101 protein-coding genes and 1 pseudogene (1 of these 102 running past the window's edge) are annotated in these 115,343 nt (G+C 31.9%); 36 read left to right on the top strand and 66 right to left on the bottom strand.

Features of this window, described 5'->3' with window-relative positions:
- A protein-coding gene (locus tag BED47_RS22305; RefSeq protein WP_091022292.1) for an NAD(P)-dependent oxidoreductase crosses the window boundary here: on the bottom strand, positions 1–594 show its 5' portion. Its footprint begins 297 nt before the window's first position; the window shows 594 of its 891 coding nt (coding positions 1–594); its start codon is at positions 592–594; its stop codon lies off the left edge, out of view.
- A 231-nt stretch (positions 595–825) separates the two neighbouring features.
- Here BED47_RS22305 and BED47_RS22300 point away from each other — a divergent pair, with 231 nt between their 5' ends.
- Positions 826–1,440, top strand: coding sequence for a nitroreductase family protein (locus BED47_RS22300; RefSeq protein WP_025568638.1), 615 nt, complete (start codon positions 826–828; stop codon positions 1,438–1,440).
- 65 nt (positions 1,441–1,505) lie between these two features.
- Here the strand turns inward: BED47_RS22300 and BED47_RS22295 are convergent, their stop codons facing one another.
- The 5 genes from BED47_RS22295 to glcT all read right to left on the bottom strand — a co-directional run bounded on the left by BED47_RS22295 (position 1,506) and on the right by glcT (position 7,283).
- Positions 1,506–1,805: an ArsR/SmtB family transcription factor gene (locus BED47_RS22295; protein ID WP_069035522.1), complete on the bottom strand. Its 300-nt coding sequence runs from the start codon at positions 1,803–1,805 to the stop codon at positions 1,506–1,508.
- A gap of 170 nt (positions 1,806–1,975) precedes the next feature.
- Complete coding sequence (gene ptsP / locus BED47_RS22290) at positions 1,976–3,685, bottom strand: phosphoenolpyruvate--protein phosphotransferase (protein ID WP_069035521.1); 1,710 nt, start codon at positions 3,683–3,685, stop codon at positions 1,976–1,978.
- Positions 3,685–3,948 carry a phosphocarrier protein HPr gene (locus BED47_RS22285; RefSeq protein ID WP_025568635.1) on the bottom strand — a complete coding sequence of 88 codons (264 nt, stop codon included), beginning with the start codon at positions 3,946–3,948 and terminating at the stop codon, positions 3,685–3,687. Before BED47_RS22285 ends, ptsP begins: the two co-directional genes overlap by 1 nt.
- A 142-nt stretch (positions 3,949–4,090) precedes the next feature.
- Positions 4,091–6,142, bottom strand: a complete 2,052-nt coding sequence (gene ptsG, locus BED47_RS22280; RefSeq protein ID WP_069035520.1) for a glucose-specific PTS transporter subunit IIBC — start codon at positions 6,140–6,142, stop codon at positions 4,091–4,093.
- A gap of 289 nt (positions 6,143–6,431) precedes the next feature.
- Complete coding sequence (glcT, locus tag BED47_RS22275) at positions 6,432–7,283, bottom strand: glucose PTS transporter transcription antiterminator GlcT (RefSeq protein WP_069035638.1); 852 nt, start codon at positions 7,281–7,283, stop codon at positions 6,432–6,434.
- Between the two features lie 180 nt (positions 7,284–7,463).
- On the opposite strand from glcT, the gene BED47_RS22270 reads away from it, so the two are divergent.
- On the top strand, positions 7,464–8,246 hold the full coding sequence (locus BED47_RS22270) for a Cof-type HAD-IIB family hydrolase (RefSeq protein ID WP_069035519.1): 783 nt from the start codon (positions 7,464–7,466) through the stop codon (positions 8,244–8,246).
- 71 nt (positions 8,247–8,317) lie between these two features.
- On the opposite strand, the gene BED47_RS23850 is transcribed toward BED47_RS22270, so the two are convergent.
- The 7 genes from BED47_RS23850 to BED47_RS22240 all read right to left on the bottom strand — a co-directional run bounded on the left by BED47_RS23850 (position 8,318) and on the right by BED47_RS22240 (position 13,954).
- Positions 8,318–8,473, bottom strand: a complete 156-nt coding sequence (locus BED47_RS23850; protein ID WP_175403538.1) for a hypothetical protein — start codon at positions 8,471–8,473, stop codon at positions 8,318–8,320.
- A 66-nt stretch (positions 8,474–8,539) separates the two neighbouring features.
- Positions 8,540–9,277, bottom strand: coding sequence for a GntR family transcriptional regulator (locus tag BED47_RS22265; RefSeq protein WP_069035518.1), 738 nt, complete (start codon positions 9,275–9,277; stop codon positions 8,540–8,542).
- A complete protein-coding gene (gene nagB, locus BED47_RS22260; protein WP_069035517.1) occupies positions 9,277–9,987 on the bottom strand; it encodes a glucosamine-6-phosphate deaminase in 711 nt (236 codons plus the stop codon). Before nagB ends, BED47_RS22265 begins: the two co-directional genes overlap by 1 nt.
- Positions 9,984–11,120 (bottom strand): N-acetylglucosamine-6-phosphate deacetylase, encoded by a 1,137-nt coding sequence (gene nagA, locus BED47_RS22255; RefSeq protein WP_069035516.1) that lies wholly within the window; start codon positions 11,118–11,120, stop codon positions 9,984–9,986. Before nagA ends, nagB begins: the two co-directional genes overlap by 4 nt.
- Positions 11,121–11,326: 206 nt before the next feature.
- Positions 11,327–12,214 carry a ComEC/Rec2 family competence protein gene (locus BED47_RS22250; RefSeq protein WP_084007040.1) on the bottom strand — a complete coding sequence of 296 codons (888 nt, stop codon included), beginning with the start codon at positions 12,212–12,214 and terminating at the stop codon, positions 11,327–11,329.
- Between the two features lie 179 nt (positions 12,215–12,393).
- On the bottom strand, positions 12,394–13,215 hold the full coding sequence (locus BED47_RS22245) for an HAD family hydrolase (RefSeq protein ID WP_069035515.1): 822 nt from the start codon (positions 13,213–13,215) through the stop codon (positions 12,394–12,396).
- A 10-nt stretch (positions 13,216–13,225) separates the two neighbouring features.
- Positions 13,226–13,954 (bottom strand): hypothetical protein, encoded by a 729-nt coding sequence (locus BED47_RS22240; RefSeq protein ID WP_069035514.1) that lies wholly within the window; start codon positions 13,952–13,954, stop codon positions 13,226–13,228.
- A 296-nt stretch (positions 13,955–14,250) separates the two neighbouring features.
- Between BED47_RS22240 and deoD the strand changes: the two genes are divergently transcribed.
- Together deoD and BED47_RS22230 are read left to right on the top strand one after the other, a co-directional pair.
- Positions 14,251–14,958: a purine-nucleoside phosphorylase gene (gene deoD, locus BED47_RS22235; protein WP_069035513.1), complete on the top strand. Its 708-nt coding sequence runs from the start codon at positions 14,251–14,253 to the stop codon at positions 14,956–14,958.
- A 218-nt stretch (positions 14,959–15,176) separates the two neighbouring features.
- Positions 15,177–15,590 (top strand): disulfide oxidoreductase, encoded by a 414-nt coding sequence (locus tag BED47_RS22230; RefSeq protein WP_069035512.1) that lies wholly within the window; start codon positions 15,177–15,179, stop codon positions 15,588–15,590.
- Here BED47_RS22230 and BED47_RS22225 read toward each other — a convergent pair.
- Positions 15,587–16,435: a DUF72 domain-containing protein gene (locus tag BED47_RS22225; protein WP_069035511.1), complete on the bottom strand. Its 849-nt coding sequence runs from the start codon at positions 16,433–16,435 to the stop codon at positions 15,587–15,589. The genes BED47_RS22230 and BED47_RS22225 overlap by 4 nt on opposite strands.
- Before the next feature lie 126 nt (positions 16,436–16,561).
- Here BED47_RS22225 and BED47_RS22220 point away from each other — a divergent pair, with 126 nt between their 5' ends.
- On the top strand, positions 16,562–17,785 hold the full coding sequence (locus tag BED47_RS22220; protein WP_069035510.1) for a two-component system sensor histidine kinase NtrB: 1,224 nt from the start codon (positions 16,562–16,564) through the stop codon (positions 17,783–17,785).
- A gap of 545 nt (positions 17,786–18,330) precedes the next feature.
- Here the strand turns inward: BED47_RS22220 and BED47_RS22215 are convergent.
- The 6 genes from BED47_RS22215 to BED47_RS22190 all read right to left on the bottom strand — a co-directional run bounded on the left by BED47_RS22215 (position 18,331) and on the right by BED47_RS22190 (position 23,830).
- A complete protein-coding gene (locus tag BED47_RS22215) occupies positions 18,331–19,299 on the bottom strand; it encodes a quinone oxidoreductase family protein (RefSeq protein ID WP_069035509.1) in 969 nt (322 codons plus the stop codon).
- An 18-nt stretch (positions 19,300–19,317) separates the two neighbouring features.
- Complete coding sequence (nrdF, locus tag BED47_RS22210; RefSeq protein WP_069035508.1) at positions 19,318–20,286, bottom strand: class 1b ribonucleoside-diphosphate reductase subunit beta; 969 nt, start codon at positions 20,284–20,286, stop codon at positions 19,318–19,320.
- Between the two features lie 159 nt (positions 20,287–20,445).
- Positions 20,446–22,530: a class 1b ribonucleoside-diphosphate reductase subunit alpha gene (gene nrdE, locus BED47_RS22205; protein ID WP_069035507.1), complete on the bottom strand. Its 2,085-nt coding sequence runs from the start codon at positions 22,528–22,530 to the stop codon at positions 20,446–20,448.
- Positions 22,517–22,876, bottom strand: a complete 360-nt coding sequence (gene nrdI, locus BED47_RS22200) for a class Ib ribonucleoside-diphosphate reductase assembly flavoprotein NrdI (protein ID WP_069035506.1) — start codon at positions 22,874–22,876, stop codon at positions 22,517–22,519. Before nrdI ends, nrdE begins: the two co-directional genes overlap by 14 nt.
- Before the next feature lie 358 nt (positions 22,877–23,234).
- Entirely contained in the window at positions 23,235–23,429 is a 195-nt protein-coding gene (locus BED47_RS22195) for a hypothetical protein (RefSeq protein ID WP_069035505.1), read from the bottom strand.
- A gap of 92 nt (positions 23,430–23,521) precedes the next feature.
- Positions 23,522–23,830, bottom strand: coding sequence for a spore germination protein GerW family protein (locus tag BED47_RS22190; protein WP_069035504.1), 309 nt, complete (start codon positions 23,828–23,830; stop codon positions 23,522–23,524).
- Positions 23,831–24,005: 175 nt separating this feature from the next.
- Here BED47_RS22190 and BED47_RS22185 point away from each other — a divergent pair, with 175 nt between their 5' ends.
- Positions 24,006–24,191, top strand: coding sequence for a YkvS family protein (locus BED47_RS22185; protein ID WP_069035503.1), 186 nt, complete (start codon positions 24,006–24,008; stop codon positions 24,189–24,191).
- A gap of 214 nt (positions 24,192–24,405) precedes the next feature.
- Here BED47_RS22185 and BED47_RS24265 read toward each other — a convergent pair whose 3' ends face one another.
- Entirely contained in the window at positions 24,406–24,516 is a 111-nt protein-coding gene (locus BED47_RS24265; protein WP_235832784.1) for a DUF6254 family protein, read from the bottom strand.
- A 217-nt stretch (positions 24,517–24,733) separates the two neighbouring features.
- On the opposite strand from BED47_RS24265, the gene BED47_RS22180 reads away from it, so the two are divergent.
- On the top strand, positions 24,734–27,811 hold the full coding sequence (locus tag BED47_RS22180) for an efflux RND transporter permease subunit (protein WP_069035502.1): 3,078 nt from the start codon (positions 24,734–24,736) through the stop codon (positions 27,809–27,811).
- A gap of 131 nt (positions 27,812–27,942) precedes the next feature.
- Here the strand turns inward: BED47_RS22180 and BED47_RS22175 are convergent, their stop codons facing one another.
- From BED47_RS22175 to mtnB, 4 genes are all read right to left on the bottom strand, one after another.
- Positions 27,943–29,637, bottom strand: coding sequence for a M3 family oligoendopeptidase (locus BED47_RS22175; protein WP_069035501.1), 1,695 nt, complete (start codon positions 29,635–29,637; stop codon positions 27,943–27,945).
- Positions 29,638–30,395: 758 nt separating this feature from the next.
- Positions 30,396–30,842 carry a MarR family winged helix-turn-helix transcriptional regulator gene (locus tag BED47_RS22170; RefSeq protein WP_025671754.1) on the bottom strand — a complete coding sequence of 149 codons (447 nt, stop codon included), beginning with the start codon at positions 30,840–30,842 and terminating at the stop codon, positions 30,396–30,398.
- A gap of 74 nt (positions 30,843–30,916) precedes the next feature.
- Positions 30,917–31,108, bottom strand: a complete 192-nt coding sequence (locus BED47_RS22165) for an aspartyl-phosphate phosphatase Spo0E family protein (protein ID WP_025671755.1) — start codon at positions 31,106–31,108, stop codon at positions 30,917–30,919.
- Positions 31,109–31,571: 463 nt separating this feature from the next.
- A complete protein-coding gene (gene mtnB, locus BED47_RS22160) occupies positions 31,572–32,207 on the bottom strand; it encodes a methylthioribulose 1-phosphate dehydratase (RefSeq protein ID WP_069035500.1) in 636 nt (211 codons plus the stop codon).
- A gap of 545 nt (positions 32,208–32,752) precedes the next feature.
- Between mtnB and BED47_RS22155 the strand changes: the two genes are divergently transcribed.
- Positions 32,753–34,495 carry a B12-binding domain-containing radical SAM protein gene (locus tag BED47_RS22155; RefSeq protein WP_069035499.1) on the top strand — a complete coding sequence of 581 codons (1,743 nt, stop codon included), beginning with the start codon at positions 32,753–32,755 and terminating at the stop codon, positions 34,493–34,495.
- Between the two features lie 868 nt (positions 34,496–35,363).
- Positions 35,364–35,711 (top strand): DUF3905 domain-containing protein, encoded by a 348-nt coding sequence (locus BED47_RS22150; RefSeq protein WP_069035498.1) that lies wholly within the window; start codon positions 35,364–35,366, stop codon positions 35,709–35,711.
- Positions 35,712–35,773: 62 nt separating this feature from the next.
- On the opposite strand, the gene BED47_RS22145 is transcribed toward BED47_RS22150, so the two are convergent.
- Entirely contained in the window at positions 35,774–36,175 is a 402-nt protein-coding gene (locus BED47_RS22145; protein WP_175403537.1) for a DinB family protein, read from the bottom strand.
- A 215-nt stretch (positions 36,176–36,390) separates the two neighbouring features.
- Between BED47_RS22145 and BED47_RS22140 the strand changes: the two genes are divergently transcribed.
- Complete coding sequence (locus BED47_RS22140) at positions 36,391–36,870, top strand: spore coat protein (protein WP_069035496.1); 480 nt, start codon at positions 36,391–36,393, stop codon at positions 36,868–36,870.
- Positions 36,871–36,898: 28 nt separating this feature from the next.
- Here the strand turns inward: BED47_RS22140 and BED47_RS22135 are convergent, their stop codons facing one another.
- The 6 genes from BED47_RS22135 to BED47_RS22110 all read right to left on the bottom strand — a co-directional run bounded on the left by BED47_RS22135 (position 36,899) and on the right by BED47_RS22110 (position 41,953).
- Positions 36,899–37,405 (bottom strand): DUF3189 family protein, encoded by a 507-nt coding sequence (locus tag BED47_RS22135; RefSeq protein WP_069035495.1) that lies wholly within the window; start codon positions 37,403–37,405, stop codon positions 36,899–36,901.
- Positions 37,406–37,429: 24 nt separating this feature from the next.
- Positions 37,430–38,098 (bottom strand): DUF421 domain-containing protein, encoded by a 669-nt coding sequence (locus BED47_RS22130; RefSeq protein WP_069035494.1) that lies wholly within the window; start codon positions 38,096–38,098, stop codon positions 37,430–37,432.
- Between the two features lie 98 nt (positions 38,099–38,196).
- Positions 38,197–39,417, bottom strand: a complete 1,221-nt coding sequence (locus tag BED47_RS22125) for an NAD(P)/FAD-dependent oxidoreductase (RefSeq protein WP_069035493.1) — start codon at positions 39,415–39,417, stop codon at positions 38,197–38,199.
- 131 nt (positions 39,418–39,548) lie between these two features.
- Positions 39,549–40,628, bottom strand: a complete 1,080-nt coding sequence (phaC, locus tag BED47_RS22120; RefSeq protein WP_069035492.1) for a class III poly(R)-hydroxyalkanoic acid synthase subunit PhaC — start codon at positions 40,626–40,628, stop codon at positions 39,549–39,551.
- A gap of 47 nt (positions 40,629–40,675) precedes the next feature.
- Entirely contained in the window at positions 40,676–41,419 is a 744-nt protein-coding gene (locus tag BED47_RS22115) for a 3-oxoacyl-ACP reductase (protein WP_069035636.1), read from the bottom strand.
- 21 nt (positions 41,420–41,440) lie between these two features.
- Positions 41,441–41,953, bottom strand: coding sequence for a hypothetical protein (locus BED47_RS22110; RefSeq protein WP_069035491.1), 513 nt, complete (start codon positions 41,951–41,953; stop codon positions 41,441–41,443).
- 208 nt (positions 41,954–42,161) lie between these two features.
- Between BED47_RS22110 and phaQ the strand changes: the two genes are divergently transcribed.
- The 7 genes from phaQ to BED47_RS22075 all read left to right on the top strand — a co-directional run bounded on the left by phaQ (position 42,162) and on the right by BED47_RS22075 (position 49,200).
- Positions 42,162–42,581, top strand: a complete 420-nt coding sequence (gene phaQ / locus BED47_RS22105; RefSeq protein WP_069035490.1) for a poly-beta-hydroxybutyrate-responsive repressor — start codon at positions 42,162–42,164, stop codon at positions 42,579–42,581.
- Positions 42,582–42,628: 47 nt separating this feature from the next.
- Entirely contained in the window at positions 42,629–43,138 is a 510-nt protein-coding gene (locus BED47_RS22100) for a hypothetical protein (RefSeq protein WP_069035489.1), read from the top strand.
- Positions 43,139–43,201: 63 nt separating this feature from the next.
- Entirely contained in the window at positions 43,202–43,645 is a 444-nt protein-coding gene (locus BED47_RS22095; protein ID WP_069035488.1) for a MaoC family dehydratase, read from the top strand.
- Between the two features lie 90 nt (positions 43,646–43,735).
- A complete protein-coding gene (locus BED47_RS22090) occupies positions 43,736–43,924 on the top strand; it encodes an alpha/beta-type small acid-soluble spore protein (RefSeq protein ID WP_069035487.1) in 189 nt (62 codons plus the stop codon).
- Positions 43,925–44,109: 185 nt separating this feature from the next.
- A complete protein-coding gene (gene nagE, locus BED47_RS22085; RefSeq protein ID WP_069035486.1) occupies positions 44,110–45,477 on the top strand; it encodes an N-acetylglucosamine-specific PTS transporter subunit IIBC in 1,368 nt (455 codons plus the stop codon).
- A 521-nt stretch (positions 45,478–45,998) separates the two neighbouring features.
- Entirely contained in the window at positions 45,999–47,096 is a 1,098-nt protein-coding gene (locus BED47_RS22080; RefSeq protein WP_069035485.1) for an SDR family oxidoreductase, read from the top strand.
- A gap of 1,240 nt (positions 47,097–48,336) precedes the next feature.
- The gene (locus tag BED47_RS22075; protein WP_069035484.1) at positions 48,337–49,200 is read left to right on the top strand and encodes a CAP domain-containing protein; all 864 of its coding nucleotides are present in this window, start codon (positions 48,337–48,339) and stop codon (positions 49,198–49,200) included.
- A gap of 92 nt (positions 49,201–49,292) precedes the next feature.
- Here the strand turns inward: BED47_RS22075 and BED47_RS22070 are convergent, their stop codons facing one another.
- The 3 genes from BED47_RS22070 to adhE all read right to left on the bottom strand — a co-directional run bounded on the left by BED47_RS22070 (position 49,293) and on the right by adhE (position 53,606).
- Complete coding sequence (locus BED47_RS22070) at positions 49,293–49,991, bottom strand: copper homeostasis protein CutC (protein WP_069035635.1); 699 nt, start codon at positions 49,989–49,991, stop codon at positions 49,293–49,295.
- 10 nt (positions 49,992–50,001) lie between these two features.
- Positions 50,002–50,910: an RluA family pseudouridine synthase gene (locus tag BED47_RS22065; protein ID WP_069035634.1), complete on the bottom strand. Its 909-nt coding sequence runs from the start codon at positions 50,908–50,910 to the stop codon at positions 50,002–50,004.
- A gap of 95 nt (positions 50,911–51,005) precedes the next feature.
- Positions 51,006–53,606, bottom strand: a complete 2,601-nt coding sequence (gene adhE, locus BED47_RS22060) for a bifunctional acetaldehyde-CoA/alcohol dehydrogenase (RefSeq protein ID WP_069035483.1) — start codon at positions 53,604–53,606, stop codon at positions 51,006–51,008.
- A 639-nt stretch (positions 53,607–54,245) separates the two neighbouring features.
- Between adhE and BED47_RS22055 the strand changes: the two genes are divergently transcribed.
- Entirely contained in the window at positions 54,246–54,857 is a 612-nt protein-coding gene (locus tag BED47_RS22055) for a YitT family protein (protein ID WP_084007048.1), read from the top strand.
- Between the two features lie 250 nt (positions 54,858–55,107).
- Here BED47_RS22055 and BED47_RS24595 read toward each other — a convergent pair.
- Positions 55,108–55,306: pseudogene (locus tag BED47_RS24595) on the bottom strand (histidinol dehydrogenase); the annotation flags it as partial.
- A gap of 201 nt (positions 55,307–55,507) precedes the next feature.
- Here BED47_RS24595 and BED47_RS22045 point away from each other — a divergent pair.
- A complete protein-coding gene (locus BED47_RS22045; protein WP_069035480.1) occupies positions 55,508–55,933 on the top strand; it encodes a MarR family winged helix-turn-helix transcriptional regulator in 426 nt (141 codons plus the stop codon).
- Between the two features lie 41 nt (positions 55,934–55,974).
- Here BED47_RS22045 and BED47_RS22040 read toward each other — a convergent pair whose 3' ends face one another.
- From BED47_RS22040 to BED47_RS22020, 5 genes are all read right to left on the bottom strand, one after another.
- Complete coding sequence (locus tag BED47_RS22040; protein ID WP_069035479.1) at positions 55,975–57,021, bottom strand: polyamine ABC transporter substrate-binding protein; 1,047 nt, start codon at positions 57,019–57,021, stop codon at positions 55,975–55,977.
- 120 nt (positions 57,022–57,141) lie between these two features.
- The gene (locus BED47_RS22035; RefSeq protein ID WP_069035478.1) at positions 57,142–57,948 is read right to left on the bottom strand and encodes an ABC transporter permease; all 807 of its coding nucleotides are present in this window, start codon (positions 57,946–57,948) and stop codon (positions 57,142–57,144) included.
- Positions 57,949–58,800: an ABC transporter permease gene (locus BED47_RS22030; RefSeq protein WP_069035477.1), complete on the bottom strand. Its 852-nt coding sequence runs from the start codon at positions 58,798–58,800 to the stop codon at positions 57,949–57,951.
- Positions 58,797–59,771, bottom strand: coding sequence for an ABC transporter ATP-binding protein (locus tag BED47_RS22025; protein ID WP_069035476.1), 975 nt, complete (start codon positions 59,769–59,771; stop codon positions 58,797–58,799). Before BED47_RS22025 ends, BED47_RS22030 begins: the two co-directional genes overlap by 4 nt.
- Positions 59,772–59,887: 116 nt before the next feature.
- On the bottom strand, positions 59,888–61,282 hold the full coding sequence (locus BED47_RS22020; protein WP_069035475.1) for an aldehyde dehydrogenase: 1,395 nt from the start codon (positions 61,280–61,282) through the stop codon (positions 59,888–59,890).
- A gap of 322 nt (positions 61,283–61,604) precedes the next feature.
- Between BED47_RS22020 and BED47_RS22015 the strand changes: the two genes are divergently transcribed.
- Both BED47_RS22015 and BED47_RS22010 read left to right on the top strand, forming a co-directional pair.
- Complete coding sequence (locus tag BED47_RS22015) at positions 61,605–62,225, top strand: DUF47 domain-containing protein (protein ID WP_069035474.1); 621 nt, start codon at positions 61,605–61,607, stop codon at positions 62,223–62,225.
- 11 nt (positions 62,226–62,236) lie between these two features.
- Positions 62,237–63,247 (top strand): inorganic phosphate transporter, encoded by a 1,011-nt coding sequence (locus BED47_RS22010; protein ID WP_069035473.1) that lies wholly within the window; start codon positions 62,237–62,239, stop codon positions 63,245–63,247.
- 44 nt (positions 63,248–63,291) lie between these two features.
- Here the strand turns inward: BED47_RS22010 and BED47_RS22005 are convergent, their stop codons facing one another.
- Positions 63,292–64,497 (bottom strand): D-alanyl-D-alanine carboxypeptidase family protein, encoded by a 1,206-nt coding sequence (locus tag BED47_RS22005; RefSeq protein ID WP_069035472.1) that lies wholly within the window; start codon positions 64,495–64,497, stop codon positions 63,292–63,294.
- Between the two features lie 288 nt (positions 64,498–64,785).
- Positions 64,786–65,457 (bottom strand): DNA alkylation repair protein, encoded by a 672-nt coding sequence (locus BED47_RS22000; protein WP_069035471.1) that lies wholly within the window; start codon positions 65,455–65,457, stop codon positions 64,786–64,788.
- 187 nt (positions 65,458–65,644) lie between these two features.
- On the opposite strand from BED47_RS22000, the gene BED47_RS21995 reads away from it, so the two are divergent.
- Positions 65,645–66,856 carry an MFS transporter gene (locus tag BED47_RS21995; protein WP_069035470.1) on the top strand — a complete coding sequence of 404 codons (1,212 nt, stop codon included), beginning with the start codon at positions 65,645–65,647 and terminating at the stop codon, positions 66,854–66,856.
- A 216-nt stretch (positions 66,857–67,072) separates the two neighbouring features.
- Here the strand turns inward: BED47_RS21995 and katG are convergent, their stop codons facing one another.
- The 5 genes from katG to qoxA form a co-directional block, all read right to left on the bottom strand.
- Positions 67,073–69,256 (bottom strand): catalase/peroxidase HPI, encoded by a 2,184-nt coding sequence (katG, locus tag BED47_RS21990; RefSeq protein WP_069035469.1) that lies wholly within the window; start codon positions 69,254–69,256, stop codon positions 67,073–67,075.
- Positions 69,257–70,225: 969 nt separating this feature from the next.
- The gene (gene qoxD, locus BED47_RS21985) at positions 70,226–70,507 is read right to left on the bottom strand and encodes a cytochrome aa3 quinol oxidase subunit IV (protein WP_069035468.1); all 282 of its coding nucleotides are present in this window, start codon (positions 70,505–70,507) and stop codon (positions 70,226–70,228) included.
- The gene (locus tag BED47_RS21980) at positions 70,504–71,103 is read right to left on the bottom strand and encodes a cytochrome c oxidase subunit 3 (RefSeq protein WP_056474257.1); all 600 of its coding nucleotides are present in this window, start codon (positions 71,101–71,103) and stop codon (positions 70,504–70,506) included. The genes qoxD and BED47_RS21980 overlap by 4 nt, the downstream gene beginning before the upstream one ends.
- A complete protein-coding gene (gene qoxB, locus BED47_RS21975; RefSeq protein ID WP_069035467.1) occupies positions 71,072–73,036 on the bottom strand; it encodes a cytochrome aa3 quinol oxidase subunit I in 1,965 nt (654 codons plus the stop codon). Before qoxB ends, BED47_RS21980 begins: the two co-directional genes overlap by 32 nt.
- Entirely contained in the window at positions 73,036–73,935 is a 900-nt protein-coding gene (gene qoxA, locus BED47_RS21970) for a cytochrome aa3 quinol oxidase subunit II (protein WP_069035466.1), read from the bottom strand. Before qoxA ends, qoxB begins: the two co-directional genes overlap by 1 nt.
- 824 nt (positions 73,936–74,759) lie before the next feature.
- Here qoxA and BED47_RS21965 point away from each other — a divergent pair.
- The 3 genes from BED47_RS21965 (at position 74,760) to BED47_RS21955 (ending at position 77,390) form a co-directional block, all read left to right on the top strand.
- Entirely contained in the window at positions 74,760–75,089 is a 330-nt protein-coding gene (locus BED47_RS21965) for a DUF1904 family protein (protein WP_069035465.1), read from the top strand.
- A gap of 248 nt (positions 75,090–75,337) precedes the next feature.
- Positions 75,338–76,696, top strand: coding sequence for an arsenic transporter (locus BED47_RS21960; RefSeq protein ID WP_069035464.1), 1,359 nt, complete (start codon positions 75,338–75,340; stop codon positions 76,694–76,696).
- 28 nt (positions 76,697–76,724) lie between these two features.
- Positions 76,725–77,390 carry a DUF2642 domain-containing protein gene (locus BED47_RS21955; protein ID WP_069035463.1) on the top strand — a complete coding sequence of 222 codons (666 nt, stop codon included), beginning with the start codon at positions 76,725–76,727 and terminating at the stop codon, positions 77,388–77,390.
- A 113-nt stretch (positions 77,391–77,503) separates the two neighbouring features.
- On the opposite strand, the gene BED47_RS21950 is transcribed toward BED47_RS21955, so the two are convergent.
- The 5 genes from BED47_RS21950 to BED47_RS21930 all read right to left on the bottom strand — a co-directional run bounded on the left by BED47_RS21950 (position 77,504) and on the right by BED47_RS21930 (position 82,089).
- Positions 77,504–78,715 carry a DUF4097 family beta strand repeat-containing protein gene (locus tag BED47_RS21950; RefSeq protein ID WP_069035462.1) on the bottom strand — a complete coding sequence of 404 codons (1,212 nt, stop codon included), beginning with the start codon at positions 78,713–78,715 and terminating at the stop codon, positions 77,504–77,506.
- Positions 78,712–79,167 (bottom strand): hypothetical protein, encoded by a 456-nt coding sequence (locus tag BED47_RS21945; RefSeq protein WP_069035461.1) that lies wholly within the window; start codon positions 79,165–79,167, stop codon positions 78,712–78,714. The genes BED47_RS21950 and BED47_RS21945 overlap by 4 nt, the downstream gene beginning before the upstream one ends.
- Before the next feature lie 14 nt (positions 79,168–79,181).
- Positions 79,182–79,643 carry a hypothetical protein gene (locus tag BED47_RS21940; RefSeq protein WP_069035460.1) on the bottom strand — a complete coding sequence of 154 codons (462 nt, stop codon included), beginning with the start codon at positions 79,641–79,643 and terminating at the stop codon, positions 79,182–79,184.
- Positions 79,640–80,188: an RNA polymerase sigma factor gene (locus tag BED47_RS21935; RefSeq protein WP_069035459.1), complete on the bottom strand. Its 549-nt coding sequence runs from the start codon at positions 80,186–80,188 to the stop codon at positions 79,640–79,642. Before BED47_RS21935 ends, BED47_RS21940 begins: the two co-directional genes overlap by 4 nt.
- A 725-nt stretch (positions 80,189–80,913) precedes the next feature.
- Positions 80,914–82,089 carry a CapA family protein gene (locus BED47_RS21930; RefSeq protein WP_069035458.1) on the bottom strand — a complete coding sequence of 392 codons (1,176 nt, stop codon included), beginning with the start codon at positions 82,087–82,089 and terminating at the stop codon, positions 80,914–80,916.
- A gap of 388 nt (positions 82,090–82,477) precedes the next feature.
- On the opposite strand from BED47_RS21930, the gene BED47_RS21925 reads away from it, so the two are divergent.
- Genes BED47_RS21925 through BED47_RS21915 form a run of 3 tightly spaced genes read left to right on the top strand, consistent with a single transcriptional unit; the run spans position 82,478 to position 85,833 of the window.
- A complete protein-coding gene (locus BED47_RS21925) occupies positions 82,478–83,428 on the top strand; it encodes an AAA family ATPase (RefSeq protein WP_069035457.1) in 951 nt (316 codons plus the stop codon).
- A complete protein-coding gene (locus BED47_RS21920) occupies positions 83,429–84,628 on the top strand; it encodes a DUF58 domain-containing protein (protein WP_069035456.1) in 1,200 nt (399 codons plus the stop codon).
- 17 nt (positions 84,629–84,645) lie between these two features.
- Positions 84,646–85,833, top strand: coding sequence for a hypothetical protein (locus BED47_RS21915; protein ID WP_069035455.1), 1,188 nt, complete (start codon positions 84,646–84,648; stop codon positions 85,831–85,833).
- Between the two features lie 411 nt (positions 85,834–86,244).
- Here BED47_RS21915 and menC read toward each other — a convergent pair whose 3' ends face one another.
- From menC to BED47_RS21895, 4 genes are read right to left on the bottom strand one after another with little or no spacing between them, the layout of a single operon-like run.
- Positions 86,245–87,360, bottom strand: a complete 1,116-nt coding sequence (menC, locus tag BED47_RS21910; protein WP_069035454.1) for an o-succinylbenzoate synthase — start codon at positions 87,358–87,360, stop codon at positions 86,245–86,247.
- 26 nt (positions 87,361–87,386) lie between these two features.
- A complete protein-coding gene (locus tag BED47_RS21905) occupies positions 87,387–88,223 on the bottom strand; it encodes a GNAT family N-acetyltransferase (RefSeq protein WP_069035453.1) in 837 nt (278 codons plus the stop codon).
- Entirely contained in the window at positions 88,198–89,373 is a 1,176-nt protein-coding gene (locus BED47_RS21900) for an amidohydrolase (RefSeq protein ID WP_069035452.1), read from the bottom strand. The genes BED47_RS21905 and BED47_RS21900 overlap by 26 nt, the downstream gene beginning before the upstream one ends.
- A 24-nt stretch (positions 89,374–89,397) precedes the next feature.
- Positions 89,398–90,252: a MurR/RpiR family transcriptional regulator gene (locus BED47_RS21895; protein ID WP_069035451.1), complete on the bottom strand. Its 855-nt coding sequence runs from the start codon at positions 90,250–90,252 to the stop codon at positions 89,398–89,400.
- Positions 90,253–90,570: 318 nt separating this feature from the next.
- On the opposite strand from BED47_RS21895, the gene BED47_RS21890 reads away from it, so the two are divergent.
- Both BED47_RS21890 and BED47_RS21885 read left to right on the top strand, forming a co-directional pair.
- Complete coding sequence (locus BED47_RS21890) at positions 90,571–91,680, top strand: glycosyltransferase family 4 protein (protein WP_069035450.1); 1,110 nt, start codon at positions 90,571–90,573, stop codon at positions 91,678–91,680.
- A complete protein-coding gene (locus tag BED47_RS21885; RefSeq protein ID WP_069035449.1) occupies positions 91,673–92,455 on the top strand; it encodes a HipA family kinase in 783 nt (260 codons plus the stop codon). The genes BED47_RS21890 and BED47_RS21885 overlap by 8 nt, the downstream gene beginning before the upstream one ends.
- 45 nt (positions 92,456–92,500) lie before the next feature.
- On the opposite strand, the gene BED47_RS21880 is transcribed toward BED47_RS21885, so the two are convergent.
- The 4 genes from BED47_RS21880 to BED47_RS21865 all read right to left on the bottom strand — a co-directional run bounded on the left by BED47_RS21880 (position 92,501) and on the right by BED47_RS21865 (position 98,204).
- Positions 92,501–93,811: a UDP-glucose dehydrogenase family protein gene (locus BED47_RS21880; RefSeq protein WP_069035448.1), complete on the bottom strand. Its 1,311-nt coding sequence runs from the start codon at positions 93,809–93,811 to the stop codon at positions 92,501–92,503.
- A gap of 1 nt (position 93,812) precedes the next feature.
- Positions 93,813–94,724 (bottom strand): UTP--glucose-1-phosphate uridylyltransferase GalU, encoded by a 912-nt coding sequence (gene galU / locus BED47_RS21875; protein WP_069035447.1) that lies wholly within the window; start codon positions 94,722–94,724, stop codon positions 93,813–93,815.
- A 691-nt stretch (positions 94,725–95,415) separates the two neighbouring features.
- A complete protein-coding gene (locus tag BED47_RS21870) occupies positions 95,416–97,110 on the bottom strand; it encodes a glycosyltransferase family 4 protein (protein WP_084007039.1) in 1,695 nt (564 codons plus the stop codon).
- Positions 97,107–98,204, bottom strand: a complete 1,098-nt coding sequence (locus tag BED47_RS21865) for a CotS family spore coat protein (protein ID WP_069035446.1) — start codon at positions 98,202–98,204, stop codon at positions 97,107–97,109. The genes BED47_RS21870 and BED47_RS21865 overlap by 4 nt, the downstream gene beginning before the upstream one ends.
- Before the next feature lie 295 nt (positions 98,205–98,499).
- Here BED47_RS21865 and BED47_RS21860 point away from each other — a divergent pair, with 295 nt between their 5' ends.
- Positions 98,500–99,474: an NAD-dependent epimerase gene (locus tag BED47_RS21860; protein WP_069035445.1), complete on the top strand. Its 975-nt coding sequence runs from the start codon at positions 98,500–98,502 to the stop codon at positions 99,472–99,474.
- 147 nt (positions 99,475–99,621) lie between these two features.
- Here BED47_RS21860 and BED47_RS21855 read toward each other — a convergent pair whose 3' ends face one another.
- Positions 99,622–100,902: a helix-turn-helix domain-containing protein gene (locus BED47_RS21855; protein ID WP_069035444.1), complete on the bottom strand. Its 1,281-nt coding sequence runs from the start codon at positions 100,900–100,902 to the stop codon at positions 99,622–99,624.
- A gap of 301 nt (positions 100,903–101,203) precedes the next feature.
- Between BED47_RS21855 and BED47_RS24470 the strand changes: the two genes are divergently transcribed.
- Genes BED47_RS24470 through BED47_RS21840 form a run of 4 tightly spaced genes read left to right on the top strand, consistent with a single transcriptional unit; the run spans position 101,204 to position 105,176 of the window.
- The gene (locus BED47_RS24470; protein ID WP_091021959.1) at positions 101,204–101,329 is read left to right on the top strand and encodes a hypothetical protein; all 126 of its coding nucleotides are present in this window, start codon (positions 101,204–101,206) and stop codon (positions 101,327–101,329) included.
- Positions 101,330–101,334: 5 nt separating this feature from the next.
- On the top strand, positions 101,335–102,897 hold the full coding sequence (locus BED47_RS21850) for a spore germination protein (protein WP_069035443.1): 1,563 nt from the start codon (positions 101,335–101,337) through the stop codon (positions 102,895–102,897).
- A 25-nt stretch (positions 102,898–102,922) separates the two neighbouring features.
- Entirely contained in the window at positions 102,923–104,026 is a 1,104-nt protein-coding gene (locus BED47_RS21845; RefSeq protein WP_069035442.1) for a GerAB/ArcD/ProY family transporter, read from the top strand.
- Positions 104,013–105,176: a Ger(x)C family spore germination protein gene (locus BED47_RS21840; protein WP_069035441.1), complete on the top strand. Its 1,164-nt coding sequence runs from the start codon at positions 104,013–104,015 to the stop codon at positions 105,174–105,176. The genes BED47_RS21845 and BED47_RS21840 overlap by 14 nt, the downstream gene beginning before the upstream one ends.
- Before the next feature lie 59 nt (positions 105,177–105,235).
- Here BED47_RS21840 and BED47_RS21835 read toward each other — a convergent pair whose 3' ends face one another.
- The 4 genes from BED47_RS21835 to BED47_RS21815 all read right to left on the bottom strand — a co-directional run bounded on the left by BED47_RS21835 (position 105,236) and on the right by BED47_RS21815 (position 110,648).
- Positions 105,236–106,267: a CotS family spore coat protein gene (locus BED47_RS21835; RefSeq protein WP_069035440.1), complete on the bottom strand. Its 1,032-nt coding sequence runs from the start codon at positions 106,265–106,267 to the stop codon at positions 105,236–105,238.
- Between the two features lie 525 nt (positions 106,268–106,792).
- On the bottom strand, positions 106,793–107,890 hold the full coding sequence (locus BED47_RS21825; protein ID WP_069035438.1) for a GerAB/ArcD/ProY family transporter: 1,098 nt from the start codon (positions 107,888–107,890) through the stop codon (positions 106,793–106,795).
- Between the two features lie 9 nt (positions 107,891–107,899).
- Positions 107,900–109,093: a Ger(x)C family spore germination protein gene (locus BED47_RS21820; RefSeq protein ID WP_069035437.1), complete on the bottom strand. Its 1,194-nt coding sequence runs from the start codon at positions 109,091–109,093 to the stop codon at positions 107,900–107,902.
- Positions 109,083–110,648: a spore germination protein gene (locus BED47_RS21815; RefSeq protein WP_069035436.1), complete on the bottom strand. Its 1,566-nt coding sequence runs from the start codon at positions 110,646–110,648 to the stop codon at positions 109,083–109,085. Before BED47_RS21815 ends, BED47_RS21820 begins: the two co-directional genes overlap by 11 nt.
- Before the next feature lie 343 nt (positions 110,649–110,991).
- On the opposite strand from BED47_RS21815, the gene BED47_RS21810 reads away from it, so the two are divergent.
- Positions 110,992–115,122 carry a S8 family serine peptidase gene (locus tag BED47_RS21810; RefSeq protein ID WP_069035435.1) on the top strand — a complete coding sequence of 1,377 codons (4,131 nt, stop codon included), beginning with the start codon at positions 110,992–110,994 and terminating at the stop codon, positions 115,120–115,122.
- Positions 115,123–115,343 lie beyond the last annotated feature (221 nt).

Below are 115,343 nucleotides of genomic sequence, written 5' to 3'. Positions count from 1 at the left end.
TGCTTTCGCATATGCAAGCGCCTCACAAACTCCTAACATACCTGAAGCTATTGCAATCTGATTACACATTTTTACATGTTGTCCACTACCAGCATTTCCATGATATGCAATATTTTTTCCTAAAACATCAAATAATGCGGACATTTTATGAAAAGTTTCTTCTTCTCCACCAACCATAATGGCTAATCTAGCTTCTCTTGCTCCTAAATCTCCACCTGACACAGGTGCATCTAATGAAGACATACCTACTGATTTTGTTAGCTCATTAATTTTTTTAGCTAAAGTTGGTGTCGAAGTTGTAAAATCGATAAATGTTGTCCCTTTTGCAGCTGATTGGATGATCCCATAATCGCCAAAATATACTTCCTCTAAGTCACTTGGATAGCCGACCATCGTACAAATAACCTGACAATTTGGTGCTAATTCTTTAGGTGTATCATACCAAGTTGCACCTAAATCAATTAATTCATTTGCTTTTTCTTTTGTACGGTTATAAATATGTAATTTTGCACCTGCATTGATTAAATGCTTTGCCATACTTTTTCCCATAACGCCAATTCCGATAAATCCAACTTGTAAATCTTTTAAATTAATTGCTTCCATATTACACACTCCTCTTTTAATATCCATAAATAAACTAACATAAAAAATATTAATAAAAAAGCCTGAGCTATTCTTATAAAAAAATAAGCAAACTAAAACTTATTTCAAATTAAATTTAGGTTATTTCAACACTAATTTGTTGACTCTAATAATGGAACTATCTATATTTAAAAAGTACATAAAAATGTATCTAATGCACCTAATTTTTGGAGGTATTTTCATATGAAAAATGAACAATTTTTTGAAATGATTAAAGAACGAAACTCTACTCGAGTATTCGATTCTTCTACTGAAATCAGTAGCAGCGAAATTACTGAACTTCTTGATGCTGCAATGACTGCACCATCTGCTTGGAATTTACAACATTGGAAATTCGTTGTATTCCATGGTGAAAACGCGCAAGGTAAATTATTACCTGTTGCATATAACCAAGGTCAAGTTAAAGATGCTTCATGTGTAATTGCTGTATTAGCCGATACACAATCAGCAAAAAATGTTGACTTAGTTTTCGGACCTGCAGTAGAAGCTGGTTTTATGACTCAAGAAGCAAAAGACAAATTAAAAGCAAACGTTGAAAATGCTTATGCAACAGAACAACGTAATCGTGAACAAGGGATCTTGAACTCTTCTCTTGCTGGTATGCAATTAATAATGGCTGCTTCTGCAAAAGGTTGGAACACTTGTGCAATCGGTGGATTTAACGAACAAGCGTTTAAAGAAACTTTCTTAACTGATGATCGCTATATTCCAACAATGTTGATTGCCATTGGTAAAGAAAAAGTACCTGGACATCATACTACGCGTTTTTCTGCAAAAGAAATGTCTATTTGGATTTAATCATAAATGAAAAGTAAAAGGGATTCTGACAAAAGTCGGAGTCCCTTTTATGTCATTACGATTCATTAACAATGGTGCTCAACAGTAATGATTAATTTCTTAAGTAATTCTAGAGAAGAATCAATTGCTAATGAATAATATCTATGTGTGCCTTTTTGCTCAATTTGTACTAATTGATTATCACGTAATATTTTTAAATGATGTGATATAGCCGGTCTAGATAATGAAGTTTTTTCCGTAATTTCATTAACAGTTAGCGCTTCACCTTCTGATAACATTAAAATGATATCCTGTCTATAAGGATCGCTTAACGCTTGGAACAAGGGAATACATTCTCTAAATACTTCAATTGCTTCTTTACTCAAATCTCCACCTACTTTTATTATGCAAAAATAATCTTATTCGTTTAATAATTTAAACATACACTAAATTAAAGAAGCGAATTTGTCAACAGTAGGAATTTTTCAATCCGGTTGGTCATTATCCTGACTTGATATATTAAAAATAAAACAACAGGTTTCCCTGTTGTTTTATTTTAGATGCTATTTACTAAGTTAACAACTTCTTCAGCAGTAGACATAGATAAAGCTTTTTCAGCTAATATCTCCATTTCAGCTTTAGAAAGTTTAGCCATTTGACTACGAGCAGGTAGGATTGAAGTAGCACTCATAGAGAATTCATGTAAGCCTAATCCAACAAGTAAAGGAATAGCTAATGCATCTCCAGCCATCTCTCCACACATTCCAGCCCATTTGCCTTCTTTGTTTGCAGCATCGATTACCATTTTAACTAATCTTAAAATAGATGGGTTATATGGTTGATATAAATATGAAACCTGTTCATTCATTCGATCCGCAGCCATTGTATATTGGATTAAATCGTTTGTCCCGATACTAAAGAAATCAACTTCCTTAGCGAATACATCTGCTAGAACAGCAGAAGCAGGGATTTCTACCATCATACCAATTTCGATATTGTCTGAGACTTGAACATTTTCTTTTACTAACTGTTCTTTTTCTTCTAATAAAACAGCCTTTGCTGCTCTGAACTCATCTAATGTTGCAATCATCGGGAACATAATTTTTAAATTGCCATACACACTAGCACGAAGTAATGCACGTAATTGTGTACGGAATATATCCTTCTGATCTAAACATAAACGAATCGCTCTGTAGCCTAAGAATGGGTTCATTTCTTTTGGTAAGTGTAAATAAGATAATTCTTTATCTCCACCGATATCTAGTGTTCTTACTACTACCGGTTTATCACCCATACTTTCAAGAACTGATTTGTATGATTCAAACTGCTCTTCTTCTGATGGGAAGTTATCACGTCCCATATATAGGAACTCAGTACGGTAAAGACCAACACCTTCACCACCATTATTGATAACGCCCTCTACATCATTCGGTGTACCAATGTTAGCTACTAACTCAACATGATGTCCATCTTTCGTTACAGTTGGCTCATTTTTCAGTTTAGCCCATTCAACTTTTTGTAGCTCGAATTTTTCTTTTTTAGCTTTATACTCTTCTAATTCTTCGTTTGAAGGATCTACTATTACATGACCATCTAATCCATCAACAATGACCATTACGCCATTTTCGATTTTACTTGTTACTTCTTTTGTCCCTACAACAGCAGGAATTTCAAGAGAACGAGCCATAATAGCTGAGTGAGATGTACGACCACCAATATCAGTTGTAAAACCTAAAGCATATTTACGGTTTAATTGAGCTGTATCAGATGGTGTTAAATCTTCTGCAATAATAATTACTTCTTCAGTAATATTTGCAGGGTTAGAAATCGTTACGCCTAAAAGATGCGCCATTACACGTTTCGTAACATCGCGGATATCTGCAGCACGTTCCTTCATATATTCATTATCCATGCTTTCAAACATTTGAACGAACATTGAAGCAACTTCATTCATAGCAAAATCAGCATTGATACTTTCAGACTTAATTTTATCTTTAACTGGGTTAACTAGCTCTGGATCATTTAAAACTAAGATGTGTGCAGAAAAGATTGCAGCTTTATCTTCACCAAGTTCAGCATTCGCGTGATCACGAATTTTTTCTAATTCAGTGTTAGAAACTTGAATTGCATTGTCAAGTTTAGCAATTTCAGCATCAATATCTGAAATTTGTTTTTTAACAATGTTTAATTCAGGATTTTCTAAGCGAAATGCTTTTGCAATTGCAATTCCACTAGAAGCGGCAATACCTTTAATATGTAAAGACATTATTCGCCTAAACCTTCTTTTTTCATTGTATCATCGATTGCAGCAATCGCTTGTTCTGCATCTTCACCATTAGCGCTAATTTTGATCTCAGTTCCTTGTTGAATTCCTAAAGACATTACACCCATGATTGATTTTAAGTTAACTGTTTTACCATTATACTCAAGATTGATATCAGAATTAAATTTACCTGCTACATTTACTAATAATGTTGCTGGACGAGCGTGGATTCCAGAATCAGCTGTTACTTTAAAAGTTTTTTCCATAATAATATATCTCCTTTGTGATTAAATCTACATTTTTGGTATAGACGTTTGGCCTACTATAAATATTCTATTAAAAGGGGTGCATAGTGTCAACTATACTACCCCTTTTAAAATCAAACATTTTTCGTCTATTTAATTAGATTTATTTAATCTTAATGATGCCTACTTCACCTTTTGATTGCTTACCTGGTTTTTCAATAACAACTTGTTGTCCTTCAGCTAAGTTTGTAAATACAACAGGTGTAATTGTAGAAGGTGCATTTTCACGAATAAAGTGTAAATCAATTTTAACTAATTGTTGACCTTTTGTTACTTTCTCACCTTGTGATACCAGTACTTCAAAGCCTTCACCATTTAGTTTTACAGTATCAATACCTATATGGATTAAAATTTCTTTTCCACCATTTGATAAAATACCAATCGCATGTTTTGTTGGGAATACATTTACGATTTCGCCATCTACTGGAGATACAACTGTACCTTCTGAAGGAATAATCGCAAATCCATCGCCCATCATTTTTCCAGAAAATACCTGATCTGGTACTTCTGTAATTGGGATTATTTCCCCTTCAATTGGATTAATAATCGATTCTTCAATAGTAGTATCTACCGCTGAAGCTGTTTCTTTATGTGCTTCTTGACTAACAACTGGAGTTTTTCCAGTCATAATGTCTTTAATTTGTGATTTTAATGTATCTGATTTAGGTCCAAAAATTGCTTGAATATTATTTCCAACTTCAAGAACTCCAGCGGCACCTAGTGCTTTTAAACGATCTTTATTTACTTCATCTTTTGCATTTACTTGTACTCGTAAACGTGTGATACATGCATCTAATGAAGAAATATTACTTTTCCCACCTAATGCTTGTAAAATTTCATAAGGTAATTCATTAGCTGGAGTATTACTTGTAGTATCTTCAGCGATTGCATCCTCACGACCTGGCGTTTTTAAATCCCATTTTCTAATTGCAAATCGGAAACCGAAGTAGTAAATAACTGCTAATACTAAACCGACGATGATTACCCACCACCAGCCAGTTCTATTCGGTAGAACACCGAATAATAAGTAGTCAATTAGACCACCTGAGAAAGTCATACCAATTTTAACATTTAATAATTGCATTACCATAAATGATAAACCAGCAAAGATTGCATGAATTCCGAATAATACTGGTGCAACAAATAAGAATGAGAACTCAATTGGTTCTGTAATACCTGTTAAGAAAGAAGTTAATGCAGCTGATGCTAGAATACCACCAGCGATTTTTTTGTTTTCTGGTTTCGCTTCGTGATACATAGCCAAAGCTGCAGCCGGTAAACCAAACATCATGAATGGGAATTTACCTACCATGAATGTACCAGCTGTTAATTTTACTCCGTCTTTTAATTGTGCGAAGAAGATTTTTTGATCTCCGTGAACAACCATACCTGTTTTATCAGTATATGAACCAAACTCAAACCAGAATGGTGCATAGAAAATATGATGTAAACCAAATGGTATTAAAGAACGTTCAATAACACCAAAAACGAATGCCGATAACGTTAAATTCGCATCGATCATATTATGCGAGAATGCGTTTAAGCCATGTTGAATTGGTGGCCAAATGAAACACATTAAAATTCCAAGTACTACTGAGAATGCTGCTGTAGCAATTGGAACAAATCGTTTACCTGCGAAGAAACCTAAGTAAGAAGGTAAATCAATTTCAAAGTATTTGTTATAAGCCCAAGCAGCTACTAAACCAACGATAATCCCACCAAATACACCTGTTTGAAGTGTAGGAATACCTAATACAAACGCATAGGATGGATCATCAAATTTGGCAATATTTAAAGCTTTATCTAAAACGACAAAATGTCCAATATCCCTGAACACACTCATTGTTTTATTCATAATCAGGAATCCAACGATTGCTGCTAAACCTGCAACACCTTCTCCTCCTGCTAAACCAACGGCAACACCTACTGCAAATAATAATGACAGATTACCAAAAATGATGTCACCTGATTGTTCCATAACTTTTGCTACTAGTTGGAACCAGTGCGCGTCAAGAAATGGTAAGTACTTTAATGTTTGTGGATTTTGAAATGCATTACCGAATGCAAGTAACAATCCAGCAGCTGGTAAAATTGCAACTGGAAGCATAAGCGCTTTACCAACTTTTTGTAAAACTCCAAAGATTTTCTTAAACATTGTCTTCCTCCTTTTATCCAAACAAAAAAGGCATGAGCAGAAAAAATGAGATTATTGAATCCTGGATATAGTTTCCCCTACCCAAGTATAATAATTCACATTTTTTCAACTCATGCCTGATCGAATCAGTAACACGTTTAATGTGTACAATATTCAATTATGTTTTTTTTTATGATTTCGCTTTCATTATATCTATAGATTTTAAAAATTTCAAGCCAAATTACCTATTTTTTTTAATCTTTATTAACTATTTTATAAAAGCGCTAAATTGCTCTTTAGGCTTATTGTATTATTTATTAATTTTACTCTGAACAAGTCGTTCTAAGTGTAATGTTAAGTATATTACTTCGGCTTCACTTGCTTGTTTATTTAATGAAGCTTGGATTGACTTTAAAATTTTCCATGCTAAATCATAGCATACTGGGTATTCTTTTTTTAATATTATACCCAAAGCTGGTGACTCTTCAGATGAATTACCATGAAATATACGGTCAATTAAAAATCGCAAATGACGAACTAACCTTGAATAATGAATACTTTCTTTATCAATTTCAATTTTTAAATATTCTTCTATATAGATTACTAAATCTTTAATAATCTGAGAGAACTTATTTACATCCGATACTACTTCCATCGATAAATTACTAACGATATGAAGCGTTACAAACCCTACTTCTTCGATCGGTAAATTTATATCTATTTCTTTATTTATCAAATCAATCACTTCTTGTGCAATTTTAAAATACTCTGGATACATTGCTTTCGTTTCTTGTAAGAAAGGATTATCAACATTATAGCCTTCTCTAATACGTTTGATCGCAAATATTAAGTGGTCTGTTAACCCAATATGAATTTGCTCATTTAAAGTACATCCTGTTCTTTCAGAAATTAAATAAATCGCCTGCTGCAGTGTACCCATTAATTTTTCATCCATAAAGTTGATTAATGATTTATATTGTTTTTGTTTTTGTTCATCTTTTAAGATAAACATTTTTTCTACTACACCTTCGGAAATTAAATCTCCTCTAGTTTTATTAAAACCGATTCCTTTACCTAGCAAAACTACTTCGGTATGATCGGGATTTTTCGCTATTAAAACATTATTATTAAGAACCTTTTTGATTGTATAACATACTGACATCTCTGACATTTTTTTTATCACCCCCAAGTTTAAAAAATCGCTTTTATATCATAACATAATTTTTCTGAAAAAGTTAAAACGCAGTTTAAGTTTCATAAAATAATCATATTTTTTTGATAATCTATTATAGTAGGATAGAATATAAAAGTATAAATATAAATTGAGTAGGTGTTAAGAAAAATGATTAAGTTATTTGTTAGTGACCTGGATGGGACGATGTTTCACCAAGGTCAACTATTCGAACATGATGTAGAAGCATTAAAAACCCTTTTAGATCGTGGTGTTTTATTATGTTTTGCTTCAGGACGTTTAGATTATGAAATCGTAAAAATTATGGAAAGCTTGGAAGGTAATTTTCACCGTATTAGTATGAATGGAACTTATATTTATTCAAATGATGGCGAAGCATTGTTAGATGCAACATTCCATCCAAGTATAATCGATAAAGTTTACGAAATGATTTCACACGATAAATTTTTAATCTATGTAGCTGATAATTCAACATACTATATCGAAGAGAAAACGGATTTAGTTAGAGAAATTGAAAAGAACTCTAGCATGAATGCAGTTGAATTAAAAACACTAAAAAACGATTTAGGTAAATCGATTACTCCAAAAAAATATGTAGTGTTAGGTGAAGATGAAGACTTACTTGAGCTACAAAAAGAATTACAAAAAGAACTGCCTGAATTTGTCACTTCTTTTATTTCTGCTAAAAATTGTTTAGATATCGTTCCAGTAAACGTAAGTAAAGGTTCAGCAATTCAAATACTAATCGAAAAATTAGGAATTAAACCTGATGAAATTGCTTGTATAGGTGATGCATACAATGATATCTCAATGTTTGAACTAACTCCTAATAGCTTTGCGATGGAAAATGCTGACGATGAAGTTAAGAAATATGCTTCGTATATCGTTCCTTCAGTAGCCGAAGCAGTTAAAATTGTTTTACAAATTAAGTAAAAGGAAAGGGTGCTACTAGGAGCACCCTTTTTCTTATTGAAATATAATTTATGGTAGTTTTTTTGATTTCTTCATACTATCTCTTCTTGAATGGTACCCTTTATTTGCAGTTTCCCTGAATTTAATTGCAGATTTGACATTTTTATTTGCAGATTTACATATTTTAATTGCAGTTTCGGCTTTTTTATTTGCACTTCCACACATTTAATTGCAGTTTCAGCAGCCATTTTATTTGCACACCCGCTGACTTGGCATCTAACAATTAAAAAAGAGTGCTTAAAAAAGCACTCTTTTTAACGGTCTATATCAATAGTAAAACGATAGCGATCAGCTCGGTAAATACAGCTTACATATTCAAGTGGGATACCCTCATTAATAAACGTTACTTGGTGTAATTCTAATGCAGGAGAATCCTCCGCTACCTCAAGAATTAATGAATCTTTTTCTGTCATTAAAGATGCTTTAATCCATTTTGTGGCTTTTTTAATTGAATAACCTAATGTAACTTCAAAATATTCATATAAGGAATGATTCAATACTTTTTCATCAATTCGATTTACTAATTTTTTTGGCAGGTATGTTGTTTCGATTGCAATTGGATGATCATTTGCTAAACGACATCTCTCAATTTTAAAAATTTCAGAACCACTTTCAATTGATAACACTTCGGACAAATATTCATCAGCTTCAATCGTAGAAAAGCCAAGTAGTTTATTTGTAGGGGTCAATCCTATGGATGTTATATCCTCAGAAAAACTCCTTAATGATTTTAGTGATTCCTCAACTTCAATCCCATCTTTTACCGATACAAACGTCCCAATTCCACGTTTCCGACTTATTAATGATTCCTTTACAAGATTATTTAATGCTTGTCTTATTGTCATCCTGCTTACATTTAACATCTCACTCAATGTTTGCTCAGAGGGAATTCGCTCACCAGGCTTCCATTCTCCTGAGTTAATTTTAAGCTTTAAAATCTCTTGTATTTGAAAATAAATCGGTAACGGTGAATTTTTATCTAGTTTTAACATTATTTATTACAAAGTGAGTATGCTTCTTCATCAACAACAATCGTAACATTGTTGTGGTTTTGGAGTGCAGTAGCAGGACAGTTAATATCTAATTTTCCATTTAACATTTCCTTAACTGCTTCAGCCTTTTTGATGCCTGAAGCTACTAAAATAATTTCTTTCGCTCTCATAATAGAACCAATTCCCATCGTTACTGCATGTGTTGGGACATCTTCTTCGTTCTCAAAATAAATTTTATTTGCGTTACGAGTTGATTCAGTAAGCTCTACAATATGAGTAGGTGTATCGAATGGTGTACCAGGCTCATTAAATGCAATATGACCATTCTCACCAATTCCTAAAAGTTGTAAATCTACAGGATGCTTTTGTAGTAATTCCTCATAATTTTTACAAGCTTCTTCTAAATTTTTTGTATTTCCATTTGGTAAATGGTTTTCTTTAAAATTTAAATGGTTAAAAAGTTGTTCTGCCATGTAAGTGTGGTAGCTTGTTTGATCATCTTCAGCAAGTCCAACATATTCGTCCAGATTTACAGTAATGACGTTTGACACTTCTGGTTTATGAATACGGAAAAGTTCATAAATACCTAGTGGAGATCCACCTGTAGCTAATCCTAATGTGAATTCCGCTTTTCCTTCAAATGCCTTTACCATTTTTTCATATGCTACTTTTGAAATTTCTTCTGCATTTTTTACTACGATTACGTTCATAAAGTCACCTCATTCATATTTTTACCTTGTCTAGTTGTATCAATAACGAAGAAATCCGGAGTCATTTGCACAAAATCAGCGTCTTTACCTGGTTCTAATACACCCTTATGCTTAAGACCAAACTCTTCAGCTTGGTTTATTGATGTCATTTGTACTGCTTCTTCAGGACTACAGCCAGTAAATGCCATAATATTTCTGAATGCATCATCCATTTTCAAAATACTACCCGCTAGCGTTCCGTCTTCTAATCTTGCACTTTTATTTTTCACAAAAACAGGTTGTCCACCTAATTCATATTTGCCGTCTTCTAACCCTTTTGCTCTCATCGCATCAGTAATTACACTTATTTTTTTAGCACCTTTTAGGCGATAAGCAAGTTTTACCATATCAGGATGAATATGAATTCCATCAGGTATCATTTCTACCATTACTCGGTCATCAAGTAATACATGTCCAACTGTTCCTGCTTCACGATGATGCATTGGCCTCATTTGGTTGTATAAATGTGTCGCGTGGAATATATTTCTACCTTCAAAATCTGAACGGATTGCATCAGAGTGACCTACTGTGCCAACTACGTTTGTGCGTTCTAGCTCTTTTTCTAACTCTTTTGCACCTTCAACCTCAGGTGCATAAGTAACTAATTTGATTAATCCACCAGAAGCTTCTTGCCATTCTTTGAATAGTTCAACGTCGGGATTAATAATGTATTCTAAAGGCTGTGCTCCAGCTTTATTTTTATTAACAAACGGTCCTTCTAAATGAATATATTCAAAGTGAGCACCAAGTTTTTTAGCCTCGTTTAAAGACTTTAAAGCATTTTTAATATTTTCTTTAGATTGTGTCATTGTAGTCGGGAAGAATGTTGTTACCCCTTCCTTCATCATTTCTTTACTCATCGTTACCATTGAGTTTGGATCAGCATCCATTGCATCGACATCATATGCTCCATGAATATGGACATCAATCATTCCAGGAATAATAACTGTTCCTTTTCCATCAATTATTTCTTCACTTGCATTTTCATAACCATTCATATGACCAACAGAAGAAATTTTTTCATCGTATCGAATATAACCATCTTCAATTACTTCTGTACCTGTATAAATTTTTACATTAATAATTGATTTCATTTACTCTCCTCTTTCCTTTGCTTAAGAAGTCTTCGCCAATACCCCTAATATAGAAAGTAGTGTTTACTTAATCATCTTTCACATTCATTTATATAAGTACCTTGATTTCTTCATAACTATTTTATGATATATACTCCTAGTTGTCTATACTACTTATGAACAATTAACAAAAACGTCACAAATAAAGAAGTATTGGTTCCTGTCCTTCAAGGATCTACCAATACTTCTTCTTTTTCTATATATAAACTATGACCATTTGTTGATAATTCGATATCTCCGTATTGGTCCGTTGTATATTGTTTAATTCCTAGATGATTTAACCTCTTCATTACTGACCGATGTGGATGACCAAATAAGTTAAATTTATCATATGAAAGGATTGCGACTGTAGGATTTACAGCAAATAAAAACGCTTCTGAAGTTGATGTTGATGATCCATGATGCGGAATTTTTAGTACTTGAGCATTGATATTCTCATTTTTAATTAATCTTTTTTCAGTTTGTCTTTCAATATCACCAGTTAATAAAATTGAAATGTCATTATATTTAACCTTCAATACAATTGAACTGTTATTATTTGTATACGTTTTTTTCCCGCTATTTAAAACCGTAATATCTACATTAGGGTCAAGCATTACTTTTTCATTTAACCTTGCGATACTAATTGGAATATTCTTCTGGTACGCTTCTTTCTTATATAAATAATAAGAATGTGAATTATATTTTTTTCCACTATCCAATATTTTTGTTATCTTAACTTTATTCATTACTTTTAATAACCCACCAATATGATCGATATCTGGATGCGTACTGACTAATAGATCTATCACATTTATATGTAGTCGTCTCAGTTTTTTTATAACGACTCCTCCATGTTCAACATCTCCTCCATCGATCAGTACAGTCTTACCATTGGGTAAAATCATAACCATGCTATCTCCTTGACCTACATCAAAAAAATAAATTAATAACGGGTGAGTAATATAGCCGTAATTTGTTGTTCTTGCTTCACTATTTAAGTTATTACTAAAAAAAGCAGTAAAAAAAATAAAGATAGAAAATATGAGAGAGTATCGTTTTCGATTTTTGTTCATTCACACTTCCTCCTAACAATATTTTCTCATAGCCATTTCAAAAGTATGTATGATGCACATAAAAATAAGTTGGATATTGAGTATACTTCAAATTGAAATTGTGATTCAAATCAGTGTTAAAATTCAGTCCAATGCAAACAAAAAACTGTAAGCAATTTTTCGCTTACAGTTTTTTTTAGTTACTCAAATACTTCCTCTAGCTTTTTTACTACTAATAAGGAGTCACTAACTTGTATAGTCGTTTGATTTGTAATATAAACTCCGTGCATACCTAATTTTAAAGCAGGTGAAATTTCATTAATGAAATTATCACCGATTGATACAATTTCATGTGGCATAACATTGAACTTATTCATGATATTTTTAAAATGGTTTTCTGTTTCTAATGGCTTCTTACCATCCGTAATTTCTAGATGAAATAAATCATTTAAATTAAGTAACTTCAATAATCTAGTTACATCTTCTCGATCAGAGTTCGTTAACAATACTAATTTTTTTGAATCCTTAACTTTTTCTAAAGCCTCTTTTAATCCTCTTATATATGGAATATTAAACTCTTTTGTTGCCATATATTCTTTTGTTCTATCATAACAGTGATATACGTCTCTTGCACCGTAGTGATAACTTGCTACTAAAGGAATCCACCAACCATCACCTACTGGGATATATGGTAATTCATAATTAATCTTTTCAAGATAATTCTCTGGAAGTTCGTCTTTAGAAAGTAGCTGCCCTTCCCATGTAAATACTTGTATTGGCTTTAATGTAATTGGATCTAACGATATGATTAAATCATTTTCTGAGTCATAAATTTTTCCAATTGTTAATGCATGGTCATAATCTTTTATTTTTTTATAATCCTTTAAAAAAGAATCACGCTTTTCTAAACTTATTTCATTAGTTAATAATTTCGCATAGTAATCGTAGTGCTCAGTACCATCATACAAAGTACCATCTAAATCAAAAACTAATACTTTTGAATTCATTAATAAATTATGCATTTCCTACTCCTTAGCTGTCTTTGTCTTTTACGTCTAAAATAAAATCAAATGATTTTTGCTCGTCATTTAATTTAAATTCATAAAATATTTTATACATACCTGCTTCAGGTAAATCAAGTTCATAGTTTACTTTTGAATGATTATTAGAATTACGAATTAACTTAAAATATGTTCCTTCTTCATTCATAATATAAAATTGCTGATCTGTAAATTTAGAACGTTTATTAAATTGATCAAAATCAAAGGTAATTTTACTCTTAGTTTTTGGAAGAATTGAAGTATATAGTAGGGATACTCTATAATCATCAGTCTTTTTCGTTAAAATAGCTGTCGGAAAAACTTCTTCTTTTCTGTCCTTTTGTTTTTGGAATATTTTTGTATCAAGCGTTTGGTTATTTAAAAATATACTAACATAATATGGAGTGTCTTTCTTAAAGGAATATTTAAATGTAAATTGATTACTTCCATTATATACTGGTTCAATGACTTTATAAGATTTTAATTGATCTGTCGTAATAAATATTCTGATTTTTTCACGTTGTAACACATTTAAAGTTCTAGAGGTTACGGTTACTTCCTGTGATTTTTTTTTAGTCGTAAGATTCCATTTTACCTTTTGAACTTTTAGTTGGCTAACCTGGCTACCACTTGATAATATACTATGATTAACTAGGCGATTGCTAATTAATAGAATAATTAATATAGCTATACATAGAGCTGCTATAAAACGAGATTTCATAGATCATTCTCCCTTAACTAGATATAATTAATTATTTTTAGTTATTTTAAGAAAGCTGGAATTTAATTGTAAACTCTTTCATTATTTTATCACCTGTGCAATAATTAAAATTCGCCATGAATTATCTGTATTGGTTAATTTTGTCTATGAATATTTCTATATTTAATATGTACTACGTCCATCTTACTTTTTCCTTTAAGTAGCATACAAATAAGAATGTTTTTTATTTAAATGTAGAAACTAACATACTGATAATGGATGGGCTATTTACACATAGTTTTAAGGAGGAACATTAAATGAGTATACATATTGGTGCCGAACAAGGTGCAATTGCTGATAAAATTCTATTACCTGGGGACCCATTAAGAGCAAAATATATCGCGGAAACATTTTTAGAGGATGTTGTTTGTTATAATGATGTACGTGGAATGCTTGGATTTACTGGTACATATAAAGGCCAAAAAATTTCCGTTCAAGGTACTGGAATGGGAGTACCTTCAATCGGTATTTATGTAAATGAACTGATTAATAGTTATGGTGTAAAAACTTTGATACGCGTTGGTACATGTGGTGGACTTCAAAAAGATGTAAAAATTCGTGATGTCATTATTGCGATGACGACTTGTACAGATTCAAATATGAATCGTCAAACATTCCCTGGTTTCGATTATTCTCCATGTGCTAGCTTTGATTTATTAAAGAAAGCGTATGATGGTGCAGTGAATAAAGGGTTAAATGTTAAAGTAGGAAATATTTTAACTTCAGATCTTTTCTATCGAGATAATATGGACATGTATGAAAAATTAGCTAATTATGGAGTTCTTGCTGTAGAAATGGAAACTACTGCATTATACACAATCGCAGCAAAACATAATGTAGATGCACTTACTGTTTTAACTGTAAGTGATCATATCTTCACTGGTGAAGAAACATCTGCACAGGAAAGACAAACTACTTTTAATGACATGATTGTCATCGCATTAGATGCAGCAATCGCTCAATAGATTTAAAAAAACCTGGGATTATGATCTCAGGTTTTTTAGCTTTTAAAATATACTTTTTATCAAAATAAAAAAAGCCCAGAATATTCTCTTTCCGGGCTCTTTAATACCTAAAATTTAAATTTCTAAAAAATTAGTGACCAAACGACGTTTTAATACCACTTTTCCTCCATTCAAAGGTACAATAGCTATATCGAAAATCAAATTAAGGATGGTAAGGAATGAAGAAACAGCAATCAATTTTATTTTTCACCTGGATTGTAAGTATTATTGCAACACTAGGTAGTTTATCATTTTCAGTAATTAATCATTGGACACCTTGTTCATTATGCTGGTATCAGCGAATTTTTATGTACCCAATCGTTTTTATATTAGGAATCGCTTTTTATAAAAATAAAATAAAAGATGTTATTTATGTTTTACCTTTATCATTAATAGGTATGTGTATTTCAATCTATCATATTTTAATTCAAAAAGTTCCTGCACTGAAGGAAACAGCAACCCAGTGTGGTCCGGTCCCTTGTACTGGCGATTATTTAAATTGGTTTGGATTCATTACAATTCCAATGTTGGCATTTGTTGCATTCCTACTTATTAATGTTTGCTGCATAACTCTTTTACGAAAATCTAATTAAAATAATTCAAGCTGCTCGGTTGAGGATGGTCCAAATTCAATACCTAGCAGCTTCATTAATTGTTTAGCATTATCCGCTGCATCTCCACCAGAGTTATTATTAAACAGTATACAAATTTCTTTTGTGTTTTTTGATAACTGTTCAATTCGTTCTACCCATTCGTATAATTCTTCTTCATTATATCGATATAAATAACGTACTTCACGCCAATTATCTTGTCCATTATGATTCCATCCGTATTCATTTCGACCATGGAAACGGATTAAAGTTAAATTTGGATTCGTAGGATGTAATACGATAGGTATACTTCCATTACCCGCTTGTGGCTCATCACAAATTGAATGAATCCATCCTTCATCCTCCATAAACTTCAACGTTTGCTCATAAAACGTAGGATAGAACCATGTCTGATTACGAAATTCTAAAATTGCAGGAAGACCTTTTAGTTTACTTTTCAAAGTTCTTAATAATTCAACATTTTCTTTTTTACAATTAAACCATGGTGGAAACTGAAATAATATACCTTTTAATTTATTCGCTTCAATTAAAGGCTGGATTGATTCCAAAAATGGCGTCAACAGTAAAATTTGTTCCTCTTTAGAATAGTTTTGCCTTGAATGGCCTGTGATTCCACCATACGCTTTAACGATAAATGAAAAGTCAGCTGTTGTTTGATTTACCCATTTTTGATAGTTTGATTGTGGCATAATACTATAATAGGAAGAATCAATTTCAACAATTGGAAAATGCATACAATATTGTCTCAATTTTTTTGAAGAGTGAATCCGATCTGGGTATAAACTATCATGATCGCCCCACCCAGTAACTCCAATTTTTATTTCCATACTTCTCTCCCACTAGTTCTTTCATTACTAATTAATTATTTCTAATTTTCATTAAAATAAACGAATTAGTTTGATATAATGACTACAGTATAATCTTATTTTAGTAGAAATTGGAGTATAGTGTAAATGATTAACGAGACAGTACAAGAATTAAAGAATAAAATAACCGAGCTTGAAGAAAAAGTAAAATCGTATGAAACAATTTTAAATTCAATAACTTCCGGATCTATATTTTCAAATGAAACTCGTGAATTATCCAATTCAAATCATTTAACTAGAAATACAAGTTTATGTAATACAAATAATGAAACAATTCCATTACATACTAAATTCTCTAACTTTTTATCTAATAGTCGAAGAACTTTGCAATCCATCTACGATGCTTTACCGCATCACATAGTATTTATCGATAAAGATGGGATCATCACGCTATATAACCAACAAGTTGCAATTGATTTTAAAATTACTAAATACGAATTAATCGGACGGCATATTAGAAATTTATTAAAAATAGACGATAAAGACATTTGTTTACTACAAACACTTTATTCAGGTGAAGAATTTTATAATAAGGAAATTTTAAATATTAACTATGGCATTATCAATACCCGCATCATTCGTGATATCAATGGAGAAATTTCAAGAGTAATTGGTGTATTTCATAATTTAAACGAGGCAAGGGATTCTGAAAAGCTAGCAATGTCAGGTAGAATTGCTGCAGGTATAGCCCATGAAGTCCGCAATCCACTTACAACTGTTAGAGGTTATTTACAATTCTTGCAAGAAGAAGCTCCACCTCAATATAAACAATTGTTTAATGATTTATTGATTCCAGAATTAGATAGAGCAAATGGAATCATTACTGACTTTTTATCGATTACAAAGAATGCCAACTATAAACCAGAGCCTATTAATATCAATGATTTTTTATCGAATCACATAAAACAACTATTATTTAGCGAGACTGTTTTAAATAATGTTAATATTGAATACTACCTATCTGAGGAATTAATAGGAGCACATATTTTCTTTGATAAAAACCAACTTGTACAAGTTATTTTAAATTTATTTCATAATGCATTAGATGCAAAAAAAGATGGTCTGCTTACAATTATCATTTCAACTTATATTGATAAGGATTTTATTTATATCGCATTAAAAGATGATGGATCAGGAATTCCACCTTCCGATTTACCATATATATTTGATCCGTTCTTCTCAACTAAAGATGAAGGTACTGGACTAGGTTTACCTTTAACTAAAAAACTAATCCAAAATCATAACGGTACTATATGCGTAAAGAGCGATAATAATGGAACTACTTTTACAATTATATTACCAATTAAATAATTTTTTTCAGAGTGTTGAAATATAAAATGATTAATTGGTAAAACGGATGGTAAATCAAAATTTATTTAACGAGAAATGCTCTATTAATGGTTTTTAATGCTAATATGTTTAAGCAGTTTTATAATATCAACCAATAATTGTAATTGTTCATTCTTGAGAAGGAAAGATATTTAAGGCTAATTGTTAGAAAAACCAGGTTCAAATAAGTTATGTTCGATAGTAATTGACCTACTAACTGTTTAATAAAACAACTGGTAGTTTACTCTAAGTAAAGGCTATTTGATTAGAATTTATATTAGACTTTTTTTTGATGAATAAGTTGATTGGAACTAAAGGGGTGCTCGACTCCTATGGGATTAGCGGGAAGGCTAAAGACCCCGCAGGCTTGCCGAGGAGGCTAAAGAATCTCGCCCCATGGAAGCGAGTATCCTGTAGTGGAAATCAACATCACTTTACTCCTTTTACGAAAATTTGGTAATTTAATTGACAAAGTTGTTTTTCAACAGCGTGAAAAAGACCAAAACATCAAAGTTTTGGTCTTTTTATTAAACAGATAATATGATTTTCCCAGTTGATTTTCTACTTTCTAATAGATCATGAGCAAGCTTACCATCTTTTAAAGGAAACACAGTAGGTTGTTGTACGATTAATTGTTTAGTTGCGATCCAATTAAATAGCTCATTACTTCTACGTAGTCTCTCTTCTTTTGAAATTAGAACATTCCACAAGTCTCCACCAGTTAGTGTTTTTGAAGTATCCATTAGCATTCTAGGATCAATATGAACTGGATCCCCTCCAGCCATTCCATAAAATACAACTGTACCGTGAACTTTTGTTGCTTCAAAGCTATCCATTATTGTCGATCCTACTGATTCATATACAACATCTACACCATTTTTTTCTTTTGTAAACTCTTTTATTTGTGAAACCCAATTATCAGTATATAAAAATACTTCTTTCGCACCGATTGATAAAGCTTTTTCCCTTTTTTCTTGTGATGAAGTTAATCCGATTACCTCTCCACCTTTTAAAAGAATCATTTGAGTCAATAATTGACCAACACCACCTGCGACTGCATGAACAAGTGCAACATCACCTGATTTTATTTTATAACTATCATTAATTAAATAATGTGCAGTTAACCCTTGTAGCATAATTGACGCCGCAATTTCAAAATTAATTTCATCTGGAATTGGAACAATATGAGATTCCTTTGCAGCTACATATTCTGCATTTGAAAAAGGAACATCTGCAAACGCTACGCGATCTCCTACTTTATAGTCCGTTACATCCGAACCGACTTCGGTAATAATTCCAGAGCCTTCATACCCTAAAATATATGGAGGATCGCCTGCTAAATGATAATTTCCTTTACGACGATAGATATCTGCGAAATTAACACCTACAGCCTTCATTTCAACTAATACTTCATCTTTTGAAATTTTAGGTGTTGCTATTTCTTCGTATTTTAATACGTCTGATTGACCAAATTCTCTAAAAACAAGTGCTTTCATTTACATACTTCCTTACATTTAAAATTCAAAGACAAAATCCTCATCTGTTAATTTTTCCACTGTAACTGCTTTTACATACCCATTACCTTTAACAGAAAAGAAATCATGATTTTTAGTATCCGTTTTTAAACCATTTAAAACAATTGGATTGATATCTTCTTCATCAAAATAATAATCAAAACCTAAGTTCATTAACGCTTTGTTTGCATTATATCGAATAAACTTATTAACTTCATCTACTAAACCTATTGGAGAATAAATTTCTTCTGTATATTGTAACTCAATTTCATATAATTGAACTAATAATGACATTGTTTCATTGTAAAGTCGAGTTTTTTGTTCATCAGTAAATTGGTCATATATTTGTTGTGCTAATAGTCCTACAAATACACCGTGAATACTTTCATCTCGTAAAATTAGATTAATAATCTCACCACTAGCAGTCATTTTCCCTTGACCGGCTAAGTATAATGGGAAGAAAAACCCACTATAAAATAAGTAACTTTCTAAAAATACACTTGCAACCATTGCCATGTATAACTCTTCATCCGAAACATCACGCTTTAATAAATTTAAATAATATGAAGAAATTAATTCCGATTTTTTAGTTAAAATTGGATGCTTGTCCACCCATTTAAATAAATCTTCAATTTCATCTTCTGTAGCAAGAGTTGTAAAAATATGCGAATAGCTTTTCGCATGTACTTCTTCCATCGCACCCATGAAAGCTAGTACACTTTTTGCTTGTAAATTTTTAAGATGAACTAAGATTAAAGGCATACCTTCCCCGCCTTGCTTTGTATCTAATAATGTTAGACCACCTAAAACCTTTTTAAATGCTGATTGTTCCTCTTTTGATAATGTATTCCAAGTATTTTTATCAGATGAAACGACAATTTCTTCTTCAGTCCAAAACTGCGATAGATTTTGCTTCCAAAACACTAAACTAAAATCATCTTCTTTTTTATTCCAGTTAACAGCTTTCATTCATATTTCCCCCTAATCATAAAGAAAGCTCGATGATATAGAACAATATGCATAATGCATTCTATATTCGAGCTTTTCATTTTAGATCATTAAGTAATTTATTTTAGATTTCAATTTAGACTATTGAACTCCTTCTATACTAAAGTCCAATACTACTTTTTATACTGAACAACTAATACATTCTTCAACACTTAATTTACGAGTACGTGTGTAATATAAACTCTTTAATCCTTTTTTATTAGCATAAATATAGTATCTAGCAAGCTCTCGCGTTGAGATATCACTGTTTACATAAAGGATTGTACTAATACCTTGATCGACATGTTGCTGAATTTCAGCAATTAAGTCGATTAACTTAAATTGGTTAATATCATAAGCTGATTTATAATACCAGAAACTATTTTTTGATAAATATGGCATCGGATAATAAGTTGTTGAATTTGCGTACGTTCTAGATTCAATCACATTTACAATCGGCATCACCGATGAAGTAGCATTTTGAATGTAGCTAATCGATTGTGTAGGCGCGATTGCTAAACGATAGCTGTTATATAATCCATACGCTTGTACTTGCTTACTTAATGTAACCCAGTCAAATTCATTCGGGATATAGATCCCATTAAATAATTCATTTACCTTATCTGTTTTAGGTTCAAATGATTTTGAAGTATACTTTTCAAAATAAGTACCTTTAGCATATTCACTCTTTTCAAAATCCTTAAATGTTTTACCAGTTTCTTTAGCGATTAGCATACTTTTTTCAATAGAATAAAAGTTTACCATCATAAAGAATGTATTCGCAAAATCTTTAGCCTCAACACTTTCATATGAAATTCCATTTTTCGCTAAAAATCCATGCAAATTCATTGCACCTAGACCAACCGAATGAAGTTCTTCATTTGCCTTTTTCACTGTAGGTGCATTCTCTATTTCCGTCATATCTGTTACAGCTGTTAATGCCTCAATTCCAACATGTACAGATTCTCTGATCGCTTTATTTTCCATTACGTTTACGATATTTAATGATCCTAAATTACAATTGACATCACGTTTGATTTGATCTTCTTCACCATAGTTATTGATGACTGATGTTTCTTGTAGTTGAAAAATTTCTGTACACAAATTAGACATTTTAATTTCGCCAATATCCTTTAATGCATGTTGCTTATTAGCATTACTTTTATACATTAAATATGGATAACCAGATTCTAACTGAATCGCAGCAATTTTTACTAAAAGATCACGTGCACTTAAATCTAGTTTTTTCTTTTTAACTCGCTCATTATTTAATAATTCTTCATATCTTTCATCTATATCAAAATCATCTAAATGAATTCCATATTCTTTATACACTGTATATGGTGCGAATACATAGAATGGTTCATTTTTTTCTGCTAGTTCAAAGAATTTATTTGGAACAATTAAACCGATTGATAGTGATTGAATTCTACTCTTCTCATCGGCATTGATTTTTTTTGTATCAAGAAATTCAACTACGTCCCAGTGGAAAATATTTAAATATGATGCACCAGCACCTTTACGTTGTCCAAGCTGGTTAGCATATGAAAATGAATCTTCTAATAGCTTCATAACAGGAACAACACCACTTGCAGCGTTATCAATTTCTTTAATTTGCTCTCCACGTGCTCTAAGTTTTGATAGATTTAGTGCAACACCACCGCCGATTTTTGACAATTGCATTGCTGTATTAATTTGAAATCCTATTGAATTTAAACTATCGTCCATTTCTAATAAGAAACATGACACCAATTCGCCTCTTCTACTTCTTCCAGCATTTAAGAAAGTTGGAGTAGCAGGCTGATAGTTTTGTTGAATCATCATTTTTGCTAATTTCAATGCTTTTTCAATATTGCCTCTTCCTAAATATAGTGCAACGATCGCAATTCGATCTTCATAACCTTCTAAGTAATTCTTTCCATCATTTGTTTTTAATGCGTAATCTTTAAAGAACTTTGATGCGGCCATATATGATTGAAAAGTGAAACCTGCATTGTATACTAACTCATATAATTTTTCTATTTCATCAAAGGAGTAATCCATCTCAACATTATAATAGTAGTTTTCTTGAATCATATAGTTTAAGCGTTCTTTTAAAGAAGAAAACTGAATCTTTTTATCTTCAACTTCTTTTAAGAAACAAAGAAGCGCTTCTTTATCTTTTGCGAGATCAAAAAAACCATCTTTTTTAATCGTCAATTCATTATTCAGCTCAATATGTCTCAAGCTTTTCCACTCCCTCAATAAAATATTGTACATCTCGACTTGTCCCTGACAGTTCAAACTTTGATAACACTGGAACTTGATAGTCTGATGCTATTTTATCTGCACTTGCTGCAAAAGAATCTCCCCAGTTTTTATTACCACTTGCACTGACTGCTTTTAAATACTTCGAATTACTCTTCAAAAAAGTACTTACGTTTTCAGGTACGTTACCAAATCCTGTAGTATAGGTTACGAGAATATACGGTACTTCAATTTTTAGTCCATCTTTTATTTGGATTGACGGCATTCTAACTTTATTGACAAATCGCTTAACATTGCCAGTCATTGAACTGTAAACTATCACCATATTATCACCCTCGTTAATATGTAAGAATATTGAAAATACTTATATTATATACCTACATATTGTATTACCTTTTTAGAACAAACACAACATATAGGTACTGAATTTAAAAAATAAACATTTCGACAATATGTCTCGAAATAAAACAATATATGAAATTTAACAAATTATGGAGAAGAGTGCAATAAAGTGTAAAACGATTTTTTTGTCAAATGAGGTCATAACATTTTCACAAAAAAAGTACTCATTAACACCTTGCGAAATAAGAAAAAAAGCTAAAAAAACTTTTTTTTTTCGCAAACTTTTAATGAGTACACGATTAAAATAATATTATTTTGACTTTAGAATTTAATAAAAACAGTTAACTTCTCGCTTCTTCTAAGTAAGTATAAATTACATGGCCTCCATGCTGAGCGATTCCACGGAAGTGCTTAAAGTCATCTCGATTAACGATTATTTGTCTAAATGCTAAAAAATCATCTTTTGTAACGCTAATTTCTGAAATCTCACCTTTAACTAACTGATCAATCAAATTGATAAATTCATTTTGTTCCATATAATCACCCTTTATTATTTTGATCGTTTTTTTGATTGCTACAAGAAATAAACTTCAATCCTAACATTAACAAAGAATGTACTTAATGGAAACTAAATCGTTACATCAAGAATTTTTTCTGTAACAGCTAAATTCATATTTTTATTATTTACTAAAATCACTTCACTTTTCCCATCTTTTAAAACTAAAAATGCTTTAGGAATTACTTCTATTCCTGTTCCAATACTCGCAAACTCGTATGATGAATGAGCTTCGCCTAGCGCTAAAATCATTTCAAAAAATGGTACTAAAATAATGTTTTCAAAAAATAAAATCGGATCACCTATAAGCGTATTACTACTAACCAAATTTTTAATTTCATTTGAAATTTCTACTTCAAACTCATCAAACCATTCTTTCAACAAACTAACCTCCTGAAAGTACTACAACCATTTTTGCCTTTCAAAAGGTTTTTAAACATAATTTCTTATGAAAAAAGACAAAATTGTAAAAAAATTTAAATTTTCTCTTTACCTTTAAACCGTTTTCATGCATTATAGAAGGTGTCAAGTCAAAACTTTGTTAGGAGATACGCTCATGAAAATTGCAGAAGCAGGAAATATCATTGAGTTTAAACAGGGGTTGAAAGGTAGAGTACAAAAAGTTAATAAAAATTCTGTCATTGTTGACATATCCATAATGGAAAACTTCAGAGATTTAGAAATGGAACCGCTAACAGTCGTAAACCATAAAAATTATAAAATAGTAAGAACAGCAGAATAGTTTAAAAATAGTAGATTCTGCTTATATTCATATTTTAAAAGGTTCGAACTACATAGATTTCGATTCTATTAAAATTTCATTAGAATTTTTTACCAAATCAGTCTCAGGTCCCGTGTATATCACGGGACTTTTTTTTATGATTACAAATGAAAATGTGATAAGTGATCTTCACGAAAAAAATCTTGTACCATTCACTCTTTAGTAAAGGAGATGGCTATTTTGTTTCTTTGTCCAATTCTTTAAACGATTTTACTTTATCATGTGGCTGATGGTTCGACTTTCTTTCATTCCAAAATCGTTCCTTTTCTTTTTTTGATTTTGTCATTTTCACACCTCCTAAAATTAATCAATTTCTTGCCATCTTATCATTTCACAAAAAATGAAAATCTATGTTAATTATTTTTAGAAGGATTAAGCAAGAAAATCGTATAAAGTTTTAAGAGCTTTATCTTGAATGAGAGAAAAAACGCCATCAAAAGATTGAAAATTCACACTATACATATTTATCACTTTATCACTATCTATGGAAAGGAAGGTAGTTAATGAACTTTTTAACTAAATTTAGTTTAAAAAACTCTGTAGCAATATTTATTATTTCGTTTTTATTAATATTTGGAGGATTATATTCTTATTCAAAATTAAAAGTTGAAGAGCTTCCAAATATCGAATTTCCAGCAATCTCTGTTCAAGTTGTTTATCCTGGTACAGCACCAGATGATATAAATGAGCAGATTACAACAAAACTTGAAAATTCATTTAAATCAATCGAAGGTATAAAGACACTTTCAAGTTCTTCTTTTGAAAGCGTTTCTGTTATTAATTTAGAATTTCCATTTAATACGGATATGGATAAAGTTGAACAACAAATAAATACAACATTAAAGGATGCTGGATTACCTGAAAATGTAACAACAACGGTAGACCGTTTTTCGTTTGGATCATTCCCTATTTATTATCTCTCTATGTTTTCAAAAGATGGTTCAAATATCGAAAAAACTTTAAATGACGAAATCGTACCAGCTTTAAATAAAATTGAAGGTGTAAACAGCGTTTCGATAGGTGGAGGAAAAACTACTTCCCTATTAATCGAAGTTGATAAGCAAAAAGTTGCAAATTTTGGGCTTTCTTTATCAAGTATAAAAGATCAAATTAATGCAAAATTCCTATCCTTCCCTGCTGGAAAAATAACTGATGGCGATATTAAAATTCCAATTCGGGTCGAAGAAAAATTAGATACACTGCAAAAACTAAAGGATTTAGAATTACAGCCTGCATCTTTTACTTCTACCGCGCAAAATCAAAATGCTCAAACTCCGAAAGTTTCATTAGGAGAAATCGCTAAAATTGAATCAGTAGATTCGAAAGATGAATTAATTCGTTATAACGAAAATGATGCTATTTCAATGGCAATAACGAAGAAGCAAGATGCAAATACAGTTGAAGTAGCTGACAAAGTAATTAACGTATTAGATAAGTACAAAAATGAAATTTCATATAAAGTGGGTTATAGTTCTGCTGAAGGCGTAAATTCATCCGTTGAATCTTTAATTAAAGAAGGTTTATTAGGCGCATTATTCGCCTCTTTAGCAGTATTGATTTTCTTACGTAATTTCAGAGCTACATTTATTGCTATTATATCGATACCTTTATCATTATTAATTACATCGATTTTCTTGCTTAAATTAGATATAACATTAAATATTATGACCCTAGGTGGTATGGCAGTTGCAGTAGGGCGCGTAGTGGACGATAGTATCGTTGTAATTGAAAATATTTTCCGAAGAATACGTAAATCAAAAGAAGGCATTTCAAATAATTTAATTTTATCTTCAACAAAAGAAATATTAAAAGCAGTCACATCTTCTACTATTACTACAATTGTCGTTTTCTTACCTTTAGGTGTTGTAGGTGGATTTACTAGTAAAATATTCCTACCATTTGCTTTAACAATTGTTTTTTCTTTACTTGCTTCATTGTTAGTTTCGATTACGATCGTTCCAATTTTAGGTCGCTATGCATTTAAAAAAGTACCACCTGAAGAAAAAGAAGAAAAAATTCAAGTTTGGTATGGTAAAGTGATTAAAAAATCATTAAATCGCAAATGGATTATCATTATACTAGCTGTTGTATTACTTGCAGGTTCTTTCTCTTTAGTAGGTAGACTTGGTTTTACATTTATTCCAAATGAATCTTCACGATCAATCATTGCTTCATTAGAACTGCCATCCTCTACATCATTAGAAAAAACAAATGAAGTTTCATTAAAAATGGAAAAGATGTTCTTAAATATGAAACAAGTGAAAGAAGTTTCTACTGGTGTTGGTAGCCGTGACTTTATGACTGGCCTAAAAACTGAGAATAAAGCTAGTTATTTTATTAATTTAAAACAAAGTGCAGATGTTGATCAATTTATTAAAGATACAAAAAGTAAAATGGAGAAAGTAGCAGCTTCAGAAGTTCAAGGTGCTAAAGTAGGATTACAAGAAAACTCTTCTGGTGGTCCACCATCAAATAATAATGTTGACATCAATTTATATTCTAATAACTTAGTTGCACTTCAAGAAAGTGCAAAAAAAGTTGAAGATTATATGAAAAAGAATGATCACTTAAAATATGTTACGAATAATTTCTCTGAAAAACAAAAACAAGTTATTGTTTCAGTTGATGAGAAAAAAGTATCTGAAAACGGTCTATCCGCTGGCATGATCTTAGGTTTAGTTGCAGACCAAACAAATCCTGTCAATATGGGAACATTAAAAATCGATGGTAAAGACCAAAATGTGCAATTAACTTATAATAAAGAACTCCAATCCGTAGAGGATATTAAAAATATTAAATTGCTTGGTAAATTAGGACCAATTAAATTATCAGATGTAGCCGAAGTTAAAGCCGTTGAAACATATTCTGCCATTCAAAAATTAGATGGCAAAGTATTTGCGAAGGTTTCTGCTCAAATAAAAGGAAAAGACATTGCAAAAGTAACAAATGAAGTAATCAATGATGTGAAAAAAGATGTAGACTTACCATCTGATGTAACTTTAAAAGGTGGCGGCGGTAGTGATGATACTACACAAACATTTAAAGACTTAGGTGTTGCGATGGGAGTTGCAATCGGATTAGTTTATTTAACGATGTTAATTACTTTTGGAAAAGCTCGAATTCCATTTATTATTTTATCAGCATTGGTATTTGTACCAATCGGTTCATTCGTTGCACTATTCCTAGCAGGCGAACCGCTTTCAATTAGTGTAATGATTGGTTTACTAATGTTAATTGGGATTGTGACAACAAATGCAATCGTACTAGTCGATCGAATTGGCCAAAATATAGAACAAAAAAGATTACCTCTTCGCCAAGCGATTATCGAGGGAGGTAAAACACGTCTAAGACCTATATTAATGACCGCATTTGCGACAATAGCTGCTTTATTACCTTTAGCATTAACAAAGTCTAGTGGTACACTTATTTCGAAAGGATTAGCTATAACAGTAATTGGTGGTTTAACTTCATCGACCTTATTAACACTAGTATTTATTCCGGTTGTATATGAATTGTTCTTTACCAAAAGAACAAAAAAGCATACTAATTCTGAGGAAACTGCTAAAGTAGTTAATAATTAATTTGAAGAGAAAGGTTAATCCTTTCTCTTTTTGCTTTCATCTTTAATTGTCCTTTATCGGGCTAAGAATCCTTTCCTCTTCATTTCTAGCCAAAATAAAAACTCCGACTTTTAAAAAGTCGGAGTAAATCCTTATAAATTTTGATCGTTAACTCCTGCTAGCCATTTTCTAACAGGTTCTAGTGTTTGTTCAATACAGCCATCATTAAATGGAGATTCAAGTTTAGCCTCTTTTACTAAGCCTAAAAATGATTTACTTCCCCCTAATTGGCAAAGTCCAACATAATCGGACCACGCTGAATTTCGGTCTTCATGCATTTTATTCCAAAATTGTAATGCACAAATTTGAGCTAATGTATAGTCAATATAATAGAATGGTGATTGGTAAATATGCCCTTGTCTTTGCCATAAACCACCCTTTTCTAAATAACTATTTCCATCATTTGCTCGATGAGGTAAATACTTTTCTTCAATGCTCTTCCAAAGTCCGTGACGTTCCTCAGGTGTTAGGTCTGGATTTGCGTAGATTTCATGTTGGAATTCATCTACTGCCACACCATAACTAATAAATGTAATTGCACTACTTAAATGTGTAAAATAATATTTTTGCGTATCTTCCTTAAAGAATTCTTCTTGCCAAGGCCATGTGAAAAATTCCATACTCATTGAATGAATCTCACACGCCTCAAAAGTTGGCCAGTTATACTCAGGTGTTTCAAATTTACGACTTTCATAAACCTGGAATGCATGACCAGCTTCATGTGTTAATACGTCAATGTCACCAGATGTTCCATTGAAATTCGAGAAAATAAAAGGAGCTTTATAGTTTGGAATATAAGTACAATATCCCCCACCTTGTTTTCCTTCCTTTGCAACTAAGTCTAGTAAATTTTCTTTTAACATAAAATTGAAAAATTCACTTGTTTCATTCGATAATTCATCATACATTTTTTTACCATTCTCAATAATCCATTCAGGATTACCTTTTGGTGTTGCATTACCAGTTACAAATTCGAATTTATCGTCATAGTAATAAAGTTGTTCTACACCGATTCGATTTGCTTGTCGTTCTCTTAATTCGGTAGCAATTGGAACAATTGTTTCAAGAACTTGCTCTCTAAACTTCTTAACATCATTTGCATCGTAATCCGTTCTCATCATACGAGCATATCCTAGTTCAATAAAGTTTGAGAAACCAAGTTTGTTTGCAATACGAGTTCGGATTTTTACTAATTTATCGTAAATCTCATCAAATTTATCTTGATTCTCCGAGAAGTATCCAAAGTATGTATCGTAAGCTGTCTTTCTAACCTCTCGATCTTTATCCTCAAAATGTGCTGAAATTTGTGCTAACGTTTTCACTTCACCATAAAACGGAAGTTTAGCAGCCGCTACTAACTTAGCGTATTCAGTCGTTAGTTTATTTTCTTCCTGTAAATCCGGAATTACTTCTTCACTTAGAATTTTCACTTCACATTCAGCTAAAGCAAATAATTGCTGGCCATATTTTTCTTCAAGTTGCTCTCTAAACGGAGAACCGATTAATGCTTTATAATATTGTTGCCCATATGATTGAACAATTGGAGTGTTCTCATCAAAAAATGCTTGCTCATCCTCATAAAACTTATCGTTTGTATCAACTGAATGGCGAACTGCACATAAATTTTCCATTGTTGAAAATTCATTTCTTAAATCATTGATTTCATTCATTGCTAATTCTTGTTCATAGACCGTTGAAGCATCATAAAAATTTTGTAGTGAACGTTTAAACTGTTCTCCAAAGTTCTTAATATTTGGTCTAGAATACTGGTAATCTTGAAAACCCATGTTAATCCCTCCATTTTTTGTGATATTGCTATTATATATAAAATCTTCCTGTAAAAAAACCTAAATCTAAATAAATTTCTGAAAATTTAAAAATTATTCACTTAGAATCTACCAATATAATTGCAGAGATACTAGTTTTTACTAGATAAATAGTTGTTTAATAAAAAATTTAAATTTGAAAATAAAAAAGCTCCGTCACATAAGAGCTTTTTAAGAGTGTTGGAAATGGTGAATAGAGAAAACGGAGATTATATGATCATTATTGATGATTAAATTTACATTTTAAGATAATCTATTAGAATTATTAAATGTTAATATGTTCGAGCAATTTTATTTTTCCAACAAACACTAGGAAAGATTTTTTTCAGAAGTTAAAAATATAATCTAGTTTTTTGAATAACAAGTTCATTTGATTGGTTTATAAAAAAAAGTTCGTTCTAAATTGACCTATAAAATGGTTTAAAAAACAATTCTTATGTTTAAGTTACTCTAAGTAAAGGCTACTTGATTAGGTTTTTATTGTAGACTTTTTTTGATGAATAAGTTGATTGGAATGGAGGGATGCTCGACTCCTATGGGATTAGCGGGAAGGATGAGACCCCACAGGCTTGCCGAGGAGGCTCAGGTCTCGCCCCATGGAAAGCGAGCATCCTGTAATGGAAATCAACCTCATTAAACCTCCTTTTACGAAAATTCGGTAATTAATAGAAAAGATAGTTTTTAACAACGTAAAAAAAGCCCCATCAAATGAGAGCTTTTTAGTTAGACCCATGGTATCCAATTTTCTTCAATAAGTGAATTAAGAAATTTTTTTCTTCATTAGATAGATCACTCATTTGCTCATGTAAAAATTCTTCGTGCATTGGAAATATTTCTTCCATCAGTTTATTTCCACTTTCAGTTATTTCTGCATAAATTACACGACGATCTGCACTACAAGGATTTCGATAAACTAGACCTTTTTTTTCAAGTTTATCTACAACATAAGTAATACTACCACTAGCAATTAATATTTTTTCTCCAATATGTTGAAGTGGTTGATTTCCTTTATGATACAAGAGCTCAAGCACTGCAAATTCAGTTGGATTTAAATTAAAACTGGCAATTGATTTGTTTGCAGAATCATTTATCTTTCTATGAGCTCGCGATAAAACAATAAATAGCTTTAAAGATAGCTCTATATCTTTTCTATTTGTCTCTTCCATAATAAAACCCCTTCAATTTCTTTTACATAACTCATTCTATATTATTATTGTACACTTATTAATCAAACTTAAGATTATTTCAATGAAAATGACTTATTTAATTCCGATAGCAATTTTTTTTGGTATGAAATAATTAACTCGTCCAATTCTTGACTGGCCTTTAAGGTTAAATGTTCGTTTAGCCCTTTAGTTTCCGCAAAAAATACCATTTCTTCCCTTTTTAATGAAATAGATAATAATAAACGGCTGAGTTGATATTCATTCATTAGACTGATTCCCTTCTACAGGATGTTTTTTAACAAACCTTTTTCATTCATAATCGAATTAATTTCTATTATTCATTCTATCTAAATTATTTAAAATAGATACAATATGAAACCTACTAAGCAAAATTACCTAGTAGGTTTATTTTTTTTATGAAATAGCGCTTTTTTCTATCGTTCTTACTTATAAATTAGACGACTTTTTATTAAATCCTGCTTAAAATAATTAATTTTGATTTAAGTGAGTTTCTATCGGTATCTTTTATCTAAAGTTTTTTAAACGTAGCTTTGTACAAATAGTAATGATCACTTTCTTTCTATACAGTATACTCTAAAAAAATTTTATTTAGCAAAACCAACTAGAAATGATCACTTTTAAAAAATAGTATATTTTTATTATAAAATAAAAAAGCTAAAATGTAATGGAATTTATTTACCACTACTATTTTAGCTTTTTTTCTTCTATTTAGTTGCCTGCTTTTATTTTATGACCTTGAATCATCATTAGTTTTACTTTATAACTTATTAAAAATTCAATTCCTTCTAGCCACTTTTTCGTTTCTAGTGGACTTCTTCCCCAAACTGTAATCCCGTGATTTCTAACAAGAACAGCCCCAAAATCCTTTGTTAAAAATGGAGTATATGCACGTTTAAAAGTTTCCATGTCTTGTGCATTCTCAATGATTGGAACTATTATTTTATTTTCAAAATAAGAACTTGTTAATATATGAACCATTTCATTATTTTCAAGTTCTACCTGCCCTTCATCACCAAATAGTTCAGAAATAACATTATTATCTACAGTATGTACATGGAGCACACAAGTAGCAGATGTTTTTTCGTAAATATTTGCATGAACCAATGTTTCAAGTGATGGCTTTAATACCGTATCAAATACTGGTTCACCAAGATTATTAACTACTATAAATTCTTCATCACAGCGTGCTCTCTTATCCTTCTCATCCGCTGTTACAAGAAATAATAATGGATCATCTGAAATTTTCATAGACAAATTTCCACTCGTACCATAAAACCAATCTCTTTTAGCCAAATCACATTTAATATTCGCAAGCTTTTTCCACTGTTCTAAAAATAAACTCATATTTACACCTCCACTTATTTAGACTATCTATTTGGACACCGTTAAAAATTCAAACTATTCATACTATTTAATAAAATTATGTCATGTGTCGGTCTTCATTGTCAATAGTTCTAAGTAAATGAACAATCATCAATTTTCTACAACATTTATCCATTTTTGATAGTAATTAATGATTTAATACTTTTTTTACATCCTGATTTGACAGCACACCTATTTTATTACACAAATAAGTGAAAAATAAAACTTTTTTACTCATATTGCTTTTCCTTTCTTTCCCTAGGGAAACTTTTTTGTATTTAGTAAATCATATGTCTTTTTATAAAAAAGGTGATGAAAATCTACTATAAAATCTGGCAAGTTTCAGTTAGACGAAATCACTTAGGAGGAAAGTATATTAGAGGCACTAAATTACCCTAATAAATAAGTAATTTGATATTTGTATTGCTTCTTTACTTCATTCATTTTCTATTTCGCTTTTGAAAATTTAGTAATCTCAATATTTTATGATAAAATAAATCGATAATAATTTAGAACGAGGTATATAAATGAACATTGTTTTAGCAACATTAAATGCAAAATATATCCATACTAATTTGGGTATTCGATACATTAAAGCGTATGCTCAGCCTGAATATGATATAGAGCTTGCAGAATATACGATTAAAGACCCAAGTCTTAACATCATTACAGACTTATATAAACGTAAGCCGAAAATACTTGGTTTTAGCTGCTATATTTGGAATATCGAACAAACAATTGAAGTCATCCGTATGTATAAAAAAATTGATCCTTCCGTTATTATTTTTGTTGGCGGACCAGAAGTAAGCTATGATGTGAATTATTGGTTAGATCGCGTAAAGGAAATTGACATCATCACAATTGGTGAAGGAGAAATTACTGTTAAGAAATTAATTAAAGCTATTGAAAACGGAAATGATTTTACTTCCATAAATGGCATTGGTTATCGAGATGAAGGAAAAAATATCATTAAACCACAAACAGAAAAATTAGACTTAACATCTATTCCATCGCCTTATCGATTTAAAGAAGATTTACCATTTCTAAGTAAAAGAATTCAATATATTGAAACAAGCCGAGGTTGCCCGTTTAATTGCCAGTTTTGTTTATCTTCTATTGAAGTTGGGGTTCGATATTTTAATCGAGAGGTTATCAAAGATGATATTCGTTATCTTATGGCAAATGGAGCGAAAGTATTTAAATTCGTAGACAGAACTTTTAACATCAGTCGTAGTTATGCAATGGATATGTTCCAATTTTTAATTGACGAACATGTGGAAGGAACAGTATTCCAGTTTGAAATTACTGGTGATATTATGCGACCAGAAGTCATCGAATTTTTAAATCAAAATGCTCCTAAAGGCTTATTCCGATTTGAAATAGGCGTTCAATCTACAAATGATGCTACAAACGAACTAGTTATGAGAAGACAAAACTTTGAAAAGCTTTGCAGAACCGTCACACTTGTACGAGATGGCGAAAAAATAGATCAGCATTTAGATTTAATTGCTGGTTTACCAGAAGAGGATTACAATTCATTTCGACAAACATTCAATGACGTTTTTGCTTTAAGACCAGAAGAGCTGCAACTAGGGTTTTTAAAAATGCTAAGAGGCACTGGAGTACGATTAAGAGCGCATGAACATGATTATGTTTATATGGATTATGCCCCGTATGAAATATTAAGTAATAATGTACTATCATTCGATGATATTGTGAAAATTAAGCAAGTTGAAGACGTACTCGAAAAATATTGGAATGACCATCGAACAAATAGTACAATTGAATATTTAATTAAAAATGAGTTTGAAAGTCCATTTGATTTCTTCCAATTATTTGGTTCTTATTGGGAAGAACGCGGTTGGTCAAGAATCGGCCATCAGCTTGAAGATTTATTTAAGCGTCTGAATGAGTTTTTAACTCATTATAAAATTAAAAACGATACGATTGTTAAAGATATTATGAAAATTGATTATTACCTAAATCATAAATATAAACCGCGTAAACCTTGGTGGGACGAAGTTACAAACCATGATTTTGCGAAGGATCTTTATAAACGAATTATCGAAAATCCTGAATATTTAGGTTCAGATTTTATTTCACTTAATTTAAATGAAAAAGAAATTTATAAGCATACAATGATTGAATCTCTTTCATTTGATATCGAACATTTCTTACTAACTGGAGAATATAGAACTGGTAATTATGCGATGCTAGTTTATTTCTCACCTAAAACATTATCGCCTTCATTTTTTACAATTGAAGCATAAGTAAAAGAGGACAATATTCATTTTGGATATTGTCCTTTATGCTTTTTAAAAAAAAAGAAGTTGTCAATTAAATAAGAATTTCTTGTTGATTTCCACTACGGGATGCTCGCTTTCCATGGGGCATGAGCTGAGCCTCCTCGTTCCTGCGGGGTCTCACCCTTCCTGCATCTCCCATAGGAGTCGAGCATCCCTTCGTTCCAATCAACTCTTCAAATATAAGAATTAATCTCTAAATCAAAATAATTCTCATTTTAAAGAATTGTCTTTTTATTAACTAAAACATATACCCAAAAGTCAAATTCAAATTCTACTTATGCAAATTAACATATACAAATATGGTAAACCCCTTTATAACATTTTTTAATCAAACGAGTACATATTCAGTGACTATTATTGAACATAAAATATCATTTTTTGATGATTTATTTATGATTAAATGTTTAATGTACCTGAGTGGTTTTGCTATACCAACAAATTCTAGAATTTGTTATTCGATATTAATACAACATCAGACTGATTATTAAACTGTAATTTTACTCTAAGTAAAGGATATTAGATTGTTTTTTTAGTGTATACATTTTTTTATGAATAATTTGATTGGAACGAAAGGTTGCTCGACTCCTATGGGATAAGCGGGAAGGCTGAGACCCCGCAGGCTTGCCGAGGAGGCTAAAGAATCTCGCCCCATGGAAAGCGAGCACCCTGTAGTGGAAATCAACATCACTATACTCCTTTAACGAATATTTGGTAATTAATTGACAAGATTGTTTTTCAAAAGCGTGAGAACAATATTCATTTTGGATATTGTCCTTTTTGTATTGAATTTACTAAATAGCAAATAATAATTTGTAAGTAGAGGTGATATATAATGAATAGAAAAAATGAGAAAACTGAAATTGATTCACCGGTAATGAATGATACTTTACCCCATATTTCAAATTTTCCTTCTTTTAAAGGGACAGACATTAAAATGGAAGAACCTTTTGTAAATTCAAAGGGTGTAGTAATTGGGGACAGTAAGTATAGCTCTCCTAACTCTCCATTAAATAATTGGTCGGATGATGTTGATCCATCAGTTATGGCAGGCGACGAGTGGGTTCATCCAACAAATGATATTGGTTGGGCAAGTGCAGAAAACACAGACTTATTAGAATCAAGAAAACGAGAACAGCCTGCTAAACAATTTATGCATCCACAGCACGAAACGAAAGACTGATTGAAATGCAAGATTTAGGGGATCGGAAGAAAGTATCATAACTTCTATCCCCTATTTTGTCTTTAAAATAGTGCGATTTTAATATCGTCCTTTTTTTGGACTAGTAGCATATGTAATTGCGCTCTGTGGTGTGTGAAGTGGACTAAAATCTCTAATAGCCATTCGAATTTTGAATATTGAAGGCCCCAATATGAAGTAGATTTTTCAACTAACTCTTTTTCTTTCATATTAAAATAGCATTCCTTTAATTCATGAAAATTTTTTTGTAATAAACTTTTCATTTCAACTAGTGATTTACATTCAACCCCGGTATAGTATTTAACCATTATTTCTTGACTAGCACCGCTCATAATTTCCATATCAGCACCAATAAGCTCACTTAGATGTTGGACTAGCTCCCCAATCGATTTCTTGTCCTTAACCGGTCGGAAATTTAAATCTTCCTCATTAATTAAATCAATCATTTCTAAAACACTCTTTACACATAAACTCAATTGATGAATCACATTTTCAATATACATAAGTTTGAGCGGGACAAGAATGGCGGAATAGTTCTAGATCAATCCCTCAAACAATTTCCTATCTTCTCCCTTTTCCTCCCTTCTGCTTAAACTTTACCTTTTTTTGTCATAAAACCATTCCTTACTGAATAGGCTTGTACCATAAAGGAGGGATCTTGATGAGAACATTGGCTTGGCATGAAACCTTAGAATTACATGAAATTGTTGCTACAACTACTTACTACTTATATAAGCTTAAAACAAATATAAAAAATATAAAAGATTCAGGATTAAAGGAATTATATAAAACTTCTATTACATTGTTTGAAAATAACTTACGGGATTTACTAAAATTTATGAGCAATATTACGATTGGGGAAAGGGATGCAGCAAGCGATAAACTAGCAAGCGAAATGAGTGCTGAAGATTTATTATCAGCAACAAAAGTATTAACAAAAATGTATGCACATGCACTTACAGAAACAGCTACTCCTGATTTAAATAATTTATTTATTAAGCATCTTGTATCGGTGAACAATTTGCATACTCAAATTTTTAGCTATTTATCAAAACAAGGTCAATATTCCGTATTTAATATTAATAAGTTAATCGAAAACGATGCTAAAAAAGCAATGGATGTTATAAATATGCCGTATTAAAAAATGGACGTAATAGAACGTCCATTTTTTAATCTTTGTTGAAGTTTTTATTAGATAAGTCAGTAACCTTTTCAGCTGCTATATGATGATATCTTTTTGTATTTTCAACTAATTTTATCAAATTAAGATAAGTTTGCTTAGCCCCTAATACAAGTAATGGAACCCCAATAAAATCGATATGTAAAAATCTTGATGTAAAACCACCTAAAGTCATAGCTAAAGGGACTGTTGGTGATGTACTTGATAAAATAATTTTATCTTCTTCATTTAATAAGATTTTCCCTAAACTTTCGATCGCTGTTGGCACATTTTTAGTATATCTTTTCGCAACTGTATACACTTGGTCCCCATTTTCATCTTCACCGTGATAAAATAGTTTTCCACCATCTTTTGGTTTTAGTTTATTAAATAAATAGGTATTCTTTACTTCTTCCGTTGTCGGCTGGCGATCAAGTGGTAATTGCTTTAAATGATATGCAGCAGCCAAAGGTGAAGAATGCGTACCTCCAAAACAGTAATAAATATAATATTTCATTTATCTCATCCTCAAATTTTTATATTAATACGTATGTAAATGTAATTGCTTTGAATCCCATTCTGCAAAGCATACTTGTTTAAGTGATAAATTTGACTCAGAAAGTTTTTTATGAACCCACTTTTCATCTTTTTTCAACGAGTTAAGAGCTCTTTTAATTATTTTTCCATCACTAATTATGACAACAGGTAAAAATTCTTTTTCCATTTGAATTTTTAAATCCTGTTTAGTTGGGGTATCAAAATTTGACTTCTTCAGGACACTAATCGTGCCGTCATTTTCTAAAATAGCATATGAAACTTCACTGACTGCAAAAGTATCCTTTGCTCTTAGCAATTGCATCAATTGGTCAGTATCCAAACGATTTCTTTTCAATTCTTTCCATTGAATTGCTCCGTGTTTAATTACAACAGAAGCATCACCTTCTAAGAACTTTCTTGCCCACATTGACTTTTGTGTCAAGATCTCAGTTACAAATATTAATGCTCCCCAAACAAAAATACTAAAAAGAATTTTTGGTAGATTTGCTTCCTTATCATATATTCCATCTCCTAGTATATTTCCTAACACTAGTGACGAAATCAAATCAAATGGCGTTATTTGTGTAATTTGTGTTTTCCCATTAATTTTAACGACAATAAAAAGAGCTATATAACCTAAAAACAACTCTGTAAACATTTCATGATAACTCATGTAATACACTCCTATATTTTTATTACCTATTAAATTTTCTTACTACTTTACTCTTTTTATACATAAAAATGGTAATTGATTAACATTCTAATTAAAATTTAATGATTCATATAAATAGATGCGTCTGGATGAGACCCCACAGTAACTAGATCTTTTAGTATTTTAGCTAGTATGTAACTATAAACTGTTCCATTGCCTCCATAAGCCATTAAAAAAAGGCAATTAGGATATTCATCGTATTGTCTAATCATTGGTAAGCCGGAATGTGTTCCTCCAAATGTACCTGTCCAAAAGTATTCTGCTTTAGCTTCTTTATAATGAGGAAACAACTCTATTAAATTTTTTATTAGCAGTTCTTTTTTATGGAATAACATAGATTCACGTTTTTCTGGTATTATTGTAGGTTCGTCAAGTCCTCCAACAATTATTCTTCCGTCAACTGTCGTCCGGAGATATAAATATGGTCTTGCCGTCTCCCAAATTAAACAATTTTCATACCATGCATTGCTTTTTTCTACTAGAGGTTGTGTTGCAATCGCAAATGTTGAAGTTAAAATTGCATTTTTCTCACTTTTTATCTCCATCGATTCATAACCCCCAGCAAAAATAACTTTTTTTGCTCGAACCGTATGTTTATTTTTAGTAAAAAGTTGTACCCCTTCATCTGTACCGATGATCCGAGTTACCTCTGTTTCCGAATACACCTTCAATCCTCGTTTCAGAGCATATAAAAGTAAGCCGTGTGCGTATTTATACGGATTTACTTCAGCGTCATCCCCTGTGAACAGTGCAGCTTCCTTCGTAAAATTAAACTTTTCTTCAATTTGCGATTTTGTATATCGTTCAACAGTAAAACCATTTTCTTTTAATGTTTTATATTCCAAATCAATCATTTCTTTACCATCTAAATTACTAGCATAGTATAAACTTTTTCTTTTTATAAAATCAGGATTAATATCAATGTTTTTTGACATTTCTTCAAGACCTTTAATTGCCTCTACACATAATTGATAATGACGGACAGCTATTTCTTTTCCATATGAATGAATAAACGAATTTAAAGTTTTGTCATTAGAATATTGTAAGAGCCCCGTATTTGCACTAGTGCTTCCCTGTACTACTTTTTTTCGTTTATCTAGTAAAATGACTTTAGCTCCTGTTTGACTTAGGAAATATGCACATAAACTCCCTGATTCACCACCTCCAACTATTACAAAATCACAATCTAGATCTTCATCGAGTGGATTTATATTTTCTAGTTCTGGATGTGAATCAGTGTAAGTCGTTGGCCAATACAAGGTCCCACTAATACTTTTCACGTCTTCTCGTCTCCTTTCTTCGAATCATATTTAAGGTAGTTTTTGTCAGTTGAATAAAAAAAATCCCACTTTTTTAAAAGTGAGATTTTTTAACATAATATTATGAATGAATATCTAAAAATTTACTGAAATTATGATCTTTCAGCTAACCATTTACCAATTGTAGGATATGTCGTTTTTAATGAAACAGGTCCAAACATGATTGATACATGGCCCGATGGAATCGAAACATACTGCTTATCTACGCTAGAAATATGCTCATTTAATGCTTCAACTTGGCAAGGCATTGCAATATGGTCCTTCGTAGCAGAAATATTTAAAACATTAGCTTTAATGTTTGATACATCTACTTTTCTTCCTCTAATTTCTAAGTCACCGCTTAATAATTTATTTTGTTGGTAAAACTCTCTGATCCATTGGCGATATGCTTCACCTGGGAATGGAATACCATCTGTAACCCATTTTTGCATTAACTGCCAAGACTTAATAAATTTTGTATTATCAGAGCGATCCAATAATGTTACATAAGGTCCAACAAAATTAGTAACTGGTTTTAACATTTTGTTACCAAAATCGATCATTTCAGGAGGTATATTCCCTAATGTATCAACAGCTTTATCAAGTGCAAAGTATTTTTCATTTAAAAATGCACCATATAAACCTGTATCTGAAAAATCGAATGGACTAGTTACAAAAATTAAGTTTTTAATTGGTGCATTTTCATAAAGTGATGCGTAAATACTTGTTAACGTACCACCCATACAATAACCTAACAGCGATATTTCTTTTGCACCTGAAAAACGAAGTACTTTATTTACCGCTTTCGCAATATAGTCGTGAATAATATCGTCAAATTTCAAATGACGATCTTCATGAGCAAAAGTTCCCCAATCTAATAAATAAACATCAAATCCTTCATTAACAAGATACTCAACAAAAGAGTTCCCCTTTGTTAAATCAAGAATATACGGTTTATTAATTAGAGCGTAGATAAGAAGGATTGGAGTCTTTTTTACCTTTTTTGTAGTTGGAATATAATGATATAATTTACTTTTATTTTTCGTCCAAATCACTTCTTTAGGAGATTGACCTACTAAAGGTTCTCCCTCTTTAATAAGAATATCTGCAGTTTTCTTCAATCTTTTGTATGATTCTTTTAATCCGCTCGGAAGCGATTCCGTTGCTTCTTCTAACAATTGTGAATTAAACACACATTTCCCCCCTTTTGATCTTAAAAAAGGTCATCTATAAGTAAGACTTAAACGTAAAGTCCGCCATTAACATTAATCTGTTGACCAGTAATGTATTCTCCGCCTTCACATAAGTAAATAACAGCCTTAGCAATCTCTTCAACTGTACCAAATCTTCTTTTTGGTATTCTTGATTTAATTTGCTCTTGTACATTTTCCGGAATTTCTCTTACCATGTCAGTTTCAATAAATCCTGGACATACAGAATTTACTGTAACGTCTGTTTTAGCTAATTCAAGAGCTAATGATTTAGTAAATCCAATCATTCCTGCTTTTGCAGCTGAATAGTTTGTTTGACCGAAACCGCCTGCTTGACCTATTACTGATGAAATATTAATGATACGAGCATTATCAGATTCTAATAAGTATGGTAAAGCAGAATTACATGTGTTATAAACGCTGCTTAAATTCACATCAATAACCTCGTGCCAATCTTCTGCACTTAGTTTTTTGAAAGAACGGTCTCTAGTAATACCAGCATTATTAACAATAACGTCTAATCGGCCAAAATGCTCAACTGTACGATCAATTAATGCTTTTGCTTGATCTAATTCAGCAACATTAGCTTGAACTGCTAACGCCTCATAACCGTTTTCAAAAAGTTCATCTACAACTGCTTTTGCGTCTGCTTCGCTATTATTATAATTGATAACAACTTTTGCACCTTTTTCTGCTAAAGCAAATGCTATCGCTTTTCCAATCCCTTTTGCTCCACCTGTTACGATCGCTACACGATTTACTAAATCCATTATCATTTCTCCTTTTTTAACTAATTATTGTTTTGTTGGTTGTTTAGTTGTTAATTGTTGTAAAAGTTGTTCAATATTAGCCATTGAAGACTTTAGTTGTTCAATATTTTCCATTGAAGACTTTAATTCACTAACTTGTTGATGAATTGATTTGGTTTCAGCTTTTAATTTTGTAAGATCTCGTTTTACTGTCACAATGTCTAACTCTTTTTTCAATGCTGCTACATCTAACTCAGGTTGAGAATCTAAAAATAATTGATCTTCTAATGTATCTACTTTCGATTCTAAATTAATCACTAAGCTAGCTACATTTGCGATATCTTCTTTGGAAGCAATATTTGAAGCTTCTAAGAAGGTTTTTGATTGGTCATTCAACATCTTTTTACAGAATAGATTAAAATCTATTACAGAACCCATCCACTCGGAAAATTCTTCTTTCTGAACATATTCGTTCATCATTTTTCCAAAGTATTTTTCATTAACATCATACATTTGCTTCCACATTTTCAATGGATCTGAATAATTTTGCTCTGACATGTTAATCCCCCTCACTACTTTTAAGTATAGAAAACAAGCTAACGACAAAACAATCCAATGTTTTCGTGATATTTCTACATTTGTTGTCGAAATTTGTTTTTTAATATTCATTATATTTAAAATACATTGACAATAAATTTAACTAAGTGTAAATTACACCTAAGGGATGATGATTCCATTACTACGATATAGGGGGGAACATAACTTTATGACAACAAATGAAAAGGAAACAAGCAAAAAAAACAAACAAGAAACCTCTGAATCGATAACATTGCCTAAAAACTTCTTGGTTCCCTTTCTACTTCTTAGCCTTAAGCAATGGAATATGCATGGCTATAAATTAATGCAAGTATTATTTGATTTAGGTTTTACTACGCTTGATTCAAGTAATGTTTATCGAATTCTAAGACAACTTGAAAAAGAAAGTTATATTAAATCTAGTTGGGAATATGGAATGGAAGGTCCGGCAAAGCGAATTTACTCTATTACAGATGCCGGAGAGGAATATCTAAAAACTTGTCATAATTCATTTACTCAATATAATCAGATGCTCCAAACATTTTTTTCGATTTACACAAATTCATTCTTTCCATTTAGCAACTCTGATCAAAGTTTTAAAGATGATTGAAATTGCAGCAATGCATTCAATAATAAATTTTTTTGGAGGAAATACTAATGACTGAAAAAACAATCGAATTACAAACTGAACTTGCAGCTGAGAATTTTCAAAAAATGCTTCAATATTTATTAGACAATCAATTACAAATTCAACAATGGACAGAGTCTTTATTTCAAGAACAAGCAAAACAATGGAAAACTTTAAACGAGCAAGTGCAAGTACAACAACAAGAGTCTTACGAGCAATTCCAAGAAATGATTAAATTATTAAATGAAATTAAGCCTACAATTAATCAAGAGACTTACGAAAAAACTTGGAAAAAATTAGTTGATCAGTTTGCTCCATACCAATCTTTATGGACAAATATGAATCAAAACCCATACCAACCGTTTTTTCAAGCTATGAGTACATTTTCAAATCAACAACAACAATTTTTTCAACAGTTTTTTAAACAACCATTAAATAACACACCTTACACTGCATGGACGAACATGTACCAACAGTTCCAAAAAACACAAGAAGATTGGTTTAAAAACTTACAAGAATTCTCATTTACAAAACTATAATCAATATAGTTAAACAATTTTCTTGATTAGCTATACATTTCATCAAGGAGAGGAAGAAACAAAATGAATGTTTTCGAAAGTGCAAGAAATGTACAGGAAGTTCATTTTGACTCCATTTCAGTTGGTGACGAAGCTACTCTCGAAGTTAAAATTACTGCAGAGTTAATTGAACAATTTGCTGCAATTTCAACAGATGTAAATCCAATTCACTTATTAGATGATTTTGCAAAAGAAAGCATCTTTAAAGAAAGAATTGCACATGGCATGTTGATTTGCAGCTTTATTTCCTCAGTATTAGGTACAAAACTTCCCGGCAAAAACACCATCTACTTATCTCAAGAAGTATTTTTCAAAGCACCAGTAAAAATTAATGACACAATTAAAGTAATCGTCAGTGTTGTACGTAAAAGAGATGATAAAAAATTATTAACGCTCCAGACGAATGTATATAATCAAGAGAATGTACTCGTAGTTGAAGGATCAGCTTTGGTTAAAAAGTTAACATAACCCTAATATGACTGTATTTACCAAGCATGAGAAAACCCTAAATGTAAAAAATAGAATTGTAAGCTATTACTTACAGAAAGGGAGATAATCATGACAAGAACAAATAAATTATTAGTTCCAGGTGTAGAACAAGCACTTGATCAATTTAAATATGAAATCGCTAACGAATTCGGTGTAACTTTAGGATCTGATACAACTGCTCGTTCAAACGGATCAGTTGGTGGCGAAATCACTAAACGTTTAATTGCTCAAGCAGAAAGTCATTTAAGAGGTCTTTGATTGAAGTAATACAAACTATATAAAATGGCTTAATATAGGGGAAGATTTGATTCTTCCCTTTTTATTTTTATTTTTTTTGGAAGAAAATAGCATTTTTTATCTTAACTAGTTGTATAGACAAGTTGAAACTTTTAGGTTAATATTGAAAGCGTAATCATTATAATAATTTTCGGAGGGAAAATAATATGCTTAGTTTCTTACAACGTATTGGTAAAGCATTAATGCTACCAATCGCTGTCCTTCCAGCTGCAGGACTTTTACTGCGCTTTGGACAACCAGATCTTCTAAACATTCCGTTTATGGCAGCTGCTGGTAATGCAATTTTCTCTAATCTTCCATTAATCTTTGCAATCGGTGTTGCAATCGGTATTTCAAAGGATGGAAATGGAGCCGCCGGTCTTGCAGGTGCAATCGGTTACTTTGTATTAACTGCAGGTACAACTACGATAAATAAAGACATTAACATGGCTGCCCTTGGTGGTATTATTACAGGGGTTGTAGCTGGTCTTCTTTACAACCGTTTCAGTGGTATTAAATTACCTGAATGGTTAGGATTCTTTAGTGGCCGACGATTCGTTCCAATTATAACGTCAGCTACTATGCTCGTATTAGCAGGAATATTTGGTTATGTATGGCCAACAATTCAAGATGCTATTAACTCAGTTGGTAACTGGATCATTGATATTGGTCCAATCGGAGCTGCAGTATTCGGTTTCTTAAACCGTATTTTAATCCCACTAGGATTACATCACGTATTAAATACAATTTTCTGGTTCAACTTAGGTGACTTTACTGATGCTGCTGGTAAATTAGTTCACGGTGACTTAAACAGATTCTTCGCTGGTGACAAATCTGCTGGTGCATTCATGACTGGTTTCTTCCCTATTATGATGTTTGGTCTTCCAGCTGCTGCATTTGCAATGATCGCTGCTGCAAAACCAGAAAGACGTAAAACGGTTGCAGGTATGTTTATTGGTCTTGCTTTAACTTCTTTCTTAACAGGTATTACTGAACCAATCGAATTTGCATTCATGTTCATTGCTCCAGTACTATATACGTTCCATGCAATCTTAACTGGTTTATCAATGGGTATCGTAAATGCTTTAGGAATTAAAGATGGCTTTACATTCTCAGCTGGTTTCATGGACTACATTCTGAACTACAATATTGCAACTAAACCAATTCTATTAATCCTAATCGGTTTAATCTTTGGTGTAATTTACTTTATCGTGTTCTACTTCGCAATTAAGAAATTTAACATTAAAACACCAGGTCGTGAAGACGACGAAGATGTTGAAACTGATGAAGTAACAACTGAAATTGGTGATTCATTATACCTACAAGCTTTAGGTGGAAAAGAAAACTTAACAAATATTGATAACTGTACAACTCGTTTACGCTTACAAGTAAAAGATGCTTCTAAAGTTAATGAAGCACTTCTTAAAAAAGCTGGTGCTCGTGGAGTTATTAAATTAGACGATAAAAACGTACAAGTAGTTGTAGGTACAAACGTAGAGTTTGTTGCTGAAGACTTGAAAAAACAAGTTAAATAATTGATTTTAAAAGCTTGTCCATAATGGGCAAGCTTTTTTTGCTCATGAAGGGTTTATGGGTTAGTAAATAGATCAATGCTTGAAGCTTACTTATTCAAAAGGGTTCTTAAGGAACCATATGAGCTATATCATGTATTATACTTCCTCATAAGCGGTTCATGAGGAACTTTATATGCTAATTCTTGAATCTTACTTACTCATAAAGGGTTCATGAGTAATTAAATGAGCTATATCATGAATTTTACTTACTCATAAGCGGTTCATGAGTAACTAAATAATCTAAATCATGTATTATACTTACCCATAAGCGGTTCATGAGTAACTAAATAATCTAAATCATGTATTATACTTACCCATAAGCGGTTCATGAGGAACTAGATAGCCTAAAACTGGAGTTCTACCCTCCATAAATAGAGAAGATCAAAATATGTTTATTATAATAGAAGCAACTTCACATTAAATGCATATTTCTTTAATAATATAAACAAAGGGATTTATTTTACATAAAGTAGGTGGCTAGAATGGAAAGAACATACTTTATTACTGGATTTCCCGGATTCATTTCGAAGCAGTTACTCCTCAAAATTCTAGATAATGAAATGTCTTTTCAAAAAATTTATCTACTCATTCTTCCTAATACTGAAAAACAATGCCGAGACTTTTTATTAACATTAGATCAAAAGTATCCGGATTATTCTCTTTTAAAGATAGAACTTTTATGTGGAGATATTACCAAGAAAAACTTTGGGCTCAGCCTAAAAAATCTTAATGTCCTTATTAATGATCTAACTGACTTATTTCATTTGGCTGCCATTTATGACCTTGCAGTCCCTAAAAAAATTGCATATGAAGTAAATGTGAAAGGAACAATAAACGTAAATGAATTTGCACTTAAACTAAAATCTTTGAAGCGTTACACCTATTTTAGTACTAGCTATGTCTCAGGAACTCGTGAAGGAAGAATTTATGAACATGAATTAGAAATGGCACAAACATTTAAAAACTTTTATGAAGAAACGAAGTATTATGCTGAAATAGAAGTTGAGAAACTAAAAACACAACTTCCAATCACCATTATAAGACCTGGAATTGTAGTTGGTCATTCAGAAACTGGTGAGACAAGTAAATTTGATGGACCATATTTCATTTTAAATTTCTTTACAAAACTTCGCTATTTACCTATCCCTCAAATAGGTAAGAACAATGCTTATTGCAATTTCATTCCCATTGATTATTTAATTAATGCTGTTTACTTTTTAAGTCATGCAGAAATCGGAGTTAACAAAACTTATCAAATTACAGATCCCTCTCCTTACCCTGTACAAGATGTTTATAAAGATTTTCTTTCCTATTATTTAAACAAAACTACCGTAGGCATAATTCCAATTAAATTTATTAGTCCTCTCCTTTCAATCCCATTCATTAGACGTTTACTAAAAGTAGAAAAAGAAGTTTTATCTTATTTTAATTGTAAATCGGAGTATGATTGTATTAATACTTTAACTGATCTACAAAATACAAATATTAAATGTCCGGACTTTAAAGATATACTTCCTGTTATTACAAATTATTATAAAGTGCATAAGTCATTGATCGAGAAGCATGTATTAATTAGGTAAACCGGATTATGTAATTTCGCTTCTATATATATAGGAAAAGTTTAAAGGACACTAATTTTAATTAGCGTCCTTTCACGTTGTTGAAAAACAACCTTGTCAATTAACTTACCAAATTTTCATAAAGGAGTAGAGTGATGTTGATTTCCACTACAGGATGCTCGCTTTCCATGGGGCGAGATTCTTTAGCCTCCTCGGCGAGCCTGCGGGGTCTCAGCCTTCCCGCTTATCCCATAGGAGTCGAGCACCCCTTTCGTTCCAATCAACTTATTCATCAATAAGAAGTCTGCAATAAAAACTAATCAAATAGCCTTTATTAAGCGTATCCTATCAGTTGTTTATTAATTTGTAGGTCAATTAAGATCGAACATTAATTAATAAGCTAATCAACTGAATTTATTTTTCAAAAAATTAGCATATAATATTTCTTACCTTATAAAAAAACTTACTAGTGTTATTGGTATCATAAAATTGCTCAATCATATTAAAATTTAAAACCATTAATAGATAGCTCAACCAAAAATTATCATTTCATCATTAATAAATGTTCATTTAATGTCCGTTTTCTCTATTGACCATTTTATATTTCAACACTCTGAAAGGACACTAATTTAATTAGGTCCCCTTTTATTCATAAATAGCTCTATGTAATTTTAGTGTTTTGTATTTTCTCTTCTATTATTAATGATTTTTTTCATATCCCATTTAAAAAACGCTAAGTATGTACAATAATTCGCTTTATATGGTCTTTTCAATTTTCTTTTCTAAATCCTAGCTTATAATTTAGGGATATTTGTTGAAATTGTTGATGTATACATTCTTTTAATCATTCCTCAAAGGACTTTCCAATATAAAACTGTATAGAACTGGACTAGTATCATCAATAAATAATTTCAAATTATTCACCCTCAATACGTTCTTTACAGAATGATTACAATCGTAACTGAATAACAACAAAACTGGATTTTTCTTCCTGTATTATAACGTGAGAATAGGACGTTTTCTTAACTTCAAACTTTTTTAATGGAAATTTTAAGCAAAAATTTATGATACTTATTTAATATTATTCTAGTAAAATAGTTGTCATAACAACGATTTTTTTTATTTCTGTACTAAAACAGTACTACCAAAAAAATCCTCAAATTTGCCTCCCCATTATTTCCCATAATTATGTCATGCGTTTTCATGCTAAAGTATTACTTGTACAGCGAGACAATAACCAAACAAATGGAGGAAGAAGAACATGAAAAAAATCGTAACTTTATCAACTGTGGCTGCTACTCTACTAGTGGGTGCTCCTGTAGGTGCCGTAAACGCAGCGACTATTACAAAGGATACTACTAAATCATATACACAACATATCAACTTAAATAATTTAAACTCTTTATATAATTATTTTAATCTACCAAACTTAGAAACTTCAAATGGTACTATTAAAATCGATTTAAGTAAATTATTAAACAGCAATGGTATTGATATGACTAAACTACAAGATGCTATTAAGCAACAATTAGGACAAGCATCTAAGCCAGCTAACTCAGGAACTACACAACCATCAGCTCCAACAACGCCGGCTAAACCTGAAACACCAACAACAAAACCGACGGTACCAACTACACCATCTAAACCAACAACGCCGTCAACATCAACACCATCAACACCATCAAAACCAGCAACTTCAACACCATCAACACCATCAACACCATCAACACCATCAAACACAGCATCATTATCAGCTTATGAATCTAAAGTAGTTGATTTAACAAATGCTGAGCGTACAAAAGCTGGTTTAAAACCGTTTACTGTTAATGCAACATTATCTAAAACAGCACGTTTAAAATCACAAGATATGACTGACAAAAATTACTTTGATCACACTTCACCGACTTATGGATCACCATTTGATATGATGAAACAATTCGGAATCACTTATAGCTATGCAGCAGAAAACATTGCTAAAGGTCAAAAAACACCTGAAGAAGTAGTTACTGCTTGGATGAATAGTGCTGGTCACCGTGCAAATATCTTAAATCCTAACTTAACTCAAATTGGTGTTGGTTATGATTCAAGATCAAATGCTTGGACTCAACAATTTATCGGTAAATAATAAATAACATTTGAATAAAGCTGTATTCTAAGTAGTCCGTTTTTGCGGACTACTTTTTTATTATGTGAAAATAATTTTGATCTATTCAAAGATTATTTGATTGATCCTCGTACTAACCTACTTCGCAAACTTTCCATTAAAGAAGAATCAATTTCTTCAATTGCAGCGTTATTTTTCCGAACCCCAGAACCGAAATGTATTTCTTCTACATTCGTAAATTCAATGAAATCTGATACATTTTCAATAGATAATCCGCTTCCTGCTAAAATTTTTATATTCGATTTATTTGTCAGTTCGATCATACTTTTTATTGTTTCTTTCCCATCAATAGCACTAGCAACACCGCCTGATGTTAATACATGTGTAATCTCAGGGTATTGTTTCAATGTATCAATAGCTGATAACAGATCATTTGATTCATCTATTGCTCTATGAAATGTAAAGTTCATATTTTTTACACGAGCTGTTACTTTTTTTAAAAGCTCTTCATCAATTGTATTCTCTTTTGTCAAGGCTCCAAAAACAATACCAGCTGCTCCGATCTCATTACATACATCAATATCACTTAAGATTACTTCTTGATCATATTTATCATATAAAAATGAACGACTATGTGGTCGAATCATTACATGTACTGGAATTGAGACACTTTGAACAACTTGTTTAATTGTCGCATAGCTTGGTGTCAATCCTCCCTCTTTTATTCCAGTAACTAATTCGATGCGATTTGCCCCAAACCTTTCTGCATCTAATGCATCTTTTACGGTTGTGGCAATGACTTCTAATAACATTTCATTCATCTCACTTTTCGTTAAGTATTTGTTTTATGTCGGCTGGGTATGAGATATCAATCGATAAATTTTCTTTTGTAAAAGGATGCGTAAATTGTACATTACTAGCGTGTAATCCTTGACGATTCAATAATTTTTGTTTCCCACCATACAATAGATCTCCAATTAATGGATGACCTAAAAAACTTAAATGGACTCGGATTTGATGTGTTCTGCCAGTATCTAACTGACATTCTAATATCGTTATGTTCAACTTTGAGATATATCTTATTTTTTTATAATGTGTAATTGCTTTATCGCCTTTTGGAGATACCCTTCTTCTGGTAGGATGATGTCGATCCCTTCCAATCGCTTCATTTATTGTACCTTTAGGTGATTTAACATTCCCTTCAACTATAGCTGTATAGGTACGTTTTATTTTACGATGACTTAACATCGAATCTAGAATTGAACTACTTAATGCATGTTTAGCAAATACCACTCCACCTGTTGTGTCTTTATCGAGGCGGTGTATATGGCGTACTTTTGTTTTTAATCCATTTTCTTGAAAATGAAATGCTACCCCATTTGCTAATGTATTTAACTGTCCTTTTTCATTCGGATGTGTGTCGACTCCAAACGGTTTATTAGCAATAAGTAAATGTTCATCTTCGTAGCAAATCTCAATAGATTGTTCTTGTGGAATTACACCATAATCTTCTTCTATGTACAACTGCATTTCAACTTGGTCACCACTTAAAAGGATTGTATTCCAAGGTTTAATTTCTCCGTTAATCTTACAACCTTTTGCCATCCTTAATTCATGTAATAACTTCTTTGGAAACTGCCACACATTTTTTAAATATGACTCTACTGTTTGATTTTTATGTTCAATACCTATTATTACCTTAAACCATGGATTTTGTTGCTTTAACTCCATCATTAATCACCACTTTCAATATGACTATTATATCAAAATATAATTCGTCAAAAAAGAAGCACCTATATAGGTGCTCCTTAATGTAAAATTTATTATCATCCTTTGAATGCATTCAAATAAACTTCTTCTAATTCTTTTACTAGAGGTAGTTTTGGATTTGCAGTAGTACATTGATCTTCGAAAGCACGATCAGCTAAATATGAAACTTTTTCTAAAAATTCTTTTTCGGTAACTCCTTGTGCTTCGATACTCATATTTATATTTAATTCCTTAGATAACTTAATAACTGCTGTAATTAAATTTTCAACCCCTTCTTCAGTATTTGCAGCTGGAAGGCCTAGGAAACGAGCTATTTCAGCATATCGTTCATCTGCAATGAAATGCTTATATTTAGGAAATGCTGTAAACTTCGTTGGTTTTTTGGCATTATATCTTATGACATGCGGCATTAAAATTGCATTTGCTCTGCCATGTGGGATATGGAATTCCGCTCCAATTTTATGCGCTAAACTGTGATTAATTCCTAAGAACGCATTTGCAAATGCCATACCTGCTATTGCTGAAGCATTATGCATTTTTTCGCGCGCTTCAAAATCGTTTCCATCTTTGTATGCTCTAGGTAAATATTTAAACACTAATTTTATAGCTTGTAATGCTAATCCGTCTGTATAATCATTCGCTAGGACACTTACATAAGCCTCGATTGCATGAGTTAATACATCCATCCCAGTATCTGCTGTAATGCTTTTAGGAACAGTTGATACGAACTGAGGGTCAATAATTGCAACATCAGGCGTTAATTCATAATCAGCTAAAGGATATTTAATATTGTTAGCTTTATCAGTAATTACAGCAAATGGTGTAACCTCTGAACCAGTACCAGAAGTAGTTGGTATTGCGACAAACTGAGCTTTACGTCCTAATTTAGGGTATTTATAAGCTCTTTTTCGAATATCTAAGAATTTTTGTTTAGGCCCGTCTAAAGTGGTTTCTGGGTATTCAAAAAACATCCACATACCCTTGGCTGCATCCATTGCTGATCCACCGCCAAAAGCGATAATCGTATCCGGCTCAAATGATTTCATTCTATCTGCACCCTTTATTACAGTAACATCTGAAGGATCTGGTTCTACATCTGAAAAAATTTCAATTTGTATATTTTCTTGTCTTTTCTCTAGATAATATTTAATTATGTCAACATAACCTAATTTAACCATTGCTTCGTCTGTTACAATAAATGCTTTTTTAATATTAGGCATTTTTTCTAAATACTGAGTTGAATATTTTTCAAAATAAATTTTTGGTGGCAGTTTGACCCATTGCATATTCATATTTCTTCTTCCTAATTTTTTAATATTTAATAAGTGTACAGTTGTTACATTAGACGATACAGAGTTTTTACCATGTGATCCACAGCCTAATGTAAGAGAAGGAATAAATGCGTTATATAAATCCCCAATTCCTCCATGTGCTGAAGGAGCATTTGCAATAACACGACATGCTTTCATTCTTAGTCCAAATTCTTTTTGAATTTCTTCATTATTACTATGAATAACTGCAGAATGGCCTAATCCTCCTAGCTCTAACATTTCTTCACAACGTTTAAACCCTTCTTCTTTTCCATTTACTTTAATAGCAGCTAAAACTGGACTTAATTTTTCTCTTGTTAAAGGTTCATTTGCACCAACGCTTTGACATTCAACGATAAGAATTTTTGTATCTACTGGTACATTTACACCGGCTAACGCTGCAATTTCATATGCTGATTTACCAACAATATCACCATTTACAGCACATGTAGCTTCATTTATGACAAGCTTTTCTAATTTCTTTTTATCTTCTTTTGTAGCATAATAACAATTATTTGCTTTTAACTCTGCTTTTACTACTTCATAAACTTCTTTATCTACAATAACTGCTTGTTCAGAAGCACAAATCATTCCATTATCGAATGTTTTTGAAAGAATAAGATCATTCACTGCACACTTAATTTCAGCAGATTTCTCGATATAACATGGTACATTTCCAGGTCCAACCCCTAAAGCAGGTTTACCTGTACTATAGGCCGATTTAACCATTCCAGCACCACCTGTAGCTAAAACAAGTGCTACTCCCTCATGATTCATTAAACACTTTGTTGCTTCTATTGAAGGGACTTCAATCCATTGTACACAGTTTTCAGGTGCTCCAGCTTTTATTGCCGCATCACGAACGATTCTGGCTGCTTCTCTACTACATTTTTGTGCGGAAGGATGAAAAGCGAAAATTATTGGATTTCTTGTTTTAATCGCAATGATTGCTTTAAATAATGTTGTTGATGTAGGATTAGTTGTTGGAGTGACACCTGCAATTACCCCAACAGGTTCAGCAATTTCTGTTATTCCAGTTTGTATATCTTCACTAATAATCCCAACCGTTTTATTATCTTTGATTGAATTCCATACATATTCTGTAGCAAATATATTTTTAATAATTTTATCCTCATAGATCCCACGACCTGTTTCCTCAACTGCCATTTTTGCGAGTGGCATATGTTGTTCTAAACCTGCTAGAACCATCGAATGTACAATTTTATTGATTTGATCTTGATTAAAATTTTCAAAATCTTTTAATGCTTTTTGTCCTTTTACGACTAAGTCATTTACCATTTTAGAAGCGTTACTAGTTTCATTTACAATTTTTTCTTGAACAGCCATTTGGCTCTCCTCCTCTAATGTTGGAAATTAATCATCCTATTTAAGGTTTCATTAAGTCCCATTTAATCATTTATTCTTGTGAAATATTTCACAATATTACTTACAAATATAATATATATCCTTTTTATTGAAATTGCTATGTCTAATTTGTGAAATATTTCACATTTTTTTCAACAAAACATGTTCCTCTTCTACTGATTCCTTTTCTTACTTCTAACTTTTTGTAGATTTTTGTTAATTCTTTTCTTTTTTCAAATATTTTCGCATATGATAAAATTAAGAATAAGTTCTAAAGTGAACTTATTTTTCACCTGTTAGATTTTTCTAACAAAACTGGTAAAAAGGACGTGTAACCATGATTGCTCGAAGGAGCATTTGGCAACGTAAAGACTTATCCTACACTTAGCAGTTTTAATTTAGAGAACCAAAAGAACTCTAAAATAAAACTGAAGGTAGGCGAAACTATGGTTGACAGGCGATTATGTTATTTCTTCAATGATATATAGCTATGTAGTTAGAAAGCAAAAAAACTAACTACGAGCTCTATATGTACGTAGTTAGTTTATAAGCTGTATTTTTAACTACTAACTACGAAAAGAGGAAATAACAATGAGTAACAATCGTTTGGGTGAGACCTTAATGATTTTAATTGGTTCATTTATTTTAGCCACTACACTGTATCATTTTCATTATCAAAATAATTTAGCTGAAGGTGGATTTATTGGGATTGCTTTATTAGTAAAGAACGCAATAAATATATCACCTTCAATTACAACTTTGCTTCTCGATATTCCTATTATCTTGATCGCTGGTTTGTATTTAGGTAGAAAATTATTAATCAATACTACGATCGGAGCCATCTCGTTTTCTGTTTTTTATTCTATAATAGAAAAAACATCTTCTAATTTTACTTTTAACTTTGGAAATCATCTTTGGATACCCGCTATCTTAGGAGGAATTTTCGCTGGACTTGGTTTAGGGTTAATTCTAAGAAGTGGTGGTGCAACTGGTGGAGATGATTTAATAACGATTATAATGAGCAAAAAATCAAAAATATCGATCGGTAAAGTATATTTTATTTTTGATGCTGTAATTCTTCTTTGTTCACTATCCTACCTGTCATGGAATGAAGTAGGATATACAATTCTTTCTGTGGCAATCTGTGCGAAAGTAACAGAATTGGTCTATGAAAGTAAATTTCAAAAAAAATCTGTTACAATTAAAACTAATGAAAAAAGATTACATGCTTAATGCATGTAATCTTTTTTTGATTCAGAAAAATCGGTGAGCTCATTTAGAACATTTTCTGCAGCTAAATCGTAAAGACAATCTTTGAAAAGTATTGCCAGTCTTCGATAATCATTATATTTATCTAATAGCTCGTCCACAGATGAAGCTTCACCCGTAAATGATTTCTTTACTTCTTCTTGCTTTTTAGCAAACTTAATTGTAAATGTACCTAGTTTTTCAAACATAGAACCGTAGAATTCATCAAAGTTCGATACGCTTACTAATTCTTCTTCTTCAGCATCAACTTGAAGACCATCAAATTCTCGTAAGAGTTCGTATATAATGCTACTGTACTCATCATTTAAATAAATACTTTTTTCGATCCTGTACCCGATCACTCGATAGAAATGACCATCGTTCTTTACAAATTGAACAGTATCATTTATTTTAAACTTAAAATACTTAAACATTGAACTTCACCCCTACCAATGTCTCTTTTATCATACTATTTACAAAACACTATAGATACTATACAGCCAAAACTTGTCAAATTTAAAAATCTTGCCTAAATTCCTTGCATTCTTGAAAATGACATAGAAAATTGGTAACCTATACGTACAATACCCACTTTATCTCAACTTCAAAATATAATTTAGGAGGTGGATCTTGCCTTGTTAACCGAAAACGACAAACTTCTTCTAGATGATTTAACAAGTTTAATGATTCGAGTTCGAAAAAACTGGCAAAAAACTGATGAAGAAGTAAAAAACTCCTTAACTCCACCAAAATATTTGCTTTTATATTTAATATATAAAAATCAAAAAATTACTGCTTCTGAACTTGGAAGACAGATTGGTTTATCTTCAGGCTCTATTACAACCGCTGTCAATAAATTAGTTAATAATCAATTAATTTCTCGAAAAAGGGATAGCCGTGATCGCAGAGTTACATGGCTTGAATTAACTGATGAAGGAAAACAGTTGATTGAAGAAAACTTCAATTTCCGTCAAGAATTGTGGTTAACATTATTCGAAAATCTTTCACATAGTGAAAGAGATCAATTTCGATTTTTATTAAACAAATTAATCTCAAACTAAAAAGGTTATCTCGTAGGAGACAACCTTTTTAGTTTTGATTATTATTTGCCAGTTTTCAATTCTGTCCAATACTTATCATATAATTCTGTTTGGTCCCCAACGTCTTTAATCCAGTTGGTTGCATCAGTTTGTTGTTTTGTTACATTTATATACGGATTTTGTTTATACTCCGCCGAATGATACGGTCCTGATTTACTATTTGGATCAGCATAGCCAATCGCCTCATAATTTTGTGCACTTACTTTTGGGTCATATAGAAAGTTAATAAACTTTTCAGCAAGATCTTTTTGTTTTGCATCTTTTGGTATCGCTAAAGTATCTGCCCATCTTGATGATCCTTCTTTTGGTACAACCCATTTAATATCTTTAAGTTCTTTTTGAATATAAGCAGCATCTCCAGACCATACTTGACCAATCCATGCATCTTCGGTAATAAACTTTTGTTTTACCGTATCTGTGTCGAATGCTAATAAGTTAGGTGTTAATGTTTTTAAATTACTATAAGCTTTTAACAATTCGTCTTCATTTGTTGAACTATTTGAATAGCCATTTTTGATTAATCCCATTCCAAATACTTCTCTATTGTCGTCAAGTAATGTTACATGACCTTTGTATTTTGGATTCCACAGATCATTCCAGCTATCTATATTTTCTTTTACATATTTTGGATTATATGCAATCCCCGTTAATCCCCCAGTATAGACTACTGAATAGTCACCTTTTGGATCAAACTCTTGATTTGTATATTCTGGAGAAATATTATTTAAATTTGGCATCTTACTTTTATCCAATTTAGCCAACATATTTTGATGAATCATAAGTTTAACCATATAATCTGATGGCTGGATTACATCATAATTCGAACCGCCAGCTTTTAGTTTTGCATACAACTCTTCATTACTTGCAAAAACTTGATAATTAATTTTAACATCATATTTCTTTTCAAATGACTCTAAAACTTTCTCGTCAAAATTATCTGCCCAGCTATAAATATTTAATTCTTTTTTTCCAACTGAACAGGCAGATAAAAGTAAACTTACTAAGCCTAAAGAAACCATTATTGCAGCAGTTTTTCTAAATATACTCATAATGCCTACTGACTACCTCCTTAAATTTGGCACATAAAACCAATATGCCTTAATTGAATTATAATCCAGAAGATTCGTTTTTAAGTGAAACTAAACTATTATAAGGTCACTAAAAGCACTTTAAACGATATAGGATTTTTTCTCTGATTCTTCTTGATTGTTAATACCTTTTGTACGATAAACTTCAGAAATTACCATTAAGAAAATAATTGTAACAATTAAAATCGTCGAAATTGCATTTATTTCAGGAGTTACACCTTTTTTTACCATTCCATATATATAAATTGGCAATGTTGTTGAGCCTGGTCCTGAAACAAAAAAGCTTATGACAAAATCATCAATACTTAATGTAAAACATAATAGTGCTGAAGCAATAATTCCAGGCATAAGCGCTGGTAAAGTTACAAATCTAAATGTCTGCCATGGTGTAGCGCCTAGATCACTTGCAGCATCTTCTAAATCAGATGACATTCCTGAAAGTCGAGCTGCTAAAAGTATAATGACATATGAAATACAAAAAGTGACATGGGCAATAATAATTGTAAAACTACCTAATTCAATATGAAAATTAGTAAATAATATTAGTAATGAAAGTCCCATTAAAATATCTGGAACGACAATGGGTAAGTAAACTAGCCCACTTATAAGATTTGAAAATTTATATTTATGCTTATGTAAGGCTAGTGCACAAATAGTACCAAGAATTGTTGAAAGGATTGTCGTTACAATTGCAATAAATAAACTATTCATAAAGGCATCAATAACTTGCGGGTTATGAAATAAATTTAAATACCAATCGAACGTAAATCCAGTCCAGTGTGCATTAATCTTTGATTTATTAAATGAAAATAGTATTAATATCAAGATTGGTAAATATAAACAAATCAAGACAATTGTTGAAAATCCAATAAGTATAGGTTTTTTCATTTATTTTTCACCTCTACTTTTATCAGCACCAATATTTTTTGTAGCTAAATAGTAAAGTCCTATTAAACCGATTGAAGTAATGACTAAGAATATTGAAAGTGCGGAACCAAATGGCCAGTTTCTTGCTGCTAAAAATTGATTTTGAATGACATTTCCGATTAAAGCAACTTTTGAACCGCCCATAACATCAGAAACGACAAACATTCCAAATGAAGCAACAAAAACCAAAATACTACCTGCAAAGATCCCCTTCATCGTTAATGGAAGAGTTACATATAGAAAGGTTTGAAATGGAGTAGCTCCTAAATCGTTAGCAGCGTCCAATTTTCGATTATCTAATTGTTCAATGGCAACAAAGATCGGTAACACCATGAATGGTAATAATGTATAGACCATTCCCATTATGACCGATGGAGTATTATAAAGTAGTTGTAATGGTTCTTTTATAATCCCTAGTTGGATTAATAATGTGTTAATAATTCCTTTTGAACGAAGAATAACAATTAATGCATATGATCTGACTAAGAAATTTATCCAAAAAGGGATTGTGATTAGTAAAAGTAAAATCCTCTGCCATTTTTCATTTACAACTGTAGCTGTATATGCATAAGGATATCCAATCAAAAGAGTAATTATTGTAGTTACTAATGCAATCCAAAAAGTTGTCCATAAAACTTTCAAATAAAGTGGGTCAAAAACTTTTACAATATTTTCTAATGTAAACGTTTTTTCAATTTCTCCGTACATTCCGTTTTTCATAAATGCAAAACCAAAAATTAATAATAAAGGTACTAGAAAAAAAACTAATAGCCAGATAATCGTAGGTGCAATTATGTACTTTTCATTTCTCAATACATAATCACCTCATCTTCTGACTTCCAACTAATCTCAACTTTATCATTTCTATTAAAGCTTGTTTGGTCTGGCATTTGATAGACAATAATCTTTTGTTCATGTTTATGTAAATCTATAAAAATCTTATTTAGAGTACCAACAAATTCAACATCTCTTATGATGCCTGAATAAGGATTACTTTCATTTGTAGAATGAGAAACTTTTATATTTTCTGGTCTAACTGCAATTTCTTTTACACCTTTATCAAAGAAATTATTTTCACCAATAAATGTAGCAACAAATTTGCTTGCCGGATTTTGATAAATTTCTTTCGGTGTTCCGATTTGTTCGATTTTCCCATTATTCATCACGACGATTCGATCACTCATGCTCATCGCTTCTTCTTGATCATGGGTTACATAAATAAATGTAATGCCTAATTCGCGTTGAAGATTTTTAAGTTCTCTTTGTAAATCTTTACGTAGCTTAAAATCAAGTGCTCCTAATGGTTCATCTAATAATAAGACTTTTGGATTGTTCACTATTGCACGAGCGATTGCAACCCTTTGCTGTTGACCACCAGATAATTGACTAGGTTTACGATTTCTAAATTCAGTTAATTGGGTTAATCTCATTGCTTCGTCAGCACGAACCTTTTGCTCTTCTAACGAAATACCTTTCATTTTCAATCCAAACTGTATATTTCTTTCAACATTCATATGAGGAAATAATGCATAGTGTTGGAACACTAAGTTCATATCCCTTTTATATGGCGGCAAACTATTAATTGCCTCTCCATTTAGTTTGATTACACCTGAAGATGGTTCTTCAAAACCAGCAATCATTCTTAAAAGTGTCGTTTTCCCACAACCACTTGGTCCTAAAATTGTTAGGAATTCTCCAGAATAAATTTCTAATGAAAGTGGAGAGATCACATTATTTTCACTAAAATTTTTCTCGACTTGTTCAATTTCAATTATATTTTTCATTTTCCCGTCCCATCTATATTAATATTTTTATTATTATGTAAAAATGAATAATTTATTTTCAACATATAAAAAGCCCCTTTTGTCAAGGAGCTAAGAAACTAAGTTACAATTAACCTTTATTTTAACAATTTACGAATAAACCGTAAAGCGTTTTTTGTAGTATGATATCTAATTTTCAAGTCAATTTTAGTAGTTTGTAAAAGGACACTTTTTTCATGTGTAAAAGCAGCAAAACTGTACTCCCCATGATAATTTCCTGAACCACTTTCTCCTACCCCACCGAAAGGTAAATGTGGATTTGCCATATGATAAAGCGTATCGTTTACACATCCACCACCAAATGGAACTCTCTCAATTACCTTATTAGCTAACTGTTTACTTTCTGTAAAAACGTAAAGTGCTAATGGCTTAGGGTGTTGATTAATTTCATTTATTACTTCATCTATATTTTCATAGGTAAGAATTGGTAAAATTGGACCGAATATTTCTTCAGACATAATTGGTGAATCCCAAGATAGATTAGAAATTAAAGTTGGTTCGATTTTATAAGAAGATTGATCGAACTCCCCTCCATGTAGGATTTCACCATTATTCAAAAAGCCCACCAAACGATTAAAATGGCGTTCACTTATAATCTTTGTATAATCATTATTTAGTAAAGGTTTATTACTATAAAATTGAACAATTTCATTCTTTAATGCATCAATAAAAACCTTTTTTACTGATTTATGGACATAAATATAATCTGGAGCAATACAAGTCTGTCCTGCATTCGTAAATTTCCCCCAAACAATTCTTTTCGCGGCTAGTTGTATATTCGAATCGCTATGTACAATTGTTGGGCTTTTCCCACCTAATTCAAGTATTAATGGCGTTAAATTTTTACTTGCTGCTTCCATCACAATTTTTCCAACTTGAACACTGCCAGTAAAAAAGATAAAATCAAATTTTTGTTGTAATAATATTGTGCTTTCTTCAATTCCACCATCAACTACAGCGATATATTCTTTATCAAAATTTTCTTTAATTATTTTATTAATAATGATCGATGTATTTGGTGTTAATTCCGATGGTTTAATAATAGCAGTATTTCCCCCAATTATTGCACCAATTAATGGAGCCATCGTTAATTGAAAAGGATAATTCCAAGGGGAGATAATTAATGTTACTCCATACGGTTCTCTGTAAATATATCCTTTTGTACCAATATGCGTAATCGGAGTTTTTACTTTTTTAGGCTTCATCCATTTTTTAATCTGTTTAATTGCTTCCGATATTTCTTTTAATGTAAATCCTATTTCAGTCATATAGGCTTCAAAATCTGACTTATTTAAATCCTTTTTTAAGGCTATTTTTATTTCATCCTCATTTTCTACTATTGATTTATATAATTTTTTTAATTGTTCAATTCGAAAATTTGAAGTTTTAGTTGAACCAGTCTGAAAAAATGCTTTTTGCATAGCTACTAATTGTGTAATTTCAGATGCTTTATATGTACTTTCCAGAATCATCACACCCTTTTTAGTCCAATAGTTTAAACGTATAATCTAATGCTAAATTAAAATCTCACATAAAGTCAACAATTCTGTGAATACTATCAATAATATTAACTAGTGTAGAAATCGAAATATTAACTTTGTTAAGGGAATGTAAAGATATTGTAAATTTGTAAATTAATTATATGTTTTTAATTGATTAATTTCAAAAACCAATTATTATTATTAACGTGGCCTTTACTTTTTTCGACATTTTTACATAGTTTCTGACATATTAAAATTAACTGACAAATGTGAAGGTGATAATAAATTATATGTTTTAGTTGGAGGAATCATAATGTTTTTTGGACAAAAAAAGGATGTATTCTTTGAAAAGCTTTTAGGTATCGCTGAGAACTTGCACGTATCATCAAATTATTACGTTGATTTTAAAATAAAGAATGCAAGCGACTTAAAGAAGTTTCAAGAAGAAATGAAAGAATATGAAACAAAAGGTGATAAGTTTATTCACTCTTTAATCGTTGAATTAAACAAAACTTTTATTACTCCAATTGAGCGAGAAGATATTTTACAACTTGCAATGAAAATGGATGATGTATTAGATGGATTTGAACATTGTTCAGCACGATTTGAAATGTATTCAATTACATCTGCTGATGAATATATGGTTAAATTCGTTGATATTCTTCAAAAAGCTGTTGAAGAAATTTTACTTGCAGTTAAATTACTTTCAAATAAAAAATTATTAGAGATCCGTGTTCATGCAATTAAAATTAAGGATTATGAGTCTCAGTGTGATGAGCTTTTACGTACATCAATTAAGCAATTATTTATGAATGAGAAAGATCCAATTAAAATTATTCAGTATAAAGAAATCTACGAAAATCTAGAATCTGTAGCTGATAGTGCGCAGGATGTAGCAAACACACTTGAGCAAATTATCATGCGAAATGCGTAAGGAGTCATAAAATGGAGCATTTATTTTTACTTACGATTTTAATCGTGATTTTTGCATTTTTGTTTGATTTTATTAATGGATTTCATGATACTGCAAATGCAATTGCAACGTCAGTTTCAACAAAAGCATTGAAACCACGTACAGCTATTTTAATAGCAGCTCTAATGAATTTCATTGGTGCGATTACATTTACAGGTGTTGCAAAAACGATTACAACTGGTATCGTTGATCCGATTACGATTGAAGGTTCAAATGGACTAGTTGTCGTAATTGCAGCTTTATTAGGCGGTATATTTTGGAACTTATTAACTTGGTATTTTGGAATTCCAAGTAGTTCTTCACATGCAATCATTGGTGCAATAGCTGGTGCTGCTGTCTCTGCAAAAGGATTTGACGTTTTAGAGGCGGAAGGTTTTATTAAAATTATCGAAGCTTTATTAATTTCCCCTGTTATTGCAATTACACTTGGTTTTATCGTTATGACAATTTTAGCAACTATTTTCCGACGTTCTAACCTTTCTAAAACTAATAAAGGCTTTAGATTAGTCCAAATTTTCACTGCTTCTTTACAGTCATTTACTCACGGTACAAATGATGCACAAAAAGCAATGGGAATTATCATGATCGCTTTAATTGCCGCTAAAATTGAACCAGCTGGTGCAGATGTTCCTTTATGGGTACGTATCGGTTGTGCTATGGCAATGGCTATTGGTACATCAGTTGGTGGTTGGAAAATTATTAAAACTGTTGGTGGAAAAATCATGAAAATTCGCCCGATTAATGGTGCAGCAGCTGACTTATCATCAGCAGCGATTATTTTCACATTTACTGCTTTACACTTACCAGTAAGTACAACTCACGTAATTTCTTCTTCTATTATGGGGGTAGGTTCTGCCCAACGTGTTAAAGATGTAAACTGGGGTACTGCTCAACGTATGGTAATAACATGGATTATTACAATCCCAATTTCAGCAACAGTAGCTGCAATTTTCTATCAAATTTTAAAACTAATCTTACTTTAATGAATAAAAGGCGAAACGTAAACAATACGATTCGCCTTTTTAATTTACATATATTCTCTTTTCCTTTTTGGTTTTGTAATAAAAAATATTAACAGCAAAAGTAAAATTACCGATCCTGCAATGATAAATGTACTCATAGAAAGGATGGTCGGTCGGTCATATGATTTAGCAGCTAATAACTCAGTACTGAAAAGTTCCTCGTTTTTGGTCCATACTTCAACTCTACCAAGTTTTTGATTTTTAGAAATTCCATTTTCCTTGTATGACTTATCTATTGCACTTAAAGGTTTTATTTTTATATCGTAATTTGTATTCGTGCCTAGTGCAGTTAAAAAAGATAAATCATTTGGTATTTTTGTTTGAATTAGATCATTTCTAATTTTTAATTCTCTCTGCCAATCACTTTGTTTTATAAGAGTTTTTTTATGGATTCTTGAAAATGCATAGGAATCTAATAACTTAATATCTTGTAGATACTGTGGTTTTGATGAGCGTAATAAAATATTAATAATCATTTGGCCGTCTTTTTTATCTATTTCAATTAAAGTATTCCTAGCAGAATCAGTATATCCGGTTTTCCCCGCATAAAAGTAAGGATTTTTAAACATTTTTCCACGATTAAAAATATATACATTCTTTTGCTTAGATGTACTAATACGAGCATCTTTTGTACCCATTGCTTTAATAATTAATGGGTATTTTAAAGCTTCCTTTGTAATTAAAGCTAAGTCATGTGCAGTTGTATAATGATTTACATTGTGAAGACCATTTGGATTCATGAAATTTGTATGATATGCACCAATCATTTTAGCTTTTTCATTCATCATTTTTACAAAGTTGTCCATATTTCCGCCAACTCTTTCACCAATAGCATATGCTAAATCATTGGCACTTAAAATCATCATTGTTTTTAATGCTGTATTTCGATCTAAAACCTCTCCTTCAGAAAAAAGAATTTGGGAATTACTTTTTTCTTCTTGGATACTTCTTTTTGTCATTTGAATTTTATCATTCTCTTTTAAATAATCCATCATCACCATTGCGGTCATTATTTTCGTTGTGCTAGCTGGGAAATCAACTTTATTTGCGTTCTTACTATAAATTACTTCGCCACTATCAGCCAATATTGAAATTGCCTTATCACTAAATAGGTTTATTTCGTCTGCGTGTACAGTTTTTTGAATAAAGAAGCTACTAATTAAGCTAAAACAAAGACAAAATTTTATAATATTAGTAAAAGTAGATTTCATAAACACTAAATCTCCTTTGAACTTTTTTCATTTAGTTATTTCGTACAAGTCACATCACTCAAATTTAAAATATAATTCGACTAGATAAAAGAGGAGTGTTTTAAAGCAACAATACAGTGTGTAAACAAATAATAAAAAATTTGATTCCAGACTGATTGCAAGCGTTTGGTGGGCAGTCTGGATGGTTTAAAAAAACAATAATGCACCTATTATAACCTTTTCATACTAATGTCTCAACTTACTTAAATTAGTAAAATATATCGGTTATTTCCCGGAAAATCGACATATTTAACACTTCAATTTATCAATATATTTTAATCCCTCCCTTTTGCTTAAAGGTGACAAATTAGTTTGATTGATAAATAATTCAACCTCTTTAGGATTGATATAGGAATACTCTCTCAACGCCCAGCCTATTGCTTTTTGAATGAAAAATTCTTTGCTTTCTTTGAGTAGACGGCAATAATGAAATAAACGCTCCTGATCGGTTTTTTCCTTAAATTTCATTTGAAATAATATCGCGACTCTATTCAGCCACATATTATCCGAAGAGATCCACTTATTAGCGTACTCATCAATTAATGCAGGATAGATTAAAAAGTGATAACTAATTAATCGCCCAGCTATTGTATCAACAGTATCCCACCAAGACTTTTCGACTACTAGTTGTTCATATAATTTAATTCGATCGGGCTCTGCTTTTTTATACTGCCGATCTAAATATGTTAATGCAATATATTGAAATTCTCTTTCCTCTAAGCTCCAAATATCGATTATTGATTCTAAATTCGGTGGTTCACCATTACTCTTTTGATACTGTCTCAAAAGTGCATTTCGTTCTGGTGCTTTAATTCCTAAAAATGTAAATCTATTTTTCATATAAGCTTCCATTGCAGGTCGATTATTATTATTTTTATGTTCTTTAAAAAATCTCATTAACTCAGTTGAATACTTGTCCATTCTACACTCCCTACTGAATAATCCATTATCATTTTAAAAAATTCATAGCTACTTATTAAATGCAATTTTAACCATTTCTTATATTATAAATGAGCATAAAGTTTATTGAAATGTGTATGAAGCAAAATTGTGTAAATTTTCCGAAGATTGGTTTATGATAGATAAGTCAATTAGAAAGGAGGCTATTATGCAACCAGCAGTTAATTCAAAGGTTATTAATCAGTCAACAATGTATCAAATTTTATTTGCAATCAGTTTAGGCCATTTATTAAATGATTCTATGCAAGCAGTTGTACCAGCCATATTTCCAATTTTAGAAAAGACGATGAATTTAACTTATACAGAAATTGGATTCATAGCCTTTGCGCTAAATATGACTTCCTCTGTAATGCAACCCGTTTTTGGGATTTTTTCTGACAAAAAGCCTTCACCATTTCTCCTACCGATTGGTATGGCGTCCAGTCTACTCGGAATGCTTTGCTTAGCATTTGCACCTAATTTAATTATTGTATTATTATCAGTTCTATTAATTGGTATAGGTTCTGCCATCTTCCACCCAGAGGGCTCAAAAGTAGCCTTTTTAGCGTCAGGTTCAAAAAGAGGACTCTCGCAAGCGATTTACCAGGTAGGCGGAAATACAGGGAACTCACTGGCGCCAATCTTTACAGCACTAATTTTCGTACCATTAGGACAAAAAGGTGCTGCATGGTTTACGATTCTAGCTGCCATTGGGATTTGTGTCTTAATTTACGTATCCACATGGTATCGAAATAAACTAAAAGAAAACCCTTTTAAATTAAAAAGTAAAGCTCAGTCTTCAAGTGAAAATATCAAAATTACATCAGCTGTAAAATTCGCTATTATACTACTAGTATTTATTACATTTGCACGTTCGTGGTACTCAGCAGGCATAGGTAATTATTATCAGTTTTACTTAATTAAAAGTTATGGCTTATCAATTAAAAGCACACAATTATATTTATTTATCTTTATGATTGCAGGCGTAATAGGTACTTTCATAGGTGGAACGTTAGCTGATCGTTTCGGTAAACGGAATATGATTTTATTTTCATTAGTTGGTACATTCCCATTAGCCTTACTTTTACCTCATATCTCTTTGCTAGCAGTTATTCCAATATTATTTTTAATTGGGATCATTAGTTCAAGTTCTTTTAGTGTAATTGTTGTTTACGCTCAAGAACTCGTCCCTGGAAAAGTTGGTTTAGTAAGTGGATTAATAGTTGGTTTAGCATTTGGAATGGGTGCTTTAGGAGCAGTATTATTAGGTGTAATTGCCGATGCAACTAGCTTAAATTTCGTAATGAATTTATGTAGCTTCTTACCACTATTAGGTTTAGTAGCTTTTATGCTGCCAAATGATCGAAAAAAATCAGCTTAAGTAGGAGTATTTTCCAAAAAGCTCCTTTAAACTCATTTAAATTTACACTCCAAAAGGCTGTCTATATGACTGCCTTTTGTTTGTAGACAATATACAAAAACTTAAGTTTAGATTGATCCATACAATCTGCTTGGGCATACCGAAAAAATCCTCCCTGATTGATCAGGAAGGATTTTTATTTACCTCATACTATTTTCATATAGATTGTATATTTCCTCAACCGAGGTCGTAGCGGTCTGCATTCATGACCTTAACCCATGCAGCTATAAAGTCACGTACAAACTTCTCTTTGTTATCATCTTGAGCATACACTTCTACTATTGCTCGCAACACTGAGTTTGAACCAAACACTAAATCAACACTAGTAGCTGTACGTACTTTCTCACCCGTCTTGCGATCACGTCCTTCAAATACGTCTCCGTCTACTGGTGTCCACGCAATTCCCATGTCTAGCAAGTTTACAAAGAAATCATTAGTAAGTGTACCGACTTGTTCAGTAAATACTCCATGTTGAGTGCCATCATAGTTTGTACCTAGTACGCGCATACCGCCTATAAGTGCAGTCATTTCTGGAGCAGTTAGGCCTAACAATTGTGCCTTATCTACTAATAGCTCTGCTGAATTTACACTATATTGTTTCTTTTGATAGTTACGGAATCCATCAGCAATCGGCTCTAGCACTGCAAAGCTTTCTAAATCCGTTTGCTCTTGGGTTGCATCGCCACGTCCTGGAGTAAAAGGAACTTTTACATCAAAACCTGCATCTTGTGCAGCTTTTTCTACTGCAGCACTACCACCAAGTACAATTAAGTCGGCCATGCTGACTTTCTTATGCAGATGGTTTTGAACGCTCTCTAATACATTAAGTACTTTTGAAAGTTGTTCAGGCTGATTTACTTCCCAATCCTTCTGTGGAGATAGTCGAATTCGAGCTCCATTCGCACCGCCACGCATATCTGAGCCACGGAATGTACTTGCTGAGGCCCAAGCAGTATTTACTAACTCGCTAATTGTAAGTTCTGTATCTAGAATCATTAATTTGATTTTTTCAACTTCTGCATCAGTTATTTCATATTCTGAGGCAGGTATAGGATCTTGCCAAATTAAAACTTCTTCTGGGACTTCTGGACCTAAATATCTTGAACGAGGCCCCATATCTCTGTGCGTTAGTTTAAACCACGCACGTGCAAAAGCATCAGCAAAATCTTCTGGATTTTCATGGAAACGACGCGATATCTTTTCGTATTCAGGATCAAAACGCAAAGCCATATCAGCTGTAGTCATCATTGTTGGAACACGAACGCTTGGATCTTCAGCATCAGGAGCAAGATCCTTCTCCTCAGGATTTACAGCTAGCCACTGAAACGCACCAGCTGGGCTCTTTGTAAGCCACCATTGATATTTAAACAATAGATCAAAGTAACCATTGTCCCACTTTGTTGGGTTTGCAGTCCAGGCACCTTCAATACCACTAGTAATCGTGTCACGACCTTTACCAGAGCCATGAGTGCTTAGCCATCCTAGCCCTTGGGAATGAACCGGAGCTGCTTCTGGTTCTGGACCAACATGAGCAGCATCTCCTGCGCCGTGAGCTTTACCAAAAGTATGTCCCCCAGCGATTAGTGCAACTGTTTCTTCATCATTCATTCCCATTCGGGCAAATGTTTCACGAATGTCACGACCACTAGCAATAGGATCCGGTTTACCGTTTGGTCCTTCTGGGTTAACATAGATCAGACCCATCTGAACAGCAGCTAGTGGATTCTCTAGCTCACGGTCACCCGTATAGCGTTTATCCCCTAGCCATTCGGTCTCAGTACCCCAGTATACGTCTTCCTCAGGATGCCAAACGTCTTCGCGTCCTCCACCAAATCCAAATGTTTTTCCGCCCATTGATTCAATAGCAACATTGCCTGTTAGTATAAATAAATCAGCCCAAGAAATCTTGTTACCATACTTTTGCTTAATCGGCCAAAGCAGTCGACGGGCTTTATCGAGATTCCCGTTGTCAGGCCAACTATTAAGTGGAGCAAAACGCTGTGTACCAGTTCCTGCCCCACCACGGCCATCCCCTGTACGATATGTACCTGCTGAGTGCCAAGCCATACGTATAAAGAATGGACCATAATGTCCATAATCAGCAGGCCACCAATCTTGACTGTTTGTCATTAGATTATGAAGATCCTGTTTAAGCGCTTGATAGTCTAACTTTTTAAATGATTCTGCATAATTAAATTCTTCATCCATAGGGTTAGATTTTCTGTCATTCTGATGTAGAATGTTCAAATTTAACTGGTTTGGCCACCAGTCTTTATTTACTGTACCAGCCGATTTCGGAGTAGTAGTGCTACCATGATTAAACGGGCACTTTGCAATGTTAGAATTGTCATTCATTTCCATACTTTTTTCCTCCTTAAAAGTAAATAAATACCCAAATAATTATGTATCTTGTATTACCTATCAAACAAGATATGATTAATTATTATGCAATTATTATATTAAACTATTACATATAATAATAGAAATAACGCTTACAAATAAGATATTATTCACAACATTGTGAACAATTGATGACATTAACTTTTCTTGCGGAATACTTTGTCCTGTTCAAACCTTATCCCCATTGTTTTAATGTAATTGTTCATAAGTATAAACTCGAATATTTTTTATTACTTACTTCTACATTTAATACAAGACAACCTGCTATTAAATTTATTTACCTCTTTTTTATTTTTATATTAAACAATTTTGCTTTAAGTTTTGTAAGAAAATCAAAATTTACCTTTAAAAAAACGAAAAAAAAGCTCTTCGAATGTCGAAGAGCTTTTCAGTGTTGTACAGATACAAAACGGTCTATAGGGAAATCAAAATTTAGTGAAATATTATTTATATTCAATTTCAATTTTTTATAATTATTAACATTTAAAATGTTAAAGTATTTAACTATTTTAATTAACCAACAAACTATGGTTATTGCTTTTTCGGAAATTTAAAATGTTTAGAGCAAAGTTTAGATATATGTTTTAAATGATTAGTTTATAAGTTGATTTTCAATCATTATTAACTTACAAGCTGATAAAAATTCTGTTAGATTACACTAAGTAAAGGCTATTTGATTAGGTTTATATCGTAAACTTTTTTTGATGAATTAGTTGATTGGAATGGAGGGATGCTCGACTCCTATGGGATATGCGGGAAGGCTGAGACCCCGCAGGCTGGCCGAGGAGACTCAGGTCTCGCCCCATGGAAAGCGAGCATCCTGTAATGGAAATCAACAACTCTACTCCTTTACAAAAGTTTGATAATTAATTGACAAGATTGTTTTTTAACAGCTAAAAAGCTCTTCGAATGTCGAAGAGCTTTTAACTATTACATACCCCAAATTAATGTCCAAAGAGTACCGAAAACAATTGCTACTGCAATAAATACTGCGTAGCCTAAATTGATATATAATACTCCTTTATTTTCATTTTCATTCATATGCATGAAAACAATTAACTGAAGACCACCTTGTAATAATGCAGTTACAATTAAAATAATAAATGATACATTAAACGGTAAATTTAAATAGTAAACACTTAAAGCTATGATTGTTAGAACAAGTGATTGGATGAAGCCAACCACTTGATGCTTAGGGAATAATGCGCTCATCCAATCAGTCCTTTCACGTAAACAAAACTAAAGATAAAGATCCATACTACGTCTAAGAAGTGCCAGTATAATGAATAAATAAATGTTTTGTTTGCTGTAGTTTCTGTAATTCCCTCACGAGAAACTTGAATTAAGATTGCAATACCCCATAACATACCGAATGATACGTGGGCACCGTGAGTACCTAATAATACGAATAATGCTGATAATGCACCACTACTTTGGATTGTTGCGCCTTCATGAACGTAAGTAAAGAACTCTGTAATCTCTACTCCTAAGAAGACTGCTCCTAAAGCTAGTGTTAAAACAAGGAAGCTTATAAAAGCTTTTTTGTGATTTAATTTTATTGCGTTCACAACTAAACCAATCGTAAAACTACTTGTTAATAGGGCAAATGTTTCTATCATTACACCTTTCATCTCAAATAATTCTTTTTGAGTAGGTGCTGAACCAGTGTTATTCGCTAAAGTGAAGTAAACTGCGAACAATGTTCCGAATAAGGCAATCTCAGCTCCTAAAAATATCCAGAAGCCAAGAATCTTATTAGAACTTTCTTCACCTAGACTATACAGAGGCCTGCTGCTCATAATGATCACCTCGTAATTTTTTCTCTGTTTCAATAATCTCTTCTTTATGAATATGGAAGCCATGATCGCGTTGGAAAGAACGTGCAATTAAGCAAAGTGCGATTGGCACTGCAAATACAATCATTGGAACCCACCATTCAAATATTAAGAAGAAACCAAATGCCATAAATGCTGCACCTAAAATGAATGGTATACCGCTATTACTTGGCATATGAATATCTGTAATTTCACCTTCAAGTAATGATTTACCTTCTTTTTTAGCTTTCCAGAATGGATCTAAAGAATCAACTTTTGGAATTACTGCGAAATTATAAGGAGCAATTGGACTGCTTGTAGCCCACTCTAATGTTCTTGCATTCCATGGATCACCAGTTGTTTCTCTTGGTGCGTAACGTACACTGTAATAAATATTGTAAACAAGTAAACAGAATCCGATTGCTAACCCTACAGCACCAATTGTAGCAATCATATTTAATGGTCCAAAACCTGACTCAGCACTATAAGTATAAGTACGACGAGTCATACCTTTTAATCCTAATAAGAATAATGGGAAGAATGTTACGTTAAAGCTAACGATAATTGTCCAGAACGTAATCTTACCAATTTTTTCATCTAATTTGAAACCAAATACTTTAGGGAACCAGTAGTAAAATCCTGCGATTACCGCAAATACAGTACCTGGGATTAATACATAATGGAAGTGAGCAACTAAGAACATCGTATTATGATATTGGTAGTCAGCACTTGCCATTGCTAGCATTACACCTGTAACCCCACCGATTGTAAAAATCGGAATAAACGCTAGTGAGTACAGCATTGGAACGGTAAATTCGATCTTACCTTTTCTTAATGTAAACAACCAGTTAAATATTTTAACACCGGTTGGTATACTAATTGCCATTGTTGTAATACTAAAGAAGCCATTTACAACAGAACCTTGACCCATCGTATAGAAATGGTGAACCCACACAAGGAAACTTAAAGCAGAGATGGCAATCATACTGACAACCATGCTCTTATATCCGTATAAATTCTTTCTTGAGAAAGTAGCGATGATTTCACTATATATACCGAATGCCGGAAGAATAACGATGTAAACTTCAGGATGTCCCCAAATCCAGAATAAGTTCGCCCAAAGCATGTCATTACCATGTGCCATCGTAAAGAATTGAGTACCAAACTCACGATCAAACATCATTAATGCTAAAGCTACAGTTAATACTGGGAATGCGAATACGATAATAACGTTTGTAATTAAAATACTCCAAGTAAACATTGGTAATTTCATTAATTTCAAGCCTGGAGCACGCATTTTTAAAATTGTAACGATAAAGTTAATACCAGTCATTAAAGTACCTAGACCAGCAATTTGAAGCGAAATTGCGTAATAGTTATTCCCAACTCCTGGGCTGAATTCCTTACTAGCTAGTGGGAAGTAAGCTGTCCAACCAGCATCAGGTGATCCACCGATAACAAAGCTTAAGTTTAAAAGCATTGCACCAGCAAAGAATAACCAGAAACTTACTGCATTTAAGTAAGGGAAAGCTACGTCACGAGCTCCGATTTGTAAAGGAATAACGATGTTCATTAACCCAATAATGAAAGGCATCGCCATGAACAGAATCATAATTAAGCCGTGTGTTGTAAAAATTTCATTATAATGTTGTGCATCTAATATTTTTAAATCTGGTCCTGCTAACTGTGCTCTCATTAATAACGCATCTACTCCACCACGGAATAGCATTAATAATGCACACAGAATATACATTACACCGATACGTTTATGGTCAACAGTAGTTAACCATTCTTTCCATAAATAACCCCATTTTTTAAATTTGGTTAAACCAATTACAATAGCAAGAGATACAACAACGATACTCACCATTGCGCCATAGATCATTGGTTCACCTGTTACAAAAAAGTGATCCCATTTATAACCCATTATTTCATCCCCTCCATATTATCCATGTCATGGTGATCAGATGAATCCTTCATAGAACCATGTTGATGCCCTGCATTTTTACCTTCTGGAGCTGGTCTAAATTCTAAATGAGTCGAAGAATATGTCTTTCTACCTAAATGCTCAATTTTTAGTAATTTATTGAACTCTTTTTCTGTTAAAGCAGGAGCTGTTTCTTTAACGTCCTTAACCCAGCCGTTAAAATCCTTATTATTCATTGCTAGTACTTCAAATTCCATTCCAGCAAAGCCTTTACCATTGAAGTTACTGTTCTTACCTATATAAGAACCTTCATTTGAAGCAACAAAGTTTAATTTAGTTACCATGTCACTCATTGCATATTTTTGTCCACCTAATTGAGGAATCCAAAAACTTGTAATCGGACCAAATGAATAAAGTCGGAATTCAACATTTCTATTCGTTGGAATATTTACATAGTTAACTGTTTCAATTCCTTGTTCAGGATAAGAGAAATGCCATTTCCAGTTTGAAGAACTTGCATAAATAACAAGTGGCTTATCATTTTCATGTCCTTTTGGTACACTTTCAACTGCATTTGTTGTTTTAACAGTTACAACTGATAAAACTGCAACAATAATGATTGGGATGACAGTCCAAATAATTTCAAGTGTTTTACTTCCCTCTTCATGAGGAGGTTCGTAATCTTTTGGAAGTTTACTAGCACGATATTTATATAGAATAACAATATAAAGAATGTAAACTACTAGTAAAACTCCTAACATCATCAACATCGAGAAGATAATCGTATCTGCTTGCGTTTTAGCGACAGGACCCTTTGGATTAAGAACTGCAATCTTATCACAAGCACCCATTACTAATGCAACCAGCATGATCATCATGCCCATTAGAAATTTTTTCATTTCGCTCTTCCTTCCTATAACGTAAGTAAAAGTTCAAAATAGTTTTTTTGAATTATTTCTTAGATAAGTATTTTTATAAATTGTCACCAAAATGACAAACAATGTCCACAGTTATAGTAAGATACTTTAATTAAAAAAACAAACAATTAATTACCATTTTGAAAGGAAAAAAAGAGTGTTCACATTTTAGACATATTTGAAAATATGCTTTTTTCTAAAAAACCTATATATATCAATGGTTCAATCCGATTGCTCACTTATTCACAACGTTCACATTTTAGACAAATATTAGATTTTGATTAACTTTTTGTTCACATTTCCAAACTTACATATTAGTAAATTAGTATAATAATTTTTATAGAATTTTACGAAATAATCTGTATTTTCACACAAAAAAAATAACGCAGAATAATCTGCGTCAAAAAACAGGGTTATTAATTTGGTGAAGAGAAAAACTATTGTCCTAGCGCGTTCTTCTCTTCTTTAGGGTTTTTGGGGGTTCTAGGGTCGCAATTCACATTTTAATGTGTATACAAACGAAGAACTAAGAAAAACAATGGCTTGTTTCTTAAACTTCTTTTATTAATCTTAGATTACCACAACTGAAAATGATTATCAATACCAATTATTGGTTTTTTACCATCCACAGAATTACGCTGAATACCAAATGATCAAGATAATATGTTCATTAAGAACTGTGCAATCAAGGTATGATTCACGAAGCCAAATAAATATATTCCATGTAAATATCGTAAAACCCAATTTAGAAAATTAAACTAATTTAATTTTTGAGTTATAATGGGAGAAAAAAAGGTGGGACATTTATGCCTCAATTATTAATTAAAGGGATTTCAACTGATGATATTTGCAAAATTAGTAAGTCTTTAATCGAAGAACTTGCAGTGGTTTGTGAATGTGGAACTGATAATTTTACGATTGATTGTATCCATCCAACTTCAATTTTTAATGGTGAAATTGTAGAAAGCTTTCCATTCATTGAAGTAAAGTGGTTTGAACGTGGAGGTGAAACTAGAGATCGTTTCGCAGCTACAATCGAGAAACATATTAACACATTGAAAATTCCTGAATTTGAAATTGCTTTTATTACATATCAAGAAGATTGTTATTATATAAATGGAAAGAAATTTTCATAATGATATTTCAAAATAATTTAGGTCAGCGTAGCAGCTGACCTTTTTCTTTTGGAAAATTGAGTTTTTTCGGGGCATGTGTACCTATAGGACGATGTCATTTCGGGACATTTCAACTATGTGGACAAATATACAAACTAAAAAAAATGGTCAATTGACTAAGTACATGATTAGTAAAATTGAATATTAGTATATTAATCGGACAAGTAGGACTCAAAAAAATACTACCGATTAGAGAAAGGTGAATGAAAATGAATTTTGAAATTGCAATGACAGCATTTGTTTTCATTATGACAATGGCTGTCATATTCTGGAGACCAAAAGGAATTCATGAAGCATGGCCTGCTTCAATTGGGGCTATAATCATTCTAGTAACTGGAATTGTTAGCCGACACGATTTATATGACATTATAACGAAAATCGGTGGAGCTTCAATTACAATTATAGCAACAATTGTTATGGCTGTTATTTTAGAGAGCTTTGGCTTCTTTCATTGGTCAGCAGCTCGACTAGTTACATTGGCCAAAGGTTCTAGTTATCGATTATATTGGTACATTCAATTACTATGTTTTTTAATGACGTTACTTTTTAATAATGATGGTAGCATCCTCATTACAACACCTATACTAATAATTCTTTTAAAAAATCTACGCTTAAAACCACATCAACAAATACCCTACCTATTATCAGGTGCATTAATTGCAACTGCTTCAAGTGCTCCAATTGGCGTAAGTAATATCGTGAATTTAATAGGTTTAAAAATCGTACACATGCCACTTTATATGCAACCCTTAATGATGTTTGTACCTACAATGTTAGGCTTATTATTTATGTCGATTATGATGTATTTCGTATTAAAAAGTAAATTTCCAGAAGTGTTACCCGCTTCAACAAATGATATTGAAGAATCCTTTTTTATTAAAAATTTTCATCCGTTAAAAAGTAAAATTTCTGTTGAAACAAAAAGAAAAAGAACAAAGTTTATGCTTAAAATTTTAACTTTTGTATTTGTTATGAGATGTTTACTTTTTGTTGCATCCTTTATTTCAATACCAATTGAAATTGTTGCTGTACTAGGTTCCCTTATTTTACTTATATGGAGATGGTACCATTTAAGAACAAATCCTGTAGATATCTTAAAAAAGACACCATGGCAAATTCTTTTATTTGCATTCTCAATGTATGTAATTATTTACGGACTCCATAATGTTGGTCTAACTGATTTTATTGTAAAAGAAATTGAACCAATCGTTAACCAGGGACTTTTTAATTCCACTTTGGCAATGGGTGGATTAGTAAGCGTTTTGTCAAATCTTTTTAACAATCACCCTGCCCTTATGATTGGCACAATCAGCCTAACTGAAATGGGACTAGATCCAGTGACACTAAAAGCAATCTATCTTGCTAATATAGTTGGTAGTGATATAGGATCGCTACTGTTACCAATTGGAACATTAGCATCATTAATTTGGATGCACATTTTAAAGGAAAATAAAATTAAAGTAAAATGGAAGGATTATTTAAGCGTCACTATAATTGTGATTCCATTAACAACAATTATTTCATTAATATTATTATTTTATTGGATACAATTATTTTTTGCCCATTAATTTAATTACCCTTTAGGAGGAGATCTACGTGAGTGATGTATCTACATTGCTTGGAGAACAAGTCTCTGTAAGATTATCTGGAGATGTCATATTCGAAGGAATTCTTACTGATTTAGGACAAGATATTTTAGTGCTTTTTAACGGCATAAAATATTATTATATCCCTTGGATGCATATCCATATGGTATATCAAAACAATGAATTAAAAGAAAAAATAGATAACCCTAATGAACCATCCATTACACAAGAAATGGAGACAATTTCATATCGTAAAATTTTACTAAATGCTAAAGGAATATTTTCAGAAATTTATGTAACTGGTAATATAACTTTTCATGGTTATATTATGAACGTATTAAATGATTATCTTGTATTTTACTCACCTGTATTTCATACAATGTATATTTCTTTATCACATTTAAAATGGATCACTCCATATAACCATAGAGTGGTGCCATATAATTTAACAAATGAGACACTAGGGGTACATCCATCTACTACACCTTTACACAGGTCTTTAGAAATTCAGCTTAGAAAAGAAATTGGAAAGCTTGTTATTTTTGATGGTGGAACAGATCCAATGAAAATTGGACTTTTAAATAAAGTAGATAATAATCAAATAGAACTTTCCGTTGCGAGTGGACAAAATGTTTATCTAAAACTGGGACATATTAAATCTGTACACTTACCTTAGCTGGATATAACCTTTGATACAAAATGTATTTAAAGGTTTTTTTTGTAAAAAAGCAAATACTAATACGTCTTTAGTAAAAAAAGCCCCATACAATATATGGGGCTTTTACTCTTCTAATCTTTATTTACATAAATTGATCCATTTCTCGTTTTTAAATTAAGTTGATGTTCGCCACTTCCAACCATCGCCTTATTGGTATGATTTTCATCTTTATTTTTCATTTTCCATCCAATATTTCCACTAAAACTTCCATCATTTGTTTCCGCATTGATCGTTAGATTGTTATCCTTTAGCAAATCGATTTGAATTTCGCCATCATCAGAAGAAATTTTACTTTCACCATTTAATAATGCATTCTCAACATTAATTGCACCATTATTTGTTTTTGCGTTTACATTACCTTTATAATCTCGTAAGTTAATCTCTCCGTCATATGTCGTAATTTCACTTGTTCCTTCTATATTTGCATGTTCAATCGAAATGCTTCCATCTCTTGTAGTGGAATTTAAATAACCAGACATATTTTTGATTGTAATTTCACCATCTCTCGTTGCAATTTCACTATCACCTTTTAAATTTGCATTCGTTAAGCTGATCGAACCGTTTCTAGTTTTTGCAACTAAGTTACCAGTAACATTCTCAATATTAATTTGCCCGTCATTTGAATTAATGACTGTTTCATTGTCTTTATTTGATAAATTGATAGAGCCATTTTTTACATTTATATTCGTTAAAATGCTTTTAGGCAAATCAATATTTAGATGGGAGCTGTCATCCTTAAAGTGGAAAATCTGATGGTCATCATTACGAATCTCGATAATCAGTTTATCACCAAGTGTTTTTACTGAATAATAATCAGATACTTTTTCACTATCTTCTTTATCACGATCCGGAACTCTTATATTACCATTTACGTTTACTGAACTAGTATCAGTTCCAATTACACTGATTTCACTATTATTAGCGTTAATAATAACTTCATTAATTGATGAAGTGATCGTTTTCGAATCATTTATTTCAATATCTTTAGATTTGAATGTATAACCAATTTCTTTGACAAACAAATGACCAATACTAAATAGTAATGAAACAACCATCATTATTATAAGTAAAAAAATACTAAATCCATGAAAACGGAGTGTTTCTTCTTTTCTTACTAAATTGAATAGTAGTATTTCAATTCCTAATAAAATACAAGCAACTGGCCATGCATTAATAAGAAGCTTCGAATAAGGAATTGAAATAAAATTTTGTAAAAACCATAGTAAACCAATTGCGATTAAAATGATTCCCGCTGTTATAGTGCCAACCTTCCAATTCCTCATACTTCTTTTTTCGACTTTCCAGTTAATAATTTAATACCAAGACCGACAAAAACAATACTGATTAGTAAATTTTGTACTAAATTATAGTCGATAAAGATATTGTAATGTCTAGAAATATAATCAGAAGTGTTCTCTAATAAAGATAAACAACCAAAACCAATTAATACCCAACCAATTAAATACTTATTAAATTTAAATTGATGATGTAAGATAGGCTCATCTACTAATTCAATATCCTCACGATATTTACTATGATATTGAAGTGCATCAAAGTAGCTATAAAATACGATGACTGGTATAAAAAATCCAAAGCTTGAAATTAGATGGGTTAAAAATACTGTACCGAAAAATAACAGCATAAACTGCAATCCTCGACTCATTAATCCTAAATAAAAATGGCCAAGACCAGGTAAGATTGATAATAAATAAACTAATTTTTTACGTTTTTTCAATGTTTGTACCTCCATTATTTTTTATTTCCTTTCAAAATTTTTGGAATTGGAATTGATAATTTAATTTCTTCACTTTTTTCAATTAACGAAGACGTCTGATCAATCGTTTGTACAACGTGACGATTGGAATTTGTAATCCGTTCAGTTAATTGAAATTGGAAGAATAAAAATGTTTCTGCAGCAGCCAACACTAAATGGATTAAGCGAACTTTTTTTGAATTCGTTTTAGATTTATTTTCATTTGTTTTTTCCGTAATTTGTATTGATTCAGTTTGTTTCATTATTTCGTTCACTAGATCATCTGAAAAATGAAATTCAGGTGGATTCATCCATTCCTTGTCTAATTCATTTAAAAGTTCAAGCTCCGCCTGGCATGAGATACATTCATTTAAGTGCTGTTCAAGCAAAAGAGATTCTTTATTTGAAAGCTTCTTTTGTTGATACGATAATAATTGGTCAGAAGTTAAATGTTTCAAATGATCCCTCCTTTATGCTTGTCTTTAATTAATCGTTTAGCTCGATATAAACGTGATTCTACAGTTTTAACGGCTACATTTAATTTCAAAGCTATTTCCCCATAAGTAAGTTCTTCAAAATAATATAATTTCAATACATCGCTATATGCCTGTGGCAATTCAATTAAATATGAATGAATAAGTTCTTTATCAATCGTTTTTAGTAAAGCTTCTTCAGGTGATAATAAATTCTCTTCTGGTAAAGTAGAAAGTAATTCACTAGTTTCATTTTCCTGTTGTTTTACTTGTTTTCTTTTAAAATCAATTGCTTTATTCATTGTAATTCGATAAATCCATGTGGCAAAACTAGATTCTCCGTTAAAGTTTTCGAGAGAACGATACAATTGGAGAAAGACTTCTTGCGAAATATCTTCAGCATCCTTTTGGTTATTTGAAACTTTCAATGCTACTGCAAATACCTTTGATTGGTATCTTACGATTAATTCTTTAAATAGTTGATGATTCCCCTTTACTATATTCCTTACTAATTGTTCATCCGACTCCATTGCATCACCTCTTTTCCTCTTCCATAACTTTAGACGAAGACAAATTTAAAAACCCTGCAAAAAAATAAACAATTTTTTAAAAAAGTTTTTCAAAAGATTTTTTCCTAGTTGAAATGTACGCTAAAAATCATTAAAACAATTATTAAGTAGTTTGTGAGAAAATACTTATTTAATGAATAGAAAAAAAGCTTATATTGTGGCATATAAGCTTTCCGGATTGTTTCGTCAGTAGTGAAGATTATTAGATGTAAAATTTTAATGTAAAAATTTATGTAATCAAACATTTTTTTGTAATTTTTTTGTGCTTGAACTGATTTTATTTTGTTTTGGTCAATTCTTCATCTACTTTAATTGTGAATTGCCTTGTTTATTTGCGATTTTAATTGCGATTTGTATTTTTTATTTGCGATTCTCTGATTTTAATTGCGATTTGCCTTTTTTATTTGTGATTCTCAGATTTTAATTGCGATTCGCCTTTTTTATTTGCGATTCTCAGATTTTAATTGCGATTTGCCTTTTTTATTTGCGATTCCTAGATTTTAATTGCGATTTGTATTTTTATTTGCGATTCTCAGATTTTAATTGCGATTTACCTTTTTTATTTGCGATTCTAAGATTTTAATTGCGATTTGCCTTTTTTATTTGCGATTCTCAGATTTTAATTGCGATCAGACTTTTTATTTGCGATTCTAAGATTTTAATTGCGATTTACCCATTTTACCGTTTTAATTTTGAACCTCAGGAATACTTTTTAAATCCTTAATATTTGTTCGCATATGGTTCATTATTTCGTTGTATCTCATTTTGCCATTTTTTAGATTAACTTCATTAATATTTTCCAAAGACATAATTTTAAAATTGCGATTATCACGATAGTAATTATAAGTAGGAAAAAAACTTGGATTTTCTAGTTCAATTTTTACATTTTGATCAGTTCGAGTTTTAACCACATCAATTGTACCCATTCCACCAATTAACTCATAAATTTCATCTTGAGCTGATAAGTAATTTCCTAATGAATAAAAAACAATTGATTTATTCCCCATTTTTCCAGTGATCCATGCCGGCGGTTGCAGGACGTGTGGATGATTTCCAATAATAATTTGAACTCCCATATCAGCCAATTGTTTTGCAAGATTCTTTTGGGTATTGTTTGGCATTCTTTCATATTCAATCCCCCAATGCATAGCAACTACTACTACATCTGATACTTTCTTTGCCCTTGCAACATCACTACGTATTTTGGCAAGGTCGATCAAATTTACTAAATAATCTTTTCCTTTAGGAACGGGAATCCCATTTGTACCAAATGTGTAAGCAAGAAATGAAAATCGAATATTATTTTTATTTATCACTCTAATTTGGTCATGATCTGCTTGTGATTTAAAAGCCCCTGTATATGGCATATGAATAGCGTCCCAATGGGAAATTGCACTTCGTATAATTTTTTCACCTCGATCAAGCGAATGATTATTGGCCAGTGTTACAAAATCAACCCCAGCCCCTTTGAGCGCATCTCCAACCTCAAATGGACTGTTAAACGCTGGATAAGTAGATAATCCGAATTGCTTTCCCCCAATCATCGTTTCTTGATTTGCTACTAAAATATCTGGCTTTTCCATCGTTTTTCTAACTTCATCAAACATTTTATTAAAGTTATATACACCATTAGGAAGCCTAGCATCTTCATATACTTCATTATGAATTAACAAGTCACCCACGGCACCAACAGTCACCTTTGTAACTTCCTGATTTATTTTTTTAATAGGCTCTTTTGGCTCTTTAACTTGTTCTGTATTTTGTTTATCTTCTTTTACTTTTTGTTCATCTTGATTATTTTTTGTACACCCGCAAACTAAAGCAAAAAAGCAGGTAGCTAATACTATCATTATTTTTTTCATCTTTTTCTCTCCTGTTAAAGCGAGGTTCAATGAAATGCATGGTATAGGAAAAGACAAAACAATCCGGAACCTTTAATTAATCATATTTTTATCCTCATCTTCATTTAATACTCTTTATGATTCTTAAAAACTTTAGTTTGTCACCGGCGTTTCGGAATTTCCGTCTTTTAAGTAATTTCCATTTTTTAGTAAACAAAAATTATATTCTACAGTGTTTTTTTAAAAATATCAACTAATATTTAGTGTTCACTTTAATAGATTTTAAAAATTGAGAATTATTGGACTTTACTATTGTTTAACTATTAAAATAATAGCATATTCAACATTTTTTCGATTTTTAAACAGATTTAATAATGCTTAAAACGTTTTAAAAGATAAGGAGAGAAAAATGAATAGATCAGAAAAGTTATTGCAATTAAAGAAAGAGATTAGTCACGTGATAATTGGTAAAGAAGATGTCGTTGAAATGATTTTCATCGCTCTTATTAATAATGGGCATATTCTATTGGAAAGTGTCCCTGGTACTGGAAAAACACAGTTAGCTAAAAGTTTTGCCAAAACGATTAACGGTTCATTTAAAAGAATTCAATTTACTCCAGATTTATTACCTAGTGATGTAACAGGTATTCAATTTTTTCATCCAAAAGAACAAGACTTTCAACTTCGAATCGGTCCTGTTATGACGAATATTTTATTAGCAGATGAGATTAATCGTGCTACACCTAGAACCCAGGCTAGTTTATTAGAAGTAATGGAAGAACGCCAGGTAACAATCGATGGAGAAACGATTCCTCTCCCAAATCCGTTTATCGTGATAGCAACCCAAAATCCTATTGAATCACAACAAGGTACATTTCCATTACCTGAAGCACAAATGGATCGATTTTTCATGCAAATTAGTTTGAAATACCCTACATTTGAAGAGGAAAAAAGTATTATGAAGTCTTATCGTTCAAATACTCCATTTTCGAATTTAAAAAATGTACTAACTTTAGAAGAAATTGATGAAATGAAAGAACAGGTGAAAACTGTTACAATTTCAGAAGAAGTAGAGGATTATATTTTAAACATTATTCATACAACGAGAAATCATGAAGATATTCAACTCGGCATTAGTCCTCGTGGTACATTGGCACTAATGAGAGCTTCACAAGGTAAAGCATATATAAACAATAGATCATTCGTCACTCCACAAGATGTGAAGGATGTTGCGATTTATCTCCTTTCACACAGATTAGTCTTGACCCTTGAGGCATCCATAAAGAAAAATGCTACACAAGTTATAGAATCAGTTTTAAATCAAGTTGAAGTTCCTGTAGAAGCTGGAGCTGGTCAATAAATGACTTGGAATAAAGAAATACATGGCAAAAATTCACTTGATATCTTAATTATTTTCGGGGTCATATTTCTAATCATTAATGTCTATCAATCTTCTTATTTATTAATGTTTTTAGGAGGATTTTTAATCATTATTAGTTTGATGAGTCGATACTATTTAAAACATATTGCTGATCACCTTGTCATCGAAAACGACAAGGAACCCATTCGAGTTTCCGTCGGAGAGCAATTTAATTTACCTATTAAGATAACCCAGAATCATTGGTTACCAATTATTAACGCAACAGTTCGAATAAAATTAGAACCTATAGTAGAAAGTATAAATTTTAAAGCAGTTAGTAGCGATTCAAATTTAGAACTAATGATCCCAATTCAACTAAAAGGTAACGAAACGATTCAGATTACATTACCGCTCTCAGCTAATAAACGTGGTGTTACTAGAATTAAACAAGTAGAATTAAAAATTTCTAATTTCTTTAGTTTAGGCTATCTATATTTGACCTATAAACCATTTTTACATAAAGAAATTATTATTTATCCTACTTTAATTCCTGTACCTCAAATTGATCAAATAATTTCAACTAACTCATATGGTAGTTTTGTAACAAATACTAGTATGTTTGAAGATTTTCTAGCTCCGATTGGAACAAGAGACTATGTCTATTCGGACTCATTTCATCGAATTCACTGGAAAGCTAGTGCTAAAACTCAAGTTCTTCAAACGAAAATTTATGAAAAAACTGCTGACTATTCAATTACATTTATTATCAATTTACGAGATACTCATCATGATAATTTTAGATTAAGTATCATTGAAAACATCGAATCAATTGCTAGTAATATTGCCTTTATAGTCCAATACGCTGCATTAAAAAATATTAATTATGAAATATTTCTAAATTTGAACATGGAAAGTGGCGTTCCTGTTTATCATTTACCAATTGGTGGAGGTAAATCTCAACTAGGTAAAACTTACGATATTCTTGCTCGAATTAATGGTGCAAGAATGACTCAGCCGATTGATCGATTACTACATTACGTAGAAAAGCAACAACGAAAATCTCCTGTAATTATTTTATGTGGCCCGTTCGGTAAGCATGGAGATCGATATTTCACTCAAATGCGAAAACGTGGCCAAAGCATCTATTATCTACAAGATGATTTAGAAAGTCCAAAGCTTGTTCCATTTGGACAACATTAAGTCGAAAGGATAATGAAATGATTTTACGTTTACTTTCTACATACTTTTTTTCATTAGAATATCTATTACTCTATTTAATCGTTCTATTTATATATGAAGCAAAAAATCAACTGCCACCTACTTTGGCAATCATTTGTATTTTTATGATTGGAAATCTATTTTTACATTACTCATTACGAAAGGCTCAAGTATCACGAGTTATTCCGTATCTAGCAGCCATTATTTCTGGAGGAATCAGTTATACTCTTGGCTTAAATTCAGTGACATCTATTTTATGTGCTAGCTTTATCTATTTTCGACTTGAAGCTTTTCTTAAAGACACTTCGTTATGGATCGAAGAACGAAATAAATTACAAATCACTTTTTATTTAACGAGTTTGATCGTCCTCTTTTTTGGCTGGACTTCACATTACTCTCATATGAGTTTGATATTATGGATCATAATCATTTTTACAATTCTATTTAGTTTAGGTAGATATTTTCAACAAGCTGTCACTACCCAAACTATTAATAACTATCGAGGAATTATAGGATCAATTAGTATAGCAGCACTGCTTACTGGTACCATAATGTTAATATTACCGATCTTAAAGTGGGCGATTTTTAAATTACTGGACGGTTTATTTAGTGCAGTTGGATTTTTAGGAACTCCTTTCTTTAACTATGTAGATCACATCACTATAAAAGAGAAAAAAATTAAGCTAGGTCAAAATTCAAGTGCTGAAGATAAAATTCCACAAAATATACGTAATCACCATTACATTTTAGAGTCGACTCCTACTTGGGTATGGTTATTATTACTGATGATCGTTTTAATCGTAATTTGGCTAGTTATAAGAAAGCTTACTTATATACGTAATGAAAAACATACTGTTAAACAAGAAATCAGCATCGAATATAATGCAATACCAGAACACAAGAGGAAAAAAAGACGATTTTTCAAACACTCTGCCCCAACAGAGCAAATCAGAAAACTAATCTTCCAACTTCAAAAATACGCCTCTAAATACAAGATGGGGCGAAACCAAAATGAAACATTAAAAGAGTGGTTGGAGCGAATACAAATTCCGAATGAAGATGAACTAATTAATGCATATAACTCGGTTCGCTATGGTAAAGGTGAAATAAAGGATATTGAGAAGTACGAAGAACAAGTGAAAAGAATCAAGGAAAAGATTAAAAGCAAGATTAAGGAAGAAGATTAAGAACAATTGAACCCAAACCTTTTATTTAGGTTTGGGTTTTCACGCTTTTGAAAATGTTGAGACTACGAATAAATCTGTGTAGTGCAATTAAATATGCTATTACTGCAATTAAATCTGTTCAAGTGCAATTAAAGTAGCCATAACTGCAATTAAATTTGGCAAATCCGCAATTAAAAAAGTTAAATCTGCAATTAAAACTTTAAAAACTGCAAATAAAGCTTGGCATCATGAGAAAATAGTTTATCAGATTCGATAAAATAGAAGAAATAACTATAATTTGAATAAGAATCATTCAAAACTAAACATTATCCAGTAAAAGTAAGGTTGATTTGAAGTTTATATCAAAATTATTATCACGAAAAAAACACAAACCATAAATTTAGGTTTGTGTCCCCTCCATCCCCCTTGTATTTAATTCTTATTGTAAACTTTCGTACTGATTGTATATTTTTCAATATTTTGAATGTGTGGGTCGTACCCGATACCTGGTTTTGTTGGTACGGTGATCATTCCATTTTCTACAGTTACTTCTGGTTCGATTATGTCTTCTGCCCAGTATAATGCAGATGCCGCAGTGTCTCCAGGTAGAATGAAGTTCGGTAATGATGTGATTGCAATATTATGGGCTCTTCCAATTCCTGATTCTAGCATTCCACCACACCATAATGGAATTCCATTTTCCTGGCATAGATCATGTATTTTTCTTGATTGAGTTAGTCCCCCAACTCGACCAATTTTAATATTAATAATTTTACAGCTTCCTAGCTTTATTGCTTTTCTAGCATCTTCTAGTGAGTGAATACTCTCGTCTAAACAGATTGGCGTTTTCATTCTTTCTTGTAAATCTGCGTGATCGATAATATCGTTGTATGCAAGTGGTTGTTCAATCATCATTAAATTATAATCATCTAATGCAATTAATTGATCCATATCAGATAATGTGTATGCTGAATTAGCATCCGCCATTAAAGGAATAGTTGGATAAACTTTTCGTACTTTATCAATCAGTTCAAGATCCCAGCCTGGTTTAATTTTTAATTTAAATCTCTTATAGCCTTCTGCAAGTCGGTTTTCGATAATGTTAATTGTTGAATCGATTGAATCTTGAATTCCAATGCTTACTCCTACTTCGATTTCCTTTTTAGTTCCACCTAACGCAGTTGAAAGTGAGATATTTTCTTGCTTAGCATAAAGATCCCAAATTGCGCCTTCTATGGCAGCTTTGGCCATATAGTTCCCACGTATATGTGAGAAATACTTTTCGGAAATTTCGTCTGGATGGTTAATTTCATTATTTAACACGATTGGAATTAAATAATCTTCTAGAATATGCCAATTTGTTTTTAAAGTTTCTTCATTATAAAGCGGATCAAGCATAGCAACTGATTCAGCCCAACCTGATATTCCGTCTTCGCTTATCGCTTCTAATAGAATAAATTCACGGTCATATTCAGTACCAAAGCTCGTTGTAAATGGATGCAATAAATCTAGCTTCATATGGCGTAATATTATTTTTTTAATTTTCATTTCCGAACTCTCCCTTATTTTCCTTTTTATTTTTTTAGTACATAAAAATGAACTGGCATTTCCGAGTCTGAATTCTTATAAAATCCACTGACTTTCCATCCGCTTTGAAATAATTTTTTAAAGGACTCTCTAGTAAGCATTCGCCACTGGGTTGCAATTTTACTATTCGTTTCTCTAATTGTTCGGAAATCCTTTGGTACTGCAACAAAGGCTAGATCGTTATTATCTAGGGAATCATTTTTAATCGGCACTGGTAATCCGTCATTATTTTCTTCCCATTTAATAAGCGAATTTTTAACTGCTTCATCTAGTTCAAATGGTCTCAAATTCTCCTTTTCCTCTTTTGCAATATACCATTCAACTAAAAAACGATCAGATGGAATTCCACTATTCAATAAGTCTTCCATTTCTCCATAGCAGTTTTCAATATACGTACTACAAACTCCACCTAACTTAGAAATATTTAAATATCCATTTGCGGTTTCTAATGGATCATAAGTCCAAGTAATCAATTTATAGCTTAGTTTAAGCGCTTCTTCTCGCTGGGCAATTTTAAGTAGTTTTCCAATCCCTTTATTACGAAATTCTTGATCAATTCCAAGCATATGAGAACAAAGATAAACATTTTGTCCATCATAACCAGGAAAACTATATTGAAATCCAATTAGTTTATCGTCAAAATATGCACCTAAAACTAAGCCACCATTTTTTGCAGCTGTAATTGTTTGATGCGTGGGAATTGAATCTTCAAAACCCCAAATTTTAGATTCTAGTTCTCGTACCTGCCCCATTTCTTCGATGGAATGTAGAGCACGGATCTTAATTCTTGTATTAACTTCAGAATGATTCAGTTTGTTTAGCATTTGCCTCACCTCTTAATTGTTCTTGTTCTGATGCTAATAAAACCGTTTGAGTTAAAATTTTCGCTCCATAATGAAGTGCTTCTAAATTAAAACTCATATGAGGATGATGTAACCCCGGAGTTAATCCACATCCTAAACCGACCATTGTAGCCGCAATTTGAGGATATTTATTTGTATAGAAATGGAAATCCTCACCACCATTTGAAATGCATTCAGGCACTAAGTTTTCATGTCCGATCACTTCAGCAATGGCTCTTTCGGTAATTTTTATTGCCTGCTCGTTTTGTACGGCCGCTGGAACAAACTCTTCCATAGACCATGAAATTTTAGCTTTTGTTTCAATCATCGTTTCCTCAAAAACCTCTACTGTGCGGGCGTTTAATTGATTCATAATGTCATTTGTTTGCGCTCTAACATCAAGTGAAAACTTTACCGTTTCTGGTATCGTATTGGATGCTTCATTTTCAGTTTGAATTTGGGTCATTTTAATCGAATGAGGGATATCCGTATTTAAATTTATTCGTTTTAATTTATTGACTATTTCAGCAGCTACTTCAATCGCATTAATACCATCTTGTGGTCTAGATGCGTGAGCCTGAATCCCTCGAATTGTGCCTTTAATCGTTTCAGCAGATCCATGTATGATTACTGGAGATGCCTTTTGAAAAGGTACTTCTCTTTCTGGTCTTAAGTGTACGCCAAACAATGAAATGACATTGTCTAATGCACCATCTTCCATCATTTGAAGGGCTCCTTCACCCTTTTCTTCGGCTGGCTGGAAGATAAATCGAATCGTATGATTTGGCTTTATACCACTTTCAGATATCGCCAACGCTGCATATAAAACCATCGTACTATGAGCATCATGACCACATGAGTGGTTTGCCATTACAACACCATCAACTTCTTGGACTAGTGCATCCATATCAGCTCTTAGCGCAACAACTGTATCGTTTTGCCCCTTAATTTCAGCAATAAATCCAAAATGATTTTTAAACGTTTTAATCTCAACTTCTGCATTCTTTAGTCGTTCTCTTAAATACTTTGCTGTTTTTTCTTCGTGCCAACTAGGCTCAGCTAGCTTATGTAAATCCTGGTATGTTTGTAAAATAGTTTCTTTATTATGATCTAGATAAGATTGTGGATTCATACGATTTTCTCCTAACTGTTTTTTCTATTCTATAAACACTTCATAGGTAGAATAAATTTTTTCCAATTTTTGTTGATACATTTGAATTCTTTTTTGGTCTTTTTCATATAATCCCGCAATCACTAAATTTAATAGACTAATAACTGATGCTACCGAGTTAGAACCACTTTCCACATTTTCTTCTGTAGTTAGAACAATATCTGCTATTCGTCCAATTGGTGATAATAATCGATCAGTGACTGAAATTAAACTTACTCCATTTTCTTTCGTACATTCTGCAATTGTTAATGTTTCCTTTGCATACCTTGGAAAAGAAAATGCAACAACAACTGATTTTTCTGTTAAATTACAAAACTTTTCATAAAAGTCACCTGCTGGAGAACAATACAATACGTTACTTCTAATTGAGCTTAACGTATTCGAAAACCAGTATGCAGCTATATGAGATACTCGATGACCAACTATTAACACTTGATCAGCGTCTATAATTGCTTCAATAGCTTTTGAAATTTCCTTAATATTTGAAGGTTGTAATAAATTTCTTAAAATATTTACTTCATTTTCGATAATTTTTGTAAAAGTATTTTGTCCTTCTGCATTTTTTAACTCTTCTTTTTCTTTTATATAATCGGCTTTGTTTAAATGAAGAAACTCATTTTGAACACATAACTGCATATCACTGAAGCCTTCAAATTCGAGTGCATATGAAAGACGAATGACCGTTGTTTCACTTACTTCAGCTTTTTTTCCAATTTGATAAGCAGTTTTAAAAGCACACTCCTCAAGATTTTCAATCATATATGTCGCTACTTTTTTTTGCCCTGGTGATAATTGTGAAAATTTTTCCTTAACTAACAATTTAAAATTAGGTCGTTCCATTATTTTTTAATCCTTCCAGTGTTGAAGTTTATCCTTCATTAATTTTAAAAGTTGCAGTCAATACTTCTTTTTCTTATACATTATCATATCCCTAAATGCTGAGCAAGGAAAAATAGAAGTAAGTTTTCCTGCTTTTAACCTAATAAATATTTGTAGTTAGTAGTTAATTGCCCTTACAATTTACCTCAATTTGAATTAACTAAAATAGGACTACTATTCAAGATTTGAATCCGGTAAAAAGCCGTATTCGTGTATACAATTAGTTTTCAAATCGGTTTAAACGTTATTTGTATACCTTAAAACCAAGGAGGGGAAAATTTGAAAGTCTTAATAATCTGGCGTCTCTTAACAGTTGGTGGAGTAAATGCTGGCTGGAGGAATCGTTCAATTTATTTTAAAAAGTTTGGCATTGATACTGAGTTTCTATACACAACAGATCATGGTGGATTACACATAATGGAAGATGTTGCACCTGTCTATTTAACGAAGGACGAAAACGAAATTATTGATATTATTAAAAACAATGCATATGACGCAATCATTGTAGTAGATACGGGTTCTGCATATAAGTGGTTACAAAAAGCTAAATATAAAGGTCCAGTAATTGTAGAAGCACGTACGCCCGAGCTTATAAAACTACAACCTCATTTAAAGAAATTCAGATCCATTGAACCTGTTTCTATAATTGTTCCTTCTAATTATCAAAAAAGATTAGTTTCCATCTTAACAGATAATATCCCCATTAAAGTAATCTACAATGGTGTTGATACATCATTTTTCCATCCATTAGCAGGGGATGAGATCGCAATCGAAAATAATCCAATCCTTCCAAACAATAAAAAAATTGTGTGCTGTATCGGTAGAGTGGATAAACGAAAAAACTGGCCAATGTTAATTGAAATTGCAAAATTGATAAAAAGTGAACGGTCCGATATTGAAATTTGGTTAATTGGAGGAGCTCAAAGTGTTCAGCGAGAGGACTTTGCATTAGCTTGGAAGGAAGAAGGTCTAACCGATATCATTAAATGGTTTCCGGTTATTCCTTATCAACAAATGCCCCATGTATACGCAAAAGTGCTTCAATCTGGTGGTTGTACAATCGCAACTACAAAAGTAGAATCATTTGGGAATACCTTTATTGAGTCTATGGCATGTGGTGTGCCAGTTGTTGCTTCTAATATAATGCCTATTTCGGAAATCGTTCTTCAAGGTGAAACAGGTATGCTGTTTCGAGGACATGATGTTCAAGATGCTGTTAAAAAAATATATTCAATCGTTGATAATAAGAAGTTTCATGAAAAGCTATCGCAAAATGCAATCAACCATGTCGAAAATAATTTTGCTATTCATAAAGTAGCCGATATTTATCGTGAATATCTGCTGAAATTTGGTAAAAGTAATAATAGTGATGTGATTCAAAATGATTGAACCAGTTTCCTATATTAAAAAACTAGAAGGAAAATCCAATGCTCATTTAATTACATTTAGTGATGGTAGAGATTATGTTGTGAAATATTTTCGGTCTGGATTTGAGAAAACATTACCAAACGAATGGGTTGCCTATTGCATTGCTAGATTTTTAGATTTACCAGTTCCTTTTGCTCAGATCGTATCAATTCCTGAAGAATTTTCAAAAACAATACCGGATTTAGTCATGGAAGAAGTTCAACATTCAAAGTTTCAATTTGCTTCTTTATATGTACCTGAAACGTTAAATGGGCACCAAGTTGTATCAGTTCCTAGTATTTTAAATAACAATCAGCTTGCAGGTATCATTTTATTCGATTATTGGCTCTGTAATGGAGACCGTACTCGAAAAAACATTTTACTTCGCGAAGAAAATTTAGATCAATTTAAACTTTGGATCATTGACCATGCTGAAGCATTTGGCTCCTATAGCTGGTTAACTTCAGAGTTAGAAACTTTGCCTCAAAATATTATGAAAAGTTCAACTCATCAATTCATGTCCCAATATATAAAAAGTGAAGAAGAATTTAATGAACAACTGCAAATCATCCAAAGATTCCCGGTACTGCTTTTAGAAGAAATTGTAGAAGTAATACCTGATGATTGGTTATTATCAAAGGAAGACAAAAAGGCAATTGTAGGCAGATTAGTAAATCGTAGAAAAAAAATTCTCCCTTATCTTAAACATAAATTCGTCAAATCGATTTACCGTCCTTTACATGAACAAAATGAGTAAAATAATAAAAACGACTTCAATTAAGTTTGAAGTCGTTTTTCATTTTTATTGAATTATGGACGGTTTACCAACTGGGTAATATTCTATTTTCTCACAATCTCTTATTTTTTCTTCCCTCAGACAGTTTCTTCCGTCAAAAATGATTGGATTCTTCATTTTCTTTAGTATGCTAGGTAAGTCAAGTTCTCTAAATTCTCTCCACTCAGTAACAATAAAAATTGCATCTGTATCCGTTACACATTCATTTATTGAATGAGCGTACGTTAAATTGTTTCCTAGTATTTTTTTTGCGTTGTCAATTGCAACAGGGTCATACGCAATGACTTCTGCTCCTAATTCTGTTAAAGAATTTATGATATTGATAGAAGGTGCTTCTCTCATATCGTCTGTATCTGGTTTAAACGATAATCCTAGACATGCAATCTTCTTCCCTTTTAATATACCAAATCGTTCAATTGCTTTCTTTACCAGTAATTCACGTTGATAATTATTAATAGAAATAGTTTCCTTTAGAAAACCAAATTCAACCCCATTTATCCCGGCTGTATGCAATAATGCTTTAACATCCTTTGGGAAACAAGAGCCGCCATAACCTATTCCAGCATATAAAAATGCTTCACCAATTCGTTTATCTTTCCCCATTCCTTTAGCTACATCTTCTACATTTGCACCGAGTGCTTCACATAGATTAGCAATTTCATTGATATAACTTATTTTGCTAGCTAAAAATGCATTGGATGCATATTTAATCATTTCTGCACTACGAATGCTAGTAATTAAAATCGGTACATTTAATGGTTTATACATTTCTTCAACAATTCTGGCAGACTCTTGATTATTGCTACCGATAATGATTCGATCTGCTTCCATCGTATCTTTAATTGCCGAACCTTGTCTTAGAAACTCTGGATTTGAAACAACGTCAACCACAATATCTTTACTACAATTTTGTTGAATAATTTCCTTTACTACTTCATTTGTTCCAACTGGAACAGTACTTTTTATCGCAATAATTACGTCTTGTTTAATATTTTTTGCGATATCAATCGCTGCACCCTCAAGATAGGATAAATTTGCGGCCCCATCTTCTCTTTGAGGGGTACCTACTGCAACGATAATAACCTTAGCATCTTCTAACCCCTTATCGTATGAAGTTGTAAATGATAATCTTCCTAACTTAATATTATTAATTATTAACTCTTCAATTCCTGGTTCATAAATTGGAGAAATACCTGCACACAAATTCTTTATTTTAAGTTCATTTATATCAATACAAGTTACTGAGTGACCAATCTCTGCTAAACAGACTCCTGTTGTTAAACCGACATAGCCCGTACCTAATATAGAAATTTTCAAGTCAATCCACTTCCTGATTCTTCATATTTAGAGCATGATCAGATATGACCTCATTTAAGAAAGCGATTACCTCATCTTTTATATCTTCTCTATTAATCGCAAAATCAATTGTAGCCATTATAAATCCGATTTTATGTCCGATATCATATCGTTTACCTTCGAAATTATATGCTAAGACAAATTGATTTTTATTTAATTCATTAATCGCATCTGTTAATTGTAATTCACAGCCTTGTCCCACAGAAATTGTTGCTAAAATGTCAAAAATCTCTGGAGTAAGGATGTAACGTCCCATAATTGCATAATTTGATGGGGCATCTTTCAATTTTGGTTTTTCTACTAGACACTCAACCTGAAATAGATTTGTGTTTGTATCGTAAGTACTTTCTTTTTGTTTGATAACACCATATTTACTTACTTCTTCATCAGGAACATTCTGAACAGCAATAACCGGGGCATTATATTTCTCGTAAACATTAATAATTTGCTGTAAGCAAGGTGTTGTAGACATAACGATGTCATCTCCTAACAAAACAGCAAATGGTTCATCTCCTATAAAACTCTTAGCACATAATATTGCGTCTCCTAATCCTTTCGGTTCCTTTTGACGCACATAAAAGATTTTCACCATATTGGATATTTTCTGCATTTCTTCCAAAACAGTTAGCTTGTTTTTTCGAGATAATGATTCTTCTAATTCATATGATTTATCAAAATGATCCTCGATTGCTCGCTTGCCTCTACCACTAATAATAATGATTTCTTCAATTCCAGAAGCAACAGCTTCTTCAACGATATATTGAATAGTTGGCTTATCAACTATAGGTAACATTTCTTTTGGCAACGCTTTTGTTGCTGGCAAAAAACGTGTCCCGAGACCAGCAGCGGGAATAATAGCCTTGCGGATTTTCATTTGACTTGCCTCCAAACATTTGTTCATTCTACTTTATATGTAAATGAAGGAGGTCTTGTCACCATATATACCTATTATGTTTAGAAAGTTTATGTCTTAAAAACTAGAGTTTTTTCGCCTATAAATTTATTTTCAAGACATTAAACCAACCTATTAAAAGATAGTGTTTATAGGTATTCTTGCAAAAAAATAAATTTATTTAAGAGACTTTTATTGTTACTTGAATCCATGTTTTACATATGCGATTTGAAGATTAATTGCCTCGGCATGGGCAATCATTGGGCTAATTTAAACGTTATTTAAGAGAGATTATTCATCCTCGCTATTGCCATTCCTTTCACCTAGATTGGCGTTAATCAATCGATTTAAGTCTTAGATAAACCAAATTTGCTGTTCATGATAATTAACCTTTATTACGCTATTTTTAGCGTTAATTTGGCCATTTTTGTCGTTCCAGGAGTGTTGTTTGTTGTCATTCATTGCATCAGTTTTGGCGTTAATTTAGCCATTTTAACTTTAATTGAGCGGTGTTCGTAACTTGATCAGCAGCGTTCACTTGTCCATAAGTTGCTCTATTTGGAACACGGTCATCAATAAATAATTTTCAAACTAAAAAAGGCTACCTCAAAAGTCTTTAAACTTATGAGACAGCCTCTTTCTATTTAGACAAATTCCTCAAAAAAATGATCTTTTAACGATTTCTGTTTCTATGCATTTCAATGACGCTAGGAATTTTCTTCAATCTAAAAGGTTCTGAATTAGTATTAGATAGATTGTTAACCCTATTTTCTACTCTACTTACTTCATTTGCATATGGTCTTTGGTTTAAGTTTAGGTTTGAATTTGAGGTTGCATTATTTACGCCCTGATCAGTTACTCTTCTAATCCTTAATCTTGGATTCGTATTAGTTGAAAATTCTTCCGTTACTTTTGCGACTACTTTTTCTTTAGGAACTGATTTTGCTTTCTCAACTAGGATTGCTAGCAATTCTTCAAGAGTTTTGATTTCGGACTGAGTTACTGGTTTTGGTACTTCTACTATTGGTTCAGTAGTTTTTTCTATTTCAATAGTTGGTTCTATTTCTACAGTTGGTTCGATTATTTCAATGATTTCTGCCGTCGGTTGTTCGTTTAATTCAGATACGTTGTCATTAGCTAAATTCAACTGTGTATTTTGTACTGCAGTTTTAAACAATGTTTGAGGTTCATATTGTTCTAATTGTTCTGATGAAATAGATGAGGCATATTCAGTTTGGCTCCATGTAGATAGAATTTCATTTGCTACACGACTCCATAAATACTTAGTAACGGCAAGTTCTCTACCTTTTATTCCCATATTCTTCATTAGCGTTTTATTTGATAATATTTCTGTAATTTTGGTAGCGAATTCATCCGGATCAACTGGATTTTCTACGATTAATCCATTTTCACCTGGAATAATGACTTCAGGATTTCCACCACGAGCAGTTGTTACAATTGGAAGTCCAGCTGCCATAGCTTCATAGTGAACCCTTGCAAGAGGCTCTTGCCATAATGAAGTACAGACAAATAAATCTGCTACTGCAAACCAGTTGTGGATTTCAAAAGGTGATACAAAACCTGTTGTAATAATCGGTACATCTTGTTTTTTTGCGATAGCACGAATATAAGCAACATAATCTGTTACATTGTTTTGACTAAACCAATTGCTTCCTACGATGACTAAAGCTAAATCTTTGAAGGTTTTTGAAAGTGTTGGCAATGCTCTAATTAGACGATCTACGCCTTTGTTTTCTGAAAGTCTTCCTGCAAATAAAATAACTGTTTTATTTTCTAAACCATACTCTTTTCTAAGTGTGTTTCTCGTACTAATCATTTTAGGATCATTACCAGGTAAGAAACGGTCAGAATCAACACCTGAGTAGATCGTTCTAATTTTATTTGCACTTTGAGGATAAAGTTCACGAATTACATTTCCTACATAATCACTTACTGTAACGATACTTGAAACTTCTTCTAATACTAAATTCGCTTCATCAACAGCAATTTTCCCAATATTAAACATGTCATTATGCATACTTAACGTAATCTTTGAATTTGGTGCTACTTTTCTAATCGGAAGAACAAGACGTGGTCTGTTAAAAATGTGGATTAAATCAAATTGATTTCCTTTAATGTATTCAACTACACCTTCACGATATAGTTCTAATACTTTCCCTGGTACACGTACATAATTTACACCGTCAATTGTTTCTTCATCTGGTAATGTTGGATCATTAACGCCTAGTACTGTTATATCGTGTACTTTACTTAAATAAGGTAAACTTCCTGCAATATAAGTTTGAATCGCACCACCTAAAACTGGAGGCACTGGTAGGTTTTCTGTACATACCATTAATATTTTCATTCTTTTCCACTCCAGTCGTTGCGAACTTCATTCAATGTTGCCCATTTTGACTGCTCTAAGTCAACAATTGATTGAATTAATTGTTTAGTAGTTTCACCTAAAAATAATTCTGGTTCATAAAGTACTTCTTTAATATTCTTATAAAATTCATTTGGCATTGAAAAATCAATCATTAATACATCATATAATTCTTTAGAAATTGGATTAGCTTCGTGATATGCGTTAATCATTTCCCTTACCCATGTAGCATCCCAAGCGAATAAATCAGACATTGTACCAGATATTAGTTTTCTAAGGTCACGAATTGGCAAATCATATGCAACTCCATCTAGATCAATGATCCACATTCCATTTGGACCCATTTGACCATTCGACCATCCGTAATCTTGGTGAACTAAGCCCCAGCTCGCATTTCCTTCATTCACCATATTAAAGTAACCTGAATTATTGAGGTCTTCCATACTCTTTCTTGCTTGTTCTTGAAATATATCTACCACATTTAATAAATCCTGACTAGCAGGCATTTCTTCATAAGCTAAGGCAATTGTTCTGAACCAATTCATTTTGTTATATACTTTTTCATAGCTTTTTGGCCATTTGTGCAATCTTGATGCAATTTCTGCTTGGATCGGTGGTACATAACCTTTACTTAATCGATGAAACTCACCAAGAGCATAACATAACTGCTTAGCACCTTCTAAATCTTTAGAAACTGGTGCCAGCTCTTCAATCCATTCTGCAACGAACCATAGCTTTCCACCTGCTTCTACATACTCCTCGCCATCTCTAGTTCGAACGATGCTTGGAACTCTAGCCTGCTGAACCTCAACTAAATACTTCTGAGCTCCTAAACTAAACATACTTCTAGTAGGTCTTCTGTGTAAAAGCTTAAAACTTTTTGGACCTTCGTTTGTTTCAATTTTCCAAATTGCTCCGCCTTTGTCAGCTTTCGTCGTTATTACTTGCATGCTATTTACTTGAAGATCATAAAACTTAAGTACTTCAAGCCCAATTTTTTCAATATATTCTGGCACATAGAATTCATCATGAATAAGCTCATCGACAATCCATGGCTCAATAATTATATTATTCAATTTCTCCCTCCTACTTTTTTAGAGCCCATAAAAAAATTCACATTTCTTTTTAATGAAATGTAATAAATAGTTGCATATTTACTTTTATTGCCCTAAGTGTATTTAGACCTAATGTAATCATATGATTTTGTCCAAGTATTGTGAGGGTATATGTGTATTCTATTAAAAAAGTATTTTCCCTAATCTAGTTATATACATATTTCTATATGTATTCGAACTTTGTCGTTTTCTCCATCATATGATATTCCAACTCTTGTTAGATAAGGAGGTTTTTAACATTAAAAAAACTGATACTATGCGCATCTTAATTACTGGATGTGCCGGATTTATTGGATTTCATCTAAGCAGACGCCTATTAGAACAAGGTTTTCAAGTCATTGGAATTGATAATATAAATGACTACTATGACAGACGTCTAAAATTTGATAGATTGGAAATTTTAAAGAAATATGAACATTTCAGTTTCATTAATGGCTCAATACATGAAATGGAGATTCTAGAAGAGCTATTTGTAAAATATAATTTCGATCTAGTCATTAATCTAGCAGCACAGGCTGGAGTGAGATATAGCTTAGAAAATCCAGGGTCATACATCCAATCAAACCTTGTAGGTTTTGCTAATATTTTAGAGTGTTGTAAAAATCATCAAATTAAACACCTCATATACGCTTCTTCTAGCTCTGTTTATGGGAATAATAAAAAATCTCCCTCTTCAATTGATGATCGAGTTGACCAACCAATTAGTTTATATGCAGCCACAAAAAAAGCAAATGAATTAATGGCACATTCTTATAGTCATACGTTTAATCTACCTACGACTGGATTGCGTTTTTTTACGGTCTATGGACCATGGGGTAGACCTGATATGGCATTATATAAATTTGCTAATGCAATCACTAACGGACAACCAATAGACGTTTATAATTATGGAAATATGAAACGAGATTTTACTTATATTGATGATGTAGTTGAATCAATTGTAAGAATCATTAAAAATGGGCCACCAAAAGAATCCTCCTCTTACTATAAACTTTATAATATTGGTAACCATAGCCCAGTGAAATTAAATTATTTTATCGAAGTTTTAGAAAAGCAACTTGGTATAAAAGCAACTATTCGGTTATTGCCGATGATTTCAGGAGAAGTACTTGAAACATATGCAGATATTGATCAACTCGTAAATGATATTCAATATAGTCCAACTACTTCAATCGAAGACGGTATAGCTAAATTTGTTGAATGGTTTAAGGAATATAAGAAGATAAATTAACTCCCTATTTAAATATGGTCTAGAAATGAAAATAACCACAAGGATTTAATTTCCCTTGTGGTTTATTTGTAACTTTTTGTACTGGTTAGTGGAGTCACCTCAATCAGAAGATGAAGCGATCTTTTTTCGGTCAGTCTAATAGACTGGTTAAGTGCTCATTGCATACAAATTACTCGCCTGATTCTTATCATCACTTAACATTTGAATATAATCCTCATTTAATTGATCTGTTAAATGATCTCGATAGTGCCAAATTGATAATAAACATAGTTTAAATTTTTCAATTATACCTACGTTTTTAACTTTTCTAGCTACATTTATTAAATCATTTAAGCCTTCAATATATTGCTTATTTTCACATTTTAAAATTGACTGTGCATAGCAAAAGTCCAAATACATTTGTTGTTTATACATATTTGAACTATTGGCCATTTCATTAATTACTTTTTCATGATGATTGATTAAAGTTGAAGCATCTTCTAATCTCCCTAACTTTACATAGGATTCAATAATTCTCGGAATGCCTACATATAAATCATCTCGATCTTTAATCCAATCGTAGTATTCATCAGCATAATGTAGTTCACCAAAGTCTAGTAATGTAACATAACGATTACCGATTGCAGCCTCAGCAAAAAAATCATTTATCTTACCATACTTTTTTATTATTTCAAGCACTTCATCTAAAGAATTACTTAACCTATTCAAAGCAAAGCCTTGATATACTAATGCATAGCCATAATGTTTTTCATTTTTCGCCATTTTTTCTAATCGCTTAGCATAATGAAGAACTTTGTCCCATTGTTTTAACATATAGTAGGTTGCCGTAATCCATAAAATCGTTAATTCCTGAAAATCATCTGGCATATAGCTCACATATTCTAGAACATGAACAAGAGTTGCTGGTCCTTCCTCTGTTAGCCTATTTAAATAGTACTTTCTAAAATAACTAATAGCAACTTCCTCTGCTGTTTGATCTGGCATGTGATCTATAATGATTTCATATAAAGGCAAAGCCTCTTTTTCTTTCCCTTCAGCAAATAACTTTTCAGCTATTTCATATAAATTTTGTAAATTTTTTGTACGAATTGTCTTAGATTTCTCCTCTAACATTTCAGAAATAATAAAGTCTAACTCTTTATCAAATCCATTTATTGCACATTTATAAATAAACGCTACACTTCTTCGTTTATCTAAATATCGATTCTGATTAAAGCATAGTTGTGTATAGCTTGAGTAAAAATACCCTTCTGGTAAACCGAACGCTTCTGTAATTGCATCTAAATAATGCAAAGAAAGAGGCTTTTTATTATTAAATACTCTACTAATATCACTAATATGGATTCCAGAATATTTAGCCAAATCAGCTTTATTCCAATTTTTATCATTCATAAATGTAAGAAAATCATATAGAAGTATCTGATTCATAAGCTTTCCTCTCCATACTCGGTAAGATCTTTTATTTCAACGATTCCTCCATTTTATCTAGATGAAAAATGGAAAATCAGGTAAAATCACACGTAATCTACTAGGTTTATTATACTATTTTGTCATTTTTTTAAAATAGGAAATATTCAATTTTTTATTAAAATTGATTAATTATTTAAATTCTGTTTCTTTATCAATTGTTTTTAGTTCAGTATGTATAATACTTTTCCTATCCTTTACGCATTCTTTTCCTATAGTGGGAAATAATACCTTTATCATTTTAAATATTGGGGTGTATTAAATGTTCAAGAAAATTATTTCATTTATTCCGGAGTATCCGATTTTCATACAAGCTTTTGTTACCTTTATCGTTCCTGTAGGATTATCAAAATTTTTCAAATGGGTTCATATTATGGAGAAAGAGTGATTTAAATGAAGCGTTGGAGATCCAATAAAATCTCAGAAAATATGGCATCTCTAAATAATGAATCTCAAAATAGTAATGAAATCTTATCCAGTGATCTCCAAGTAAATTTGGATTGGATTTTTAATGAAATTGGACATAATTCTGATGTTAAATTTAGAGAATTTTTATTAGGTGAAACAGATATTCAAGTAGCAATTATTTTTATTGATGGCTTATCTAATGCAGAATTAATTCAAAAGCATATATTGGGCGAATTAATGACGGGACTTACTGCCATTGCCACCAATTATAAAAATAATGGGCAATCTTTAAATCTAAAAGAAATTAAAAAATGTATTAAAGAGAAATCACTCACTGTTTGTACAATTGAAGAAGTCACTACTTTTAAAAAATTAAAAACAGATGTTCTATTTGGTTCAATTGGTTTGTTAGTAGATGGTATTTCTGAATGTTTTTTAATCGGCGAAGCACTAACAAAAACTAGAGAAGTAAAGGAACCTGATTCTGAGGCACTTGTTCGTGGACCAAGACTTGGCTTTGTTGAAAGCTTAGCTGATAATACGGCCATGTTAAGGCGTGCTGGAAAAAATCCAGATTTAACAATGCTAGGATTTGAAATTGGTGAAGTTTCAAAAAAACAATTAGTTATAGCATACATCTCAACGATTGCGAATTCTGAGATTATCGAGGAAGTAAAAAAAAGAATAAAAAGAATTGAAATTGATAGCGTTCCAGACTCTGGTTATATAGAACAATTAATAGAAGATGACTATTTAAGTCCTTTTCCTCAGATTCAAAGTACTGAACGTCCTGATCGGGTTATGAGTGCTTTAATGGAAGGTAGAGTAGCCATTATATTGGATGGTTCACCATTTGCACTTATTGCTCCTGTAACTTTTCAGATGTTATTACAATCTCCTGAGGATTATTATGAAAGATGGTTTGCAGCTACTTTAGTTCGATTATTACGCTATCTTTCATGTTTTATTGCTTTATTTGCTCCATCTTTGTACATTGCATTTATTTCGTTTCATCAAGGACTAATTCCGACAAAGCTAGTATTTCATATAGCAGCAACTAGAGGTGGCGTACCATTTCCTCCGTTAATTGAAGCACTTATAATGGAAATCTCGATCGAGGTATTAAGGGAAGCCGGTTTGCGTTTGCCTAAACCAATTGGGCAATCTTTAGGAATTGTTGGAGGGTTAATTATCGGTCAGGCTGCAGTTGAAGCAGGAATTGTCAGTACAATTATGGTTATTGTCGTTGCAGTAACAGCAATTTCCTCATTTACATTACCACAATATAATGTAGGAATTGCACTTCGTATGCTTCGTTTTTTATCGATGCTTTTTGCAAGTGTATTTGGTTTATATGGCGTCATTTTATTTTTCCTATTACTATGTAGTCATTTAGTAACACTAAAAAGTTTTGGGGTCCCTTATCTAAGTCCTGCTGCTCCTATTCGATTTGGTGATTGGAAAGATTTTGTCGTAAGAGCTCCTTTATTTATGTTGAAAAATCGTCCTAAAAGCCTGCAAGCAAAAAAAACAAGAAGGATGAAATAACTTAAGAAAGGAGGAGTTCTAGGTTATGAATTCAGAGCCTATTGATCGAATATCAACAAATCAAACTGTTATGTTTTTTGTAAATTTCATATTTGGTGCAGGTATTTTAATCCTACCGCGAACGATTACTGACAAAGTAAAAACGCCAGACGGTTGGATTGCCGTTATGGTATCTGGTTTGCTTATTACCTTGTTAGTATTTTTATTAGTCATGCTGTGTAAACAATATCCTAACGAAACATATTTTCAATTTACGCAAAAAATAATTGGTAAATGGTTAGCAATCCCATTATGTATCATTATTATCATCTATTATATTTGCATTTCAGCTTTAGAGGTTCGAGTAATGGCAGAAACTACACGTTTATTCTTACTACAAGGTACTCCTTCTTGGGCTATTTTAATTCCGTTCTTGTGGATTGGGTTATATATAGTTCTAGGAGGGATCAACCCAATCGCTAGGATATTGGAAATTATTTTTCCAATCACTGTATTATTTTTTCTATTAGTTATTTTTTTAGGAATAGGCATTATTGAAATAGACAACCTACGTCCAGTTCTTGGAAATGGTTTCAAACCCGTCCTTAATGGACTTAAAACAACTTCCCTTTCATTTTCAGGCTTTGAAGTGATTTTATTTATTTTTATGTTTATGAAGGATAAGTCGAAGGTATCAAAATCAATTATGTTAGGGATCGGTATTCCATTTGTTTTTTATACAATTACTGTCGTTGCTGTAGTCGGAGCATTCTCAGTAAACGGTGTTTTATTACAAACTTGGCCCGTACTCACTTATATTCGCAGCTATGATATTCAGGGGCTATTTGTAGAAAGATTTGACTCATTACTTCTAGTTATTTGGATTATGCAAATTTTTGCTACCTATATCATCGCATTGTATATTTGTGCGCTTGGAATGGTTCAAGTTTTACATAAAAAAAATATGAAACCTTTTCTTTTTGGCACATTACCATTTATTTATATTATTGCAATGATTCCTAAAGATATAAATCAAACTTTTACAATGGCCGATACAATCGGTAATACAGCATTTTATTTATTTGGGATCGTCCCACTTATCCTACTAGTGATTTCATCTGTGAGGAAAAAATTAAATGAGAAAATGTAGGTTAAAACGAATCGTTATATGTTTAATTTCTAATAGTATTCTCCTAATTTTATTATCGGGTTGCTGGAGTAGTAGGCCAATTGAGGACTTAAACATTATCGTAGGTTCTTCGCTAGATAAAGACGGTGAAGGAAAATTAAAATCGACCCTACAATATGTCGTTCCTGAGGCATTGGATACAAAGTCTGGTGGAGATAATGTATCGAAACCATATATAAATGTGATTGGTGAAGGCATATCGTTAGAACCTACAGGATGGGATACTACTTTAAAGAGAAATGGTTACATTTTTGGAGCACATCAAAAATGCATTGTTATTAGTGAAGAACTTGCTAGAGAAATAAACCTCCGAGAGCTTACTGATTTATATTTTCGTGATATCGATATTCGCGGAAGTACGCTAATTTTCATTGCAAAAGGTGAAGCCTCAAAAGTATTAGAAACGAAAGAACCAAATGTCATTCCGTCATTACGAATCGTTGAAATTGCAGACCAATCATTAACTTCAATAATTGTCAGTAAAACACCATTAATAAAAATTGGTGGATTAATGAATTCTGGTTCTAGTTTTCTCCTTCAATTATTAGAAACAACTGATAAAGGTGTTAAGTTTTCTGGCGGTGCAATTTTTAATGGTAAAAAAAATAAAATGATTGGCTCTCTTAATCCACTAGAAGTAGAAGGAGTTAATTGGATCACGGCACAAGGGAAGGGCGGAGCGGTAAAGGCATACACGAAAAAATCAGATGGCCCGACTTGGTTTCAAAATGAATTAATAAAAAGTAAAGTTACACCTCATATAAAAGGTAACAAAATCTCTTTTGACGTAAAAATTGATTCAGAAGGTAGAATAGCAGAGTATTGGAATCCTAAGTTAAGACCTGTATTTGAAGAGAAAAATGTTAAAAGGATTGAAAAAGCAACTGCAGTTGAAGTCACAAAATTAGTAGAAAATGTAACAAAAAAGCTTCAAAATGAATATAAAACAGATGTTGCTGGATTTGGAAACGAAGTAAGAATTCAATACCCAAAACAATGGAAAAAAATGAGTAAGAATTGGGATGAACTATTTAGTAAAGCTAAAATAAACTATGATGTTCACATTACAATCAGAGATTATGGTATGATTGGCAAGAAAAAAAATAAATAAAAAATAAAGCTCGAATCCATAAATGGAATTGAGCTTTATTTTTTATTGAAGTTGAAGTTTTATCGATCATTAAGTACTTCATTTGTTCGGACAAAGAATGAAGAAATCACTCTTTCTTTATTAAATTCAAATGTAATTATTTTTTTCATTTTTAAAACTAAACTAGGATCACCCCATAGTGTATCCTTGTTTTCGTAATGTGCCGAAAATACGTCATAAAATAAATGAGGAAACAATAAATCAGCTTTAAGTCGCTGGTACTGTATACAAGATAACGGATTGATTTCCTGATATGCGATGATTATTTTCTTCATTAACTTTGCATTACAATTTTTTTCTTTCATTGCGATATTTAAAATTCTTCTCATATCATGAATCGGTAATTCGATATTTAAAGAACTCATATTTAAGAAATATAAATTCCCGTCTTCTCCGATTGTAAGATCATCTACATTAAAATTTAGGTAGCATAATGTTTTCGCTTTCTCTTCTACCTCTTCTGCAATATATTTATCAATTATTGCTAAAGCTTTTTCACATTGCATTAAAACTGTGTTTATATTTTTTAAATACAGCTTATCGATTTCATTTTGATGCTTTAACTTAGCTCGTTCTTCTTTCCATTTTGTTAATTTTAAAAATTTATTTTGTAAATCTTTTTTCCAATTTGACTGAATAATTGAAACTTGCTCAGTTGTTAATTCTATGCCTATTGAAGCTTTATGAAAAGAAGCAAGCCCATTCATCAACAGAATAAGATCTTCTTCACTCTCAAAATTTGGTCTTCTCCCATTAACAGCTTCAAATAACATAAAATATTCATCTTTCATCTTTACAAAACCGTCACCTAATTTGGTTGTTAATACTTCTGGTGTAAAGACGCCATTATCTCTAAGATAGTCAATTGCATAAATCATGAATTCAATATATTTTTCATCAATTAAAACTTTCTTTAATAAAACTTCACCGATATTTGTATCAATGGGCCACTCAGCTTTTTTTTCATCAATGTATTTTAAAGATTCATGTTTTACTTCTAAAGGGTAATTTGCAATTACTTTTTTTACTAAATCACTAAAAAAAGCGTCCAAAAATGATACCTCCCAAATAATACTTATCCACTGTTAATCTATGAATATGTACATGTTTAGAGACGGCTAATCTACTAATTAAATTAGGAAGTAAGAATAATAATCTTTTAAGATTACTTTATACAGTTTACTTAATCTCTTTAAATTAAATACAACAAAATTTCTATTAATTTTTTTATTAAAAAAACAAACATGAACCTATTTGCAATTAAAAAAATCCTAAAGAGTAATGAGCTAATACTACACTTTAGGACTTTCCTTTTACTTCTTTATCAGATGAGTAAAACAACCTAAAATTCCTCATAATACTCATTAAAAGGAGTGTTATGCATGAAAGAAATATTGATCTTTGTTTTGTTATCATTTTTTTGTTTCCTGTTCATTTACATACTTACATTATTACAAGGTTTTGATTTACATTATTTAACTTTAGCCCTTTCTTATAATAAAGTAGGTTTTTTAACTCTTGATAAAATAATGGTCGGTTATTTCATTCTCTATTTTTGTTTAACTATGGTTCTTAAACTAAGAAAGGGATAATTTATTTTGAATCTTTAATGTTACAAATAAGATAAGCGGCAATATAATTTGAAACGGTACATGGAGATATTTAGGGACTAATTCAAGTCCTATATAAACATGCTGTGCGTATGAAACAGTTGTAAATATGCTGAAAAATATAATCATAATGCCTATTAAAAATGTAATTAACCAATCATCTTTTAAATTAAATATTTCCATAGTCCCTACTACTGCTCCAAAAAATAAAATTGATATTTTAATAAAACCTAAAATAACAAAAACAATTACCGCTAGAGACTCTAATCTTGTAAAAAAATCACCTATGTTAATTAATGATACGCTTGAAAGTACCGGGAATGTTGAAGCTTTAAAAATAATTTCACCTAAATTTGCAATATGTATAATCGTCGATATTGTTAGAAAGATCCCAGCATAAATCATTGCTAAATAGCTTATTTTGTATGCATTTTTTGGTTGATCATAGTGTTGTAGCAACAATAAAAATATTATTGACTCCCCAAATGGGAATGTTATAGTTGTTGGAAATGTTGATTTTAAAACTGGTTTCCATCCGTATTCAAGGATAGGTTTTAAATGAGAAAAATTTAAAAATCCAGTTAATAATTGAGAAAAGATGAGAATAAAAACGATAATTCCACTTAATAGAAAACAAATCCAAACCGTCCTAGCAAAGCTCGTAAATCCTTTCATTACCGTATAAATCATAAGAAACAACATTAACATTGAAATTGTGAATAAACCTGTATTATCTAATGCAATCGTTAAAATAAGCTCGGCAAAATCTCTCATAACCCTTGATGCAATATAAATACAATAAACAACATATAATATTCCAACTAAGCCGCCTAAATATTTTCCCCATGCTTTTTGTAAGGACTTGATTAATGAGTTAGACGGGTTATTTTTATATATTCCTAAATATAAACTTAATAAGAGTAATCCACCAACAAGGCTAATTAAAATTGCTAGCCAGGCATCCCTTCCAACTTTTTGTGCAGGGTCAACTGCAACAGCACTTCCTATTAAATAAATTGCCAATAAACTAAATAACTGCTCTGAATTAAATCTCATATTTTGCATTATTTCACCTTATTTCTTCTCCATGATAACAGGATCTCCTAGTAATCCACTTCGCTTAATTATGACCGTCGTTTTCACATTTACTTTTGCATTTGCAAAATCTTCTGCCCAATTACTTTTCATCTTTTGCCATTTTTTTGGATTATGTGTATGAATCATATCACCGAATCCAAAGACATCACTCTTATAGTTTTGAGCAGATTTAATACTATGCTCAATTTGGTGCTTAACTACTTTTGCAGCTTGTTTTTCAATCTTTATTAAATCTTGAACGCTTTCAATATTGATTGAACAACCAGTTTCATCAAGTAATGTTAGGAGCGTATTATCAATGTTAATAATCGGGATATTTCCCTTAACTTTCACATCTGATTTTATTTTTTGAGCATGTAACCGAAGAGAGCTATATTTATTAATTCCGCAAGGTATGGCAAAATTCGTTTGTTGAATTTTATCCAATACCATTAAAATTCCTCTTACATCACGTCCAGAAATCCAACCAACTAGTTTACTACCTCGAAATAATGCTAAGTCATCAATTTTAGTTTCGGCTGGTTCCATCGTTTGTAAATTTGATAACGTATTTTTTTCTTTATTTTCGTTAACAATTTCAACTCCACTAATCGCAATCTCTTTCCCTGAATAGGTCAGATCTTCACCTAATTCAAATACATTTGGATTGACACTTTCACCTAATGAAAAATTAACGCTTTGGATTTTTGAAACCATTTCTGCTGATGAAACTTTATTAATAGGTGTCATTGTATTTAAGATCTGTTCGGCTGTTGAATTTTTAGCTACAAGAACAGACATAAAAGCAGAGACTCTTGGTTCCCGAATAATAGCGTCTACTATTTCTTCTATACCATGCTTTGCTGCATTCTCACCTATTACAGTTAATCCAACATGAGTAAAGTCTTTGTTCTTCGTTATTTTTTTTCCTGCTTCTCTAATTGCTTCTGATAATGTTTTCCCAGTACTTGTATAAAGAATGACTGGTGAAGAATTGCCACCACCATTTTGACCTGTAGCTAAATCAGTTGGATTAATGACTTGTAAAGTAACTTTAAAATTAGATTTGTCAGTCCAATCGACACCTAATCCCGTAATAAATGAAATTTTATTTAACTCCATATAATTACTACAGCCTGATAGTAGCAAAAAAACGGATATTATTAACTTTAATTTAAGATTACGATTCATTGTCTTCACCGTTTTTATTTTTTTGTTGTTTTCTCATCCTTGTTGATTCTGGGACAAAATCTTTACTTGAAGTCTTTAAATTTTTCCAAGGTAGACGGATAAAATTATCTTCATTATCTCTAATTGATAATGGGGATACTGGCATTAAATATGGCACTCCAAATGAATCCAGTGTATTTAAATGAACTAGCCAAAATAAAAACATTAATGCAATTCCATACAACCCAGCAATTCCTGCACTTAAAATAAATAAATATCTCAGTAGTCTTGCAGATGCAGCAACACTATAATAAGGAAGAGTAAAACTTGAAATACCAGTAATTGAGACAAAGATAATCATTGCAGTAGATATAATTCCCGCTTGTACAACAGCTTGCCCTATTACAAGTGCACCAACTATTGATACAGTTGATGCAAGAACCCTTGGGCTACGAATACTAGCTTCCCTAATGATTTCAAAAGCAAATTCCATTAGCAATAACTCAACGATCGCAGGAAACGGTACACTTTCTCTTTGAGCTGCAAGACTAACTAATAACGGTGTTGGGATCATCGAACGATGGTGTGTAATTAATGCAAGATATAATGCTGAAACTAATAATGATGTAAAAAATGCTGTAAATCTCAAAAATCTTAAAAAGGTTCCAACAATATATCGTTGATTATAATCATCAGGCGATTGGAAAAACATAGGTAAGGTTGCTGGAAGTACTAGCCCCATTGGACTACCATCTACAATAATTCCAATTCTACCTTCTAATAAATTTGCGGCAATTACATCAGGTCTTTCACTGTCCAAGACAGTTGGAAATGGACTTAAGGGTTTTGATTCAATAAGATATTCTATATTTATTGATTCTAAAACTCCATTAACTTTAGCATTCTTTAGTTTTTCTTTTATAGTATGTAAAATATCTTGATCAACCTTGTCATCAAGATAAGAGATTACTACACTCGTATTCGTAACATCACCAACTTTAATCATTTCCATTTTAAATTGAGCACTTCGAAGTCGGTAACGTAGAAGTGACATATTAGTAGCAATTGATTCAGTAAAACTATCTTTAGGACCACGAATAATCGTTTGTCCAGTTGACTCTGAAACGGAACGAAATTGTCCACTTTTCGTATCAATCAGCAATACTTTTAGTTGATTATCAATAAATATTGCTGTATCTCCATTTAAAACTGCCATCATTATGTTATTCCATTCATTTTCAGTTTTAACTTGTGGAACATCAAACGTATTATCTTTCATTTCATTGAAGAAATTAATTTCGCTTAAATTATCTAATATCATGTTTTTCCATTTATGTAGAATTGGATCAACGATAAATTGACTGATTGTGTCACCATTTGAAATACCTTGAAGATGTACTAGTGCCATTTTTCTTTTTTTGGTTTCTCCAACCTCAAATTCTCTAACGATTAAATCTGCACAATACTGCAATTCATGATTTATATTTTGTAAATTTTTATGTAAATCGGATGATAAAACAACTGGAGCTTTAACTTCCTTTGATTGCCTACTTCTCTTTGGATAACCCAATCGCATATCAATCACCTATCAATTTATTTATTACTATTTAAAATTTGTTAAATGTAGAAAAATTATGCTATTTATTACCATTTTCTAAAAATCATTAAATCATTAACGTGAAAAATCACATACTTCGTTCAATAGGAAACGTTTAAACTCGACAAAATTCATTTTTTTATTATGTTTTCTGGCTTTTTTGAACAATTTTCTTATGAGTTTTGAAAGATTTATATCCTTAATTGAGAAAAACGTTGATTTTATAAGGAATAAATAACCCAATTGACTGGTTATTAAGTTTTCTTAATAATCAGACTATAAGGTTAATTCCTTAACATAAAATTGAAGGGGTGTATTGTATTTGAAAAGCACTTTAGTAATGCCACTCAAGGTTGTATCTACTAGTTTTATTGCAGCTAGTTTGTTATTTTCTAGTCATACTTTTGCATCTGTTAATTCTACTTCTCAAGGTGGCAGATCAAACGTAGAGCAGTATTTAAAAAATTTAACAAAAGAGGATCGAAATCGAGTACATAACGGCGTTGAAACGGCCGATCAAGAAAAGTATTTATCACCTAAGCTTGATACGACGAGTAATAAACCAGTAAGCATCATTGTTCAATTTGCCCAAGACCCTGCTAAAACGGATATTAAGAAAAACGAAGAAAACGGAATTGAAGTCTCATTAGATGAGGCAAAAAATAAAGTAGAAAAATCACATCAAAATTTTAAACAGAAAATTGGACAAGCAAAAAAAGCCGTCTCAACTATGCAAATTCACAAAGAGTACCGCCAAGCTTTTAACGGTGTTGCAATGACTGTACCAGGTAATGAAGTACATACTATTCTTGCGATGGATGAAGTAAAAGCAATATTTGAAGATAAAGTAATCACAATAGATGATCCATCTCCTACAGAGATTCAAGCAAACGAGTCAAGTAGTCACTCTCCCGCAGAAGATAGTACTGAAAATATCGGTGCAACAAAACTTCACGAAGAAGGAATTACTGGAAAAGGTGTTAAAGTTGCTGTAATTGATACTGGGATAGATTATAATCACCCAGATTTAAAAGACGTCTATAAAGGTGGATATGATTTCGTGAATAACGATTCTGATCCAATGGAAACAACATACGACGATTGGAAAAAATCTGGACAACCTGAAATCAATGCGTTAGCTGGATCTACATACTATACTTCCCATGGAACTCATGTATCTGGAACGATTGCGGGGCAAGGTAAAAATAAAACAGATTATGCAGTTACAGGCGTTGCACCTGGAGTTGATCTATATGCATACAAAGTGCTTGGACCATATGGATCAGGATCCTCAAGTAACATCATCGCTGGAATCGATAAAGCAGTAGCAGACGGAATGGATGTTATTAATCTATCTTTAGGTTCAAATTATAACGACCCTCTTGATCCAAATGCAATCGCAATCAATAATGCAGTTTTAGCTGGAACGACTGCTGTTATAGCAGCTGGTAACTCTGGTAGTGATTTGTATTCACTTGGTTCACCTGGTACTTCTCCTCTAGCTTTAACAGTTGGTGCAAGTGATTTTTCAATGACGATCCCTACAGCTACTGGCACAGTTAGTTCAAATGATAATCTTTCCTTATCAAATTTAAAACTACTTGCAAAGAGTTACGATGATGATTTAAATACTCTTAAAAATCAAACTCTACCAATCGTGTTTGTCGGTCTAGGAAATAGCGAAAGTGATTATAGTGGCAAAGATGTAAATGGTAAAATCGCTCTAATTGAGCGTGGAATCCTTAGCTTAAATGAAAAAGTAATGCTAGCAAAGAAACATGGTGCAAAAGCAGTTTTAATGTACAATAATAACCCAACAGAAGGCCAAATTCCTCATTATCTTGGAAACGGATTTGACTTTATCCCTTCATTTACAATGACAAACGAACAAGGATTAAAAGTTGTAGATAAAGTAAATCAAGGTAATGCGACCTTCACTTTAAACTCAATTGGTGAAATGAAAACTAGTGGAGATACATTAGCTGATTTTAGTTCACGTGGTCCTTCAAATAGATTTTATGATATTAAACCAGAAGTTACTGCACCAGGAGTTGCTGTATTTTCAAGTGTACCTGCTTATCAAAACGGACCAAATCATCTGACTGATTATACGAACGCATATATGAGTGCATCTGGAACATCAATGGCTACTCCTCACGTTGCTGGAGCTGCTGCCCTTCTTTTACAAAAACATCCAGAATACAAACCAGAAGATGTAAAAGCAGCTTTAATGAATACAGCCGATAAACTACAAAAAGATTATAGTGTATTTGAAGTAGGTGCAGGAAGAATTGATGTTTATGAAGCAGTTCATTCTGACTTGCATATCAAGGTACTAGATAAAACGATCAGCACAAAAGATGGTCAAGATATAACTATACCAGACGTTACAGGAGCATTAAGCTTCGGACCACAAGTTACTGCAGGTAAGGAAAAAACAGACTCTCGAGTAGTTTCTATTTCAAATACAAGTAACAAAAAGAAAACATTTAATGTTCAAGTTAAGTTTAATCAAAATGTAAAAGGAGCTAAAGATGCTTCAGCTAACAATATTACATTAGATGTTCCAGATACGGTGACACTGAATGCCAATAAAACAATAAAAATCAAACCAACAATTCATATTCCTGATACTGCTGAATTTGGTATCTACGAAGGCTATATTTATATTACAAGCAATAGCAATCCTGATGAAGTTTACCAAATACCGTTTGGTTTCAAGCATTTACAAGAAGGCATTAATTCAATTAATGCTTATGAAGACGCCTTTACAACACGACGTGATTTAAATCATAGTTTCCCATCCGGAACAGCCATTCAATTCTCCCTTAATAGTCCAATGGAAACTGTAGATCTGGTTTTAAAAGATGCGAAAACAGGAAAAGAGCTAGGACTTGTTGATTCATATGAGGGTCTTTTCACTGAAGATAGTATGTTTGAAACTGAATACGGATTTAATGGACTTTATAGTGCATTTACGGGTCATAAGGATCATCCAATTTCATATTCAAAAAGGCTTGCTCCTCCAGGAAAATATGAATTAGAACTAATCGCTACAAACAGAGAAGGTAAAACATTTAAAAAGTCTGATGTATTTTATATTGAAAATACTAACCCAATCGTAAAAATGCAGCAACCAGGTGGAGTTTATGAAATAACTCCAGATGGTATGACTGTAAAAGGTAACATATATGACCAACAAGTAGATATCATGAATCAAAATGGATTTAAATGGGATCAGTCTTCCAACATGGTTAACTTAATTAATAAAACAAAATTCTCATCAACACCTTTAAAAATTGAAAAGAATGGTGACTTTGAATTTAAAACTAATCTATTAGACGGTAAAGATGTAACAAAAATTAGTCTTGACACCTATGACTACGCAGGAAACGGAATGCAGGATCACCCTGATTTCTCATACACACTTGTTAAAAAAGGACTACCATATGCAAAACTAGTCGCAAACAAAAATGATGTGAAATATGGTGAAAATGTAACGCTATCACTAAGTGCAAATAATGTTAAAGATTTAACAGGTGGAGAATTTACATTAACATTCCCTTCAACAGCATACGACGTTGCAAATGTATCATTAAATAAGGATTATGTTTCTTATGCTAAGTCACATGGCTTAAATGCCGATCTTAAAATCATTGAGCAGACCGCAAGTAAAATTACACTTAACACTCAATTATCAGGAGACTCAATTCAGCCAATCCAAACGAACATGCCATTAATCGATATTACTTTTAAAGTAAAAGAAAAACCAAGCACATATATTAAATGGATTCAAACTATTGATCTCACAAAATCTACTGCATTCTCCTTAAATCAAGCACCTACGGCAATTCAAGGCTTTGGTCAAGGAATAAATATCGTACCAACTTACTCTCAACTTGAAGGCGGTATACTTGCAGATGGATTTTTAGATAACTGGGGTATTTGGTTAGACTACAACAAAGATTTTTCTAAAGCTGGCATGAGTTTAAAATTAGTTTCAAAAAACGGAAAGACTTATACTGGAGAATTTAACAGTAGTGCACGATACTTTGTTAAAAATCTTCCAGCTACAAATGAAGATTATGATTTAACAGTTAAAATTCCAGGACATTTCGACCGTCATGTAACAGTTAATGATTTGTATGATGTGACGAAAGGTGATGTTGTTGGTAGACTGTCCTACATTTTATATGCTCCAGTAATGGGTGGAGATGTAAATAACGATGACGTAATCGACCTGTTAGATGCTGATTATATTAAAACATACTGGGGCACTAACAAGCGTGCAGCCGATATTAATTTCGATGGGATTGTTGACGCAAAGGATATGAGTTTTGTTCAAAAGAATTATTTAACACCAAACCCTGATGTCCAAGACGTTCCTAAAGGTAAAACGAAAATTAAAGGTGAAACTTTAACAGACATTTTGAAGGATTTAAACATTCAATAAACAATTTAATAGAATAATAGAAAACGTCGGATCATTGGACCCGACGTTTTTACGCTGTCGAAAAACAACCTTGTCAATTAAATTACCAAATTTTCGTAAAAGGAGTAGAGTGATGTTGATTTCCACTACAGGATGCTCGCTTTCCATGGGGCGAGACCTGAGCCTCCTCGGCAAGCCTGCGGGGTCTCAGCCTTCCCGCTTATCCCATAGGAGTCGAGCAC

Source organism: Gottfriedia luciferensis, from assembly GCF_001712755.1.
In the GTDB taxonomy this organism is placed as follows: domain Bacteria; phylum Bacillota; class Bacilli; order Bacillales; family Bacillaceae_G; genus Gottfriedia; species Gottfriedia luciferensis_B.
The sequence above is the reverse complement of the archived record's forward strand: the minus strand, read 5'-3'. Positions and strand labels throughout refer to the sequence as shown.

Bases quoted from the DNA above. Each gene is read 5' to 3' on its own strand.
- menC (WP_069035454.1), bottom strand. From the start codon at position 87,360: ATGAAAATTAAAAAAATAATATTACGCCATATGAAGCTAGATTTATTG.
- qoxA (WP_069035466.1), bottom strand. From the start codon at position 73,935: ATGAAAAAATTTCTAATGGGCATGATGATCATGCTGGTTGCATTAGTA.
- BED47_RS21920 (WP_069035456.1), top strand. From the start codon at position 83,429: ATGACTTGGAATAAAGAAATACATGGCAAAAATTCACTTGATATCTTA.
- BED47_RS22175 (WP_069035501.1), bottom strand. From the start codon at position 29,637: ATGGGTTTTCAAGATTACCAGTATTCTAGACCAAATATTAAGAACTTT.
- glcT (WP_069035638.1), bottom strand. From the start codon at position 7,283: ATGTCAGTATGTTATACAATCAAAAAGGTTCTTAATAATAATGTTTTA.
- BED47_RS22005 (WP_069035472.1), bottom strand. From the start codon at position 64,497: ATGAAATCTACTTTTACTAATATTATAAAATTTTGTCTTTGTTTTAGC.
- BED47_RS22150 (WP_069035498.1), top strand. From the start codon at position 35,364: ATGAATAGAAAAAATGAGAAAACTGAAATTGATTCACCGGTAATGAAT.
- BED47_RS21960 (WP_069035464.1), top strand. From the start codon at position 75,338: ATGAATTTTGAAATTGCAATGACAGCATTTGTTTTCATTATGACAATG.
- BED47_RS22070 (WP_069035635.1), bottom strand. From the start codon at position 49,991: ATGTTATTAGAAGTCATTGCCACAACCGTAAAAGATGCATTAGATGCA.
- BED47_RS22140 (WP_069035496.1), top strand. From the start codon at position 36,391: ATGAGAACATTGGCTTGGCATGAAACCTTAGAATTACATGAAATTGTT.
- BED47_RS21930 (WP_069035458.1), bottom strand. From the start codon at position 82,089: ATGAAAAAAATAATGATAGTATTAGCTACCTGCTTTTTTGCTTTAGTT.
- BED47_RS22215 (WP_069035509.1), bottom strand. From the start codon at position 19,299: ATGAAAGCACTTGTTTTTAGAGAATTTGGTCAATCAGACGTATTAAAA.
- nagE (WP_069035486.1), top strand. From the start codon at position 44,110: ATGCTTAGTTTCTTACAACGTATTGGTAAAGCATTAATGCTACCAATC.
- BED47_RS21820 (WP_069035437.1), bottom strand. From the start codon at position 109,093: ATGAATCGTAATCTTAAATTAAAGTTAATAATATCCGTTTTTTTGCTA.
- BED47_RS21840 (WP_069035441.1), top strand. From the start codon at position 104,013: ATGAGAAAATGTAGGTTAAAACGAATCGTTATATGTTTAATTTCTAAT.
- BED47_RS22065 (WP_069035634.1), bottom strand. From the start codon at position 50,910: ATGGAGTTAAAGCAACAAAATCCATGGTTTAAGGTAATAATAGGTATT.
- BED47_RS21965 (WP_069035465.1), top strand. From the start codon at position 74,760: ATGCCTCAATTATTAATTAAAGGGATTTCAACTGATGATATTTGCAAA.
- BED47_RS22250 (WP_084007040.1), bottom strand. From the start codon at position 12,214: ATGAACAAAAATCGAAAACGATACTCTCTCATATTTTCTATCTTTATT.
- BED47_RS21905 (WP_069035453.1), bottom strand. From the start codon at position 88,223: ATGCTAAACAAACTGAATCATTCTGAAGTTAATACAAGAATTAAGATC.
- BED47_RS22270 (WP_069035519.1), top strand. From the start codon at position 7,464: ATGATTAAGTTATTTGTTAGTGACCTGGATGGGACGATGTTTCACCAA.
- BED47_RS21845 (WP_069035442.1), top strand. From the start codon at position 102,923: ATGAATTCAGAGCCTATTGATCGAATATCAACAAATCAAACTGTTATG.
- BED47_RS22040 (WP_069035479.1), bottom strand. From the start codon at position 57,021: ATGAGTATATTTAGAAAAACTGCTGCAATAATGGTTTCTTTAGGCTTA.
- BED47_RS22165 (WP_025671755.1), bottom strand. From the start codon at position 31,108: ATGAATGAATATCAACTCAGCCGTTTATTATTATCTATTTCATTAAAA.
- BED47_RS21915 (WP_069035455.1), top strand. From the start codon at position 84,646: ATGATTTTACGTTTACTTTCTACATACTTTTTTTCATTAGAATATCTA.
- BED47_RS21855 (WP_069035444.1), bottom strand. From the start codon at position 100,902: ATGAATCAGATACTTCTATATGATTTTCTTACATTTATGAATGATAAA.
- BED47_RS22090 (WP_069035487.1), top strand. From the start codon at position 43,736: ATGACAAGAACAAATAAATTATTAGTTCCAGGTGTAGAACAAGCACTT.
- mtnB (WP_069035500.1), bottom strand. From the start codon at position 32,207: ATGAGTTTATTTTTAGAACAGTGGAAAAAGCTTGCGAATATTAAATGT.
- qoxB (WP_069035467.1), bottom strand. From the start codon at position 73,036: ATGGGTTATAAATGGGATCACTTTTTTGTAACAGGTGAACCAATGATC.
- BED47_RS21935 (WP_069035459.1), bottom strand. From the start codon at position 80,188: ATGGAGTCGGATGAACAATTAGTAAGGAATATAGTAAAGGGGAATCAT.
- BED47_RS21825 (WP_069035438.1), bottom strand. From the start codon at position 107,890: ATGCAAAATATGAGATTTAATTCAGAGCAGTTATTTAGTTTATTGGCA.
- BED47_RS22155 (WP_069035499.1), top strand. From the start codon at position 32,753: ATGAACATTGTTTTAGCAACATTAAATGCAAAATATATCCATACTAAT.
- BED47_RS21925 (WP_069035457.1), top strand. From the start codon at position 82,478: ATGAATAGATCAGAAAAGTTATTGCAATTAAAGAAAGAGATTAGTCAC.
- BED47_RS21950 (WP_069035462.1), bottom strand. From the start codon at position 78,715: ATGAGGAATTGGAAGGTTGGCACTATAACAGCGGGAATCATTTTAATC.
- BED47_RS22180 (WP_069035502.1), top strand. From the start codon at position 24,734: ATGAACTTTTTAACTAAATTTAGTTTAAAAAACTCTGTAGCAATATTT.
- BED47_RS21850 (WP_069035443.1), top strand. From the start codon at position 101,335: ATGAAGCGTTGGAGATCCAATAAAATCTCAGAAAATATGGCATCTCTA.
- nagA (WP_069035516.1), bottom strand. From the start codon at position 11,120: ATGAAATCAATTATTAATGTAAAAATTTATACAGGTACAGAAGTAATT.
- BED47_RS22300 (WP_025568638.1), top strand. From the start codon at position 826: ATGAAAAATGAACAATTTTTTGAAATGATTAAAGAACGAAACTCTACT.
- BED47_RS22285 (WP_025568635.1), bottom strand. From the start codon at position 3,948: ATGGAAAAAACTTTTAAAGTAACAGCTGATTCTGGAATCCACGCTCGT.
- qoxD (WP_069035468.1), bottom strand. From the start codon at position 70,507: ATGAGCGCATTATTCCCTAAGCATCAAGTGGTTGGCTTCATCCAATCA.
- BED47_RS22220 (WP_069035510.1), top strand. From the start codon at position 16,562: ATGATTAACGAGACAGTACAAGAATTAAAGAATAAAATAACCGAGCTT.
- BED47_RS22080 (WP_069035485.1), top strand. From the start codon at position 45,999: ATGGAAAGAACATACTTTATTACTGGATTTCCCGGATTCATTTCGAAG.
- BED47_RS21895 (WP_069035451.1), bottom strand. From the start codon at position 90,252: ATGGAACGACCTAATTTTAAATTGTTAGTTAAGGAAAAATTTTCACAA.
- BED47_RS23850 (WP_175403538.1), bottom strand. From the start codon at position 8,473: ATGGCTGCTGAAACTGCAATTAAATGTGTGGAAGTGCAAATAAAAAAG.
- BED47_RS22055 (WP_084007048.1), top strand. From the start codon at position 54,246: ATGATTTTAATTGGTTCATTTATTTTAGCCACTACACTGTATCATTTT.
- BED47_RS21815 (WP_069035436.1), bottom strand. From the start codon at position 110,648: ATGCGATTGGGTTATCCAAAGAGAAGTAGGCAATCAAAGGAAGTTAAA.
- deoD (WP_069035513.1), top strand. From the start codon at position 14,251: ATGAGTATACATATTGGTGCCGAACAAGGTGCAATTGCTGATAAAATT.
- phaQ (WP_069035490.1), top strand. From the start codon at position 42,162: ATGACAACAAATGAAAAGGAAACAAGCAAAAAAAACAAACAAGAAACC.
- BED47_RS24265 (WP_235832784.1), bottom strand. From the start codon at position 24,516: ATGACAAAATCAAAAAAAGAAAAGGAACGATTTTGGAATGAAAGAAAG.
- galU (WP_069035447.1), bottom strand. From the start codon at position 94,724: ATGAAAATCCGCAAGGCTATTATTCCCGCTGCTGGTCTCGGGACACGT.
- BED47_RS21870 (WP_084007039.1), bottom strand. From the start codon at position 97,110: ATGAAAATATTAATGGTATGTACAGAAAACCTACCAGTGCCTCCAGTT.
- ptsG (WP_069035520.1), bottom strand. From the start codon at position 6,142: ATGTTTAAGAAAATCTTTGGAGTTTTACAAAAAGTTGGTAAAGCGCTT.
- BED47_RS22015 (WP_069035474.1), top strand. From the start codon at position 61,605: ATGTTTTTTGGACAAAAAAAGGATGTATTCTTTGAAAAGCTTTTAGGT.
- BED47_RS22100 (WP_069035489.1), top strand. From the start codon at position 42,629: ATGACTGAAAAAACAATCGAATTACAAACTGAACTTGCAGCTGAGAAT.
- BED47_RS22110 (WP_069035491.1), bottom strand. From the start codon at position 41,953: ATGTCAGAGCAAAATTATTCAGATCCATTGAAAATGTGGAAGCAAATG.
- BED47_RS24470 (WP_091021959.1), top strand. From the start codon at position 101,204: ATGTTCAAGAAAATTATTTCATTTATTCCGGAGTATCCGATTTTCATA.
- BED47_RS21995 (WP_069035470.1), top strand. From the start codon at position 65,645: ATGCAACCAGCAGTTAATTCAAAGGTTATTAATCAGTCAACAATGTAT.
- BED47_RS22195 (WP_069035505.1), bottom strand. From the start codon at position 23,429: ATGGAACAAAATGAATTTATCAATTTGATTGATCAGTTAGTTAAAGGT.
- BED47_RS22145 (WP_175403537.1), bottom strand. From the start codon at position 36,175: ATGATTGATTTAATTAATGAGGAAGATTTAAATTTCCGACCGGTTAAG.
- adhE (WP_069035483.1), bottom strand. From the start codon at position 53,606: ATGGCTGTTCAAGAAAAAATTGTAAATGAAACTAGTAACGCTTCTAAA.
- nagB (WP_069035517.1), bottom strand. From the start codon at position 9,987: ATGAACGTAATCGTAGTAAAAAATGCAGAAGAAATTTCAAAAGTAGCA.
- BED47_RS22170 (WP_025671754.1), bottom strand. From the start codon at position 30,842: ATGGAAGAGACAAATAGAAAAGATATAGAGCTATCTTTAAAGCTATTT.
- nrdI (WP_069035506.1), bottom strand. From the start codon at position 22,876: ATGGTGATAGTTTACAGTTCAATGACTGGCAATGTTAAGCGATTTGTC.
- BED47_RS22095 (WP_069035488.1), top strand. From the start codon at position 43,202: ATGAATGTTTTCGAAAGTGCAAGAAATGTACAGGAAGTTCATTTTGAC.
- BED47_RS22010 (WP_069035473.1), top strand. From the start codon at position 62,237: ATGGAGCATTTATTTTTACTTACGATTTTAATCGTGATTTTTGCATTT.
- BED47_RS22130 (WP_069035494.1), bottom strand. From the start codon at position 38,098: ATGAGTTATCATGAAATGTTTACAGAGTTGTTTTTAGGTTATATAGCT.
- BED47_RS22225 (WP_069035511.1), bottom strand. From the start codon at position 16,435: ATGGAAATAAAAATTGGAGTTACTGGGTGGGGCGATCATGATAGTTTA.
- BED47_RS22185 (WP_069035503.1), top strand. From the start codon at position 24,006: ATGAAAATTGCAGAAGCAGGAAATATCATTGAGTTTAAACAGGGGTTG.
- BED47_RS22230 (WP_069035512.1), top strand. From the start codon at position 15,177: ATGAAGAAACAGCAATCAATTTTATTTTTCACCTGGATTGTAAGTATT.
- ptsP (WP_069035521.1), bottom strand. From the start codon at position 3,685: ATGTCTTTACATATTAAAGGTATTGCCGCTTCTAGTGGAATTGCAATT.
- BED47_RS22245 (WP_069035515.1), bottom strand. From the start codon at position 13,215: ATGCATAATTTATTAATGAATTCAAAAGTATTAGTTTTTGATTTAGAT.
- BED47_RS22075 (WP_069035484.1), top strand. From the start codon at position 48,337: ATGAAAAAAATCGTAACTTTATCAACTGTGGCTGCTACTCTACTAGTG.
- BED47_RS22035 (WP_069035478.1), bottom strand. From the start codon at position 57,948: ATGAAAAAACCTATACTTATTGGATTTTCAACAATTGTCTTGATTTGT.
- BED47_RS21885 (WP_069035449.1), top strand. From the start codon at position 91,673: ATGATTGAACCAGTTTCCTATATTAAAAAACTAGAAGGAAAATCCAAT.
- BED47_RS21860 (WP_069035445.1), top strand. From the start codon at position 98,500: ATGCGCATCTTAATTACTGGATGTGCCGGATTTATTGGATTTCATCTA.
- BED47_RS22240 (WP_069035514.1), bottom strand. From the start codon at position 13,954: ATGAAATCTCGTTTTATAGCAGCTCTATGTATAGCTATATTAATTATT.
- nrdF (WP_069035508.1), bottom strand. From the start codon at position 20,286: ATGAAAGCTGTTAACTGGAATAAAAAAGAAGATGATTTTAGTTTAGTG.
- BED47_RS21900 (WP_069035452.1), bottom strand. From the start codon at position 89,373: ATGAATCCACAATCTTATCTAGATCATAATAAAGAAACTATTTTACAA.
- BED47_RS22025 (WP_069035476.1), bottom strand. From the start codon at position 59,771: ATGAAAAATATAATTGAAATTGAACAAGTCGAGAAAAATTTTAGTGAA.
- BED47_RS22000 (WP_069035471.1), bottom strand. From the start codon at position 65,457: ATGGACAAGTATTCAACTGAGTTAATGAGATTTTTTAAAGAACATAAA.
- BED47_RS22135 (WP_069035495.1), bottom strand. From the start codon at position 37,405: ATGAAATATTATATTTATTACTGTTTTGGAGGTACGCATTCTTCACCT.
- BED47_RS22265 (WP_069035518.1), bottom strand. From the start codon at position 9,277: ATGTTAAAACTAGATAAAAATTCACCGTTACCGATTTATTTTCAAATA.
- katG (WP_069035469.1), bottom strand. From the start codon at position 69,256: ATGGAAATGAATGACAATTCTAACATTGCAAAGTGCCCGTTTAATCAT.
- BED47_RS22020 (WP_069035475.1), bottom strand. From the start codon at position 61,282: ATGATTCTGGAAAGTACATATAAAGCATCTGAAATTACACAATTAGTA.